Genomic DNA, 111,104 nt, shown 5'->3' with positions numbered 1-111,104 from the left:
CCGGCGGGCGGTGGCTGAGACGCCACAGCAGCCGCAGCGCGGCCAGCGCGAGGATGGTGACGCCAGCCCACTTGTGCCAGTTGTAGAGCTTGACTCGCGTCAGCGAGAACGGCAGGTCGCTCATGTAGACGCCCACGCCGAAGGCGCCGACGATGGCCAGGGCCATCAGCCAGTGCAGCACGATGGCGACAGGGGTGTAGCGGTTGGCTGGGGTCATCATGGGTTCGCAGTGTGTTCCTCGCCAGGGGGGCAGCGGTTCATCGGCCTTGTCGCCAATGTTCAGCGATTTTGAACGCGCCCGCCGGCGCAGGGCTACCCCTTGAGGCTAGGGCCGCCTGGCACTGACAAGGAAGACGCCGCCCAGCACCAGCACCGTGCCGATGACGATCCATGCGCTCATCGGCTCGCCGAGGATGAAGACGCCCATCAGGATGGTGCTCATCGGCCCCACCATGCCCACCTGCGATGACAGCGGCGCACCGATACGGGCGATGGCCAGCATGACCATCAGCACCGGGGCCACCGTGCAGGCCGTCGCGTTCAGCAGCGAGAGCCACATCACCGGCTCGGGCACGGCGAAGGCGGCAACCGGCCGCAGCAGCGCGAACTGGGCGATGCACAGCACGCAGGCCACGCTGCTGGCCAGCCCGGCCAGCCGCAGGGACCCCAGGCGCTGCACGACCTTGCCGGACAGGGCCAAGTAGATGGCGTAGCTCACGGCGCTGGCAAACACCAGCGCCGCCCCCACGGCCGTGCCACGCCCCTCGAAGCTCAGCTCGTGCGCGAACACCGCCACGACCCCTGCGTAGCTGACGGCCAGCGCCACGACCTGCCGCACCTGCAGCCGGTGCTTGAACCACAACACCGAGATCAGCAGCACCAGCGTCGGGTTGAGGTAGAGGATGAGCCGCTCCAGGCTGGCGGAGATGTAGGCCAGGCCGGCGAAGTCCAGGTAGCTGGCGAGGTAGTAGCCGGTGAAACCCAGCGCGGCGATGTCGCGCCAGTCCTGGCGCGTCAGCGCCGGCTTGCCCCGGCCGGCCCACCAGGCCATCGCGAGGAAGAACGGCAGCGCCAGCAGCATGCGCCACATCAGCAATGTCACCGCGTCCACGCCGTGCCGGTACGCCAGCTTGACGATGATGGCCTTGCCGGAGAAGCCGATGGCGCCCAGCACGGCGAGCAGCAGGCCGACCATCAACTGGCGCGGCGCGGGTGAGGGGCGATCAGACATGGGCCCATGCTGCCAGCGGCACAAGGCCGCCGGCTTCCCGCCTGGATGAGGCGCGCTTCGCGCTCAGAGCCTCGCGATCAACGCGTCCCACTTGGCCTTGGCGGCATGCTCGTGGCGCGCCTTCACATGGCCGTAGCCGCGGATCTCCTCCGGCACGCGCGCCAGCTCCACGGCGGTGGGCAGCGACTCGGGGCTCAAACCGGCCAGCGCCTTGTCGATGCCGGCGCGGTAGTCGGCGATCCAGCGGCGCTCCATCTTGCGCTCCTCGGTGTGGCCGAAGACGTCGAAGGCGGTGCCGCGCAGGCCCTTCATCTTGGCCAGCAGCGCGAACGCCGGGCGCACCCAGCCGCCGAACGGGCGCTTCACCAGCTCGCCCTTGGCGTTGGTCTTGGCCAGCAGCGGCGGCGCGAGGTGGTGCACCAGCTTGTAGTCGCCCTCGAACATGCCGGCCACCTTGGCCGTGAACGCCGCGTCGGTGTGCAGGCGCGCCACCTCGTACTCGTCCTTGTAGGCCATCAGCTTGAACAGGTAGCGGGCCACGGCCTCGGTCAGCGTGGTCTTGGCGCCCAGCTTGGCTTCGGCGGCGCGCACCTTGTCGACGAAGGCCTTGTACTCGGCCGCGTAGGCGGCGTTCTGGTAGCCGGTCAGGAAGTCCACGCGCTTGGCAACCATCTCGTCCAGGCTCTGGCGCTTGACGAGCTGGATGACGGCCTGCGCCGCATACAGCGCCTGCACGGCCTTCAGGTCGTGCGCGCAGCGGCGGCCCCATTCGAAGGCGGCCTTGTTGTTGTCGACCTGCACGCCGTTCAACTCGATGGCGCGCATCAGCGCGTCATAGCTCAGCGGAATGCGGCCGCGCTGCCACGCAAAGCCCAGCATCAGCGGGTTGGTGTAGAGCGAGTCGCCCAGCAGCTTGACGGCCACCTCCTCGGCGTCGAACGAGCCGAAGTGGTCCATGCCCACGGCCTTGGCCACGGCCTGCTCGCAGGCGGCGCCGGGGAAGCTCCAGTTGGCGTCGTTCACGAGCGTCGCCGTCGGCGAGCCATGCGTGTTCAGCGCGACGAAGGTGCGGCCCTCACGCATGACGGCCAGCGTCGCCTTGTTGGCCGCCACGATGGCGTCGCACGCGATGACCAGGCGCGCCTCGGCGGTGCCGACCTTGGTGCAGTGGATGGCCTCGGGCGTGTTGGCGATCTGGATGTGGCTCCAGGTCGCGCCGCCCTTCTGGGCCAGGCCGGCGGCGTCCTGCGTGATGACGCCCTTGCCTTCCAGGTGCGCGGCCATGCCCAGCAACTGGCCGATGGTGATGACGCCCGTGCCGCCCACGCCGGCCACGACGATGCCCCAGGCTTCCTCCGCGTTCGGGATGACCGGCAGCGGCAGCACGCCCAGCGCGGTGTCGAACGGGCTCTTGCGGCCTTCCTTCTTGGGCTTCTTCAGCTCGCCGCCCTCGACGGTGACGAAGCTGGGGCAGAAGCCCTTCACGCAGGAGTAGTCCTTGTTGCAGGTGTTCTGGTTGATCTGGCGCTTGCGGCCGAAGTCGGTCTCCAGCGGCTCGATGGACAGGCAGTTGGACTGCACCGAGCAGTCACCGCAGCCCTCGCAGACCAGCTCGTTGATGACGACGCGCTTGGCCGGGTCCACCATCTTGCCGCGCTTGCGGCGGCGGCGCTTCTCGGTGGCGCAGGTCTGGTCGTAGATGATGGCCGTGACGCCCTCGATCTCGCGGAACTGGCGCTGGATGTCATCCAGCTCGTCGCGGTGGTGCACGGTCACACCGGGCGCCAGCGCGACGCCTTCGTACTTGGCCGGGTCGTCGGTGACGATGACCAGCTTCTTCACGCCCTCCGAGATCACGCTGTTCATGATCTGGATGACCGTGTGGCCCTCGGGGCGCTCGCCCACGGTCTGGCCGCCGGTCATCGCGACGGCGTCGTTGTAGAGGATCTTGTAGGTGATGTTCACCCCCGCGGCGATGCTCTGGCGGATGGCCAGGCTGCCGCTGTGGAAGTAGGTGCCGTCACCGAGGTTGCTGAAGATGTGCTTTTCGTTCGTGAACGGCGCCTGGCCCACCCAGGGCACGCCCTCGCCGCCCATCTGCGTGAAGGTGGCCGTGTTGCGGCCGGGCATCCAGGTCACCATGTAATGGCAGCCGATGCCGCCCACGGCGCGCGAGCCCTCGGGCACGCGGGTGCTGGTGTTGTGCGGGCAGCCGGAGCAGAACCACGGCGTGCGGTCGGCGCCGCCGGCGGTCTTTTCCTCGGCCTTCAGCGACGCTTCCTTGGCGTCGATGACGGCCATGCGCGCGTCCAGGCGGGCGACGATGTCGCTGTCCACGCCCAGCTTCTTCAGCCGCTTGGTGATGGCGCGGGCAATGAGGGCCGGCGTCAGGTCGGCCTGCGGGCGCAGCAGCCAGTGGTCGCTGGGGTTGGGCACGCTCCACTCGCCGCCTTCGCCGTCGCCGGCGTCGAACTTGCCGAGCACGTTGGGCCGCACGTCCGAGCGCCAGTTGTAGAGCTCTTCCTTGACCTGGTACTCGATGATCTGGCGCTTCTCCTCGACGACGAGGATCTCCTGCAGGCCCTTGGCGAACTCGCGCGCCACCTGGGCTTCCAGCGGCCACACCACGTTGACCTTGTGCAGCCGGATTCCGATGCGCCGGCAGGTGTCGTCGTCCAGGCCCAGGTCGTGCAGCGCCTGGCGGGTGTCGTTGTAGGCCTTGCCGCTGGTGATGATGCCGAAGCGGTCGTTCGGGCCTTCGATGACGTTGTAGTTCAGGCGGTTGGCGCGGATGTAGGCCAGCGCGGCATACCACTTGAAGTTCATCATCCGCGCTTCCTGCTCCAGCGGCGGGTCGGGCCAGCGGATGTGCAGGCCACCCGGCGGCACGACGAAGTCCTCGGGCAGGATGATGTTGACGCGGTCGGGGTCCACGCTGACCGAGGCCGACGACTCGACGATCTCCTGGATGGTCTTCATGCCCGCCCACAGGCCGGAGAAGCGGCTCATCGCGAACGCATGCAGGCCCATGTCCAGGATGTCCTGCACGCTGCTCGGGAAGAACGTCGGGAAGCCGACCGCCTTGAAGACGTGGTCGCTCTGGTGGGCGGCCGTGGAGCTCTTGGCAATGTGGTCGTCACCCGCGATGGCGATGACGCCGCCATGCTTGCTGGTGCCGGCCATGTTGGCGTGCTTGAACACGTCGATGCAGCGGTCCACGCCCGGGCCCTTGCCGTACCAGAGGCCGAACACGCCGTCGAACTTGGCCTTTTCGGGGAAGAGGTCCAGCTGCTGCGTGCCCCACACGGCGGTGGCGCCGAGTTCCTCGTTCACGCCCGGCTGGAACACGATGTTCTGCTTGGCCAGGTGCTTCTTGGCCTGCCACAGCGCCTGGTCATACGTGCCCAGAGGCGAGCCGCGGTAGCCGCTGATGAAGCCGGCGGTGTTCAGGCCGGCCATCGCGTCGCGCGTGCGCTGCAGCATGGGCAGGCGCACCAGCGCCTGCACGCCGCTCATGAAGGCGCGGCCTGAATCGAGCGCGTATTTGTCATCGAGGGTGACGGTCTGCAGCGCGCGCAGGATGTGTTCGGGCAGCGGGGCGTTCATCGGGTGGGGCTCCTGAGTGGCGACCCGTTCGGCGGACCCTTGTGAGGCGGCCGCGCGGGTCTTTGGCCAGTATGGCCGGACCGGTCAGTGTAGGGAAAGGGGGGCGCCGGTTGCTTTCCAATTTGCGCCCGGCAGCGCCTTCTCTAGCAACATCCTTGCTCAGTCTGAGAAAATTCGTCTAATTCATATCGCAAACACGCCGACAAGGGCAAACCATGAGTTCCGACGCGCTCGACCGGTACCACATCGCCATCCTGGCCGAGCTGCAGCGCGACGCCCGCCAGTCCAACGCCGAGCTCGCCCAGCGCGTGGGCCTGTCGGCGGCGCCCACGTGGCGGCGCGTGAAGTGGCTGGAGGAGCAGGGCTACATCACCGGCTACCGCGCCGAGCTGGACCGCCGCAAGATCGGCCTGGGCGTGCTGGCCTTCGTGCGCGTGGACACCGAGCGCAGCGCGGCCACGGCCACCAAGGCGCTGGAAGACGAGATCCGCCGCCTGCCCGAGGTCATCGCCTGCCACTACATCTCGGGCGCCGGCACCTTCGAGCTGCAGGTCATGGCGACCGACCTGGACGCCTTCTCGCGCTTCTCCATCAACACGCTGCTGAAGCTGCCCAACGTGAAGGACATCCACACCAGCTTCTCGCTGGGCGAGGTCAAGGCCGGCGGCGCGCTGCCGCTGGCGCACCTGGCGGACTGAAGTCAGCCTCGGGGGCTGGCGCACGCATAGACTGGGGCGCTCCGGTGTCCACACCGATGCCACCGCTGTAAAGGCTTCCCATGATCCCGAGCGACACCCCCAAGATGCAGATGCCCAGCCTGCTCAGCAAGCTGGGCAAGATGACGTCCATCCGCGACACCGCGATGCTGGAGCAGAGCCTGCTGAAGACGCTTTGCCCCATGCTGGGCGTGCTGGATTCGTCGCTGTACCGCATCGACGACCTGACCTCCGCCATGCGCGTGCTGCACCACCACCACTCCCGCGTCGTCGAGTCCGACGGCATGGCGCGCCTCGTGGAGCGCAACGAGGAGGTGTTCAACGACGCCAACATCGAGCCCGAAGTCCGTGCGCTGCTGGACAACGTGCGGCTGCTGGGCAAGCCCTGCACGCGCAAGCGCACCCAGGCGCAGGACCTGCTCGTCGCCTACCCGCTGTTTGGCGGCCGCGAGATCTGCGGCTACTTCGTGTTCACCCGCGATCGCGAGGTCACGCTGACCGAGGACGCCATCATCAAGGGCGTGCTGGAGGTCTACGCCAACTACTACGACCTGCTGGACGTCAGCCAGCGCGACCGGCTGACCGGGCTGCTCAACCGCCAGGCGCTGGAGAACAGCTTCGACCGCATCTGGAGCATCCTGTCGCGCAGCGAGCAGCCCAGCGGGGCGCCGGACGGACGGCGTGTCCACGCGCCGTCGTCGCACTGGATCGCCGTCGTCGACGTGGACCACTTCAAGAAGGTCAACGACACCTACGGCCACGTCGTCGGCGACGAGGTGCTGCTGCTGATCTCGCGGCTGATGATGTCGGCGCTGCGCGCGTCGGACCTGCTGTTCCGCTACGGCGGCGAGGAGTTCGTGCTGCTGTTCTCGGCCAAGGACTCGCAGGACGCGATGGCCATCCTGGAGCGCCTGCGGCTGACCGTGGAGCAGCACGTTTTTCCGCAGGTGGGCCGCACCACCATCAGCATCGGGCTCAGCCACGCCGACCCCAACGACCTGCCGCAGGAAGTGCTGGCCTGGGCCGACCGTGCGCTCTACCAGGCCAAGGAGACCGGCCGCAACCGTGTCTGCGACTACCAGGCGCTGGTGAGCCAGGGCGAGGTGGACGCGCCCAGCTACGGCGGTTCCGAGCTGTTCTGACGCGCGGGCGCGGCCCGCCGCGTGAACAAGCACCTGCCGCGCGCGCCGCGCAGGCAGCCCCCGCCCCGCACGCCGCGTTAGGCTAGGGGCATGGCGATGTCGCACCTCCGACGGCTGGGCACACTCTGGCTGGGCACCGACGCCAACCAGCGGTTGCGGCTTCGCCAGACCTCGCTGGCGATGCTGCTCATGGTGGTCAGCGTGTCGGTGCTGCACTTCGCGGTGGAACTGGCCGGCGGCCGGGCCGACGCCCTGCTGTGGGTCTGGTCGGTGTTCTCGCTGGGGGGCATGGTGGCGTTCTACACGGCCATCCGCAGCGGCTGGTCACTGCGCCTGGACGACCCGTCGATGACGCGCGAGCAGATCGCCTTCGCCCTCACCTCCGCGGCACTGGGCTATGCACAGGCCGGGCCGCTGCGCGGCGCCTGCTTCCCGGTGCTCAACCTGATCCTGATGTTCGGCATGTTCCAGCTGCGCGCCAGCCACGCCTACGGGCTGTGCATGTTCGCGCTGGCGCTGTTCGGTGGCGTCATGACGACGATGGCAGTGCGTCAGCCCGCGGCGTACCCGCCGGCGGTGGAGATGGGCCACTTCCTGATGCTGGCCTTCATGCTGCCGGCCGTGGCCGTGCTGACGGCCCGGCTGAGCCGCATCCGGCGCCGCCTGTCGCACCAGCGCGCCGAACTGGCGCGCGCGCTGACGCAGCTGCAGGCCATCGCCACGCGCGATGAACTCACCGGCCTGCCCAACCGCCGCCAGATGCAGGCACTGATGGACCAGGAGCAGCTGCGCTCCGAACGCCACGGCCACGACTTCTGCATCGCCATCATCGACTTCGACCACTTCAAGCACGTCAACGACACCCACGGCCACGCCGCCGGCGACACCGTGCTGCGCGCGTTCGCGCAGGCCGGCCAGGCCGCGCTGCGGGCCAGCGACGTGCTGGCGCGCTGGGGCGGCGAGGAGTTCCTCGTGCTGCTGCCCGAGACGCCGCTGCCACTCGCGGGCGCCGGCATGGAGCGGCTGCGCCAGCAGGTGGCCGCGCTGCGCATCGACATCGGCGCGCCGCAGCCCGTCTCCATCACGGTGTCCATCGGCGTGACCGGCCACCGGCCCGGCGAGCCGCTGGCCGAGGCGCTGGAGCGCGCCGACCGGCTGCTGTACCAGGCCAAGTCCGACGGCCGCGACCGCGTCTGCTCCGATGCATGAGCCGCCCGTCCGGGCCACGTCTTGGACGAGCGGCCCGGGGTGACGGCGACGCACGCGGCTGCGCGCGGCTTGCACATCGCCACCGTGGGCCGGCTTGCGGGCTGCCCGGTGCACGGCCCGCACAATGGCGGGCTACATGACCTCGTCCGCCCTGCTACCCCTGCGCCACCTGCTGCTCGCCATCGCCGTCGTGGCCATCTGGGGCAGCAACTTCGTCGTCATCAAGTACGCGCTGGCCGTCATGCCGCCGATGACGCTGGCGGTGCTGCGCTTCGCGATTGCGTTCATGCCGGCCTGCTTCTTCCTGCCGCGTCCGGCGGTGGCCTGGCGCAACCTGGCCGGCTACGGGCTGTTCGTCGGCATGGGCCAGTTCGGGCTGCTGTACCTGGCCATGCGCAGCGAGATCTCGCCGGGCCTGGCCTCGCTGGTCATCCAGACGCAGGTGTTCTTCACGCTGCTGCTGGCCGTGCGGCTGAGCGGCGAGCGCGTGCAGGCGACCACCTGGCTGGGCCTGGCACTGGCCGTGGCGGGCATCGCCGTCATCGTCGCGCACACCGACGGCAGCACCACGCCGCTGGGCCTGGGGCTGGTGCTGGCCGCCGCCCTCTCATGGGCCTGCGGCAACCTCGTCGGCAAGCGCGCCGGCAGCGTCAACATGCTGGCCTACGTCGTCTGGAGCAGCGCGTTCGCGGTGCCACCGCTGCTGGTGCTGGCGCTGCTGGTGGACGGCCCCGACCGCATCACCACCGCGCTCACGACGGCCGACGCCGGCACCTGGGCCGCCGTGCTGTGGCAGAGCTTCGCGAACACGCTGTTCGGCTACGGCTGCTGGGCCTGGCTGCTGGCCCGCCACCCGGCCGCGCGCATCGTGCCGATGGCGCTGCTGGTGCCCGTGTTCGGCATGGGCGCCGCCGCCATGCTGCTGGGCGAGCCGCTGCCCGGCTGGAAGCTGCTGGCCGCAACGCTGGTCATGGCCGGTCTGGCCATCAATCTGTTCGGGCCGCGGCTTTTGGCGACACGGACCCGGCCAGCGCAGGGCTAAGCTTGCGGGCATGAAACGCCGCGCCCTGCTCCCGCTGATGTTGCTGCCCACGCTGGCAGGCGCCGCGCCGCCGGACGTGCAGCTGCTCGTCGAGCTGCGCTGGGTGGATGCCAACCTGCCCCCGTCGGCCCAGGCCGGCGTGCGCGACGGCGCCACCGTCATCGGCACCGCGGGCACCGTGTCGCCGCGCGGCCCGGGCGTCGTCACGTCCAGCGCGCCGGCGGTGTCGCTGCCGACGCAGCGCCTGCTGGTGCAGAACGGCCAGCGTGCGGATGTGCGGCTGACGACCCGCGAGCCGCTGCAATGGGTGGACGCCGTCGTCGAGCTCGACGGCAACCGCGCCACGCGCCGCATCCACGCCAGCCCGCAGCCGCAGGAGCGCAGCGTCACGCACAGCTTCATGGTGACGCCGACCTGGGCGGGCGGCACGGCGCCAGTGCGCGTGGTGTTCGACGTGCAGGATGGTGACCAGTCCTTCCGCTCCACGCTGGACCTGACGATGGAGCGCTGGCACACCGCCGCACGCCTTGGCGGCACGGCGGCGGCGGCGCCGCGCGGCACCGTCAGCAGCCGCGACGCCGCGGGCCAGCCCGAACGCGAGCTGCAGCTGAGGGTGTCGATTCAGCTCTGAGCGGCGGCCAGCGCGGCGTTGACCTGCGGGTACGGCGCCGCGCCGTCGAACAGCTCGTCGCAGGCACCAGCGCCCAGGAACCCGGCCGCCGCCCGCTGCGCCCGGCCCCAGGCCGCCTCGGCGATGGCGCTGCCGGCGCTGACGCGGCGCACGCCCAGGCGCTGCAGCTCGCGCAGGCCCGGCATCGCGGGCCGCGCCATCACGTTCAGCGGCAGCGGCTGGCCGGCCGCCAGTGCGGCGATGTCCTCCGCCGCCGTCACGCCAGCCGCGAACAGCCCGTCGGCGCCGGCCGCCGCGTAGTCGCGGGCGCGCAGCAGCGTCTCCTCCACCGCGCGGCCCGGCGCCAGGTTCCTCAGCCAGACGTCGCAGCGCGCGTTGATGAACAGGTCCACACCGGCGCGGGCCGCTGCCGCCTTGATGGCATCGACCTTGCGGCACAGCAGCGCTGGCGCGCCGGCACCATCCTCCAGATTGATGCCCACGGCACCGGCGTCGGCCAGGCGCATGACGTTGTCGGCCACGGTGGCCGGGTCGTCGCTGTAGCCGGCCTCGCTGTCGGCCGACAGCGGCACGCGCGCGACGCGGGCGATGCGGCGCAGTGCGGCCGCGTGCTCCTCGATGGGCAGCTGGTTGCCGTCGGCATAGCCCAGCGCCCAGGCCAGCCCGGCGCTGGTGGTGGCGATGGCAGGCACGCCCAGCGCCTGCACGAGCACGGCGCTGCCGGCATCCCAGACGTTGGCAATCTTCAGAAGTTCGGGGCCCTGGTGCAGCTGGCGGAAATTCATGGCGGTCTCGGTGCAGACGTTGCAAAGCCGCCATGCTGCCTGGACTTGCTGCCAGCCCATGGCAGCGGCGTTACGCGAAGTTGGGGATGACTGCCCGCAGCAGGCTGCCTAGAGTGCCGCGCCACAACCCCTTTGGAGGATGGGCATGCTGGACACCCTGCTTGGCGGCCCGCCGCCCGCGCGCAACCGCTCGGTGGAGGCACTGAGCTGGCTGGCCGCCGGCACGCTGGTGGTGGGGCTGGTGCTGTCGGCGCTGGCGCAGGCGCTGCGGCTGCCGGCCGGCTTCGGCGTGGAGGCCTGGCTGGGCTGGCAGCATGCCGACACGCTGGAGGCCGCCGCCTGCTTCTGGGGCAAAGGGCTGTCGCGCCTGCCGGCCGCGGCCGCCTACCTGCTCATCGACACCGCCGTCTTCATGCCGCTGTACGGGCTGACGCTGCTGTGGGCGCTGCGCCAGGTGCGCGACACGCTGGAGGCCCGGCCCCGCGTGGTGCGCTGGGTCTACCGCATCGGCGCGCTCAGCGTGCTGCTGCTGTGGGTGGCCGACTTCATCGAGAACACCGGCGGCCTGGCGAGGCTGGGCGTGGCCAGCGCCTGGGGGCTGGTGCCGCTGGCGCTGGCCGCGCCGGGCTTCTGGCTGCTGCGGCGCTGGGCCGCCGCGCCGCAGCGGCGCACGGGCCTCCACGCGCTGGTCTGGCTGGCGCTCTCGACGGCACTGATGGCGGCGGCTGCGCTGGCGCTGGCCGGCACGGCGCCCACCGCGGCGCAGCTGGCGTGGATTGCCGACAGCCATTGGTTCAGCGGCTGGGCCCACGCCGCCAAGGGCGGCCTGCTGGGGGCCGCGCTGGGGCTGCTGCTGGGCCTGTGGCTGTGCTGGTGGTTCGGGCTGGACCTGGACTCCCGCCCGTCGCCGGGCCCGGTCGCCCGCACGCGCATCGAGGTGCGCTCGGCCTGCCGGCAGGTGGCGCTGGGCGTCATCGGGCGCAGCCGCTACGTGCTGGCCGTGCTGGGGCTGTTCGCCGCCTTCACGCTGGTGCTGGACCAGTGCCGCGACGTGCTGCTGGCGCTGGCCCTGCCCGGCCCCGGCACGTCGGGCGCCTGGTGGTGGCTCGCGGTGCTGGCCAGCGCGCTGGGCCTGGCGCTGCTGTCGCACGCCTGCTGGCTGTGGGCGCGGCTGGTGGGCCGCATCAAGCGCAGCGGCTACGAGGTCTCGGGCCTGGCCGGCGTGGCGACCTGGGCCGGCGAATGGGCGCGCACCTGGGCGCGGCTGCTGATGCTCGCGCCGCTGCTGATGGCCGGCCAGCTGGTCGCCACCGTGGCGGGCGATGCCGTCATCGCCGCCAGCACCAGCGGCAAGCCGGGCGACTTGAACGACGCGCTGCTGCGGCTGGGCGCATTCACGCTCGTCATCGTCGCCCTGGCCTGGTGGCAGATGCGGCTGCGCCAGCTGGGTGCGCTGCTCCGGCCGTCCGACTACTACAACAACGTGCGCGCCGTGCGCCCGCTGCTGCAGGACCCGGCCTATGTGCAGCCCGACCTGGGCGTGGCCGCCACCGCCCACGTGCCCCCGCCGCTGCGCGGCGCCGGCGACGTCATCCACCTGCTGGGCCGGCCGGTCTGGCAGCCGCTCATCGCGCTGGCGCTGCTGGCGGGCGTGCGCGCGGTCATGCTGCTGATGCCCGACGTGACCGGCACCGCACCGCCGGCGCTGGCCGTGCTGGCACTGTCGCTGGTGTGGTGGCTGGGGCCGCTGGGGCTGATCGCGATGTCGGAGCAGCGCGCCGTGTTCCCCTGGGCGCTGGTGCTGCTGGGCGTCGTGGGCATCGTGGGGCTGTGGTCGGACAACCACACGCTGCCGGCGCTGGTCATCGACAACCCCGACTGTGTCGACGCCGCGCTGGCCGACCTGCGCCGCGTCGCGCTGGGCGGCCTGCTGCTGCTGGCGCTGGTGGTCGCCGCCGTCTGGCTGCTGCTGACGCAGCGCTCCGAGGTGCTGCTGGGCTGGCTGGGCCAGCCCGGCGCATCCGCGGACAGCCATCGCCGCGCCGACCGCTGGCGCGTCGGTCTGGGGCTGCTGGCCGCGGGCGTGCTGTGCGCCGGCCTGGCCGGGATGGACCGCTGGGCCCGCAACGTGACGCCGGCCCGCGAGACGGCGGCCGCGCCGCCGCCGCCAGCGCCGCCCGCGGCCGCCGGGCCGCTGCTGCTGGTGGCCAGCGAAGGCGGCGGCGTGCGCGCGGCCTACTGGACGGCCCGCGTGCTGGCCGGCCTGCAGGACGCCGACACCGGCCAGACCTGGATGCCACGCATCGCCGCGCTGAGCGGTGTGTCCGGCGGCTCCATGGGCTTTGCCGTGTGGCGCGCCTGCGCGCGCGGCGACCGCCGCGCCGGCACGATGACCGACTGCGTGCGCAACGGCTTTGCCAACGTCGACGCGCTGTCGCCGCTGCTGGCCGGCCTGCTGTTCGAGGACGTGCTGATGCGCGTGCTGCCCACCGACCGGCTGTGCGACGCCGACACCGGCTGCGGCCTGCGCAGCCGCGCACTGGCCTTCGAGCGTGAGTGGATGCGCGCCTTCCCGCGGCTGGCCGGCCCGCTGGGTATGACACTCCCGGGCGAGCCCGATCTGCTGCTGAACAGCACCGTCGTCGAAAGCGGCAACCGCGCGTTGATGGGCACGCGCCGCTTCGCGCCCGCCGAGCTGCCCGGCGCCGAAGACCTGCTGAGCTCGGGCCGCGTGCCCGCATCGGCGCCGGCGCCATCGGGCGCTTCGGCCCCGCCACGGGAGATGCCCGCGCTCGTCACCGCCGCCCACACGTCGGCGCGCTTCCCGCTGACCAACCCGCTGGCCTCGCTGCCGCGGCCCGCGTCCAGCGCCATCGCCGCGGCGCATCTCGTCGATGGCGGCTACCACGACAACAGCGGCACGGCCACGCTGTCCGACTGGCTGACGCGGCTGCGCAAGAGCCCCGGCGCCGACCGGGACCGCCCCGTGCAGCTGGTGCTCATCCGCAACGGCCAGGTGCGCGCCAGCTGCACGCCGCAGGCGCTGGCCGGCAACGACGGCGAACCGCCGCCGGACTGCCTGGACAGCGGCTCCGACGCGCGCGAGCTCATCCCCTTCCGCGACGTGCAGCGGCTGCGGCTGTATGCCGACCTGTTCGGCCCCGCGCTGACCGCGCTGAACAACCTCGGCACCGGCGCCCACGCCCGCGAGCCCGTGGCCGCGCTGACGGCCCGCGTGCTGCCCGCCGGCACCGAGCCGCCGCCCGACCTGGGCTGCACGCGCGACGCGCCCGTGTGCCTGCTGGACCAGATGCAGGACGCCGCGCTCGTGCCGCTGGGCTGGACGCTGTCGCCCGCCGCGCGCGCCGCGCTGGACGCCCGCGCCACGCAGCTGGTGCAGCAGGTGCACGCTGCGGCGAAGTGAGCGATACCAGGCAGGCGGCCGAACTGCCAAGTTCTTCGCACTGAGCGACGCGGACTGCGTGTAACGTGACTGCTTTTGAACAGCAGCCACGCCCGATGAGACTCGCCTTGATCGCCCACGACGGCAAGAAGGACGCCATGATCGCCCTCGCCGCCGAATTCCTGCCGCTGCTGCGCGGCTGCTCGCTGCTGGCCACCGGCACCACCGGCGCCCGGCTGGCCGAGGCCCACGGCCTGACGGTGGAGCGCATGCTCAGCGGCCCGTGGGGCGGCGACCTGCAGATTGGCGCGCGGCTGGCGGTGGGCGAGCTGGACGGCGTCGTCTTCCTGCGCGACCCCATGACGCCCCAGCCGCACGAACCCGACATCAACGCGCTGGTGCGCGCCTGCGACGTGCACGACGTGCCCTGCGCCACCAACGTGGCCACCGCGCGGCTGCTGCTGCAGCGCTGGAGCCAGGCGTGACGCCACGCGGCCGGAGCGCCCGCCAGTGACCCTGGGTGCACGGCCGCCGACCCGCCTGACGCGGCGGCTGCGCATCCGCACGCGGCTGGGCCTGGCCTTCGGCCTGCTGCTGCTGTTGCTGATGGGGCTGGCGGCGCTGTCGGTGGTGCGCCTGGCCGGGCTGTCCGACGCGCTGAACCAGATCGTCGACGAGCAGGCCGCCATCCGCGACGCCGTCAACGAGATCAACCGCAACGCCGAGGCCGCCGCGCGCAAGCTGCTGGTGCTGATGAGCCCGGACGACGAACTGCGCCTGGCCGCCTACCCCGAGATCACCGCCGCCAACGCGCGGCTGGACGACGCCATGCAGCGCCTGGCGCTGATGCTGCCGCCGGGGCCGCGCAGCGAGCGGCTGGCCGAGGTGCGCCAGAGCCTGGCCGAGTACCGCGCGGCCTACGTCGCCGTGCGCGACCGCATCGAGGTCGACGACTTCCTGGCTGCCCGCGCCCAGCTGGGCGGCGACACCGAGGCGGCGCTGTCGCTGTTCGTCGGCGCCATCTTCCAGCTGGCCGCCAGCGAGGAGCGCACCGGCACGGCCAAGGCCCGCGAGCTGCGCGAGCAGATCGACCGCGACCGCACCGGCGTGCTGGCGCTGTGCGTCGGCGCGCTGCTGGCCGGCGCGCTGCTGGCCGTCAGTGTCACGCGCTCCATCGTGCGGCCGCTCAAGCGCGCCGAGGACGGCGCCGAACTCATCGCGCAGGGCCAGTACGGCCACCGCATCGAGGTGGATTCCGCCGACGAGCTGGGCCACATGGCCACGGCGATGAACACCATGGCCATCGCCGTCGGCGAGCGCGAGGCCGAGCTGCGCCGGCTGGCCGACGTGGACCTGCTGACCGGCCTGCCGCAGCGCGCCCGCTTCATCGCCGACGGCGACCGGCTGCTGGCCGACCTGAAGGACCGCCAGCAGCTGGCCGCGCTGATCTGCCTGGACGTGGACCGGCTCAAGGCCGTCAACGGCGTGCTGGGCTTCGACGCCGGCGATGCGCTGCTGCGCGGCGCGGCCACCAAGCTGGCGTCGCTGTTCGACGACGGCGCCGCCGCCTATGGCCGCCTGGCCGGCGGCACCTTCGCGGCGCTGGCGCCGGTGGCGCGGCTGGAGCACGGCGCCGCACTCGCCGCGCAGCTGCGCGAGGAGGTGGAGCACAAGCTGTCGTGGCAGGGGCAGTCGCTGGACCTGTCCGTGTCGCTGGGCGTGGCCCACTGGCCCGAACACGCCGACGACACCGAGACGCTGCTGCGCCGCGCCGAGCAGGCCATGTTCGAGGCCAAACGGCTGCGCCAGCCGGTGTCCGTCTACAACCCCAGCGCCGAGGCTGCGCGGGCGCTGCACCTGAGCCTGCTGTCCGACCTGCACACCGCCATCCAGCAAGACCAGCTGCGCCAGTACCTGCAGCCCAAGCGCGACCTGGCCAGTGGCCGCATCGTCGGCGCCGAGGCGCTGGTGCGCTGGCAGCACCCGCAGCGCGGCTGGCTGCCACCGGGCGACTTCATCCCGTTCGCCGAGCGCAGCGGCCGCATCCGCCAGATCACCGACTGGATGCTGGCGCGCGCCGTGCGCACGCTGGCCGAGCGCGAAGCGGCCGGCCTGGCGCCGCTGTACATCGCCGTCAACATCTCCACGCTGGACATCCAGGACCAGACGCTGCCCGCGCGCCTGGCCGCACTGCTGGCCGAGTACCGCGTGGACCCCAGCCAGCTGCAGCTGGAGGTGACCGAGACCGGCCTGATGGCCAGCGGCACCGACCCCATCGCCGTGCTGCACGCGCTGAAGAGCTGGGGCGTGCGGCTGGCCATCGACGACTTCGGCACCGGGCAATCCTCGCTGGCCTACCTGCAGCACCTGCCGGTGGACGAGCTGAAGATCGACCGCAGCTTCGTGCAGGACGTGCACACCGACCCGCGCCGCGAGGCGCTGCTGAAATCCATCGTCGGCGTGGGCCAGGGCCTGGGCCTGACGGTGACGGCCGAGGGCGTGGAGAACGCCGCCGAGCTGGCCGTCATCACGCGCTGCGGCTGCGACCTGATCCAGGGCTATCTGCTGGCCAAACCCATGGACCTGCCCGCGCTGGAAGACTGGCTGCGCACAACAGGCTAAAATCCGCGCCTTTCGTTGTTTTGCCCCTGCTGTGGGCTAGTTTCACCGGAGCCATTCATGGGCAACAAGATCGTCACCGAAGCGGACCGCAAGGCCACCCCCCGTCCCGCCGCCCCCAAGGGCGTGACCTACACCGCCGGCCGCGGCCAGCTGCGCAGCCTGGAGCGCGGCGCGCACACCCGCTCGAAGAAGAACCCGGGCAAGCGCCCGCATTCGGGCTGATCCTTCGGGCCGCGCGCCTGGAGATCCCCCACACACAGGCCCTGCGGGGCCTGTTTGTTTTTGTTGTCGGCTAACTCCTGACCCAAACTTCATGATCCGCATCACCGAACTCCGCCTGCCGCTCAACCATGCCGAGGACGCGCTGCGCCCGGCCGTGCTGGCCCGCCTGAAGCTGGCCGACGCCGAGCTGGCCGCCGTCCACGTCTTCCGCCGCGGCTACGACGCGCGCAAGCGCAGCGACATCCAGCTCGTCTACACGCTGGACTGCACGCTGAGCCCGGGCGTCGACGAGGCCGCCGTGCTGGCCCGCTTCGCCGGCGACCACCACATCCGCCCCACGCCGGACACCGGCTACCACTTCCTCGCGCAGGTCGGCGAGTACACCGGCCCGCGGCCGCTGGTCATCGGCTTCGGGCCCTGCGGGCTGTTCGCGGCGCTGATCCTGGCACAGATGGGCCTGCGCCCCATCGTGCTGGAGCGCGGCAAGTCGGTGCGCGAGCGCACGCAGGACACCTGGGGCCTGTGGCGCGAGCAGAAGCTGCACCCCGAGAGCAACGTGCAGTTCGGCGAGGGCGGCGCCGGCACCTTCTCCGACGGCAAGCTCTGGAGCCAGATCAGCGACCCGCGCCACCTCAGCCGCAAGGTGCTGACCGAGTTCGTCAAGGCCGGCGCGCCGGAGGAGATCCTCTACGTCAGCAAGCCGCACATCGGCACCTTCCGCCTCGTCAGCATGATCATCAAGATGCGGGCCGAGATCGAGGCGCTGGGCGGCGAGATCCGCTTCCAGCAGAAGGTGACCGACCTGCAGATCGAGAACGGCGCCGTGCGCGGCGTCACGCTCGAATCCGGCGAGCAGATCGCCGCCACCCACGTCGTCATCGCGCTGGGCCACAGCGCGCGCGACACCTTCCAGATGCTGCATGCGCGCGGCGTGCACATGGAGGCCAAGCCGTTCTCCATCGGCTACCGCATCGAGCATCCGCAGTCGCTGATTGACGCGGCGCGCTTCGGGCCCAGCGCCGGCCATCCCATCCTCGGCGCGGCCGACTACAAGCTGGTGCACCACGCCAAGAACGGCCGCGCCGTCTATAGCTTCTGCATGTGCCCGGGCGGCACCGTCGTGGCCGCGACGAGCGAGGAACACCGCGTCGTCACCAACGGCATGAGCCAGTACTCGCGCAACGAGCGCAACGCGAATGCCGGCATCGTCGTGGGCCTGACGCCCGAGGACTACCGCCAGGACGGCAAGCGCGACGGCAGCCCGGTGAACCCTCTCGACGGCATGGCCTTCCAGCGCCTCTGGGAAAGCCGCGCCTACGAACTGGGCGGCGGCGGCTACCTGGCGCCGGGCTCGCTGGTGGGCGACTTCATCAAGCGCCAGGTCAGCAAGGACTTCGGCGACGTGCTGCCCAGCTACAAGCCCGGCGTGACGCTGACCAACCTGCAGGCCAAGGGCAACGGCTCGCTGCCGACCTACTGCCTGGAAGCCATCCGCGAGGCCCTGCCCGCCTTCGCGCGCCAGATCCGCGGCTTCGACCGGCCGGACGCGGTGCTGACCGGCGTGGAGACGCGCACGTCATCCCCGCTGCGCATCAACCGCGGGCGGGACTACCAGAGCCTCAACGTGCGCGGGCTGTTCCCGGCCGGTGAAGGCGCGGGCTATGCGGGCGGGATCATGTCGGCCGGTGTCGATGGCATCGAGGTGGCCGAGGCGCTGGCGGCGGATTTGTTGGGGCTGCCGGACGCGCCGGTGCTGCAGGGCAAGGGGGCGAAGGCGGGTGGGCAGGTCTAGGCGGCGGTGCCGCCGCCGCCATCAACCACCATCCCTTCCAAAGCGAACCATTCGTTGCGCGCCACACCCTCGCGCGCGAACTCAACCGTGCCGCTGACCGCGACCCTGTAGTGCGGGCCTTCCTGACTGAGCGTTAGTTTTTCGATCTGGTACCAGTTATGGGCACCTCCGAGGTAGATCGACGCCTCGAATTCAGGTGTGCCGCCCATAGCAATTTCGACACCGTCCAGAGCAGATGGATTGGCCAAGCCCAGGTTGATCCACTCAACAACTAGCCCCGTCCTCTCTGGCTGCTCGATGTAATCAAGCCCGGAGTCGAACGGTTCGAACGGAACGTGAATACGGTGAAAGAGCGTGCGGCTTAACCCGACGTGCTCGTTCTCGAACCAATAGTGTTCGATGGTGCCCGGCAAGGGGCGCGCCTTCGCTTGCAGGTCGATGACTTCAATGGGGTCATTCATCTACCGTTGCACCCGAAAGATCCCGCCCTTCCTGTACGCCGCCTGCTCATGGAACAGGTCGAACAGGAACTGCTCCAGTTCGTCGTCCACAACGAACTCCGGGATGACGAACCCGGCTGGCGCGCGCTTGCCATCGTTGCCGACTGCCAGTACCGACCACGTCGCGCCGCGGCGCTCGATGTCGAACAGGCGGCCGAAGACGTTGAAGCGTTGGGTGGGCATCGCGAGCCATCCTCCAAGCGAGTGAAGCGTTCGCCCGAGTCTAGGCGCACGCCCCGTCAGCGCTCCTGCGCCGCCAGATACGCCAGCAGGTCCGCCACCTTCTGCTCGTTGATGCCGACGCCCCAGTAGCGCATCTTGTTGCCAGGCACCGTGCCGCCGGGGTCGCGCAGAAAGGCGGTCAGCGTGGCTTCGTTCCACACCAGGCCGGAGGCCTTCATGCCGGGCGAATAGGCGAAGCCTGGCAGGCTGCCGGCCTTGCGGCCCGCCAGCGCGTTCAGGTGCGGGCCGAAGCCGTGACGGGCCGACGGGCCCACGGCGTGGCAGTTGGCGCAGGACGCGAACAGCCTCCGGCCGGCCACCGGATCGCCCGCGGCGCCGGCCAGCAGCGGCGCGAGCAGCAGCAACGCCACGGCCAGCGCCTTCATGGTGCGTCGCCCTCGGTCGGAGGCAGCAGGTCGATCAGCTCCTTCGCGAACGCGAGCGCCTCCTCGGGCAGCTCGAAGTGCATTTCGTTGTTGAGCTCGACGACGTCGCCGTCCGGCCCCTTGTGCACGACGGACCAGCCGCCCGCGCCGCCATCGACAGCCAGCACGCCGAACTGGCCCGGCGCCAGGTCGCGGGCGCTGCCGCCGGTGATGACGATGTCGCGTCCGAGGTGGGAGTGGTAGCGTTTCATCGAATCCATTTTCAAGGAGACCCGCATGAAGGCAGTCTGGAACGGCATCACCCTGGCCGAGAGTGACGACACGGTCGTCGTCGAAGGCAACCACTACTTCCCGGCCGCGTCGCTGAACACCCAGTACACGACGTTCAGCAACCACGTGAGCCGCTGCGCCTGGAAGGGCGAGGCCAAGTACCTGAGCCTGCTGGTCAACGGCGAGATGAACCCGGACGCGGTCTGGTACTACCCCGACCCGCTGCCCGCCGCGGCCGAGATCAAGGGCCGCTACGCGTTCTGGAAGGGCGTCAAGGTGTCGGAGTAGTCAGGGCCTCATGCCCTCCGGCAGCAGCGCCCACAGCCGCAGCGGCTGCTTGGTGCGGCCGGCCTGCAGCGCGGCGTCGTCGCCCCAGCCCCAGAACAGGTCGGCCCGCACGGCGCCCTGGATGGCGCCGCCGGTGTCCTGCGCCATCACGAGGCGGCGCATGGGCGTGGTGGACAGCGGCTCGGTGCTGTCCAGCCACAGCGGCGTGCCCAGGACGATGAAGGCCTTGTCGACGGCCACCGACCGGCCCGGCGTCAGCGGCACGCCTTGCGCACCGCGAGGGCCCTGGGCCGCGTCGGCCAGCGCCTCCTCGCGGAAGTAGACGACGCGCGGGTTCACCGCCAGCGCGTCGCGCACCTTGGCCGGGTTGCTGCGGGCCCAGTCGCTCAGGCCCTTCCAGCTCGCATCGCGCACCTCGCCGCGCGCCAGCAGCGCCTTGGCGACGGACTCGAACGGCTGGTCGTTGTGCCCCGCAAACGCGACGCGGCTGATGCGCTCGGCGCCGCCGGCGTCGCGCGTGACGAGGCGGCCCGAGCCCTGGATCTGCAGCTGCAGCAGCGCGAACGGGTCGTCCAGCCAGGCCAGCGCCAGCGCGGTAAAGCGCGGGTGGGTGTCGATGTCGCGGCGCGGCAGCCGGCGCAGCGCGGCGTCGGCCGGCAGCGCGTGCAGCGGCCACTGGAAGGCGCCCTGGCGCGTGCGGCTGGCGGCCAACTGCGGCTCGAAGTAGCCGGTCAGCAGGCCGGTGTCGCCGCCCTCGCCTGCCAGCCGCCACGGGCGCAGGTGCTTCATCAGCAGCAGCGTCGCCTCGAAGCCGTCGGCCGGCGACTGCAGCGCGGCGCGGGCACAGAACTCGGCCCAGCCCGGCGCGGGGCGCTGGCAGCCGGCCAGCAGAGCGGGCCAGGCGGCGGGCAGGTCGTCGCTGCCCCAGCCGGGCAGCTCCTGCCAGTCGGCAACCACCCAGCGCGCGGCCGACGGAGCGGCCGGCACCGCCGCCGGCGGGCCCGGCCGCGGCGCGACCGGTGCGGGCGGCTGCGTGGAGCAGGCAGCCAGGCTTCCTAGAATCGCCGCCAGCCCACCACGCGCCCACCACGCCATGCTGCTCCTCGCCCTCGAAGCCCTCGGCGCGCTGCTGATCTTCGTCTTCATCATCTGGTGGACCATGTTCGCCGGCCGCAACAAGGGCGAGCGTCGCGACGACCACTGACCGCGGGCCGAGCGCCGGGCCGCTCCCAAGCCGGCCCGCTCAGGCGATGTGCTGGCGGCTCGAAGCCGCCAGCATCGCCGCTCCCCCGGGGGGCCGGCCAAGGTACTCCTTGGACGGGGGGCCTCACTTCGGAGGAACCAGGAAGCTGAGCGGCTCACGGCGCAGCCGCTGCCGGATGGCAGCGTAGACGCGCCTGCGGTCCGACAGCCGCACGCCGCGCGAGCGCAGCGCCACCTTGAACGCGCACAGGAAGCTGACGCCGACGTTGAGCACGCCGATGCCGGCGATGCACAGCACGCACGACCAGAACGCCCACGTCTGCAGCACGCCCACGCCCAGCGCGCCCACGGCGGCAGCCAGCTGGCCGGTGGCCAGCGTCACGTGCCGCACCTCGATGCCCAGCCCGACAAACCCCAGCAGCGCCGGCACCAGGCCCAGCATCAGGCCCAGGCTGGTGTTGGCGGCCAGGCCCGAGATGTTGGCCCGCCACCAGCGCGACCAGCGCTGCGCCCGCGTGCCGCCCAGCAGCGCGACGATGCGCGGGTTCCACGCGATGGCGCTGTCCAGCCGGTGGAAGACGAACCAGTTCTCCACCCAGCCGGCGATGAGGCTGGACGCGAACAGCAGCGTGCCCGTGAACGCGGCGAACAGCAGCGACGGGCCGAGCAGGCTCAGCGAGTGCAGCACGTAGTGCGCCTCGCGCTCGCCCACCAGCGGCGCGCCGAACGCCAGCCAGCACAGCCCTTGCACGGCCAGCACCACCGGGGCGGCCAGCGCCAGGTTGCCGAGGATGCCGGCCACCTGCGAGCGCGTCAGGTGCGTGACCTCGTCGACAAAGCCCTGCAGGCCGTCGTCGCGGTCGATGTGGAGCAGCTTGTCGGCCATGGCCGGCGCGGTCATGGCCGGCTGCTTGGTGGCCACCGTCCAGTGCAGCAGGTGGATGACGACGAAGCTCAGCGCGTAGTTCACACCGGCCCAGAAGCCGCCCCAGAACGCGGTGAACCCCAGCATCGCGATGAGGAACTTGAGGAAGGTGGTGCCGGCAATGACGGCGCCGCCGCCCGCCGCGCGGGCCAGCATGTCGCGGTACTCGGCGCGGTTGCGGGTGATGTAGTGCTCGCCCGTCTCGGCGCTGCGCTCGGCCACCTTGCGCGCCAGCAGCGAGTAGTGGCGCGCGAACAGCGTGCGCAGGCTGCGCCGCTCGTGCACCACGCGCACCAGGCCCGCCACCAGCCGCAGCAGCTCGCGCTGCGGCTGCGCGGACAGCAGGCAGGCCAGCAGCGCCTCGATGCGGTCCAGCCGCGCGGTGAGCTGCTCCACCGAGAACATCAGATCCACCGACACGCCGTGCGCCTCCAGGTGCTCGGGCACCGTCAGCGTGGCGCTGCGGCAGCGGTCCAGCAGCGCGCGCAGCAGTTGCAGCGCTGGGGCGAGCGCAGTACCCGCCTCGCCCTCGCCGGGCTGCACCAGACCACGCTCCACGGCCTCCCAGGCCGCGGGCAGCTGGTGGAAGGGCTTGTCCTGCAGCAGCTGCCCGTCCATGCGCACACGCAGCGGACCGGCCAGCCCCGCGGCGTGAACGCTGCTGACGAGCACCGTGACGGCGGCCTGCATCTCCACGCGCCAGCCCTCGTCGGGCGCTGCGGCGAACAGCAGGCTCAGCCGGGCCAGCAGCTCGTCGTCGATGGCGGCGATCCAGTCCTCGTCGCCCTCGTCGCCGAACAGCAGCTCGAACAGCTCGGCCAGGTCGCGCGTGTCGGTGGTGGCGGGCAGCACGCGGCGGCGCAGCCGCCCCAGGAACTCGTGCCACAGCGCCATGCGCGGCGCGAAGCCCACCTCGGCGAACAGACTGACGGCATCCACATCGTTCCAGACGCCGGCAATGACCGCCGCGAACTTGTGCGCATGCTCGGCGTGGCGCTCCAGCACGTTGAGCAGGTGCTTGAGCCGCACGAGGGGCAGCGGCGTGCCGGGCGCCATCGCGTCGCGCGGCGCATGGCGCAGCCACTCCAGCAGCCGCACCAGCCACAGGTTGCGCTCGGCGAGCGCTGCCTGCGGGTCCGCGGCGTTCAGCAGCGCGGTGAGGTCCCAGCTCAATGCAGGCTCGCCGAGTCCGCCAACAGGAACTCGGCCACGTCGGCGTGGAAGATCTCGCAGGCGTCCGTCACGCACAGAAAGCGGCCGCGCATGGTGCCCTGCGGCGTGGAGATCTGCGCCCAGGAGCTGTACTGGAAGCTCTGGCCCGGCGCCAGCACCGGCTGGTGACCCACGACGGCCAGGCCGTCGACGACCTGCACCTGGCCGCGGGCATCGGTGATCTCCCAGTGCCGACCGATCAGCTGGGCCAGCACGTCGCCGGTGTTCTCGATGGTGATGGTGTAGCTGTAGGCGTACAGGCCCTGCTCAAGGTGGGTCTGCTCGGGCAGCGCCTGCACCGTGACGCTGCAACTGAATCGGGGGTTGGCCATCGGGTGATTGTGCCGGCCGGGCGCTATGCTCAGCCCATGTCGATCAGGATGCGTGATCCTAAGTGCTGCACCGGCTCTGGCTGCTGATCGCGCTGCTGGGCCCGTGCGCCCAAGCGCAGGAGCTGACGTTGCGCACGGCACAGCAGAGCGGCTCGGTGGTGAAGTACGACCCCGACAACAAGCTGCGGCCGGGGCTGTGCCTGGAGATCCTGCGCGCCGTGGAGCGCGTCGACCCCGGCCTGCACTTCACGGGGCTGGAGCAGCGCGTGCCGCTCAAGCGCGTGGAACGGCTGCTGGCGGAGAGCCGCGTCGACGCCTTCTTCTGCCTGCTCAAGTCGCCCGAACGCGAGCGGCAGTGGCGCTACGCGCCGGTGCCGCTGTACACCATCCGTCACGTCGTCGTGCAGCGCGCCGGCGACTCGCGCGACATCGACACGCTGGAACAGCTGTCGCAGGCCAGCCGCAGCAAGCGGGTGCTGGTCATGCGCGGCACGGCCATGGCGCGCCACCTCGTGAACGCCAGCGTCGCCATCGCCGAGGTGGCCTCGGAGCGCGAGGCGCTGCAGATGCTGACGATGGGCCGGGCCGACATCATCTACGGCCAGGACATCAACCTGCAGCGCCACATCGCCGACCACCACATGAATGACAAGCTGCGGTTGGGCCGCACGGTGTTCCAGGAGGAGCCGCAGTACCTGGCGCTGCGCCCCGACCTGCCGGCCACGCACGAGGAGCGCCTGACACTGGCGCTGCGCCGGCTGGAACGCGACGGCGTGCTGCGCCAGCTGACCGAGAAATACCGATGAGCCCCAAGCCCCTGTACCTGCCTCCCGATGGCCGGCCGCGCTGCGCCTGGTGCGCCGCCGCGCCCGGCGATGACGCCTATCTGCGCTACCACGACGAGGAATGGGGTCGCCCCGTGGCGGACGACTTCCGGCTGTTCGAGAAGCTGTGCCTGGAAGGCTTCCAGAGCGGCCTCTCATGGCGGACCATCCTGAACAAGCGCGACGCCTTCCGTGCGGCGTTCGCCGGCTTCGACTTCCACGCGGTGGCGAAGTTCGGCGAAGCGGACGTGCAACGCCTGCTGGCCGATGCCGGCATCGTGCGCCACCGCGGCAAGATCGAGGCGGCCATCCACAACGCCGCGCGCTGCGTGGAACTGGTGACGACGGAAGGTTCGCTGGCCGCCTACCTGTGGCGCTTCGAGCCGCCGCAGAACTCGGTGGCGCACAACCTGGCGACGTCGGCGCCGTCCGAGGCGCTGTCGAAAGACTTGAAGAAGCGCGGCTGGAAGTTCGTCGGCCCGACGACCATGCATGCGCTGATGCAGGCCATGGGCCTCATCAACGACCACCAGCCCGGCTGCCATCACTGGGCCGAGGCGCAAGCGGCGCGCGAGGCCTTCATCCGGCCGCGTTGACTTCGGGCCGAGCGCCGGGCCGCTCCCAAGCCGTCCCCTCGGGGGACCGGCCAGCCGCGCCCGCGTTCAGCGAGGCGCGGCTGGACGAGGGGCCTCACTTCGGCAGCACGACCGTGTCGATGACGTGGATGACGCCGTTGTCCGCGGCGATGTCGGTGGCCGTGACCTTGGCGTTGTCCACCGTCACGCCGCCCATGGTGCCGATGGTCAGCTCGCTGCCCTGCACCGTCTTGACCTTGCCGGCCTTGACGTCCTTGGCCATGACCTTGCCCGGCACGACGTGGTAGGTCAGCACCGCGGTGAGCTTGGCCTTGTCCTTCAGCAGCGCGTCGAGGTCGGCCTTGGGGATCTTGGCGAAGGCGGTGTCGGTGGGCGCGAACACCGTGAACGGGCCGGTGCCCTTCAAGGTGTCGACCAGGCCGGCCGCCTGCAGGGCGGTGGCCAGCGTTTTGAAGTTGCCAGCGGCAACGGCGGTGTCGACGATGTCCTTGGCCTGGGCGGCCGCCGACAGCAGGGACAGGGCACAGATGGCGAGATAGCGCTTCATCGAAAACTCCTAGGAAATGCCGGGGGGGCGGGGAGGAACAGGCCCGGGACGGGCCGGGGTGGAAACACTCAGGGGCGCGGCAGGATCACCGTGTCGATCACATGGATGACGCCGTTGCGGGCCAGCACGTCGGTGGCGGTGATGGCGGCTTTGCGGGCGCGCTGGTCGGTGATGGCGAGGCTCGCGTCGACCGTGAAGGTCTGGCCCTGCACGGTCGTGATGGCGCTGCCCACCGGCACGTCGGCCTTCAGCACGCGGGCCGGCAGCACGTGGTAGGTCAGCACCTGGGTCAGCAGCGCCTTGTCGGCCAGCAGCTGGGCCTTGGTGACGCCCAGCTCGGTCAGCAGCTTGGCGAAGGCGGCGTTGGTGGGCGCGAACACGGTGAACGGGCCGGTGCCGTTGAGCGTGTCCACCAGGCCGGCGGCGACGACGGCTTCCACGAGGATGCTGAAGTCCGGTGTGGCCTGTGCGGTGGCGACGATGGTCTTGTCGGCCGGCAGCAGCACGCGGTCGACGACGTGGATGACGCCGTTGCGCGTCTGCAGGTCCGTCGCGGTGATGCGGGCGGTGCGGTTGCGGCCGTCGGTGATGACGAGGTCGCTGCCGCGCGAGTCCACCTTGAAGATGCCACCCGCCAGCGGCGTGATGGGCTTGCCCAGCGGCACACCGGCCTTGAGCACCTGGCTGGGCAGCACGTGGTACTGCAGCACCTGCATCAGCAGCGCCTTGTCGGCCAACAGCTGGGCCTTGGTGACGCCCAGCTCGGCCAGCAGCGCGGCGAAAGCGTCGTTGGTGGGCGCGAACACCGTGAACGGGCCGGGGCCGGACAGCGTGTCCGCCAGGCCGGCCGCCTGTACGGCCTCCACCAGCGTGCTGAAGCGGGCATCGGCCTGGGCCGTCTCGACGATGTTGGGTTCGGGGTCGCCGCCACCGCAGGCGGTCAGGCCGCTGAACATCAGCGCCAGGCCGAGACGCTTCAACCAGTTCGTTCCGAGCATGGAGATCTCCTTGAGACGTGTTGGGATGAGCGGGGCCACGACGCCCCACGCGGGGCGCCGCAACAACCAGGGAAGGAATGGGCTCAGCGTCCGGAGGGACGCCTTGAACGGCAAGCGCGTGAGTGGCAGGACGACATGGTTGCACCATTCAAGACTGGGCGGTGCAGAATTTGAACTATTCAGTTCCCAAAGTCAACACATCAGTCCATTTTCGTAATTGAAAGTTTTGTAAGCGACTGGAAAGTTCATCCGGGAACCGCCCCGACTAGAATCGTCGGCATGGCCAGACCCAGCTTCAAGGAACAAGTGCTCCAGGCCCGTGAGGAGGCCATCGTCGCGTCGGTGAACCGGCTGCTGGCCGAGAAGGGTTTCGACGCGATGACGGTGGACGAGGTCGTTGCCGACGTGGGCATCGGCAAGGCCAGCCTCTACAAGCACTTCACATCCAAGGAGGAACTGGCCGCCGCCGCGATGGTGCGCGTGCTGGACCGGGCGCTGGACGAGGTGGCCCGGCTGCGCAGCATGGACCTGGACGCCGTGGGCCGGCTGAAGGCACTGGCGCGCTGGACCTACGAGCAGCAGATCGCCGGCCAGATGCCCGCGCTGCCCTCGCAAAGCTCCTCGCTGCGCGGCGCGCTGATGGGCGACAAGGGCTACATGGACCGGTTGATGCAGCTGTCCGACGAGCTGGGCGGCTGGATCACCGAGGCCCAGGCCGCCGGCCGGCTGGACGCCACCGTGCCGCCCGAGCTGGTGCTGTATCTGCTGTACGCCCGCGCCTGCGACCCCGTGCTGGGCGTGATGCGCGCCAGCGGCAGCCACAGCGACGCGCAGGTGGTCACCTGGCTGGTGGAGCACTGCTTCCGCGGCCTTGGCGCTTAGCGGCAAGCGGCAGGGTCCCGGCACGGCGCCTCCCTAGAATGGCGGCCATGCCTGCCGCACGCTCCCACCTGATCGCCCCCAGCCTGTTGTCCGCCGACTTTGCCCGCCTGGGCGACGAGGTGAAGGCCGTGCTAGCTGCCGGCGCCGACTGGATCCACTTCGACGTGATGGACAACCATTACGTGCCCAACCTGACCTTCGGGCCGATGATCTGCGAGGCGCTGCGCAAGCACGCGGTCAAGCCCGACGGCACGCCCGCCGTGCTGGACGTGCACCTGATGGTGCAGCCCGTCGACAGCCTGGCCCAGGCCTTCTGCCGCGCCGGTGCCGATGTGGTGACCTTCCACCCCGATGCCAGCACGCACGTGGACCGCACGCTGCAGCTCATCCGCGGCGAGGGCAAGCAGGCCGGGCTGGTGTTCAACCCCGCCACGCCGCTGGACGTGCTGGAGTGGGTCATCGACAAGGTGGACGTCATCATGCTGATGAGCGTGAACCCGGGCTTCGGCGGCCAGAGCTTCATCCCGTCGTCGCTGGCCAAGCTGCGGCGCGTGCGCGAGATCATCGATGCCAGTGGCCGCGACATCCGGCTGGAGATCGACGGCGGCGTGAAGGTGGACAACATCCGCGAGATCGCCGACGCGGGCGCCGACACCTTCGTCGCCGGCTCGGCCATCTTCGGCAAGCCGGACTACAAGTCGGTGATCGACGCCATGCGCGCCGAACTCGCCAAGGCGTAAGCACCATGGCCGCCGTCCTGCTCGTCTGCACCGCCAACATCTGCCGCTCGCCGATGGCCGAGGCCATCTTCAAGGCGAAGCTGGGCGATGTGTTCAAGACCATCGAGTCGGCCGGCATGCACGCCGACCCACGTGGCGGCCCGGTGGACGCGCGCGCAGCCGCCGCGCTGAGCCGCCACAACTACAGCCTGGAGCGCCGCTGGCGCTCGCGCCGCGCCGAGCCGGACGCGCTGGGCAAGTACGACCTCGTGCTGGCCATGGAGGCCGAGCATGTCGAGGCGCTGCGCAAGAAGGCCGCGCCGGAGCTGCAGGCCCGCATCCGGCTGCTGACCGACTTCCTGCCCGACATGGCCGGCCAGGAAATCCCCGACCCCTACTTCGGCCCCGCCGCCGGCTTTGACGCCGTCATCGGCATGCTGGAGCGCGCGGCCCAGCGGCTGTTGACGGAGAGCCGCGAGGGGCGGCTCAAGCTGGGCTGATCTTCAGACCTTGCTGGTGGCCTCGGCCACCTCGCGCATGTCCGGCCCGGTGCCGCTGAAGCGGTCCAGTGCCAGATAGATGACGGGCGTGATGTAGAGCGTCACCGCCTGCGACAGGATCAGCCCGCCCACCACGGCCAGGCCCAGCGGCTGGCGCAGCTCGGCGCCGGCGCCCAGGCCGAGGGCAATGGGCAGCGCGCCCATCAGCGCGGCCAGCGTCGTCATCATGATGGGCCGGAAGCGCAGGATGCAGGCCTGGCGGATGGCCTCGGCCGGTGCCAGACCCTGGCTGCGCTGCACGTCCAGCGCGAAGTCGATCATCATGATCGCGTTCTTCTTGACGATGCCGATCAGCATGACGATGCCGATGGTGGCGATGATCGTCAGCTCCATGCCAAACAGCTGCAGCGTGATGAGCGCCCCCACCGCCGCGGACGGCAGGCCGGCCAGGATGGTCAGCGGGTGGATGTAGCTCTCATAGAGCACGCCCAGCAGCACGTAGATGACGGCCACGGCCAGGCCGATCAGCAGCAGCTGACCGCTCTGCGAGTCCTGGAACACCGCGGCGTCGCCGCCATAGCTCGTGATGATGCTGGGCGGCAGCTGGATCTCCTGCGTGAAGGCGGCGATCTGCTTGGTCGCGTCGCCCAGTGGCACGTTCGGCGCGAGGTTGAAGCTGATCGTGATGGCCTGCAGCTGGCCCTGATGGTTGACGGCCGTCGGGCCCAGCGTGCGCTGCACGGTGGCGAAGGCCGTCAGCGGCACCTGGGCATTGTTGTTGCCGCGCAGGTAGATCTTGTCGAACGCGGTCTCGCTGCTGCGGTCGTCGTCACCCGCCTCCATGATGACCTGGTAGGTGTTGCTCTCGGCGTAGATGCTGGACACCTGGCGCTCGCCGAAGGCGCCATACAGCGCCGTGCGCAGCTCGCCCATGTCCACCCCCAGCAGCGACGCGCGCTCGCGGTCGATCACGAGGCTGGCCTGCAGGCCGCGCATCTGCGAGTCGCTGGTGATGTCGCGGAAGCGCTCATCGGTGCGCAGCTTCTCCTGCAGCCGGGTGGCCCAGGTGTTGAGCTCGCCGGCGGACACCGACTGCAGCGTGTACTGGTAGCGGCTCTTGCTCTGACGGCCGCCCAGCTGCAGGTTCTGCACCGGGCTCAGATAGACCTGGATGCCCGGCACCGCGCGCAGCTTCTTGCGCAGACCCTCGACGACTTCCTTCATCGCCTGGCGCTCGCCGCGTGGCTTCAGGTTGATGAACATGCGGCCGGTGTTGGTGCCACCGCCGCCCCCGCCGCCGCCCACCGCGGAGCTCAGCGCGGCGACGTTGGGATCGTTGCGCACGATCTCCGCGACGCGGTCCTGCAGCACCGTCATCGCGGCGAAGGAGGTGTCCTCGGGCGCCTCGGTACTGGCGCGCAGCTGGCCGATGTCCTCCTCCGGGAAGAAGCCCTTGGGAATGACCGCGTAGAACCACGCCGTGGCGACGAAGCTCAGCAGCGCGACGCCCAGCACCCAGTGGCGATGGCGCAGGGCCAGGTCCAGCGTGCGGGTGTACGCGTCCAGCGTGGCCGTGAAGCCTCGCTCGAAGAGACGCCCCAGCGGACCGTCCTCGTGATGCTCACCGGCCTTCAGCAGGCGGCTGCACAGCATGGGCACCAGCGTCAGCGACACGACGGCCGACACCAGGATGGACAGCCCCACGACGACCGCGAACTCGTGGAACAGCAGGCCGATGACGCCCGGCATGAAGAAGATGGGGATGAGCACCGCCACCAGCGAGATCGAGATGGACAGGATGGTGAACGCCATCTCGCGCGCACCGCGCACCGCGGCGTCGAAGGGCTTCATGCCGTCCTCCACGTGGCGGACGATGTTCTCCAGCATGACGATGGCGTCGTCCACCACCAGACCCACGGCCAGTGTGATGCCCAGCAGCGAGATGTTGTCGAGAGAGTAGCCCAGCGCGTACAGCAGCGTGAGCGCGCCGATCAGCGAGATGGGCAGCGACGCGGTGGGGATGAGCGTGGCCACCGCGCGGCGCAGGAAGATGAAGATGACCAGCACCACCAGGCCCACCGTCAGCGCCAGCGTGAAGTACACATCGTGCAGCGACTCGCGGATGGACAGCGAGCGGTCATTCAGCGTGCGCATCTGCACCGAGGCCGGCATCTGCGCCGCGTAGCGCGGCAGCAGCGCCTTGACCTTGTCCACCACCTGCACGGTGTTGGCGTCGGGCTGGCGCTGGATGGCCAGCACGATGGAGCGTTCGCCGTTGTAGGTGGAGTAGGTCTTGCTGGTCTCGACGCTGTCCTGCACCTCGGCCACGTCGCGCAGGAAGACCGGCGCGCCGTTGCGCGAGGCGACGACGACGCGGCCGAACTCCGCCGCATTGCGCAGTTGCTTGTTGGCCTGGATGGTCAGCGTCTGGCGCGAGCCGTCCAGCACGCCCACCGGCGTGTTGGCATTGGCCGCGCGCACGGCGTTCTGCAGCTCGTCCAGCGTGATGTTGCGCTGGTTCAGCAGCTCGGTGCGCACCTTGATGCGCACCGCATAGCGCTTCTGGCCGTAGATGGACACCTGCGCCACGCCGTCGATGGTGGACAGGCCCGGCGACAGCAGATTCTCGGCGTAGTCGTTCAGCTCGGTCAGGTCGATGGACGGCGAAGTCAGCGCCACCATCAGCACCGGCGCGTCGGCCGGGTTGACCTTGCGGTAATTGGGCGGCGAGGTCATCTCCGTCGGCAGCGCGCGCAAGCTGCGGAACAGCGCCGCCTGCACGTCCACCGCGGCGGCATCGATGTTGCGCGACGGGTCGAACTCCAGCGTCAGCGACGTGTTGCCCAGCGTGTTGGTCGACGAGATGGTCTGCAGGCCCGGGATGGTGGAGAACTGCTTCTCCAGCGGCAGCGCGACGGACGACGCCATCGTCTCGGGCGACGCGCCCGGCAACGACGCACCGGCGTTGATGATGGGCGTGTTGTACGACGGCAGCGCGGCGACCGGAATCTTGCTCCACGCCGCCAGGCCGGCGATGACCAGCGACAGGTTCAGCAGCACGGTCATGACCGGCCGCCGGATGAAGGCCTCGGTGATTCTCATAGCCCCTCGCTCGATGAGTACATCGATCGGCCTTGCAGGCCGCGCAGCAGACGGCGCTGCTGCTCTTCGGCAGGCACGGCAAGTCCACAGGACTTGTCGTGTCCGGCCTCAGCCCCCGAGGGGATAACGGCCCGGCTTGGGGCGGCCCTGCGCTCGGTCCGCCTCATTTGCTGGCGCCCGAAGCCGGCTTGGAGGCGGCTGCCGCCGGCGCCTGGATACGCAGCGGCGTGCCCGGCCGCAGGTTCTGCTTGCCGTCCAGCACCACCTGCGCCGTCGCGTCCAGCCCGTCGACGACGGCCTGCTCGCCCAGCCCCGAGCGCAGCTGCACCGTGACGAGCCGCGCCGTGTTGTCCGGCCCCACCACGTACACCGAACGGTCGTTGCCGCGCATGATGATGGCCGCCTGCGGCACCACGGTGGCGCCCTTCAGCGTGCGCAGCGTGACGCGCACGCGCAGGTACTGCCCCGGCCACAGCGCCTGGGCCTTGTTGTCGAACTCGGCCTTGACCTTGATCGTGCCGGTCGTCGCGTCGACGAGGTTGTCCACCGCCGTCACGCGGCCCTTGATGGCTGGCGTGCCCTTGGGCGTGCCAGCGGGCGGCACGGCCTCCACGTCCAGCTCGCCGGCGCGCGTGGCAGCCAGCAGCGACGCCAGCTGCGTCTCGGGCAGCGTGAAGGTGATGCCGATCGGGTCCAGCTGCGCGATGTTGACCAGCGCCGCTGACGTCGCGTTGGCCTGCACCAGGCTGCCGGGGTAGACGTTGACGATGCCGGCGCGGCCGCTGATGGGCGCGCGCAACTCGTTGTAGCCGGCCGTCACCTGCGCGGCCTGCACCGCCGCCTCGTCGCTGCGCACCAGCGCCTGGCCGACATCGAAGTTGGCCTGCGCGGTGTCCACGGCGCTCGCGGCGATGAAGTTCTGCGCGCGCAGCTCCCTGGCGCGATTGAGCTGACGCTCCAGGTCGGCCAGGCTGGCACGGTCACGCGCGAGCTGGGCGCGAGCCTTCTCCAGCGCGGCGCGGTCGGCGCGGTCGTCGAAGCGGAACAGCAACTGGCCCTTGCTGACGGCCTGGCCATCCTTGACGAACACCTGGGCCACGGTCGATGTCGTCTGCGCGCGCAGGTCCACGCTCTGCAGCGCAGTGACGGTGCCGCTGGCTTCCACCGTGATGGGCACGTCGGCCTGCCGGACCTGCACCACCGTGACGTTCTGCGGCGGCAGTGCGCTGGCGGCACCGGCAGGTGCCGGCGCGCCGGGCGCGGGCGTCCCCGCGGCGTCGCCCTTGCGCCCGCAGCCGGACAGGAGCACCAGCACGAGGCCGCACAGGATCAGGGGAGAGGTCGCGCGCATGCAAGCCTGTCGAAAGGTAAAGGGGATTGACTGTAATGACAGCCCAGCCTACCCGCGCTGTTTTGCTCGCTGATTGCTGGCCGGTTCCGGCCGCGCTTTTTTGCGCTCAGTGGCCCAGTGCGCGCGCCAGCCGCGCCCCGACGGCCGCGTTGTGCTTGACCAGCGCGATGTTGGTGGCGAGGCTGCGCCCGCCCGTCAGCGCCTTGATGCGCGCCAGCAGGAACGGCGTGATGGCCTTGCCCTGGACACCCTGCTGCGCCGCCTCGGCCAGCGCCTGCGTGGTGATCGCGTCGATCTCCTCGCGCGGCATGGCCTGCGCCGCCGGCACCGGGTTGCTCACCACCACACCGCCCGACAGCCCCAGCGCCCATTTGGCGCGGATGAAGCGGGCCTGCTCGTCGGCAGAGTCCATGCGGAAGTCGGCCTTGAGCCCGCTGTCCGGCGTGAAGAACGCGGCGAAGTTGTCCTGCCCGACGGACAGCACCGGCACGCCATGCGTCTCCAGGTACTCCAGCGTCAGGCCCAGGTCCAGGATGGACTTGGCGCCGGCGCAGACCACCGCCACGGGCGTGCGCGCCAGCTCCTGCAGGTCGGCCGAGATGTCGAAACTCTCGGCGCCGCCGCGGTGCACGCCGCCGATGCCGCCGGTCACGAACACCTCGATGCCGGCCAGGTGCGCACAGATCATCGTCGCGGCCACGGTGGTGGCGCCCAGCCGCCCGGTGGCGATGGCGTACGGCAGGTCGCGGCGGCTGAGCTTCATCGCGTCCGGCGCCTGGGCCAGTTGCCGCAGCTCGTCGTCCGTCAGGCCCACGCGGATGCGCCCGCCGATGACGGCGATGGTTGCCGGCACGGCGCCCTCGGCGCGGATGACGTTCTCCACCTCGCGCGCCGTCTCCAGGTTCTGGGGCCAGGGCATGCCGTGGGCAATGATGGTCGATTCGAGCGCCACGACGGGGCGCCCCTGGGCGCGGGCGGCGGCCACTTCGGGTGAGAGCTGGATCAGGTCGTTCATTTATCGATCGGTCAGGAAACCGGGGGTCAGTTCGGGATGCACGCTGTCCTCGGTCTGCAGCGTCAACGCAGCGAGGTCCAGGCCCAGGCGGGCGGCGGTGTCAAAGTCATTCGGGTCGCGCAGCAGCCCGGCGCAGACGCCGGCCGACAGCGCATCGCCCGCGCCGGTCACGTCGACGACGCGCACCTGCGGCGCGGCCCAGCGGCGCGGCTCGCGGCCCGGCTGGCTCAGCATCAGGCCGGCGCCACCGTGCGACACCAGCACGCAGCCCACGCCACGCGCATGCAGCCGCGCCAGCGCCTCGCCGGGCTCGCCCGCCACGGTGGACAGCTCGCCCGCGTTCAGGATCAGCAGGTGCAGGCCCCGCAGGTCGTCGGGCAGGCGGTCCATCTTGGCCTCGGACACCGCCACGCCGATGAGCGGGATGCCGCTGGCGCGCGCCTCGCCCAGCAACAGGGGCCAGGCGTCGGTGGGCAGGTTGCCATCGGCGACGACCAACGCCGCGCCGGCACGCAAGGCCTGGCTGGCCGCCAGCGCCCACGGGTTGAGTCGCTCCACCAGCGGCATGGCCGCCAGGCCCAGGTGCAGCTCGCCGTCCGGCGCCAGCACGGCGGTATAGCTGTCGCTGACATGGCGGCGCAGCTTCAGCACGGCCTGCGTGTCGATGCCCACGCGCGCGGCCTGCTCCATCAGCATGCGGCCGCCAGCGTCGTCGCCCACGGCCGCGATGAGCGAGACGGGCAGGCCCAGCCGCGCCAGGTTCTCGGCCACGTTGCGCACGACGCCGCCGGGCGTCTCGTGCGCCTCGCAGGGGTTGGACGAGCCGCCCAGCGCCTGCGCCAGCAGCCGCAGCTTGCGGTCGATGTTGAGGCCGCCGATGCAGACGATGGGGGCGGCAAAGGAATTCATCGCGTGATTCTAGGAAGCCACTGCGCCATGGCCTCCGCCAAGGCCTGCACCACTTGCGCGTCATTGCGCCCGCTGCGCACGCGCACGTGGAAGGCGTGGTCGGCGTCGTCCTCGACATGCAGCGTGGCGATGTCGCCCAGTTCATCGACAACGCTGCGCAGCAGGCCCGGCTCGGCCAGCTCGTCGCGCGTGCCCTGCAGGAACAGCATCGGCAGCTGCACGTCGGCCAGGTGCGCTGCGCGGGCAACGCCCGGCTTGCCGGCCGGGTGCAGCGGGAAGCCGACGAACACGAGGCCCCGCACGCCCGGCAGCGCCTCGGCGGCCTGGGCCTGCGAGGTCATGCGGCCGCCGAACGACTTGCCGCCGGCGAACAGCGGTGGACCGGGCAGGCGCTCGCGCGCCGCGGCCACGGCGGCACGCACGGCCGCCTGGGCGACGGCCGGCGAGTCGGGCCGCTTCGAGCCGCGCTCCATGAACGGGAACTGGTAGCGCAGCGTCGCGATGGACCGGTCGAACAAGGCCTGCGACAGCGCAGCCATGAAGGGATGCGCCATCCCGGCGCCCGCGCCGTGCGCGAACACATAGGTGGCGAGAGGCTGTGGCGGCTGCAGCCACAGCGCGGACACGGTGGTCGCGTCATCGACGGTCAGCGTGAGGTTCATGCCGGCAGCTTAGGGCCGGCCCGCACCCCGGGAGCATGCAGCGTTGTATTGACCGGCCCTGGCTACGCTAGAGTCGGCCCCGGCGCGGCGCCACGCCGCCCACGTCGCTCGGACGGTTCCGGGCGCTTACGTACACAGCCATGACCTCTTCGTCTTCCGCCTCCGGCGGCAAGCGCCGCTTCGCGCGCATCGACCGCCTCCCGCCCTACGTCTTCAACATCACGGCCGAGCTCAAGCTGGCCGCCCGCCGACGCGGGGAAGACATCATCGACATGAGCATGGGCAACCCCGACGGGGCCACGCCGCCGCACATCGTCGCCAAGCTCGCCGAGGTCGCCCAGCGGCCCGACACCCACGGCTACTCGGCCAGCAAGGGCATCCCGCGGCTGCGCCGCGCGATCTCGCACTGGTACCAGCGCCGCTACGGCGTGGACATCAACCCCGACACCGAGGCCATCGTCACCATCGGCTCCAAGGAGGGCCTGGCCCACCTGATGCTCGCCACGCTGGACCGCGGCGACACCGTGCTGGTGCCCGACCCGAGCTACCCCATCCACATCTACGGCGCGGTGATTGCCGGCGCCGACATCCGCGCCATCCCCGTCAGCAGCGAGGTGGACTTCTTCGCCGAGCTGGAGAAGACCATCCGCGGCAGCTACCCCAAGCCCAAGATGATGGTGTTCGGCTTCCCGTCCAACCCGACGGCGCAGTGCGTGGAGCTGGGCTTCTTCGAGCGCGTCGTGGCGCTGGCCAGGAAGCACGACATCCTCGTGGTGCACGACCTCGCCTATGCCGACATCGTGTTCGACGGCTACGTGGCGCCGTCCATCATGCAGGTGCCCGGCGCCAAGGACGTGGCGGTGGAGTTCTTCACCCTCAGCAAGAGCTACAACATGGCCGGCTGGCGCGTGGGCTTCATGGTCGGCAACCCCGACCTCGTGGCCGCGCTGGCCCGCATCAAGAGCTATCACGACTACGGCACCTTCACGCCGCTGCAGGTGGCCGCCATTGCCGCGCTGGAGGGCGACCAGCAGTGCGTGAAGGACATCGCCGCGAGCTACCAACGCCGCCGCGACGTGCTCTACAAGGGCCTCACCGAAGCCGGCTGGGCGGTGGACTGCCCCAAGGCCAGCATGTACATCTGGGCCCGCATCCCCGAGCCCTACCGCGAGCTGGGCTCGCTGGAGTTCGCGCGTCAGCTGCTGGAGAAGGCCAAGGTCTGCGTGTCGCCCGGCATCGGCTTCGGCGACCACGGCGACGGCCATGTGCGCTTCGCCCTCATCGAGAACGAGTCGCGCATCCGCCAGGCGGTGCGGGGCATCAAGGCGATGTTCAAGGCAGACGGGGTGCTCAAGGCATGACACCGCAAGCCCTCATCCTCGATCTCGACGGCACGCTGGTCGACACGCTGGGCGATTTCGTCGCCGTGCTGGCGCTGACGCTCGACGACCTCGGGCTGCCCGCCGTGGACCGCGACTTTGTCGAGCGCACCATCGGCCGCGGCGGCGAGAACCTGGTGAAGAAGACGCTGGCCCACGTCGGCGCCAAGCCGGGCCTGTTCGACCATGCGTGGTCGCTCTACCAGCAGCACTACGCGACCGTGAATGGCGCCCATGCCGCCGTGTATGCCGGCGTCGTCGACGGGCTCAACGCCCTGCGCGCCATCGGCCTGCCGCTGGCTGTGCTGACCAACAAGCCCGCCGCACCGGCGCGCGAACTGCTGAAGCGCAAAGGCCTGGACGGGTTCTTCACCCACGTCTTCGGCGGCGACAGCTTCGAGCGCAAGAAGCCCGACCCGCTGCCGCTGCTCAAGACCTGCGAGGCGCTGGGCACGCTGCCGTCAGCGACGTGGATGATCGGCGACTCGCGCAACGACGCGGAGGCCGCCCGCGGCGCGGGCTGCCCGGTGGTGCTGGTGACGTACGGCTACAACCACGGCGAGGACATCCGCGCCGTGCCGGCGCTGGCGCACCTGGACCGGCTGGACGAGCTCCGGCTCAGCGGCGCGACGAGCGCTTGACGCCGAGCAGCGCGTCCTTGAGCGAGTCGTCGGCGGGCTTGTCGCCCAGCCAGATGCGCAGCAGGGCCGTGAAGAACTCCGGCTCCTTGATCGGTTCGGGCATCACATTCTTGCCGTTGAGTGACAAGGTGGCGCCCACGCCCGGCAGGTAATCCACCGAGAAGCTGTCGCCCGAGTTGAGCTGCTTGCGGCTCGCGAAGACCTCGCTGAGCTTGAGCACGCCGTTGATGCACTTGGCGAACTCCTCGCGCGGTGCATTGGCCTCCATGCCCTTGGTGAACAGCTTGCCGAGCTCGTTGCCGTCGATGTCGCGCAGCATCTGGATGTGGATGCGCTTGGGGCCGGGTGCGCTCAGCACCTCCTGCGTGGTGTTGGCCTTGTGCGTCAGGTACAGCCCTGCGGTGTAGACCTTGACAACGAACTTGTAGCGGATGCCGGCGCCGTTGAGCTGCAGCTTCTGGCCCGCCAGGTCCACTGCCGTCTCGTACTTGACGTTGGCCACCTCGACCGTGTCGCCCCAGGCGCCCCCTCCTCCCAGACTGCCGGCGGCCAGCAGGGCCGCCGCGATGAATGCGCGCATGTCTCGCTCCATTGTTCTGCCGCGATGGCGGCGTCTCCGTGAGCCGAAGTATGGCCCGACGCCACAAAGACCCCGCTGATACACTGCCGCCCACCATGTTCATCACGCGCAAGCACATCACGGGGTCGAGCGACCGGGGAGCCTGGCCCTGGCGTCCCTGGGCCACCGCTGTCTGATGCCGCTTGGCGCGCCCTGACGCGCTCTTCATCGCGTTGCCCGTCCTCCCCCGGGCTGCACGCCAAGCCCTGAAACTGTCTTTTCAAGGTTTGACGTCGTGATCACCGAAATCGAATTCCAGAGCCTGGCCGCCGAGGGCTACAACCGCATCCCGCTCATCAGCGAGGCCTTTGCGGACCTCGAAACCCCGCTGTCCCTCTACCTCAAGCTGTGCTCGGGCGCAGGCCATGCGCGCAACAGCTTCCTGCTGGAAAGCGTCGTCGGCGGTGAGCGCTTCGGGCGCTACTCCTTCATCGGCCTGCCCGCGCGCACGCTGATCCGCGCCACCGGCAACCACTGCGAGGTGCTGACCGACGGCGCCATCGTCGAGACGCACGAGGGCAACCCGCTGGACTTCATCGCGGCCTACCAGGACCGCATCAAGCCCAGGATCCCTGCCGGCCTGCCGCGCTTCTGCGGCGGCCTGGCCGGCTACTTCGGCTACGAGGCCGTGCGCGCCATCGAGAAGAAGCTGGACCGCGAACACAAGGGCGAAGGCCTGGGCACGCCGGACATCGTGCTGCTGCTGTCGGAAGAGATCGCCGTCATCGACAACCTGTCGGGCCGGCTGTACCTCATCGTCTGGGCCGACCCGCGCCAGCCCGAGGCCTACTTCCGCGCCAAGAAGCGGCTGGCGGCGCTGCGCGACAAGCTGACCTACTCCGTCAGCGTGCCGCGCGTGCAGCGCAGCGAGTCGCACGCGCCGGTGCGCAGTTTTGCCAAGGCCGACTACCTGGCCGCCGTGCAAAAGGCCAAGGACTACATCGCCGCCGGCGACCTGATGCAGGTGCAGGTGGGCCAGCGCATCGCCAAGCCGTACAAGGCCGAACCCATCGCGCTGTACCGCGCGCTGCGGGCGCTGAACCCCAGCCCCTACATGTACTTCTACGACCTGGGCGACTTCCAGATCGTCGGCGCCAGCCCCGAGATCCTCGTGCGCGAGGAGCACGCCAGCGACGGCTCGCGCAAGGTCACCATTCGGCCGCTGGCCGGCACCCGCCCGCGCGGCGCGACGCCCGAGCGCGACCTGGAACTCGAAGCCGAGTTGCAGGCCGACCCCAAGGAGCGCGCCGAGCACCTGATGCTGATCGACCTGGCACGCAACGACATCGGCCGCATCGCCCGCACCGGCAGCGTCAAGGTCACGCAGGCCTTCGTCGTCGAGCGCTACTCGCACGTGATGCACATCGTGTCCAACGTTGAGGGCGTGTTGCGCCCCGAGGTGGGCCAGCTGGATGTGCTGAAGGCCACCTTCCCCGCCGGCACGCTGACCGGGGCTCCGAAGGTGCGCGCGATGGAGCTGATCGACGAGCTGGAGCCCGTGCAGCGCGGCATCTACGGCGGCGCCTGCGGCTACCTGAGCTTTGCCGGCGACATGGACCTGGCGATCGCGATCCGTACCGGCATCATCAAGAACGGCATGCTGTACGTGCAGGCGGCAGCGGGTGTCGTCGCCGACTCGGTGCCCGAGCTGGAATGGCAGGAAACAGAGGCCAAAGCACGAGCGCTCTTGCGCGCCGCCGAACTCGTCGAGGAGGGCTTCTAAATGCTGCTGATGATCGACAACTACGACAGCTTCACGTTCAACATCGTCCAGTACTTCGGTGAACTGGGCGCCGACGTGAAGGTCGTGCGCAACGACGAGATCACCGTCGCCGAGATGGCCGCGCTGAACCCCGACCACATCGTGTTCTCGCCCGGCCCCTGCACGCCGACCGAGGCGGGCGTGTGCGTGGAGGCCATCCAGCATTTCATCGGCAAGAAGCCACTGCTGGGCGTGTGCCTGGGTCACCAGGCCATGGGCCAGGCGCTGGGCGGCAAGATCATCCGCGCGCAGCGCCAGATGCACGGCAAGGCCAGCACGATCACGACCGACCAGCGCGGCGTCTACACGGGCCTGCCCAAGGACTTCAGCGTCATCCGCTACCACTCGCTGGTCATCGAGGAAGCGACCTGCCCGGCGGTGCTGGAGATCACGTCGCGCAGCGACGACGGCGAGATCATGGGCGTGCGGCATCGTGAGCTGGCGGGAACGCAAACGCCGATGGAAGGCGTGCAGTTCCACCCCGAGTCCATCCTCAGCGAGCATGGGCACGCGATGCTGCGCAACTTCCTGGAGCTGAAGCCGTGACTGACTACGCCCCGTCTTCTGGCGGTGGCGGCCCGGCCACTGTCGACCTGCGCAGCGACACCGTCACCAAGCCGACGGCAGCGATGCGCGAAGCGATCGCCGCTGCGCAGGTGGGTGACGACGTCTTCGGCGACGACCCCACCGTCAATGCGCTGCAGGAACGCGTCGCCGCGCTGCTGGGCAAGGAAGCCGCCCTCTTCATGGCCAGCGGCACGCAGAGCAACCTCTGCGCGCTGCTGGCCCATTGCGGCCGTGGCGACGAATACATCGTCGGCCAGCTGGCCCACACCTACCGTTACGAAGGCGGCGGCGCGGCGGTGCTGGGCAGCATCCAGCCCCAGCCCATCCCCAACCAGCCCGACGGCACGCTGAAGCTGGAGGACATCGCCGCGGCCATCAAGCCCGACGACGCGCACTTCGCGCGCACCCGGCTGCTGGCACTGGAGAACACCTGGAACGGCAACGTGCTGCCCGCCACCTACGTGGCCGACGCCTGCGAGCTGGCCCGCTCGCGCGGCCTGGCCACGCACCTGGACGGCGCGCGGCTGTTCAACGCCGTGGTCGCCTCGGGCCGCACGCCGGCAGAGCTGGCGCGCCACTTCGACTCCGTCTCGATCTGCTTCAGCAAGGGCCTGGGCGCGCCCATCGGCTCCATGCTGGTGGGCTCGCGCGAACTGATCCAGCGCGCCCACCGCGTGCGCAAGATGGTGGGCGGCGGCCTGCGCCAGGTGGGCCTGCTGGCCGCCGCGGCGGACCACGCGCTGACCCACCACGTCGACCGCCTCGCCGACGACCACGCGCTGGCCAAGCGGCTGGCGCAGGGGCTGGCGGCACTGCCCGGTGTCACCGTCACGCCACCGCAGACGAATATCGTCTTCGCGCAGGTCAGCGACGGCCGCGGCCCCGCGCTGCTGGAACACCTGAAGTCGCGCGGCGTGCTGGCCACGGGCCTCATCGGCCTGCGCTTCGTGACCCACCTCGACGTCGATGCCGCCGGCATCGACCACGCCATTGCGGCTGCCGCCGAGTTTTTGAAGGCCTGACCATGCCGATCACCGACAACGAAGCCCTGACCCGCGTCATCGAGCACCGCGAGATCTTCCACGACGAGATGCTGACGCTGATGCGCCGCATCATGGCCGGCGAGATGTCGCCCGTCATCGCCGCGGCCCTCATTACCGGCCTGCGCGTGAAGAAGGAAACCATCGGCGAGATCACCGCCGCCGCGCAGGTCATGCGCGAGCTCTCCAACAAGGTGCCGCTGGGCCCGCAGCCGCACCTCGTCGACGTCGTCGGCACCGGCGGCGACGGTGCGCACAGCTTCAACATCTCCACCTGCGCCATGTTCGTCGCCGCAGCCGCCGGCGCGCAGGTGGCCAAGCACGGCAACCGCAGCGTGAGCAGCAAGACCGGCAGCGCCGACGTGCTGGAGGCGCTGGGCGCCAACATCCAGCTGACGCCGCGTCAGGTGGCCGCGTCGGTCGCCGAGTGCGACATCGGCTTCATGTTCGCGCCCAACCACCACCCCGCGATGAAGAACATCGCGCCGGTGCGCCGCGAACTGGGCGTGCGCACCATCTTCAACATCCTGGGTCCGCTGACCAACCCGGCCGGCGCGCCCAACATCCTGATGGGCGTGTTCCACCCCGACCTCGTCGGCATCCAGGTGCGCGTGCTGCAGCGCCTGGGCGCGGAGCATGCGCTGGTCGTCTACGGCAAGGACGGCATGGACGAGATCTCGCTGGGCGCGACGACGCTGGTGGGCGAGCTGAAGGACGGCGCCGTGCGCGAGTACGAGGTGCATCCCGAGGACTTCGGCTTCCAGATGGCCAGCAACCGCAGCCTGAAGGTGGAAGGCCCCGAGCAGTCGCGCGAGATGCTGCTGGGCGTGCTGGACGGCCAGGCCGGCCCGGCGCGCGACATCGTGCTGCTGAACGCCGGCGCGACGCTGTACGCGGCCAACGTGGCCTCGACCATCGCCGACGGCATCGCCCGCGCCCGCCAGGCGCTGGACAGCGGCGCCGCGCGCGCCAAGCTGGACAGCTTCGTCAAGGTGACGCAGAACCTGGGGGCGAACTGATGGCCGACATCCTGAAGAAGATCGTCGAGGTCAAGTGGGAGGAAATCGCGGCGGCCAAGGCGAAGCGCTCGCTGGCGTCGCAGCGTGAGGAGGCCGAGGGCCGCAAGGGCGAGCAGCGCGGCTTCGAGCGCGCACTGCGCGCCAAGGTCGCGGCAGGCCAGGCCGGCGTCATCGCCGAGATCAAGAAGGCCAGCCCCAGCAAGGGCGTCATCCGCGCAGACTTCCAGCCCGCCGCCATCGCCGAGAGCTACGCCCGCCACGGCGCGGCCTGCCTGTCCGTGCTGACGGACGAGCGTTTCTTCCAGGGCGCGGTGGCCTACCTGCAGGCCGCGCGCGCGGCCTGCGAGCTGCCCGTCATCCGCAAGGACTTCATCGTCGACGAGTACCAGGTCATGGAAGCCGGCACGATGGGCGCGGACTGCATCCTGCTCATCGCCGCCTGCCTGGCCGACTCGCAGATGGCCGACCTCGAAGCCGCCGCCCACGCCATCGGCCTGGACGTGCTGGTGGAGGTGCACGACGGCGACGAGCTGGACCGCGCGCTGGCGCTCAAGACGCCACTGCTGGGCATCAACAACCGCAACCTGCGCACCTTCGACGTGACGCTGGACACCACGCTGGGCCTGCTGCCGCGCGTGCCCGCCGACCGGCTGCTGGTGACCGAGAGCGGCATCCTCGGCGCGGCGGACGTGCAGCGCATGCGCGACGCCAACGTGCACGCCTTCCTGGTGGGCGAGGCCTTCATGCGCGCGCCGGACCCCGGCGTCGCGCTGGCAAACTTGTTCGGATGAACTTCCCGCTGACCCTGCCGGACACCGACTGGCGCCCCGTCGTCGACGCCTGGGCCGCCAGCCCCGCCGGCCAGAAGCTGCTGGCCTACCTGGCCGAGCGCCATGCGGCAGGCGCCACCATCTACCCGCCCGAGCCGCTGCGCGCGCTGACGCTGACGCCGCTGTCGCAGACGCGCGTCGTCATCCTCGGCCAGGACCCGTACCACGGCCCCGGCCAGGCCGAAGGCCTGTCCTTCAGCGTGCCAGAAGGCGTGCCCTTCCCGCCCAGCCTGCGCAACATCTTCAAGGAGATCCAGCGCGACCTCGGCAAGCCGTTCCCCCCCACCGGCAGCCTGGTGCGCTGGGCCGAGGGCGGCACACTGCTGCTGAACGCGGTGCTGACGGTGGAAGATGGCCAGGCCGCCAGCCATGCCAACCGCGGCTGGGAACAGCTGACCGACGCGCTCATCAAGACGGCGGCCGAAGACCCGGCGCCCAAGGTCTTCATGCTGTGGGGCAGCTACGCGCAGGCCAAGGCGCCGCTGATCGAGGCGGCGCGCCAGGATCACCTGGTGCTGAAGGCCAACCACCCGTCGCCGCTGTCCGCGCTGAAGCCGCCGCGGCCCTTCATCGGCTGCGGGCATTTCTCGACGGCCAAGGCCTGGCTGGAAGCGCGCGGGCGGGGCGCGCCGAAAAAGGCCTGACCGGCTTTCAAGGCGCGGATTGTTCCGCCCGCAGCAACTCGCCGTTCTATTCCACCGGCTTTTTCCCGCGGGCCGCAATTCATACAGTGACCACCATCGGCACACACCCCACTCAAGAGGTGGCCGACAGGAGAGTCACCATGCACACCACCCGCTCCCTTTTCACGCTGATCACCGCCGCGACGGCCGTCACGGCGTTGGCGGCGGGCATGTTGCTCGCGATCAGCGCGCCGGCGCCCAGCGCCGAGGACTTCGGCCATGCAACGCAGGTCGCCAGCAGCGACGGCGAGGCCTGACGGCCTTCAGGCCGTCGTGCAGCGCAGCTTCAGCCCGCCCATCGCTTCGCGGCCGATCAGCTCCACCACCCAGTCCACGAACACCCGCAGCTTGCTGCTGAGGTGGCGGTTGGGTGGGTAGACGACGTAGACCGGCACCGGCTCGGCGTCCCAGTCCTCCAGCACCCGCACCAGCTCGCCACGCTTGAGCAGCGGCCCGGCCATGAAGCAGGTCAGCTGCACCACGCCCAGGTGGGCCAGGCCGGCGTTCAGGTAGGCATTCGCGTCGTTGACCGCCAGGATGTGGTTGCCGGCCACCTCCACCTCCTCGTCGCCGCGCCGGAAGGTGTCGGCCATGACCTTGCCCGTGCGCGCCGAGAAGTAGCCCACCATGCGATGAGGCGGCTGCGTCAGCTCCAGCGGATGCGCCGGCGTGCCGTGGCGGCGCAGGTACTCGGGCGTCGCACAGGTGATGAATCGGAACTCGCCGATGCGCCGCGCCACCAGGCTCTGGTCGGTCAGCTCGCCGCCACGGATCACGCAGTCGATGTTGTCGCTGATGAGGTCCACCGTGCGGTCGCTGACGCCCAGCTCGATCTGGATGTCGGGGTACTTGGCGTAGAAGTCCGGCAGGTGCGGAATGATCATCTCGCGCCCCACCACGCCGGGGACGTCGATGCGGATACGGCCGCGCGGCGTCATGCGCGCCTGGTTCATGCTGCCTTCCAGCTCCTCCAGGTCCGACAGCAGGCGCATCGCGCGCTCGTAATACGCGGCGCCATCGGGCGTGACCGTCACGCGCCGCGTCGTGCGGTTCAGCAGCTTGGTGCGCAGGTGCGTCTCCAGCGTCTGGATCAGCCGCGTGACGGTGGCCTTGGGCAGGTCCAGCGAGTCGGCGGCCTTGGTGAAGGTGCCGGCCTCGACGACACGGACATAGGCTTGCATCGCGGTAAGACGGTCCATAAACGGCTTCGCTGTTGAGTGCCGGGCAGTTTGCTGCCCAAATCAGTGCAAATTGTTCCATGTGAAGGAAAAGTGAGTCACGGCCAAGGCCGTTTATCTATGGGACGCCGATCTCTATCTTTCGGCCCATGGACAACAGACTCGCCACACCCACTTCGCTGCGCCTGGGCCCTGCGCCCGGCTGGGCGGCGGCCGTGCACGCGGCTCGCCGGCCCCTGGCCGGTGGCGGGCGTGCGCTGCTGCTGTGGCTGCACGGCGGCGGCTTCACCGGCGGCGCCCCGGCGGACACGCCGCAGCGCGCCGAGCTGCTCGCCAGCGCGGGCGCAGATGTCGTCACGCTGGACTACCCCGTCGCGCAACCCTTCCCGACTGCGCTGGCCGCCGCCTTCGAGGCGCTGCAGGCCGTGGCCGCCCGGCCCGGCCAGCTGACCGGCACGCCGCACACGGCGCTGTTCGTGGGCGGCGAGGAAGCCGGCGGCAACCTGGCCGCCGCGCTGGCGATGATGGCGCGCGACCAGCAGGCGCCGCAGATCGCCGGCCAGTTGCTCGTGACGCCCATGCTGGACCCGGCGCTGGGCAGCGCCTCCATGCGCGACGGCGAATGCGGCGGCTGCGAGTGCCAGTACGCCAAGGGCTGGCAGGTCTATCTCGGCGACAGCACGCGCGCCGACCACCCTTATGCCGCGCCGCTGAACGCCACACGGCTGGGAGGCCTGGCGCCAGCCCTGGTGCTGGGCGTGCAGGGCCATCCGCTGAACGACGAGGCGCGCCGCTATGCCGCCGCGCTGCGCGCCCACGGCGGCTGCGCCAGCGACCTGACGCTGGCCTCGCTGAACGCCTGTGACGCGCTGACCCCCATCCACGAGTTCCTCGGCCAGGCCACGCGCCGGGCCCTGTCCACGAATCCTGCTTGACCCCTCGGAGAGAAATAGAAATGCAGTCCACCCCCACCCCTCTCAACCGTCGCGTCGGCCTGATCGCCGGCGCCGCCGCCGTCGTCGCGCTGGGCGCCATCGGCTTCGCGCAGTTCGGCGCGGGCGCCGCGCAGGCCGATGCCGCCCCCACGGCGCCGCCGGCCACGCCGGTGTCGGTCGCCAAAGTCGTGAGCCAGGACGTGGCCGCCTGGAACGAGTTCTCCGGCCGGCTGGAGGCCGTGGAGCGGGTGGACGTGCGCGCCCGCGTGTCTGGCGCCGTGCAGGCGGTGCACTTCCGCGAGGGCAGCCTGGTGAAGGCCGGCGACCTGCTCGTCACCATCGACCCCGCGCCCTACCAGGCCGAGGTGGCCCGCATGGAGGCGCAAGTCGCCGCCGCGCAGGCTCGCGTGACCTACTCGCAGAGCGAGGCGCAGCGCGCCAAGGCCCTGTGGGACGACCGCGCCGTGGCCAAGCGCGAGTTCGACGAGAAGGACAACGCCGCCCGCGAGGCCGCCGCCAACCTGCGCGCCGCCCAGGCCGCGCTGCAAACGGCCCAGCTGTCGCTGAGCTACACCCAGGTGCGCGCCCCGGTGGCCGGCCGGGTCGGCAAGATCGAGGTGACGACGGGCAACCTCGTCGCCGCCGGTGCCGGCGCGCCGGTGCTGACGACGCTGGTGTCCGTCAGCCCCATCTACGCGAGCTTCGACGCGGACGAGAAGATCGTCACCGGCGCCTTGGCCGCCTTGCCGGGTGACCGCCGCGGGCTGGAGAAGATTCCGGTGGAGATGGCCAGCGGCAGTGACTCGCTCACCGGCCGCCTGCAGCTGGTGGACAACCAGGTGGACGCCAAGAGCGGCACGCTGCGCGTGCGCGCGGTGTTCGACAACAAGGACGGCCGGCTGATTCCGGGCCAGTTCGCCAAGCTGCGCATGGGCCAGGCCAAGAACGAACCCGCGCTGCTGGTGAACGAGCGCGCCGTGGGCACCGACCAGGACAAGCGTTATGTCATCGTTGTCGGCACCGGCAACCAGGCCGAGTGGCGCCCGGTGACGCTGGGCGCGAGCGTGAACGGCCTGCGCGTGGTGACCAGCGGCTTGAAGGGCGGCGAGCGCATCGTCGTCGGCGGCGTTCAGCGGGTCAGACCCGGCTCGGTGCTCGCCCCGAAGGACGTGGCCATGGATGCCAAGCCCGAACTGGCCGCGCAGCAGGCCGCCGCCAAGACCTCCTGATCCAAGAAGCCTATACCCCACCCGCGAGCGCTGTCTGCGGGCCGGCAAAACCGGCCTGCGGGGGGCGTGCTGTCGCCTGAAACCGCAGCGCTCGCGCCAGGAGCCCTCATGAATCTCTCCAAATTCTTCATCGACCGCCCGATCTTTGCGGGCGTGCTGTCGCTGCTGATCTTCATCGGCGGCCTGCTGTCGATCCGCGCACTGCCGATCTCGGAATACCCCGACGTCGTGCCGCCCTCGGTCGTCGTGCGCGCCCAGTACCCGGGCGCCAACCCCAAGGTCATCGCCGAGACGGTGGCCACACCGCTGGAAGAAGCCATCAACGGCGTCGAGGACATGCTCTACATGAGCAGCCAGGCGACGACGGACGGCCTGATGACGCTGACCGTCAGCTTCAAGCTCGGCACCGACCCCGACAAGGCCCAGCAGCTGGTGCAGAACCGCGTCAGCCAGGCCGAGGCGCGGCTGCCCGAGGAGGTCAAGCGCCTGGGCGTGACCACGGTCAAGAGCAGCCCCGACCTGACCATGGTCGTGCACCTGACCTCGCCCAACGACCGCTACGACATGACCTACCTGCGCAACTACGCGCTGCTCAACGTGAAGGACCGCCTGGCGCGCATCCCGGGCGTGGGCCAGGTGCTGATGTTCGGTTCGGGCGACTACGCCATGCGCGTGTGGCTGGACCCGCAGAAGGTGGCCGAGCATGGCCTGTCAGCCAGCGACGTGGTGGCCGCCATCCGCGGCCAGAACGTGCAGGCCGCGGCCGGCGTGGTCGGTGCGTCGCCGGGCCTGGCGGGCGTGGACCTGCAACTGTCGGTCAACGCGCAAGGCCGGCTGCAGTCGGCCGAGGAGTTCGGCGACATCATCGTGAAGACCGGCTCGAACGGTGCTGTCACGCGCCTGCGTGACCTGGGCCGTGTGGAGCTGGGCGCCAGCGAATACGCGCTGCGCTCGCTGCTGGACAACAAGCAGGCTGTGGCCGTGCCCATCTTCCAGGCCCCGGGCGGCAATGCGCTGGACATCTCCACCAACGTGCGCGCGGCGATGGAAGACCTGAAGACGGCCATGCCCGAAGGCGTGGACTACACCATCGTCTACGACCCCACGCAGTTCGTGCGCGCGTCCATCGAGTCCGTCATCCACACGCTGCTGGAAGCCGTGGCGCTGGTGGTGCTGGTGGTCATCCTGTTCCTGCAGACCTGGCGCGCGTCCATCATCCCGCTGCTGGCCGTGCCGGTGTCCATCATCGGCACGTTCGCGGTGATGCACGGCTTCGGCTTCTCGATCAACGCGCTCAGCCTCTTCGGCCTGGTGCTGGCCATCGGCATCGTGGTGGACGACGCCATCGTGGTGGTGGAGAACGTAGAGCGCAACATCGCCAATGGCCTGAGCCCGCGGGATGCGACCTACCAGGCCATGCGCGAGGTGTCGGGCCCCATCATCGCCATCGCGCTGACGCTGATCTCGGTGTTCGTGCCGCTGGCCTTCATCACCGGCCTCACGGGCCAGTTCTACAAGCAGTTCGCGCTGACCATCGCGATCTCGACGGTGATCTCGGCGATCAACTCGCTGACGCTGTCGCCGGCCCTGGCCGCGATGCTGCTGAAGGACCACCACGCGCCGAAGGACGCGCTGACCCGCGCCATGGACCGCGTGCTGGGCGGCTTCTTCACGCGCTTCAACCGCCTGTTCACGCGCAGCTCCGAGAAGTACGGCGGCGGCGTGAAGGCGCTGATGTCGCGCAAGACCGTGATGATGGTCATCTACCTGGCCTTCGTGGCGGCCACGGTGGGCCTGTTCAAGGCCGTGCCCGGCGGCTTCGTGCCGGGGCAGGACAAGCAGTACCTGATCGGTTTCGCCCAGCTGCCGGACGGCGCCACGCTGGACCGCACCGAGGACGTCATCCGCCGCATGACCGACATCACGCTCAAGACCCCGGGCGTGGAGCACGCGGTGGCCTTCCCCGGCCTGTCCATCAACGGCTTCACCAACAGCTCCAGCTCGGGCATCGTGTTCGCCACGCTCAAGCCCTTTGAAGACCGCAAGACGGCGGACCTGTCCGCCGGCGCCATCGCGGGCAAGCTGAACGCGCAGTACGGCGCCATCGAAGACGCCTTCATCGTCATGTTCCCGCCGCCGCCCGTGCAGGGCCTGGGCACCACCGGGGGCTTCAAGCTGCAGCTGCAAGACCGCGGCGGCCTGGGCTACGAGGCGCTGGACGGCGCGCTCAAGGCCTTCATGGCCAAGGCCTACCAAACGCCGGAACTCGCCGGCCTGTTCTCCAGCTACCAGGTCAACGTGCCGCAGCTGTTCGCCGACCTCGACCGCACCCGCGCCCGCCAGCTGGGCGTGGCCGTGACGGACGTGTTCGACACGATGCAGATCTACCTCGGCAGCCTGTACGTGAACGACTTCAACAAGTTCGGCCGCACCTACTCGGTCCGCGTGCAGGCGGATGCCGCCTACCGCGCCCGTGCCGAGGACATCGGCGCGCTGAAGGTGCGCTCGGCCTCGGGCGAGATGGTGCCGCTGTCCGCGCTGATGAAGGTGCAGCCCAGCTTCGGCCCCGAACGCGCCATGCGCTACAACGGCTTCCTGTCGGCGGACATCAACGGCGGCGCCGCCCCCGGCTTCTCGTCGGGCCAGGCCCAGGCCGCCGTGGAGCGCATTGCCGCCGAGACGCTGCCCCCGGGCATCGGCTACGAGTGGACCGACCTGACCTACCAGGAAAAGATCGCCGGCAACTCCGCCGTGTGGGTGTTCCCGCTGGCCATCCTGCTGGTGTTCCTGGTGCTGGCCGCGCAGTACGAGAGCCTGACGCTGCCCATCGCCATCCTGCTCATCGTGCCCATGGGCCTGCTGGCCGCGATGACCGGCGTGTGGCTCAGCCACGGTGACAACAACGTCTTCACGCAGATCGGCCTCATCGTGCTGGTGGGCCTGTCCGCCAAGAACGCCATCCTGATCGTCGAGTTCGCCCGCGAGCTGGAGTTCGCCGGCCGCACCCCGCTGCAGGCGGCGCTCGAAGCCGCACGGCTGCGGCTGCGGCCCATCCTGATGACGTCGATGGCCTTCGTCATGGGCGTGCTGCCGCTGGTGCTCAGCACCGGCGCCGGCGCCGAGATGCGCAAGGCCATGGGCGTGGCGGTGTTCGCCGGAATGATCGGCGTGACCTTCTTCGGTCTGTTCCTGACGCCGCTGTTCTACGTCATCGTGCGCCGCCTGACGGGCAACGCGCCGCTGCGCCACCACGGTGGGCAGGTGGCGGCACCGGCGGCTTCCGAATCCCCCGCGCAGCCCGTCATCGACGCCCTGCCGCAACGAGGCAAGTGATCATCATGAAATTGAACCTGACCCCACTTTTCGCAGCGCTGCTGCTGGCCGGCTGCGCGTCGGTCGGCAGCGTGGACCCGGCCCAGCTGCCGAACGCGCCCGCCGCCTACAAGACCGCCGGCGCCGCCACCGCACCGGCGCTGACCGCCAGCTGGTGGCAGCCGTTTGCCGACCCCGTGCTGGACGACCTCGTCGGCCGCGCGATGGCGGCCAACACCAGCGTGCAGCTGGCCGCCAACCGGCTCGCGCAGGCCCGGGCCGCGCTGGGCTCGGCGCAGGCGTCACGGCTGCCGCAGCTGGGCGCCTCCGCCGGCGCCGGCCGCAACACGCCCACGCCGGGCGCTCAAGGCGCCACGCAGTACAGCGCCGGCCTCAACCTGGCCTACGAGCTGGACCTGGGCGGCCGCCTGCTGCACGAGCGCAACGCCGCCGCGCTGGATGTTCAAGCCCGCGAGCAACTGCTGGCCGACGCCCGCCTGCTGGTGCAGGCCAACGTGGCCCGCGGCTACCTCGCCCTGCGGGCGCTGGATGCCGAGCGCGACATCGTGCAGAACACCGTGGCGGCCTATGCCGAAACGCTGGCCCTGACCGAGAAGCGCGCCCGCGCCGGCGATGTGGCCGACCTGGACCTGGCCCGCGTGCGCGCCGAGCTGGCCGCCAACGAAGCCGAGTCCCTGTCGCTGGACCGCCGCCGCGTCGAGCTGGAGACGGCGCTGGCCGTGCTGCTGGGCGAGCCGGCGTCCAGCTTCCGCCTCGCGCCGACGACCTGGGCCACCGCGCTGCCCGCCGTGCCGGCCGGCCTGCCCTCCGAGCTGCTGCAGCGCCGCCCGGACCTGGCCGCCGCACGCAGCCAACTGCAGGCGGCGCAGGCCCGCGTCGGCGTGGCCCAGGCCGCCTGGTGGCCCAGCCTGACGCTGACGGCCCAGGGCGGCGGCGTGTCCAGCGAGTTGTCGGACCTGCTGAAGAGCGGAGCCAGCACCTGGGGCGTGGGCCTGCTGGCCGCGCTGCCGATCTTCGACGGCGGCCGCCGCGAGGCCGGCGTCAACGCCGCCAAGGCGCAGCTGGACGGCTCGGCCATCGCCTTCCGCGAGCAGTTCCTGCTGGCGCTGAAGGACGTGGAAGACCAGTTGGGCGCGATCACGCTGCTGCAGGCGCAGGGCGAGGCCAGCGCCCGCGCCGTCAGTGCGGCCGGCCAGGCGCTGAAGCTGTCCGACGCGCGCTACCGCAACGGCCTGGTCAGCCAGCTGGAGCTGCTGGACGCGCGCCGCAGCGAACTCGCCAACCGGCGGGCCGCGCTGCAGGTGCGCTCGGCGCAGTACCAGGCCACGGTCGGGTTGATCCGCGCGCTGGGCGGCGGCTGGAGTGCCGCGCCGGTCAAGCTGGCCGGCGTTTGAGCACCGCGATGTTCACCGTCGCGCGCACTTCGAAGCCCAGGCTTTTGTAGAGCGAGATGGCGGCGGCGTTCGTCACCCAGGCGTGCAGAAAAGGCTGCTCGCCGCGCCGCTGCAGGTCGGCCGTCACCGCGGCCGACAGCCGGCGCGCCAGGCCCTGACCACGGAAGTCCGGGTGTGTGCAGACGCCGCTGACTTCCACATGTCCGGGGAAGCGCATGCGCTCCCCCGCCATCGCCGCGAGCCGGCCTTCAATGCGCACACCGATGAAGCGCCCCATCGTGTGCGTCCGGGCCAGGAACGGGCCGGGCTCGGTCAGCGTCGCCAGCGCCAGCATGTCGGCGGCGTCCGCATCGCCCAGCACCCGCAGGCCGTCGTCCTCCAGCGGCAGCAATCGCCTCGCCACCATCTGCACCCCCAATGCCTCCTTCACCGCTTCGAGGCCGGGCGGCACGACGATCGAGGGTACCTGTGCGAGAAAGACGGCATCCTCTCCCGGCTGCACCAGCTCGGCGAGCGCGCGCAGGCTCGCCGCACTTTCGTCGGGCGTCGCTGCAAACCGGTTGATGTCGGCCCTGAAGCGCCGTGCGCGCTCATCGCCATAACCCCACTGCGGCTGATGCTGCAGGCTGGCCCAGACAGGACGATCCAGCGCGCTCATGACGGCACCCGATCCATCAGCGGCGCCTCAGCCAACGCCTCTTCCAGCGCCGCCAGCTGGGTCAGGAGATCGCCCTCCAACCGTTCGCATGCCTGGGCGACGGCGGCCTCGATGTCCGGCCAGGCATCGCGCTGCGAACGCTGAACGAGACCACGCCCCTTGCGACTCAGCGCGATGCGGCGCACGCGGCGGTCCTCCTCCGACGTCTCCGACGCGATGAGCCCGTCCTCCTCCAGCCCGCGCAGCGAACGCGTGATGACAGGTTGGCTGACGCCGACGGCCTGGCTCAGCTCACCCACGCTCAGCGGCCCCAGCCGGTCCAGCGCGGCCAGCAGCGGGAAGTAGGCCGCCGGCTGCGCGAAGCCACGCGCCGCCAGCACGGCCTGCGTCTGCGCCTGCAGCGTCTCGCCGATGCGCTTGAGCCGCGTGCCCAGGCTCAGATGGCCCAACTCCTTGACCACATCCTCAATCACGACGGCTCCCGCTGGACCAACATGCATATCATGCTATGCATTTGGCGAGCGCACGTCAACGTGACTCAGGCTCCCAACAGCGCCCTGGCCCGCAGCAGCAGACGGCGGCGGTCATCGATGCCGTTGAGGCCGCCGTTGACACGCTTGGTCAACGACGTCAGGTCGTCGACATCGGCAAGGTTGTTCAGGTTCTTCTTGGCCCAGAACCAGCCAGCCACATCCACGCAGAGCTCCGGGTCGGTCTCGACCAGCTCCGGCGTGGCCAGCAGCTCCGCCTCGCGGCCGATGGCGCGGCCGTACTCGCCGTAGTTGGCGCGGCCGGTCAGCTGGATGAGGCCGCGGCCCTTGAACTTGCGGCCGTCTCCCGGCTGCAGGTTGCCCAGGTCGACGCGGCCCTGGTAGGCCTCGCCGTTGGCGATCTCGGCGCGAAAGCGAAACTCGCCGGACTCGTGCCCCACCTGAGCCAGGAAGTGCGCCTGGCGCAGCGGCGTGTCGATGTGCCGGTTGGCCATGACCTGCCGCAGGCGCGGCGCGAAGTCGGCGACGTCCTCGTCCTTCGCACGCAGGTAGAGCAGACTCAACCACGGCGGCTCCAGCGCCTCGGGCAGGGATTCGCAAAGGCTCAGCAGCGTGGCGCCGTTGGCGTCCACGCGGCCGTCGGGCTCACCCTGGCCCAGCGCACTGCGCTGGAAGGCCATGATGGCGTCCAGCGTCTTCTGGCCGAACGCGCCATCGGCCTTCAGCGGCTCGGGCAACTGCACGCGGCCCGCGCTGCTGCAGAGGTTGAGCAGCTGCTGCACGCTCTCGACGTCATCGCGTGCGTTGCTGCACCGCGCGCCGACGGAACCCGTCGTCAGGCCGCGGCCCCGCGTGCCTGCCACCGCCGGCATCGCGGCGGCCGAAGGCGCGGGCACCGCAGCGGCGGCGGGCGCCTCGCGACGCTCGAAATGCGGCGTGTCCTTGAAGGTGGTCCAGTTGCCGCCCCAGCGATTGGCGGCGTCCAGCCCCTCCCAGAACTGGCCGATGGGGCGCAGCGTCTCCACGTCGGAGATCAGCAGCGGCCGGCCGTCGGGCGCGTCGCGGAAGAAGTTCAGGTCGATGGCCAGGCGCTTGAGGTGCTGGCTGGCCATCGTCGTGCTGCGGCCATTGCGCACGTGCAGCGCCTGCTGCTCCGGTGTGCGGTACAGCTCGCCGGCCGACGCCGAGAAGCCCAGCTCGCCGGCCTTCTTCACCAGCTCGCAGACATGCAGCAGGAAAACGGATTGCTCGCGCACGAGATCGCTCATGGCCGGCCTCCGCGTTCACCGTCCTGTTCCTGCATGGCGACGCTCTGCGCGCGGATCGCCTCGCCCAGCTGGCCGATCTTCTCGTCCTTGGCCTTGCTGCCGGCACTCGAGCCGAAGAAGTACTGGATGATGGCCGACAGCGTCACCCCCAGCAGGAAGCCCAGCACCGTGTCGATGACGCGGGCGCGCGGGTCGTCGGGCTTGTAGGCCGGTCCGAAGGCGGCGAAGAAGATGAAGATGAACGTCAGCAGCGTCAGCACGCTGGCGTAGATGTAGATGAAGCGCCGCACCCAGGGGTCGGTGCTGCCGATGGCGGCCTCCTGCATGTGCCGCGCGCTGGCGCGGTCGGCGGCTGCAATGCGTTCGTACTCAAGCTGGTTGGCGTCGCTCTTCTGGCGGTACTCCAGCAGCTTGCCCTGGTACTCGAACTCGAACTGCTTGAGCTGGGCCCATTGCGTCTCGGTGAGCTTGTTGTCCGCGACATCGTTGATGTCGATGCCGGTCTTCTGCTGGATCAGGTCGGCGATCTCGGCCGTGCCCTTGTTGACCGCGCCGCGGAACACGCCGCTGAGCAGGTCCAGCCCTTTTTGCGCGAGCTGCGGCGCGATCGCCGACAGCGCCGCCGCGATCAGTGGAATGGGCATCTGCTGCTCCCGGTCTGCTGCGACCGGGTCAGCTTAGGCGGGCGGCCCGGGCCGCCTCATCCCTTGTCCTGTGGACGTCTATCGAACTAGGGAAGCGTCTTGCAATTGGGCTTGCAAACGACCTCGTTGCGGCCTAACAGCCGGATGGACTGCAGGCTGGCCGGCGACCGGTGCTTGCCGCACTTGAAGCAGGAGCGGGTGTGGCCGCTGCCGAGAAAGGGCGAACCGCCCACTTTCGACTGGTAGCGCAGGCCATCTTGGCGGACCGCGGTCACGGTGTCTTTGCTCATCTTCGTGCAGGTCAGGACGAAGCAAGCATTGATCCACACGAATGATGACAACGCCACCTCGCTAGCCCGCGGTTGGCCACCAAACCGCGGGCTTCCCCCACCCTCCAAGCGCGGGGTCGGGTGCCTGGGACAATGCACCACTGCTTACAACAACCCATGGCCAAGCTATTTTTTAGATATGCCGCGATGAACGCCGGCAAGTCCACCGCCCTGCTGCAGGTCGCGCACAACTATGAGGAGCGCGGCCACCGGGTGCGCATCTTCACGGCCCGGCTGGACAACCGCTACGGGCACGGCGTCGTCACGTCGCGCCTGGGGCCGCAGCGCGAGGTCGAGCAGTTCGATGACACGACGGACTTCATCGCGCTGATGGATGACGCGCCGGGCATCGCCTGCATCCTCATCGACGAGGCGCAGTTCCTGTCCAAGCGCCAGGTGCAGCAGCTGCACGAGATGGCGCACCTGCGCAACCTGCCGGCCATCTGCTACGGCCTGCGCACCGACTTCCAGGGCGAGCTCTTCCCCGGCTCCGCAACGCTGCTGGCGCTGGCCGACGAGATGGACGAGATGAAGACCATTTGCGACTGCGGCCGCAAGGCGACGATGAACATGCGCGTGGACGCCGGCAACCGCAAGGTCACCGAAGGCGCGCAGGTGGAGATCGGCGGCAACGCGCGCTATCGGTCGGTCTGCGGGCGCTGCTTCCGGCAGGGTTAGGGATGGGAGCCCCTCGGCCGAGGGGACGACGACGCGTGCGGCATCGAACCGCACGCGCATCGCCGAGGCAGCCCGGCTCGGGGGCGGCCCAGGGCTCGGCCCGCAATCAGCGCAGTCCGAGCGCGTCGCGCACCGCCGCAGCGGCTTCGTCGCCCTTGGCCTTCTGCACGCGCTCCACGAGTTGCAGCGCCAGCGCCTGCAGCTCACCCAGGCTGCCGCAGCGCTCCACTTCGAGCGCGAAGGCATAGCCCTTGAACGGCCCGAGCAGCTTGGTGGCCTGACCGCTCATGTAGGTGTAGAGCGCGGCGCGGTCCAGCAGTGGCGAACCGCCGACCGGCGCCGGCGCCGGCGCCGCAGTGGCGACGGTTGCAGCCACGGGCGCGGGCGCAACGACGGGCGCAGGCTGCGCCCCTGCGGGCATCGCCGGGCCGGCCTGGGGCACGACGAGGCCCTGCTGACGCAGCGTTTCGAGGTCGGCCTCGGTGGCGCCGGCCACGAGGCGCAGCCAGTCGCCGGCGGGCTTGGTGGCGTCCAGCACCAGCAGCAGGTTGCGCGCCGCGCGTGACAGCGGCAGGGCCCGCGCGCGAATCTCGGCGCGCCCGGCATCGGTTTTGGAATGCAGCTGATCGAGCACGGTGGAATGCCTCGCCCGCGGCGGGATCGCCGCCGGCGGGTCTCGTCACAAAAGATAGGCGATCAGGTCTTGTCCCGCAGTTCGCGGCGCAGGATCTTGCCAACGGGGGTCTTGGGCAGCTCGGTGCGGAACTCGACGATCTTGGGTCGTTTGTAGCCGGTCAGGTTGAGTTCGCAATACGACCGCACGTCGGCCTCGGTGATATTCGGGTCTTTCTTCACGATGACCACCTTCACCGCCTCGCCGGCCTTGGCATCGGGCACGCCGACAGCGGCGCACTCCAGCACACCGGGCATCTGCGTGAGGACGTCCTCCACCTCGTTCGGATACACATTGAAACCGCTGACGAGGATCATGTCCTTCTTGCGGTCGACGATCTTGAAATAACCGCGTTCATCGACGGTACCGATGTCGCCGGTGCGGAAGAAGTTGTCGGCCGTCATGACCTTGGCCGTCTCGTCGGGGCGCTGCCAGTAGCCGGCCATGACCTGCGGGCCGCGGATGGCGATCTCGCCCGGCTGGCCCATGGGCACCTCGTTGCCATCGTCGTCCAGCAGCTTGAGCTCGGTCAGCGGCATCGGCAGGCCGATGGTGCCGGTGTAGGCGGTGCTGTCGGTCGGGTTGCAGGTGGCCGTGGGCGAGGTCTCCGACAGGCCGTAGCCCTCCACGATGGGGCAGCCGGTCTTCTCCAGCCACAGCTTGGCGGTGGCCTGCTGCACGGCCATGCCGCCGCCGACCGAGATGACCAGCTTGCTCCAGTCCACGGTATTGAAGTCCGCGTGGTTGGCCATGGCCATGAACAGCGTGTTGACGGCCGGGAAGCTGTGGAAGCCGTGCTGCGACAGCTCCTTGAACATGGCCGGCAGGTCACGCGGGTTCGGGATCAGCACGTTGGCGCCGCCCATGTGCATGGACAGCATCATGTTCGTGTTGAAACCGAAGATGTGATACAGCGGCAGCGCGCAGACGGTGACGACCTGCTGGCCGGCCGGGATCTTCTTCAGCGCGGGCTGGTACCAGGCCTCGGACTGCAGGATGTTGGCCACCAGGTTGCGGTGCTTGAGCACGGCGCCCTTGGACACGCCGGTGGTGCCGCCGGTGTACTGCAACACGGCGATGTCGTCCGGGCCCAGCTTGGGCGCCTTGTAGGTGAGGCCACGGCCCTTGGCCAGCGCGTCGTTGAACTTGACGGCGCCCGGCAGCTCGAAGGCCGGCACCATCTTCTTCACCTTGCGCACGACGTAGTTGACGATGCTGCCCTTGAGCAGTCCCAGCATGTCGCCCATGGCGGCCAGCACGACGTGCTTGGTGGGCACGTTCTTGATGACCTGCTGCAGCACCGAGGCGAAGTTCTCGATGATGACGATGGCCTTGGCGCCGGAGTCCTTGAGCTGGTGCTCCAGCTCGCGCGGCGTGTACAGCGGGTTCACGTTGACGACCACATAACCCGCCCTCAGCACGGCGGCCACGGCCACCGGGTACTGGAACAGGTTGGGCATCATGAGGGCGACGCGGTCGCCCTTTTCCAGGCCCAGGCTCTGCAGGTAGGCGGCGAAGGCGCGCGAGGCTTCATCGACCTGAGCAAAGCTGAGGCTCTTGCCCATCATCAGGTAGGCGGGCTTGGCGGCGTTCTTCTTGAACGACGTGTCGAGCAGATCGACCAGGCTCGGATAGAGCGCGATATTGACGTCGCGCGGCACCTCGGCCGGGTAATGCTTCAGCCAGATCGGCTCCATGCCTTGTCTCCTTGTTGGTTGCGCCGATTCTGACCGATAGCTGACAGCGCTCCGGTCAGGGGATTCGATAGGCGCTTGCCGGGGAGGCCTGGACCGCTCAGTAAGTCACCCGCACGAGACCCGCCGTACCGACACCGACGAACGACACCAGCGCCAGCAGGAAGCCCAGCGTCGCGACAACACGCAACGCGGATCGGTCCTCGCGCCCCACCAACGCCAGCCCCAGGCCCAGCATCGGCACGACGCTGAGCAGGTAGCGGCCCTGCGGTTGGTAGTCGCCCGTCCAGCTGAAAAGCGCTGACGCCACGAAGACACTGGCCACGCCGACCAGCACAGCCATGCGCACGCTGGTCATCACGGGCGCTGGCCGCGCCTGCCAGAGCGCCAGCACCAGCACCGCCAGCAACGCGGCCTGCAGCGCATGAACCAACGGCGCGGGTGACTCGATGTCCAGGTACCCGTACGACCCGAACGCCGTGCGCATCGACTGCTGGAGCCAGCCCCGCTCCTTCAACTCGATCAGGCCCTTGCCCTGGCTGCGCATGCGATACCGGCTGTTCGCTCCGCCTTCGGCGAGCGCGCTGGGACGCATCGACTTGTCCGCGTACTTCTCCTGCACGGCCAGCGCTGTCGCTGCCCGCTCCGCGGCCCAGGGTGCCGGGTTGTTGGCCAGCTCATCGGCCATCTTCACGCCGATCACGCCGCACAACCCCAGCGCCAACCCGCCGGCCATCCAGCGACGCGCCATCCAGCCCTCGCGCGCCCGCCATTGACGAAGGATCCACGTGCACAGCAGCCCAAGCACGGCCAGCAGGCAAGCCGCCGCCGGCGCCAGGCGCACGGGCGGCAGCGTGCCGTCCAGCGCGAGTGGCAGTGTCACGACCAGTCCGGCGGAGGCCACACAGAACCACCGCCAGCCGCTCGCCCCGAGACCGGGCCGGCAGGTCGACATCCAAAGCATTGCGAGGAGGACCGTACAAGGCCAATAGTTCTGCTTGGACAGCAGCAACATGCCCACGAGCCCACCGAAAGCCAGCACACGCGCGGCTGACGGCGCGTCGTGCGGCGTGGCTCTCGTCCAATGCGCCAACGCGAGCACGCACAGCATGGCGCTCAGGGCGTACGGCAGTGCATCGCCGTTGAAGTAGGCGAACAGATACCAGGCCTGCGGCATCAGCAGCAGCGGCAGCGTGAACATCACACCGTAGCGCAGCCGCGCCGCGGCGGCGAACACCCAGACCAGCAGCAGCACGTTGAACAGCCGCAGGCCGAGCACGTCGTCCTGCAGCAGCGGCCATGCAGCGACGGCAAACTTTGCCGCGATCACATAGACCGGGTCTGTGGCGCTCAGGTACGAGACGCCGTAGATGCTGGACCGGTAGGCCGGCTCCAGTTCCACCGCGCCGATGGCGGGTTTGATCCAGCGCTCGAAGTGATAGTGAGCCGTCGTGACGTGCAGCCCCTCATCGGGGCTGAGGGACACGTCCGTTCGGACCAGCCAGGCCATCGTGACGACGGCCAGGATGGCGACCGCGCCCCACCCTTTCATGAACGACGCCGGGCCATCGGCCTCTTGATCGCGCCGCGGCAACACCAATGCGGCCACCCACACCAGCAAGGGCACCAGCATCAGTTGCAGCGCACCAGCGCCGGCCACGCCCGTGTCACGCCCCTCCCCGGCGAGCGTGAGCGGCGAGGCCAGATCAACGCCCTGCGCCCGATCCGGCCGCGAATCCAGGCGCAGAAACGCCTCGCCCCCCAACGTCCGCTTCTCACCCAGCAGCTGCTGCTGCGGCACACCGTAGCGGCTGATCAGCACAGCGGCGATGCGGCCTTCTGCCTTGTCGGAACGCAAGCTCAGTTCACCCAACCGGCACCCCGGCAACGGCAACCTCACTCGCTGGTAACGCGCCTGAATCGACTCGCGATGCCTGAATACCGACGCACCCTCGCCCTGGCAGCGCGCCTCCAACCTCAAGGAACCGTTGCTGGGGCTGTCAATCCAGACTTCCAGGCGATGCGGATTGATGCGCTGATGCACGAACACCAGCAACAGGCCTACCAGCAGCGCAGCGGCCAGACCGCCGGCTGCGCGACGCAGGGCGCTCATCGAAACGTTGCCAGCGCAGCTTCGATGACGCTTTCCTGCTCAGCCTCCACGCCCAGCCACAGCGGCAGGCGCACCAGGCGTTCCGACTGCCGGTCCGTGACATCCATCGATCCCGAGACGCGCGCGAAACGTTGCCCGGCGGGCGACGAGTGCAGCGGCACGTAATGGAAAACAGCGCCGATCTGCCGGGCCTTGAGCGCCGCGATGAAACGCGTGCGCTGCTCCAGGTCTTCCATCAGCAGGTAATACATGTGGGCGTTGTGCGCGCAGTCCGCCGGAATGATGGGGCGACGGACATGCCCGGCCGCCTCCAGCGGCGCGAACGCATCGTGATACCGCTGCCAGATGGCCATGCGCTCGGCATTGATGCGCTCGCTCTCCTGCAGCTGCGCCCACAGGAACGCCGCGACCAGTTCGGACGGCAGGAAGGAAGAGCCGATGTCGACCCAGGTGTACTTGTCGACCTGGCCGCGGAAGAAGCGCGAGCGATTGGTGCCCTTCTCGCGAATGATCTCGGCCCGCTCGGTCAGGGCCGGGTCCTGAACCAGCAGCGCGCCGCCTTCGCCCGAGATGACGTTCTTTGTCTCGTGAAAGGAGAACGCCCCCAGCGCGCCCAATGTGCCCAGCGGCCTGCCCTTGTAGAACGCGCCATACCCCTGTGCGGCATCCTCGATGACCATGAGGCCGTGCCGCCGGGCGATGTCCAGCAGCGCATCCATCTCGCAGGCGACGCCTGCGTAGTGAACCGGCACGATGGCCTTCGTGCGGGACGTGATCGCCGCTTCGACGAGGCGCTCGTCCAGATTCAGTGTGTCGGGCCGGATGTCCACGAACACCGGTGTCGCCCCACGCAGCACGAAGGCGTTGGCCGTCGAGACGAAGGTGTAGGACGGCATGATGACCTCGTCCCCGGGGCCGATGTCGGCAAGGATCGCGGCCATCTCCAGGGCTGCCGTGCACGAGTGCGTCAGCAGCGCCTTGGCAGCGCCCGTCACCTCCTCCAGCTTGGCGTGGCAGAGCTTGGAGAACTTGCCGTCGCCCGCCAGCCAGCCGTGATGGTGCGCCTCCGAGATGTAGAACAGCTCACGACCGGTCATGTGGGGCTTGTTGAACGGGATGCTCATGGCGAAAAGGAGTTGGCTGGAGATGTTTCGGGCACGGCACGAGCCAGCCCATCGTTCAGCGGTACCGCGAAGGTCGCCGCACAGTGTCGCTCCTAACGCAACACACCGCCCCACGGCGCCCCGCCCATTCAGGCGGTGACGCCGATTGCACCTTCATGGAGGACAGGGGGCGTCCACCGCGCTCCCCTATCATCTTTCGCCTTCCATGGTCTCTCGCTGGCGACTGTGACGGCCCTGATCGCTCCGACTCGCACACCTCCTCCTGCCCATGCACGCCCCCCAAGACGCGCCCATCGAGGGTCCCCGCATCAGCATCGTCTCGACGATGTACCGCTCACGGCCATTCCTCGAGGAATTTCTTGATCAGAGCCTCGCCGCACTCGCCGAGATCGAGTGCCGTCATTTCGAGATCGTGCTCGTCAACGACGGCTCACCCGACGATTCGCTCGAATGGGCCGTGGCCAAACGCGCTGAACTGCCCGAGCTGGTGGTGGTGGACCTGTCCCGCAATTTCGGACACCACGCGGCCATGCAGGCCGGCCTGTCGCTGGCGCGGGGCGAACTGGTCTTCCTGATCGACTGCGATCTGGAGGTGTCGCCGATGGTGCTCGTGGACATGCATGCCAAGCTGCTGCAAACCAAGAGCGACATGGTCTACGGCTACCAGGAAGCCCGCAAGGGCGGCTGGGTGGAGCGACGCGCGGGCGGCATGTTCTACCGCGTGTTCAATTCGATGAGCGACGTGCGCATCCCGGAGAACATGACCACGGAGCGCCTGATGACGCGCCGCTTTGTCCAGGCCTCCCTGGAACTCGGCGACAAGAACCTGTTCATCGGCGGCATGCTGGCCTGGACCGGCTATCAGCAGATCGGCATCCCCATCCCCAAGGGGCAGCGCGAAGGCGCCAGCAGCTACACCTTCATGCGCCGCTTGCGGCTCATGGTGGATGCCATCAGCGCGTTCTCGGCGCAGCCGCTGACGCTGCTGTTCAACGCGGGCGTCAGCATCACGGGCTTGAGCGTGCTGTACATCGCCTACCTCGTGGCACGCAAGATCCTGTTCGATGACACGCTGACCGGCTTCACCTCACTGATGGCATTGGTCACGCTGAGCCTGGGCATGACGACCATGGGCCTCGGCGTCATCGGCATCTACCTGGGCAAGGTCTACAAGCAGGTGCAGAACCGTCCGACGTTCATCGTCAGAGACGTGCATCGCGCGCCCTGACCGGCCCCCTCGCGCTCCATGAAACTGCTGATCTACGGCGCTGGCGATTTCTCGACCACCGTGGCCGCGCTGGTGCGCCAGTGCGGTCATCAGGTCGCTGGCCTCATCGACGACACCGGGCGCAACGCGTCGGCCCTGGGCAGCTTCGAACAGGTCCGCGCCAGCCATCCGCCGACCGAACACGGCGTGGCGCTCGCAATCGGCTACAACAACCTTGCCGCCCGCTGGGCGGCCTGGGAGCGCGTGCAGCAGGCCGGCTACGCGTGCCCCGCACTGGTCCACCCGCGCGCCTACGTGGCCGACGAGGCCACCGTGGGCCCGGGCTGCTTCGTCATGGCCGGCGCTCACGTGGATGTTCATGCCAACGTGGGAGCAGCCTGCGTGCTCTGGCCCCTGGCCTGCGTCAATCACGACACCCATGTCGGCGCCAACAGCTTCATTTCTCCCAGCGCCACCCTGTGCGGCTTCGTACGGCTGGGCGCCCACAGCTTCGTGGGCGCCGGCGCCGTTGTGGTCGATCATGTCGACCTGCCTCCCAGCAGCTTTGTCAAAGCCGCATCCCTCGTCAAGCGAACCCCCACGGCATGAAGAACGTCGTCGTCCTGCAATCGAACTACATCCCCTGGAAGGGCTACTTCGACCTCATTCACGACGCCGATCTGTTCATCTTCTACGACGACGTCCAGTACACGAAGAACGACTGGCGCAACCGCAACAAGATCCAGACGCCCCAGGGCCCGCGCTGGCTCACCATCCCGACCGGCATCAACACCGACCGGCGCATCTGCGATGTCGAGCTGGCCGATCACCGCTGGCAGTCCTCGCACTGGGAGAGCATTCGCCAGACCTACCGCAACAGCCCCTACTTCAAGCTGTACAGGCCCTTCTTCGAAGACATCTACCGAGGCCGCGAATGGACCAGCCTGTCGGAGCTCAACCAGCAACTGATCCAGCGCATCTCCCAAGAACTGCTGGGCATGCAGACGCGCTTCGATGACTCGCGCAACTACGCCAGTGGGGGCGCCAAGCAGGAGCGGCTGCTGAACCTGCTGACCGCGGCCGGCACCGAGCACTACATCTCCGGGCCGGCGGCGCGCGCCTACATCGACGAAGAGGCCTTCGCGAAAGCGAACATCCGGCTGACCTGGAAGGACTACAGCAACTACCCCGTCTACCCGCAGGGGTCGGCGCCTTTCGAACACGGCGTCAGCATCATCGACCTGCTGTTCAACACAGGCCCTCAGGCCGCCTGGCACATCTGGGGCTGGCGCGATGGCGGGCAACCGTGAGCGACCGGCGCACGCTGGTTCAGCTGCTTCGGTACGGCATCGTCGGCGTCGCCTCGAACGCCCTCGGGTTCGTCTGGTACCTCGGCCTGACCGAGCTGCTGCACCTGGGCCCGAAAACCGCGATGAGCCTGCTGTACGTCATCGGCGTGCTGCAAACCTTCGTGTTCAACCGCAAGTGGACGTTCTCGCATGACGGCGCCGCACACACGGCGCTGCTCCGCTACGCATGCGCCTATGGGCTGGGTTACCTGGTCAACCTCGCGGCCTTGTACGTCTGCGTCGACCTGCTGAACTACCCCCACCTTGCGGTGCAGGGCACGATGATCATCGTGCTCGCGGGCCTGCTGTTCCTGCTGCAGAAGTACTGGGTCTTCCGGGTCAGGCCGGCAGTCTGACGCGTTGCGCGCGCCGCGGGGCGGCTCATTCCACCGCCTTCAGCATGTCCTCCACGACCTTCTTCGCGTCGCCGAACACCATCATGGTCTTGTCCATGTAGAACAGCTCGTTGTCCAGGCCCGCATAGCCCGCGGCCATGGAGCGCTTGTTGACGATGACGGTCTTGGCCTTGTGGGCTTCGAGGATGGGCATGCCGTAGATGGGGCTGCCCTTCACGTGCGCCGCCGGGTTCACGACGTCGTTGGCGCCCAGGATGATGGCCACGTCGGCCTGCGCGAACTCGGCGTTGATGTCTTCCATCTCGAAGACCTGGTCGTACGGTACCTCGGCCTCTGCCAGCAGCACGTTCATGTGGCCCGGCATGCGGCCGGCCACCGGGTGGATGGCGTACTTCACCGTCACGCCCTTCTCGGTCAGCTTGGCCGCCAGCTCCTTCACCGCGTGCTGGGCGCGCGCCACGGCCAGGCCGTAGCCGGGCACGATGATGACCGTCTCGGCGTTGCCCATCACGAAGGCGGCGTCGTCGGCGCTGCCGCTCTTCACGTTGCGCTGCTGCGCGGCGCCTGCAGTGGCCGCGCCGGCCTCGCCACCGAAGCCGCCCAGGATCACGTTGAAGAACGAGCGGTTCATCGCCTTGCACATGATGTAGCTCAGGATGGCACCCGAGCTGCCCACCAGCGAGCCGGAGATGATCAGCATCGGGTTGTTCAGCGAGAAGCCGATGCCCGCCGCCGCCCAGCCGGAGTAGCTGTTCAACATGCTCACCACCACCGGCATGTCGGCGCCGCCGATGGGGATGATGAGTGTCACGCCCAGCACCAGGCCCAGCACCACGACGATCCAGAACGCATGCGCGTAGCCGTGAAGGCAGAACACCGCACAGCCCCACAACGCCAGCAGACCCAGCAGCAGGTTCAGCCAGTGCTGGCCCTTGAACACCACCGGCGCGCCCTGGAACAGGCGGAACTTGCTGCCGCCGGAGAGCTTGCCCCAGGCGATGACGGAGCCGGTGAAGGTGATGGCGCCGATGAAGGCGCCCAGCGCCAGCTCCAGCCGGTTGCCCATGGGGATGGGCGCGAGCGCACGGGCGGCGGATCCATCCTCGGCCGCGATGCCGGCCAGCGCGGCGTCCAGCGGCGGCGTGATGCCGAAGGCGGCCGGCTCGTAGACCGCGGCCACCGCAATCGCCACGGCCGCCAGGCCGATCATGCTGTGGAAGAAGGCCACCAGCTCGGGCATCTTGGTCATCTCGACCGTCTTGGCCTTCCACGCGCCGAAGCCGCCGCCAACGACCAGGCCCAGCAGCACCCAGCCCAGCCCCGTCGCCGAGCCGGCCAGCTTCACGATGAGGGCGGCCGTCGTGAACGCGGCGATGGCCATGCCCACCATGCCGAACACATTGCCGCGGATGGACGTCGTCGGATGCGACAGCCCTTTCAGCGACTGGATGAAGCAGACGCTGGCGATCAGATACAGCAGCGTGACCAGGTTCATGCTCATCACGCACCCTCCTTTTTGGCCACCGCCTTCTTTTCCTTCTTCTTGAACATCTCCAGCATCCGCCGCGTGACGAGGAAGCCGCCGAAGATGTTGACTGCCGCCAGCGCGACGGCGATGACGCCCATCGTCTTGGCAAACGGCGTCTCGGTCAGCGCCGCGGCCAGCATCGCGCCGACGATGACGATGGCCGAGATGGCGTTGGTGACCGCCATCAGCGGCGTGTGCAGCGCGGGCGTCACCGTCCAGACGACGTGGTAGCCCACGTAGATGGCCAGCACGAAGATGATGAGATTGATGATGGTGTGGTCGACCATTTCCATGGTGTCAGCTCCTCGTGACCTGGCCGTCTTGCGTGACGCGGCAGGCCGCGACGATGTCGTCCTCCAGCGGCACGGTGAACGTGCCCTCCTTCGTGATGACGAGCTTCAGAAAGTCCAGCACGTTGCGCGCGTACAGCGCCGACGCATCGGCCGCGACGAGCGCCGGCAGGTTGGTCTCGCCGACGATGACGACGCCGTGCTTCACGACGGTCTTGCCCGCCTCGGTCAGCGGGCAGTTGCCACCGGCCGGGGCGGCGATGTCGACGATGACCGAGCCCGGCTTCATCGCCTTGACCATGTCCTCGGTCACGAGCACCGGCGCCGCACGACCGGGGATCAGCGCCGTGGTGATGACCACGTCGGCCTGCGCGACGCGCTTGGCCACCTCCACCTTCTGCCGCTCCAGCCAGCTAGCCGGCATGGGCCGGGCATAACCGCCCACACCCTCGGCAGCTTCCTTCTCCTCGGCCGTCTCGTAGGGCACGTCGATGAACTTGCCGCCCAGCGACTCGACCTGCTCCTTCACCGACGGCCGCACGTCGCTGGCCTCGATGACGGCGCCCAGCCGCTTGGCTGTCGCAATGGCCTGCAGGCCCGCCACGCCCACGCCCAGGATGACGACGCGCGCCGCCTTCACGGTGCCGGCCGCCGTCATCAGCATCGGGAAGAAGCGCTGGTACTTGTCGGCCGCGATCATGACGGCCTTGTAGCCGGCGATGTTGGCCTGGCTGGACAGGACGTCCATGCTCTGCGCGCGCGTCGTGCGCGGCGCGGCTTCGAGCGCGAAGCTCGTCAGCCCCGCCGCGGCCAGCGCCACGAGGCCGTCGCGGTCGAAGGGGTTCAGCATGCCGACGAGCGCCGTGCCCGGCTTCATCAGCGCGAGTTCTTCGGCGCCCGGCGCGCGCACCTTCAGCACCAGCTCGGCGCCCAGCGCCGCGGCCTGGTCGACGATCTCGCAGCCCACCGCCTCGTAGGCCGCATCGGTGACGCTGGCGGCCACGCCGGCGCCGCTTTCAATGCGCAGCACATGGCCGGCGGCCTTCAGCTTCTTCGCCGTCTCGGGCGTGACGGCCACGCGGGTCTCTCCGGCCGCGCGTTCGCGCGGGACGCCGATCTGCATGGAGGCTCCTGTCGGGGACTGGGGTGCGGGGCAGCTTACACAATGCCCGGGTCCGCCCGGAGCGGGAATTCGCGAGGAAGTTTCATGGTTGCCACAGAGAGATTTCGTCCCAGCGTCACGGTTGCGGCGGTCATCGAGCACGGCGGGCGCTACCTGCTCGTCGAGGAAGAGACGCCCGAAGGGCTGATGCTGAACAACCCCGCAGGCCATCTGGAGCTGGGCGAAAGCCCGATCGAGGCCGTCGTGCGCGAGGCGCTGGAGGAGACCGCGCGGGCGTTCACGCCGCGGCATTTCCTCGGCGTCTACCTGGCCCGCTTCGTGCGCCCGGCGCGATTAGAGGATGTGACCTATGTACGGCTGGCGTTCAGCGGTGATGTGGGCGAGGAAATCGCCGGCCGCACGCTGGACGAGGGCATCCACCGCACGCTGTGGCTGACCGAGGCCGAGCTGGCCGCCTGCGCCGCGCGCCACCGCAGCCCGCTGGTGCTGCAGTGCGTGCAGGACCATGCCGCCGGGCGGCGGCTGCCGCTGGAGGCGGTGTTCAGCCACGCATCGCTCGCCGCGCCGTCGGTCAAGGGCTGACTTTTGCTGCGTCCAGGCGCCCCAGCAGGTTGTCCACCGAACGGTCCCAGGAGGTGGCAGCGACCAGCCGATCGCGAAGCCGGCGCGTGCGTGCAAAAGCGGCCGCCTTGGCGTCTTCATCGAGCAGCATGCCGTTGATCTTGTCCGCCCACTGCCCAACAAGAGCCTCTTCATCGTCGCCATCTACCGGCAAAACGAAGTGCTTCATCAGCTCGGGAGCATGTCTGCGCAAGAAGTCGGCCATGCCGCTGGCTTCGCTGACGAGAACGGGTACCCCCAGGGCCAGGGCTTCCAGCGCCACGAGGCCAAAGCCTTCGCGCTTGGACGGCATCAGCATCAAGGCGCAGCGGCGCAGGTCTGCCTGCACGGCTTCGGCATCGCCGTACTCCCTCACACGCACGGCCACGCCCGGGCAGGCTGCCTGCAATGTGTTCCGCGCGCTGGTCCCCTGACCGGCCGGCGCCCCGCGGACCACCAGCTCGGGCTCCTTCACCTCGCCCCGTTGCCGCACCGCACCGACCGCTCGCGCTGCCAGCTCCAGCCCTTTGATCTCAGCATCCTCCACGCGCCCGAGCAGCAGGCAGTGGTTGAGCGCTGGCGGCTCCAAGGTGCCCTCCGTCACCAGGGCGGGTTCGAACTCCATCACCCGCTCCTGCGCCGCCTGGGCGCGCAGCAAATCGGCAAATTCCCGCTGCAGGCGCGGCCCGACCGCGGCGACGACGTCTGCCGTCCCGGCCAGTGCCGCCTCGATGCGCTCACGCGCATCCGCTTCCTGCGCGGCGTTCGGTTTGCCCTTGAACCACTCCAGCTCACCGGGTGCCACATGCACGAACTGCACCCGGCGCGCGCCCGGAGAGTGGTCGGCCACCTGCGCCTTGGCATAGCTGCCGGTCACACGGCCGTGCCCCACCACCACGTTGGGCTGCCAGCCAGCGGGCAGGTTCAGCCGACGCCCCAGGCCTGAATACTTGGCAGCGCCGACCTCGTCGGGGGCTGCCATCAGCGTGACCGCACCGCCCCGCGCATCGCTCATGTCCGCCTCGTCCAGCTCACTACAGACGCAGACAACCTGCGTATCCGCCCGCGCCGCCAGCGCCCTGCACAGCAGCCGGTTGAACGTGGACAAGCCGCCATGCCTTGAAGCCCATTCGGTGGCCAGCACCAACACGCGCCACTTCACGGGTTCGGCCGCCGCCTGGGCCGGTGCGTCAGCCTTGATCTCGGGCGCCAGCGGGCCGGGCCGCAACGCTGCAAAAGGCGCCGGCTCCTCGCCAGGCTCCTCGGGCCGCTGCGAGGGGTGCCGGCGCGAATCCGCCCCCTCCTTCGCTGCGCCCAGCAGCCAGACCCGCTCGGCCTTGGCCCCCAGCGTCACGCTGCGCTCGATGGCGTCCGCCACCTGTGCCACCAGCGCCGCCGGGTCGCGCCCGGTGGCCATCAGATCCACCACGCCGGGCACGGGCTCGCCCACGCCATGCGACGGCTGGATGTCCAGCTTGAGCACCGCGCCCGTGCCCGTGTCGAAGAAGCAGGCGCCCCACCGCCAGTACACCGCATCCGCTTTCGTGTGCTCGCCCAGGGCGCTCAGCACCGCCCGGGCAATGCCGTCGTGCAGAAAGCGGTAGCGCAGCTGCAGATGCGCCTGCGGTTCGGCACCGCGCCACACGGCCGCGATCTGTGGCTCACGGGCGCTACGCTCGGGCAGCCAGTCCAGCGCCAGATAGTCACCGCTCGGCAGCTTGAAGCACATCCGGCAGGTCTGCATCATCTCCAGGAACAAGCGTCGGTCTGCCTCGCTGTGCTGGGCGGTCTCCCAGCCAGCCAGACTGGCCAGCAGGTCGGCATCGAAGACGCCGCCACGGCTGCGCAGCTTGGGGATCACCTTCTCGCGGTGCAGCAGGCTGTAGACGCCTTCCAGCGCCCAGGCCTGGTCCAGCACCACGGCACCGCCAAAGGCCTGGGGCTGCCAGAACACCTCGCCGGCCTGGTGCAGATAGCCCAGCAAAGTGCCGGGGCCGCCCACGGTCTGCTGGGCGCACAACGCGTCGTAGTCCGCGCGCTGCAGCACCCGCTCACCCGCCTCACGCCGCGCCCGCAAGGCCTCGGCCACGGCCAGCCAGCTCCGCGGCAGCACCACCTCGCCATAGCGCTCCAACAGCAGCTTGGCCGCGCCGCGCAAGGCCGGCAGCAAGGCGTCCAGCCCATCCTCGTTGCGGGCGCTGCAATGCAGGGGCTGCAGGCGCAGCGTGAAGCGTTCCGGGTCAGCGATGGCAGGCGACACGGCGGCGGACTCGGTATCGCACTGCGACTGCACCACCAGCACCGGCGCCTTGCCCCCGGTGGCCGTGGCGACATAGTCCAGCCAGTAGCCCAACCGGTGGCGAGGCAGGCGCAGTGCCGGGCTGGCGGGGTCGAAGCCCGATTCGCTCTCGGGCGTCCACACCGCCAGGTAGACGGCGCGATCGTCCAGGAACAGGCTGTGCGTGCCCAGGTACACGTCCTGCCCGCCGAAGTCCCACAACATGGCGTCAATGGTGCTCGACAGCGCAAAGCGCCGGATCTGCACGCCGTGGGTGCTGGGCACACCCGGATCAAAAGGCTCACCCGCCAGGCGCCGCGCAATCTGTGTCTTGCCGACACAGCCATTGCCCAGCACAAACACCTTAGCCATGCGTTGCTCGATGGCGCCGGCTGCGGACAGGTCATGCGCCCAGGCCTCCAGCCGGGTCAGGCAGCTGTCCCAAGGCTCCGAAGCTTGCAACTCGCGGGGCACGGCGGGCAGCCGGTTGGTTGATAGGCCGTGCAAACGAGGAAAGCCACTGAGCAGCAACTCAAGCGGCGACTGAAGGCGAGCGCTGCCGTCAATCGCCAACTCTCGCAATTGGGGCAGCGCCGCCAACGCGCTGATGTCTACCACCTGCTCGCACCCACCCAGCAGCAGACTGTTCAACTGGCTCAGGCCCGACAGCGGCCCCAGATCGCGCAGCTCCCCGCACCCGCTCAGGTTGAGGCTCTGCAACTGGCTCAGGCCCGACAGCGGCCCCAGACCGCGCAGCTCCCCGCACCCGCCCAAGTAGAGGCTCTGCAACTGGCTCAGGCCCGACAGCGGCCCCAGATCGCGCAGCTCCCCGCACCCGACCAGGTTGAGACTCTGCAACTGGCTCAGGCCCGACAGCGGCCCCAGATCGCGCAGCTCCCCGCACCCGACCAGGTTGAGACTCTGCAACTGGCTCAGGCCCGACAGCGGCCCCAGATCACGCAGCTCCCCGCACCAGCTCAGGTCCAGACTCTGCAACTGGCTCAGGCCCGACAGCAGCCCCAGATCGCGCAGCTCCCCGCACCGGCTCAGGTCCAGACTCTGCAACTGGTTCAGGCCCGACAACGGCCCCAGATCGCGCAGTTCCCCGCACCCGCTCAAGTCCAGGCTCTGCAACTGGCTCAGGCCCGACAGCGGCCCCAGATCGCGCAGTTCCCCGCACCGGCTCAAGTCCAGGCTCTGCAACTGGCTCAGGTCCGACAGCGGCCCCAGATCGCGCAGTTCCCCGCACCCGCTCAAGTCCAGGCTCTGCAACTGGCTCAGACCCGACAGCGCCCCCAGATCGCGCAGTTCCCCGCACCCGCTCAAGTCCAGGCTCTGCAACTGGCTCAGGCCCGACAGCGGCCCCAGATCACGCAGATCCCCGCACCGGTTCAGGTCCAGACTCTGCAACTGGCTCAGGCCCGACAGCGGCCCCAGATCGCGCAGCTCCCCGCACCAGCTCAGGTTGAGACTCTGCAACTGGCTCAGGCCCAACAGCCGCCCCAGATCTCGCTGCTCCCTGCACCCACTCAAGTCCAGGCCCTGCAACTGGCTCAGACCCGACAGCGCCTCCAGATCGCGCAGCTCCCCGCACCAGCTCAGGTTGAGGCTCTGCAACTGGCTCAGGCTCGACAGCGGCCACAGATCGCGCAGCTCCCTGCACCAGCTCAGGTTGAGGCTCTGCAACTGGCTCAGGCTCGACAGCGGCCACAGATCGCGCAGTTCCCCGCACCCGATCAAGTCCAGGCTCTGCAACTGGCTCAGGCCCGACAGCGGCCCCAGATCGCACAGCTCCCCGCACTGGCTCAGGTCCAGACTCTGCAACTGGCTCAGGCCCGACAGCGGCCCCAGATCGCGCAGTTCCCCGCACCCGCTCAAGTCCAGGCTCTGCAACTGGCTCAGGCCCGACAGCGGCCCCAGATCGCGCAGTTCCCCGCACCCGCTCAAGTCCAGGCTCTGCAACTGGCTCAGACCCGACAGCGCCTCCAGATCGCGCAACTCCCCGCACCAGCTCAGGTTGAGGCTCTGCAACTGGCTCAGGCCCGACAGCGGCCCCAGATCGCGCAGCTCCCCGCACTCGCTCAGCTTCAGATCCCGCAGCAACAGCAGCCTTGCCAACGCGTCAACGCTTTCTAGCGCCCAGCAGCCAGACAAGTCCAACGACGTCAGCGCCGGCGCGAGTTTCGCCAGCCCCTCCGGCAAGCGCCTCAAACGCAGGCCCGCCAGCGACAGCTGACTGGCACCTTGTGCCAGCGCTTCGTCTATCAAACGCCGCGCTTCTGCCACAGCGGCCTGGTTCTCCCTCATCGCGCCCCCTGCCTATTGGTCTGCGCGGCATTCTGCCGCCGTTCAAACAGGCCGCCAGCGCCCCATCAGGCAACGCGCCGAGAATCCCGGCCATGACAGCACCCGACTTCATCGAGGTCTACGACGGCGCGCTGAGCGCCGACGCCTGCCGTGCGCTGATCGAGCGCTTCCACGCCAGCCCGCATGTGCAGCGCGGCGCCACCGGCAGCGGCGTGGACGTGGCGCTGAAGGACAGCTGGGACATCGCCATCAGCCGCCACCCCGAGTGGGCCGACGCCTGCGCGCAGCTCAACGACGCCGTCATCCAGGGCTTCAAGCAGTACCTGCGCCGCTACGCGCACCTGGCGCTGGCGCCGCTGAAGCTGCAGATGAACCGCCCCGACGGCAGCACGGCGCTGCTGGACGCCGACACCGTCGCCACGCTGCCGGACGACGCGCTGATGGGCCTGATCGCCAAGGTCTTCCGCCCCGGCGCCATCAACCTGCAGCGCTATGTCGCCGGCCAGGGCGGCTACCCCTACTGGCACTGCGAGCAATACCCCAAGCTGGACCAGGGCGAGGCGCTGCACCGCGCGGTGCTGTGGACGATCTACCTGAACGACGACTTCGCCGGCGGCGAGACCGAGTTCCTGTACCAGGGCCGCAAGATCGCGCCGCGCACCGGCAGCCTGCTGATTGCGCCGGGCGGCTTCACGCACACGCACCGCGGCAACCGGCCGACGGGTGGCGACAAGGTCATCGCGACCTCCTGGGTGCTGTACCAGCGCGCGGAAAGCCTGTTCGCGCCGGGCTGATGGGCCCGTTTGGGACAATCACCGGCATGAGTTCCGACAAAAAACATCGAGTCGTCGTCGGCCTGTCCGGCGGCGTGGACTCGGCCGTGACCGCCCACCTGCTGAAAGCCCAGGGCCACGAGGTCATCGGCATCTTCATGAAGAACTGGGAAGACGATGACGACGACGAGTACTGCTCGACGCGGCAGGACTTCCTGGACGCCGCCTCGGTGGCCGACGTGCTGGGCATCGAGATCGAGCACGTCAACTTCGCGGCCGAGTACAAGGACCGCGTGTTCGAGAGCTTCCTGCGCGAGTACCAGGCCGGCCGCACGCCCAACCCCGACGTGCTGTGCAACGCCGAGATCAAGTTCAAGGCCTTCCTCGACCACGCGATGCGGCTGGGCGCCGAGAAGATCGCCACCGGTCACTACGCCCGCGTGCGCGAGGTCGACGGCGAGTTCCAGCTGCTGAAGGGATTGGATCCGCTGAAGGACCAGAGCTACTTCCTGCACCGGCTGTCGCAGGCGCAGATGAGCAAGGCCATGTTCCCGGTGGGCCACCTGGAGAAGACCGAGGTGCGCCGCATCGCCGCCGAGATCGGCCTGCCGAACGCGAAGAAGAAGGACTCCACCGGCATCTGCTTCATCGGCGAGCGGCCGTTCCGCGAGTTCCTGAACAAGTACCTGTCGCACCAGCCCGGCCCCATCAAGGACGAGCGCGGTCGCAAGCTCGGCGAGCACGTGGGCCTCTCCTTCTACACGCTGGGCCAGCGCCAGGGCCTGGGCATCGGCGGCGTGAAGGACAAGAAGGCCGCCCGCGGCGGTGGCGAGCACGAGCCCTGGTTCGTCGCCGCCAAGGACATCCCCACCAACACGCTGATCGCCGTGCAGGGCCACGACCACCCGCTGCTGCAAAGCCCGGCGCTGCTGGCCGACGACCTGAGCTGGATCGCCGGCCGCGCCCCCGCCGCCGGCCTGGCTGCCGCCAAGACGCGCTACCGCCAGGCGGATGCGCCGTGCAGCGTGGGCTACGACGACGCCGGCCGGCTGCTGCTGCGCTTCCCCGAGCCGCAGTGGGCCGTCACGCCGGGGCAGAGCGCGGTGGTCTACGACGGCGACGTGTGCCTGGGCGGCGGCGTCATCTCGCAAGCGCTGGCCGCATGAGGCCCGCGCGCCGGGCCGCCCCCAAACCGGGCCTCGTCCCCTCGGGGGCTGAGGCCGGACACGGTAAGCCCGGTGGGCTTGCCGTGCCTGACGAAGAACGGCGGCTCCCGCCGCCGTGCGGCCTGCAAGGCCGTGCGGCGTACCCGCCGCGCGAGGGGCTCCGGTGACCCGTTTCGACCGGCTGCTGGCCCGCCTGGCCGAGCCCGGCACCGTGCTGCGGCTGGCGGCGCTGGTGGTCTGTGCGATGGAGCTGGTCAGCGCCGGTGCCGCGCTGCTGGGCGCGCGCACCGAGCCGTATGACGGGCTGGTGGCCCGCGTCTGGCGTGCGGCCGGCGGCGGCGCCGACGACCGCGGCCTGCTGCTGCTGTGCGTGGGCCTGCTGCTGGCCTTCGTCGCGCTGATGTGGCGGCTGGCGAGCCAGGGCGGCAGCGTCGTCGCCGTGAACCGCCGCCTGGCATGGCTGCTGCTGGTGGACCTGCTGGCCTTCGGCGTCACGCCGGGCCTGCCCTTCCTCGTCACCGCGCTGGCCGCCGTGCTGCTGCCGGCGCGGCTGGCGCTGGGTTTCGGCTTCGCGCAGGTGCTGCTGAACACCGCCATCTACGCCGCGCCGCAGGCCACCGCGTGGCTGGACCAGTTCGGCCTGCTGTCCTCCATGCTGGCGCTGCACGGCCTGGCCTTCGGCCTCGGCCGCATGGCCGCCGCCGAGGCCGAGAAGCGCCGCTGGCTGCAGGCCGTGCTGGCCGAGCAGCTGTCCGGCGAGCACCTGCTGGCCGAGCAGATGCGCTACAGCGAGCGCATGCAGATCGCCCGCGAGCTGCACGACCTGATGGGCCACCACCTGACCGCGCTGAACCTGCAGCTGCAGCTGGGCGGCGCGCTGCTGGCCCGCAGCGACACCGGCGGCGCCGGCCAGGCGCTGGCGCGTGCCGAGGGCGTGGCCGCACAGCTGCTGGCCGACGTGCGCGAGTCCGTGTCGCAGCAACGCAGCTCGCAGCGCATCGACCTGTCCGCCGCGTTGCAGGCGCTGGCCGAGGGCATCGCCAGCACACGCATCGAGCTGGCGCTGGACGACGCCGCCCGCGACCTCGGCCCGCGCACCGCGCACGCGCTGCTGCGCTGCGTGCAGGAGGGCGTGACCAACAGCGTGCGCCATGCCGGCGCGCGGCGCGTGCAGGTGGAGCTGCGCGGCGATGGAGATGAAGTCGCCGTCAGCATCGACGATGATGGGCGCGGCGCGCCGGCCTGGCAGCCGGGCCGTGCCGAGCGCTTTGGCAACGGCCTGTCGGGCATGACGGAACGCATGGCCGAACTGGGGGGGCAGATGCGTGTCACGCGCACCAGCCCGGGGTTTCGAATCGAGCTGAGATGTCCGCGATGGATGTGATCAAGATCCTGCTGGTGGAAGACCAGCAACTGGTGCGCGAAGGCCTCAAGGGCCTGCTGGCGCTGCATGACGACCTGCAGGTCGTCGGCGAAGCCAGCGACGGCGCCGAGGCGCTGGAATGGCTGGCCGCCGCGGCGGCCGAAGTCATGCCCGACGTCATCCTGTCCGACATGCGCATGCCGCGGCTGGACGGGCTGGGCCTGATCCGCGCGCTGGCCGCGCGGGCGCTGCGCGTGCCGGTGCTGCTGCTGACGACCTTCGACGACACCGCCGCGTTCGACGAAGCCGTGCGCGCCGGCGCCAAGGGCTTTCTGCTGAAGGCCATCAGCCCCGACACGCTGCACCAGGCGCTGCGCGACGTGCACGCCGGCGGCACGGCGCTGCGGCCGTCGCTGACCACCCGCATGGAGGCCAAGGGCGGCGAACGCGCCTTCACCGCCGCCGACCAGCCCGACCCGCTTTCACCGAAGGAGCTGCAGGTGCTGCGCCTGGTGGCCAGCGGCCGCAGCAACACCGAGATCGCCAGCCTGCTGGGCAACAGCGAAGGCGTCATCAAGAACCACTGCTCGGCCATCTTCTCCAAGATGGGCGTGCGCGACCGCACGCAGGCGGTGCTGCGCGCCATCGATCTCGGCTGGATTTAGCGCGGGCCGAGCGCCGGGCCGCCCCAAGCCGGCCCGCCTTGGGCGACGCGCTTGCCGGTCGATCCGGCAAGCGTCGCCGTCCCCTCGGGGGCTGAGGCCGGACACAAGACGCCCGGTGGGCGTCTTGTGTCTGCCGAAGCGCTGCGGCGCAAGCCGCAGCGCGGTCACGACTGGGCGAGCCCGCGTTCAGCGCGGCTCGACCGGGCGAGGGGCCGCAGATGCTGCGGGGCCTGCGGGGGCCGCGAGCTGCAGCACCCAGTAGCGCTGCAGCCGCCCCGGGCCGGCCACGCAGGCCAGGCCGAACTCCTCGAAGTCGGCCGCCATCAGGTTCTCGCAATGCACGGGGCTGGCCAGCCACTGGGCCAATGCCTCGTCCAGCGTCTCCGGTCCGCCGGCCAGGTTCTCGCCGGACACCCGCATCACATAGCCCACCTCGCGCAGCCGCGTGCGCAGCGTGGCCCCTTGGGCGCCGACATGGTCCAGCCGGTCCAGCGCCGCCAGTTCCACGGCATAGCGTCGCGCCGACTCTCCCAGCGCCGCCTGCCAGCGCAGCGGCTGGGCGGCCGGCCAGGGTCGGGCACCACAGGTCCGGGCCTGCGCACGCAACGCCTGCAACGAACGCTGCGCCAAGTCGACGTCGAGCACGCAACCGTCCAGCGCGCACACCGGGGTCGCGACGAACAGGCTGAGCAGCAAGGCACTCCGGACACGCATGGACGCATCCTAGTTGTTGCCAAGCGGCGAGCCCCGGCCCAGCATTGAGGCCATGAAGCGCCATCACCTCCTCGCCGCCGCCCTCGCCTGCACCGCCCTTGCCGCCTGCGCGCAGACGCCCCCCGAACCCGAGTCCGCCCGGCTGGCGCGCGAGCTGCGCACGCTGATCGGCCCCGCGGCCTGCAGCAGCGATGCGCAGTGCCGCACGGTGGCCGTGGGCGCCAAGGCCTGCGGTGGGCCGGCGGGCTACTGGGCCTGGTCCACCCAGGGCACGGATGCCGACGCCGTGGCCGCGCTGGCCAGGCGTCAGGCGGACGCGCACAAGCGCGAGGTGGAGGCCAGCGGCATGCGCTCCAACTGCGCGATGGTCAGCGATCCGGGCGCAGCCTGCGTGGCCGCACGCTGCCAGCTGCAGACGCCCGCATCAGCCCGCTAGCCGCACAAGAAGAAAAGGCCGCACGCCCGTTCCGGCATGCGGCCTCGGCGGAGGCGGGTGGCCCGCCTCGCGTGGTGTTGACGCTCAGTCCTGGCGAGCGCGCAGCTTGCTGCGCACGGTGTCGCCCGCCTCGGTGATCGTCGGCACGCTGGGCTCCACGCGAACCACCGTGGTCGCCTGCGGGGTGCCCGTGTTGTCCAGCCACTGTGCGGCGCCGACATAGCGCTTGCCCGCCGTCAGGCCCGACCAGCTCAGGCCCACGGTGGCGCTGCCGCCCGCATAGACCTGGCTGGGCGTCAGCACGTTCAGCGTGCCGGCGGCATCGCCCACGCCGACGATCCAGCTCGACAGCGCGTGCGTCATCTGCGGCCGGCCGTCCCAGGCATGCACGCAGACGCGGTAGTTGCCGGCCGCCGGGGTGGTGAGCTGCACCGCCTCGTTGGTGCCGCCCGCGCCGGAGTAGCGCTCCAGGCCGTCCGGCCCCAGCACGACGAGGTCGTTGTCGTCGATCGGGCTGCTGGTATCGGCCTGGCGCAGCGCGAAGCGCGCCACCATGGTGTTGGCCGGCACCGTGAAGTTGTAGACCTTGAAGTCCGGCGCATCGTCACCGGCCTTGCAGGCCTCGATCATGCCCACGTCATCCAGGCCGCGGTCCGGCACCAGCGTCGCCGCGGGCGACATGGTCACGTCCTTCACGCCCTTGCGCGCCGACATGCGACCGGCAAAGCCGGTCTTGACGGTCAGCGTGCGCGAACCCGACGGCGTGATGGCGCTCACGGCCGCCGGCGCGCTGATGGGCACGCCGCGGCGCGCCTGCACGGGGCTGCGCACGACATGCGTGCCGCCGTTCTCGGTCCACACCAGATCGCCGAAGTACCAGGTGTTCACGCCCGCGCCGGCACCCGGCGTCAGCTTGACCGTGAAGCTCTTGGTCTCGCCGGGGTTCAGCGTCAGCGTCGACGGCGTGACCACCGTCGTGAAGTTGGGCACGCTGGCTGCGGCCGTGTAGGTGGCCGCGGCCGCGCCGACGTTGGTGACGCGGCGCGTCACCGTCACGCCGGTGCTGAAGATGCCGCCGGCGGTGATGGACGGCAGGTTGAGGTTGTAGGTCTCGTCCAGCGTGCCGTAGGTGGTGCAGTCACTGGCCGGCACGGCCGCGCGGTTGACCTTGCACTGGTAGCGAACCCAGTCGGCCTTGCCGGCGTCGTACACCAGGCCGGGGTCGATGGCCTTCTGCGGCGCCACGTGGCCGGCGCCCTGGGCCCACGGCAGCAGGCCGTTCTGCGCGCCGGCCAGGCCGTCGTTCAGCGTGGAGAAGCCGGTGGTCATCAGCGCAGACTTGATGGCCGCGGGCGACCACGTCGGCTTGGCCTGGCGCAGCAGCAGGGCCAGGCCCGCCACGTGCGGGCTGGACATGGAGGTGCCGGAGATCGTCGTCCACGCCGGTGGCGGCACCAGCGTGTTGGCGGCCACCTGGTCGCGCTCGGCCTGCGTGAGGCCGGGCGTGCCCTGGGCAATGATGTCCACGCCCGGCGCGGTCAGGTCGGGCTTGAGGATGTTGGCGTCGCCGCCGTTGGGGCCGCGCGACGAGAAGCCGGCCATGATGGGCGCAGCCGTCGTGCCGACGTAGAACTGGCTCAGGCCCGCCGTGCCGGCACCGCCGACCGCGTAGGACTTGATGAGGGCGCCGTCGGCGGCCGTCACGTGCACCGTGGGCACGGAGTGCGGCTCGGCGACCAGGCCGCCCCCGTTGTCCACCATCACCATGCCGATGCCGCCCGCATTGGCGACGGCCAGGCTCTTGTCGACGCGGGCGTTGTTGCCGCGCGTGCAGATGACCACCTTGCCGGACACCTTCGCGGCGTCCAGCACCACCTGGCCGACGCCCGCCGCGGCCGCGGCATCGCTGAAGCACAGGCTGGCGTTGCCGCCGCCCACGCCGGCGTCTTCGGCGCGGATCAGCGCCGTGCCGGCGACGACCGGGGACTGCGCCATCGACGCGCCGGTGTACTTGGCGGCGTTCCCCAGCGTCACGTCGCCGCGGAAGGCACGGTCATGCGTGGACGCGGCCACGGTACTGATCCACGGGCTGATGTGGGCCACGGCCTGGCCGGGGCCGTCATTGCCGGCCGAGGCCGCGACGAACACGTTGGCCAGCGCGGCGCGGTAGAAGGCCTGCTCGACGGGGTCGTTGACGCTGGTCTGCGAACCGCTGATCGAGAAGTTGATGACGTTGACGCCATCCTTCACCGCCTGGTCGATGGCCGAGACCGAGTCGGACGTGTAGCAGGTGTTCTGGCTGCCGGTGCCGTCGGTGGCGGCGGCGTTCACGAAGGTCCAGCAGACCTTGTAGCTGGCAACGCGGGCGCGCGGCGCCATGCCGCTGGCCACACCCAGCTGCATGCCGTTGACGATGGCCGTCGCGCCGTCGTTGCCGGCGGCCGTCGACGCGGTGTGGTCACCATGGCTGCCATGGCCGGTGGGGCCGGCTACCGAGTCACGGCCGGAGTCGGGGAAGTCGGTCCAGTGCAGCGTGCGGCCCGAGACCTTGAAGGTCGCGTTGAAGTGCTTGATGCCGACCAGCTTGTTGTTGCAATGGTCCAGCCGGATGCCGGGGCCGGGCACGCAGCCGCCCGTGAAGGACGCGGGCGCCGGGCCGTAGGCCAGCGAGTGGGCGGGGTTGTTGCTGGGCACGCCGTTGGCATCGACGCGGTCGAAGAACGCGGGGTTCTCCGGCCACACGCCGCCGTCGATGACGCCGATGACGAGGTTCTCGCCCTTGATGGCGCTGCCGTTGACGGATTGCGACCACAGGCCGCCGGCGGCGCTCAGGCCCAGGAACTTGGTCGTCGTGATGGTGTCGAGCTGGCGCGGCTCGTCTTCGAACACATCCACCACGGCAGCGCTGTTGCGCAGCGTCAGCGCCTCGGCCTCGGTCAGGTGCGCCGAGAAGCCGTTGAAGACGGTGTTGTAGGTGGCCAGCACGCGGCTGCGGTCGATCAGCGACAGCACTTCGTCCTGGCGCTGGCTCAGGTAGCCCAGGTAGGCCTGCACGCGCGTGGAGCCGGCCTGGAAGGCCTCGCCCGGCGCGGGCTGCGTGGCGGCGTAGCCGGACACGGTGCCCTGGTAGGAGGCGGCGGGTTCGTCCTTGAGCTGGACGATGTAGGTCTTGCGGCTCTGAGCCAGCGAGCTCGTGGCCACGCCGGACAGCAGCACCAGCGCCGCCAGTGCGGCGGGCTTGAGGGTCATCTTCATCGAAGGTCCTTTCGAGGCAGAGGAGGCGGATCAGACCGGGCGGCGGCGGCGGGCACCCACTGCGGCCAGGCCGGCAAGGCCCACCAGCGCCAGGCTGGCCGGCTCGGGCACATGCTCGATGACGATGTCGTCGATGGCGAACTGGCCGCGGTCGCTGGAGAAGGCCTGGCAACCGGTGCCACTGCCGCTCAGGCAGGGCAGCGCATAGGCCAGCACGTAGTCGAATTCCGTGTTCGAGAAGGCGCCGGTCGTCGTGTAGGTGCCGAAGTTGAGGTTGCCCAGCGCGTCAGGGCCGCTGAGCACCGCCAGGAAATCGGTGCCGACGCCGTTGAGCACGCCGGTCAGGCGCAGCGCGGCGGGAACGGCGAAGGTCGGGTCGCCGTTGCCGATGAACGACGCCTTGAAGCTCTTCACCGAGAAGCGGTAGCCGTCCAGACTCTCGATGGCCAGCACGCCGTCGTTGTAGATGTTGAGGAAGTTGCTGGCGTTGTTGACCGGGCAGGCGATGCCGGCGCACGAGCCCGAGCCCGCGCCGGCAATCAGCTCACCCACCAGGTCGCCGACCTGGCGCAGCGGAGAGAAGGAGAACGGCGTGACGAGGACGTCGTGGTTGCTGATGCCGGGTTGCAGGAACTGGTCGCCGTGCGTGAGGTAGGGCAGCTGCTGTGCAAAGGTCGGGTCGACGGGCGACTCGAAGTCGATGACGGCGCGCATCACGCCGGCCTGGGCGCCCACGGACAGGGTCAGCGCCGAGATGGCGAGCGCCACCGAGCTCAAAAGCTTCTTCATCCAAATACCCTCTTTCCTTGCTGAGTTGATCGTGCAGTGCGGGAGCACGCCGGCGGGTGGGCCGGCGCGCAGCCCGCCAAAGGGTTGGCAACAGGCGGGCTCCCCGGGGCAGGCAGGCCTGCGGGGGTGCCGATTCTGGTGAAGGAAACGCGGCGCCTATATCCCCAGTTCTACGCCCCGGATTCAGGGGATGGGGAATGCCCCAAGTTGCCTGCGCGACGCCTCTGCGCGTAGCGCGATCCGTGTCAGCGCGACGCTGCGGAGCCCGCTGCAGACGCCGCGCTCGCCGGCCCGGCGGCTTCGAGGGCGCGCGCCGCGAACAGCAGATCGCGAGCCTGCTTCACGCTGCTGCCGTCGGCCGCGATCTCGCGCAGCAGTGCCTGCTCGGAGCGGCTGCGCACGGCGCTGAACGCCCCGGGCTGCCCAGGCTCGGGCACCAGCTCCCAGTCGGGCTGGCCGGTGAAGGGGTCGGCATAGAGCCGGCGCAGGTGGTGGCGCGGCTTGAAGCCGCGCTCGTCGGACAGCAGGTCTTCCAGCCGCCTGGGGTACTGCGGTGGCGGGTTGGGCGTGGCGCGGGCGTAGGCGGCGATGGCGCGGGCAATCTCGCCACCGCGGAAGGCCAGCTCGCGCTCCTTCTCGCGCTGCGCGGCCGTCTGCCAGGCCTGGCCCAGCGCGGCTAGGCCGGCGGCCGTCAGCGCGACGAGGAACAGGACCGCGAGATAGCTGTAGCCATGCTGGCGGGCCCCCGCGGGGGGCAGCAGGCGTACCCGCCGACGTGGGGGCACCATCACCTACCAGTCCGCATACAGCCTGCCGTCGGCCGAGCGCCCCGCGGCGCCGCTGCGCACGTCCCACACGCGGCCGCTGGCCTGCATGTCGGTGGGCGGCGGCAATTCCACCCAGCTGTCGCGGCTGCCGGTCAGCGGGTCCTCGGGCACCTCGCGCAGGTAGCGCGCCTCGGCCAGCTCCTGCAGCGATTCCGGGTAGCGGCCCTTGTCGGCGGCGAACTGGTCCACCGCGTCGCGCATGACGGTCAGCGACTGCAGCAGCGCCGTCTCCTTGCTCTTCTGCAGCGAGTTGAAGTAACGCGGCGCGGCGATGGACGCGAGCAGCGCCACGATGGCCATCACGACGATGAGCTCGATGAGCGTGAAGCCGCGCGGGCGGGCAGTGCGCATCGCGTCACCAGTCCTTCAGCTTCGTGCCGTCGAGCGCGCTGCGCCCGGAGCGCGAGAACACGTCGAACACGTCGCGGCCCGCGCGCGGTTCGTCGGGCGCGCTGTCGTAGGCGCGCAGGCCCCAGGTGTCGGCGGCGGTCTGATCGGCCGGCGCGAACGGGTCGCGCGGCAGCCGGCGCAGGAAGTAGATCTTGCGGCCGCCCGGCGACTTGGCGTCCGGCACGCCGTCCACCAGCGCCTGCAGGCTGGGCGGATAGCCGCTGTCCTCGGGGCTCTGCGTGATGCTGCCGGCCTCGACGGCGCGCTTGTAGGTGTCGATGGCCTCGCGCAGCGTGCGCAGCGCCTGGCGCAGCTCATGCTCGCGGCTGCGCTGCACCGACAGCTCCAGCAGCGGCCGCCCCGCGGACGCGAGCACGCCCAGCATGGCCAGCACGACCAGCATCTCGATGAGCGTGAAGCCCCTCCCCTTGCCGCGGGACGAGCGCCGGGCCGCTCCCAAGCCGGCCCGCCATGGCGACGCGTGCCGGTCAATCCGGCAAGCGTCGTCGTCCCCCCGGGGGACCGACCAGGTTCGCTCGCGTTCAGCGACGCGAAGCTGGGCGAGGGGCATGTTCATCTCGCTGCCTCGACGGTGAACATGCCGCTGCCGTCGATGCGCACCGGCGCCGACTCGCCGTTCAGCCCGCTGGCCGACAGCCCGCCCAGGCCGATGTTGAGCACCTGCCCCGCGGCCTGCGGCAGCACGCGCAGCGCGATGACGCGCTCGCCACGCGGCGGCAACTCGAACGCGGTGCGCCCTGCCGCGGCATTGGGGGCCGGCTGCGCGGGCGCGAGCTTGGTGGCGTCGAACTCCAGCTCGCCCTTGAGCTGCAGGCCGCTGTCGTTCTTCAGCGCGACCGACACGACACCGCCGGCGGCCACCTGCGGCGTCACGTCCAGCTTCAGCACGGCCTCGGTGGGTGCGGCCGGCGTGGCCGCAGCAGCCGGCGCCGCCGCGGCGCCGCCGCTGCTGGGGCCCACGCCCACGCGCGCCTCGCGGCGCAGCAGGCTGGAGAAGGCGCCGGGGCTGGCGTCGGTGCCGCTGGCCAGGCGCGTCAGCGACGCGTCCGGCACGGCCAGGTTGCGCACCACGCGCGGCGTGATGAGCAGCACCACCTCGGTCTTGTTGCGCGTGTCGGTCTGCGTGCCGAACAGCCGGCCCAGCAGCGGGATGCGCGACAGGCCCGGCACGCCGGCCGCGCTCTTGCGGTCCTCGTCGTTGATGAGGCCGGCCAGCACCTGCGTCTCGCCATCGGCCAGGCGCAGCGTGGTGGCGGTGTTGCGGGTGCCGATCTCGTAGGCCGTCGTGCCGCCGGGGCCGGTGACCTGGCGGATCAGGTTGCTGACCTCCAGGCCCACCTTGATGACGACGTCGTTGTCCAGCTGCACGGTGGGCTCCACGTCCAGCTTGAGGCCGATGTCCAGGTAGCTGACCGACGCGGCCACCGACGTGGAGCCGGTGAAGTTGGTCGTCGTCGTGAAGACGGGCAGCTTCTGGCCGATGTGGACCTTGGCCTTGTCGCGGTTGCGCACGCGGATCTTGGGGTTGGCCAGAATGTTGTTGTTGCCCGCCGTGCCGCGCAGCGTCGCGACGATGGCCGGGTTGGCGACGCTGCCGCGGAACTGGTTGCGCTCGCCGAGCAGCACCTGGCCGCTCACGTTGGGCAGGCCGAACTGCACGGTGTCGGGCCAGTCCAGGCCCAGCGCGTCCACCTGGTCGGTGGCCAGCTCCATGACCTCCACCTCCAGCATCACCTCGGGCTCGGGCAGGTCCACCGACGCGATGAGCTTCTCGACGAAGCGCAGCACCTCGGGCGTGTCGCGCACGATGAGCAGGTTCAGCCGCTCGTCGATGTGGATGTCGCGCACCTTGGCGATGGTGCGCACCATGGCCTGCACCTGCTTCACGTCGGCGTTGGTCAGGTACAGCGTGCGGGTGATGAGCTCCTGGTGCTCGCGCTGCTTGGCCGCGGTGTTGGGGAAGATCAGCACCGAGCTGTCGTTCAGCAGCTTGCGGTCCAGCTGCTGCGTGCCCAGCACGACGCGCATCGCCTCGTCCAGCGTCACGCCGCGCAGGAACACGGTCACGCGCGCGTCGGCGCGCACGTCCTTGTCGAACACGAAGTTGACGCCGCTGCTGCGCGCCAGCGCCTCGAAGACCTGGCGCAGCGGCGCGTCGCGGAACTCCAGCGTCACCGGCTTCTGGAAGCCCGGGCCCAGCTCGCCCACGGCCGTCTCCAGCGGCCGGGCCTGCGCCACCTGGCTGGCCAGCAAGCGCGCCCCGGGGTGCTGCGGCGCCTCGGCCAGAATCTCGCGGGCCACCGCGTCGGCGCGCTCGATGCGGCCGTCCTTCAGCGCGGCGCGGCCCGTGGCCAGCAGCTTCTCGTGGCGGCGGCCGCGCTCGATGTCCACCGTCAGCGCGGCCAGGCGCGGGTGGCGGGCGTCGGCCAGCGCCAGCTGGCTGAGCAGCGCCTGGGCTTCATCCCAGCGGCCAGCGCCGCGCAGCGCCTCGATCTGCAGGATGAGCCGCGCCGTGGCCTGCTCGCGGGCGCGCACCTGGGCGGCGCGCAGCTGCGGGTCGGTGGGGTCCTTGGCGAGGGCATCGTCCAGCACGCGCAGCGCGGCGGGCCACTGGTTGGTACGGCCCAGGTCTTCGGCCTGGCGCAGCGCCGGGTTGGCGCAGGCCGTCAGCAGCGCGGCGGTAACGAGGACAAGCAGGAGCTGCTTCATGGCACAGCCTTGAAAACGATGTTCTGGGGGAGCTTGGCGGGCAGCCACGTCAGGCCGACACCGCTGGGCGACACCTGCTCGACGCGCCACTGGCCGTCGATGACGTCGCCACGCCTGACGCTGAGCGCCTTGGTGGGGCCGGCCAGCAGCGCGACCTCGACCGCCTGGGCGCCCTCGCCTTCCACGACGCGGCCGATCATCTGGTACGGCATGGGCGGCGCCATCGGCGGCGGCGGGGGCGCGGGTGGAGCCGGCGGCGCTGCGGGCGGTGGAGGCGGGGGCGGTGGTGGCTGCCAGGCGGCGAGCTGGGCGGGGCTGGCCTCGGCCCAGGGCTGGCGGGCGACGGCTGTCGCGGCGGGCCGGGCCGCATCGGGCTGGCCGGGCGCCGACGCGGCGGTCCTGCGGGCCGGCAGCGCGGCGGCCACGGCGGGCGCGGCCGCATCGTCCTCGGGCCGCGTCGCGACCCAGGCCGTCGCGGCCAGCGTCGCCACCAGCGCGCCGCCCAGCGTCAGGTGACGGCGGTTCATGGCGCCCTCCCGTGCAGCGACCACTGCAGCTCGGCGTCCACGTCAGCGCTCAGCGGGCTGACGCGGCGCAGCTTGATCGCGTCCAGGCTCAGCGCCGGGTCATGCTCCAGCGCAGCGCCGATGAAGCGGCGCAGCTGCGCGTAGCTGCCGGTGAGCGGCATGGTCACGCGCAGCCGCTCCAGGCCCTCGGCGGTGGCCAGCCGGTGCTCGGTGCGGGCGCCGTTGAGTTCGAGGCGGATGCCGAGCTCCAGCAGGTCGGCCAGCCGCTGCTGGCGCTCGCTGGCGGCGGGCAGCGCGGCCTGCCATTGCTGCACGCTGACAGGCACGGCCGTGGCCACCGCGGGCCGCGCCTTGGCGCGCAGCGCGTGCGCCTCGGCCTGCAGCGCGGCGGCCTGGGCGTCCCAGCGCTGGCCCAGCACGATGGCGACGACGGCCAGCAACAGCGCGGCGACCCCGGCGATGCCGGGCCAGCCGAGGGCCTTGACGAGGCGGTGGTTCACGAGCCGCCCCCCGTCGCCACGCGGGCGTTGATCTCGAAGCGCTGGCCCGTCAGCCCCGTCTCGGCGGCCGAGAAGCGCGACAGCACGACCTGGCGCCAGCCGGGCGTCGTGCCCAGCTGCTCGGCCAGTTGCAGCGCCAGCAGCTTGTCGGGCGTCAGCCCTTCCAGCCGCAGCTCGCCGCGGCCGGCGCTGGCGTCCAGGCCCAGCCAGGCGATGGTCTTGGCGTCGGCGCCCGCGGTCTCCACGCGCGTCAGCAGCGGCTCCCACGGCATGGCCAGCAGCGCACGGGCTTCGAGCGCCGAGCGGTTGTCCGCCGGCTCGGCGCGGCGCGCGGCGGGCTTGGGCGCGGCCGCCGGGCGCAGCGCGGCGACGCGGTCGCGCGCGGCCTGGGCGACGTCCAGCGCGCGGTGGCTCTCGACGGCGCTCCACGCCGCCGTGGCCAGCACCAGCGCACCCGTGGCCGCCAGCGGCCAGGCCAGCGGCGAACGGCCGGAGCGCGGCAGGAAGTCGGGCTGCGGCGTGGCCGGGCCGGGCTGCGGCGCCAGCGCGTCGGCCGGCGTGCCGACGGCCAGCGGCGCGTCAGTACCCAGGTCAGCCAGCGTGTTCACGCGGCGCGACTGCAGCGCCGTCACACGGCCCCGGTCCAGCTGGATGACGACGGCCACCGACCCCTCGTGCCAGACGGCACGGCCCGAACCGGCGCGCGTGGCGGCCGGCAGCGACGCCAGCCACGCGGCCCAGGCCGGGCGCACGGCAGCGACGCGAACGCCCGCGGCCTCGGCCTGCGCACGCAGCGCGGCCAGGTCCAGCCCGTGCAGCGCCGACGCCCCCACCGCCTCGCCCAGCTGCCACGGCGCGACGGCAAAGCGCTGCGCGGCGGCGCCGAAGTAATGCGCGAACTGCTGCTGCGCGTAGGCCTGCACGGCGTCCAGGTCGGCCAGCGGCAGGCCGGGCTCGGCCACCAGCTCGTGCAGCGCGCGCGCCGACACGATCAGCTCGACGGCCGTGCCGGGCATGTCGCGGCACCAGGCCGCGAACTCGTCGCCGCCGGGCGTGACGAACACGCGCCGCGGCTTGGCCAGGCGCGCGCTGAGCTGCTGGCGCAGGCGCTCACTCATCGAGCGTGACACGTTCCAGCTCCTCGAAAGTCGTCTCGCCGCGGCACACGGCGGCCAGCGCCATGTCGCGCAGCGACCTCATGCCGCGCGCCTTCGCGGCGGCCTTGATCTCGGACATCGGCGCGCGCGCCGCGATCAGGTCGCGCAGGCCGTCGTCCAGCTTCAACAGCTCCGCCACCGCGCGCCGGCCCTTGTAGCCGGTGCCGCGGCAGTGGCCGCAGCCCTCGCCCTTCAAAAAGTTGCCGTTGATGACACCGTGGCGAGTGAGCGTTGCCGCATCGGGCGCGACGGGCTTCGCGCAGTGCTTGCACGTCAGCCGCACCAGCCGCTGCGCGAGCACCGCGTTCAGCGCGGACACGACGTTGTAGAGGTCCAGCCCCATGTGCATGAAGCGGCCGATGACGTCGAACGCGTTGTTCGCATGCACCGTGCTGAAGACGAGATGCCCCGTCAGCGCGGCCTGCACGGCAATCTGCGCGGTCTCGGCATCGCGGATCTCACCGACCATGACGCGGTCCGGGTCGTGGCGCAGGATGGAGCGCAGGCCGCGCGAGAAGGTCAGGCCCTTCTTCTCGTTGACGGGGATCTGCACGACGCCGCTGAGCTGGTACTCGACCGGGTCTTCGATCGTGATGATCTTGTCGGCGCCGGTGTGGATCTCGGCCAGCGTGGCGTACAGCGTCGTCGTCTTGCCGGAGCCGGTCGGGCCGGTCACCAACAGCATGCCGTGCGGCTGGCGCGCCTGGTGGCGGATGGCGGCGCGCTCGTCGTCGCCAAAGCCCAACGCATCCAGCGTCAGCGTGCCGGCACGCGCGATGGCCGCGCGGTCCAGGATGCGGATGACCGCGTCCTCGCCGAACACGCTGGGCATCACGCTGAGGCGGAAGTCGATCTCGCGGCCCTGCACGCGCAGCTTGAAGCGGCCATCCTGCGGCAGCCGGCGCTCACCGATGTCCAACTCGGCCATGACCTTGAGGCGCGACACCAGTTGCTCGGCCACCTGCGGGCTCTCGACCTGGCGCACGACGGCCATGACGCCGTCGACGCGGAAGCGGATCGCCGCGCCGCGGGCGGTGCATTCGATGTGGATGTCGGAGGCCGTGTCCTGCAGCGCGTCGTAGATCGTCGCGTTCAGCAGCCGCACGACGGGGCTGGCCTGCTCGCTGAGCGCGAGGGCCGACAGCTCCTCGGTGTGATCCTCGATGGTCGTCAGCGCTTCTTCGACGTCTGAGAGCGCGCGGAAGTCCGCCTCGCCGGCGCCGAGGAAGTGGGTCACCGCGTCGCTCGACGCGCGCTGCCAGCCGACGGGCGCATTCAGCCGCGCCTCGACGCTCTGCAGCAGCATCGCGTCCTCGTCGCGCTCGGCGAGCAGCACGCGGCGGTCGTTGGCGCCGACGGCCAACACGGCGCGCCAGCGCTGGGCCTGCGCCTGCGGCCATTGCTCGAAGTCGAGATGCCAGGGGCCTTGCTCGGCGGGGAGCCAGTCGTGGAGGGACGTCGTCATGTCTGTGGCCCTGTTGGTTGGCGCCACGTGTGGTGCCGGGAGTTCGCCCCGGCGGGCGACCTACTTTCTTGTGTCGACAAGAAAGTAGGCAAAGAAACGCCCCCCGACCGCACCGCCCTCGCTTCGCTCGGGTGCCCGAGCAACGCAAGTCCCGAAGCCCCACGCCGAACTCGCGCCGCTACGCTCTGCTCGGACAGTCGTCGTGAGTCAGTCCTTGAGGCGCGCTGCGCGCGCGGGCTTCGGGACTTGCGTTCCTCGGCGGTGCTCAAGGGGGGAAGAGAAATACCTCGCGGCGAACGGCTCACGGGCTTGGCTGTTGGCTGTTGGGGCGGGCTGTTCGGGGCCTCCCCTTCAAAACCGCCTGTGATGCTTGAATCCCAAGGCGCGTGCGCAGCACGCTTCAAGCACTGACTCGCGACGACTGTCCGAGCAGAGCGTAGCGACGCGAGTTCGGCGCGGCCTTGGGATTCAAGCAGCGCAGGGAACCCCGCAGGGGCGGTTTTGCAGGGGCGCTTTCTTTGCCTACTTTCTTGTGCGCACAAGAAAGTAGGTCGCCCGCGGGGGCGAACTCCCCGCACGGCAGTGGGCGCCAAACCAAAGCAACGAACCGCGCAAGCCCTCACTGCACCTGCTCCACCAACTGAAAGATCGGCAGGTACATCAGCACGATGATCCCGCCGATCAGCACGCCCATGATCAGCATCAGCGCCGGGTTCACCAGGCGCGACAACAGGTCGGTCAGCCGCGCAGCCTCTTCGTCGTGAAAGGCCGCGGCGCGCTCCAGCATGGCGGCCACTTCGCCGCTGCGCTCGCCGACGCGCAGCATGCGGCGCGCCACCGGCGTGGCCAGGTCCTGCGCGTCGAACGCGGCGGACAGGCGCTCGCCGCGCTCGATCTGCGCCGCCGCCGCCTGCACCGCGGCACGCCACGGCGCCGCCACCACGTCGACAACGATCTTCAGCGCCGCCAGCGCCGGCACGCCCGACGCCAGCAGCATGGCCAGCGAGCGGTACAGCCGCGCCAGCGCCAGCACGCGCAGCCGCGGGCCCAGGCCCGGCAGCGTCCACAGCGCGGCCTGCGCACGCTGGCGCACGGCCGGCTGGCGCAGCAGCGAAAACACCGCAAAGCCCACCGCCGCGATGCCGCCCAGCACCAGGCCCGGATGCGCGCCCGCCGTCTGCCCGAATTCGATCAGCACGCGCGACGCCCACGGCAGATCGGCGCTGGTCTGCTCCAGGATGCCGGCGAAACGCGGCAGCACGTACAGCAGCAGGAACAGGATGACCGCGCCGCCCACGCCCAGCAGCATCAGCGGGTAGACCAGCGCCGCCACGAGCCGCGAGCGCAGCGCGTCCACCCAGGCCAGGTAACGCGCATGCTGGGCCAGCGCGGTGGACAGCTGGCCGGTCTTCTCGTTGGCCGCGACGATGGCGCAGATCAGCTCGTCAAACGCCTGCGGCTGCTGGCGCAGCGCGACGGACAGCGGCTGGCCCTGCTCGATCTGGGCGATGACGCCGTCCAGCGCCGCGCGCACGCCGGGCTGGCCTTCCTTCTCACGCAGCGTCTGCAGCGCCTCCAGCAGCGCGATGCCGGCGTCCAGCAGCACGGCCAGCTCCTGGCTGAACAGCTGCAGCGGGAAGCGGGCATGGCGGCGCCACGGCTTGGCGCGCTCGGTCGAGGCGATCTCGCGCGCTTCCAGCACATGCTGCGGCGCGACGCCCAGCACCGCGGCGACGGCGGCCCGGTCGGGCGCCTCCACACGCTCGGCGCTGACGGCACCAGCGCGCAGCACACGCGTCTGAAAAACAGGCATCACCAGCTGGTGAGGTCGGCGTCCTCACCCTCGCCGCCGGGGCGGCCGTCCTTGCCCAGGCTCAGCAGGTCGTACTCGCCATGCTCGCCCGGGGCGCGGTACTGGTAGTCGTTGCCCCAGGGGTCCTTGGGCACGGCCTTGGCCAGATACGGCCCCTGCCACTTGGGCTCGTCCGCCGGCTTCGTCACCAGCACGGCCAGGCCCTGCTCGGTGCTGGGGTAACGGCCCACGTCGAGCCGGTACTGGTCCAGCGACTTCTGCAGCGCATCGATCTGCACGCGCGCCGCCTTGACCTCGCTCTTGCCGATCTGGCCGAAGAACTTCGGGCCCACGTAGCCGGCCAGCAGGCCGATGATGACCATGACGACCAACAGTTCGAGCAGCGTGAAGCCGCGGGCACGGGCGCAAGGGGAACGGAGCATGACGGTGTGGGACTGCGGGGGACAGCGACTGTTCGTCGCCCGGCCGCGTCAGGCAATCAGGATTTGACCGACCCGCATTCTGAGGGCTGGCCGTGACGGTTCACGGCGACTGGGCCAGCGTGCAGGCGTTGGCGGCGTTGTCCGGGCAAGGGCCCTGCCAGCGGATCTGCACCGCCGCCGCCGGCGGCAGCGGCGAGCGGCCGTCCAGCACCTGCCCGCGCTGGCCGGTGAAAGTGGCCAGCGTCGTCCATGCCGTGCTGCCGTTGAGCCGGTATTGCAGCGCGTAGCGGCTGCCGGGGCGCAGGGCGCGCGTCTTGATCTGGTACTCGCCCGCCACGATGGCGAAGCTGGGCGCGTCGCGGAAGGGCTGAGCCAGCGGCTCGCCGACGAACAGGCCCTGCCCCGGCCACTGCACGGCCTTCCAGTAGGCCTCGATGGCGGTCCCGCCGCGCCAGTAGTGGTCGATCAGCACCGACGCGCGCGAGAACTTCTGGGGGTGGTTGCAGGGCTCCTCCACCGTGCCGTAGCTGGCCGTCGCGCCGGCCGCCAGCCAGTTGGTGATGGGCATCTGGCCATTGCCGCTGGGCAGCACGCCCCCGACGGACGTCAGCGTGTCGGCCAGCGCGCCGGGGCGGAACTGCAGCGTCGACAGGTTGGCCACGCTGGCGAGCCCGGTCAGGTAGAACAGCACGTCGGCCTTGCCCGACAGCGAGTTGGCACTGGCCGCACCGGCGCTGTTGTCCACGTAGTTCAGCTTCAGCGCGCCGCCCCAGGCGGCCGGCAGTGGCTGGAAGTCGCTCCAGCGCACGCTGCGGTCGGCGTCCGTCGTGCGCACCAGCCAGCCCTCGCCGGCCGGCAGCGTCGCGTCGGCGGCCACGCCGCGGGCGATGAGGGCCTGGGCCGCGGCCAGCGTGCTGGTGCCCAGCAGCATGGACGGCCGCACCTGCAGGTCAGCCACGGGCCGGCGCGACTCGCTGTCGTACAGCGGTGACGCCGCCGTCGTGGCGCAGGCATCGGTGGTCGGCGCGCTATTGCAATAGCGGGTGTCATAGCCCAGAGCCATGGCGCTCGTGATGCCCATGCTGCAGGCGCCCGACACGCGGCTGGGCGCGGCCCAGGCCAGCAGCGTGGCCTGCACGGACGCAGGCAGCCGCGCGTCGATGTCTGATTTAAGCAACGCGAAATCCGCCGCCGAGATGGAGGGGGTGGCGGTGTTGACCTTCACCTTGATGAGGTTGGCGGCCGGCACGCCGCGGGCCGCCAGATAGGCCGCGCCCATGGCCTCGCTGACCGCATCGCCCTCGGCCACGACGACCGCCAGATCGGCCGGAGACAGCCCCGCCGCGGGCAGCGTCAACAGCAGCGTCTGCCCTATGCCGGAGCCCCCGGTTTCGCCCCCGCCGGGGCTGCCGCCGGCGGCCCCGCCACCGCCGCCGCCGCAGGCGGTCAACAGGCTCACGGCAAGAGGCAGCAACGGGTGAAACGGGCAGCGCATGCACGCATTTTCCCGCGGTTCATTACCCTTGATTTGCACAACAATGGTGCGAAAATGCCCGTTCGCGCGCCGCGAACCCGGGCTTACCCCAGTTTCATGCACCGAGGCGGGGCAATACATTTTCGTCACTCGACGCGGTTCGGGGCTCTAAGTCCAGGGCCGCCGGGCGGGTTGTGAGGAGACAAGACAGCAAGATTGCTTCGACACCCCGAAGACAATCCCACCGGCCACCAAGGCACCCCTTGGTGGCCGTTTTATTTTGTCTGCCCCTCGCCCGGTCTTGCGCCGCTGGACGCGGGCAAGCCCGGTCGGTCCCCCGAGGGGACGGCGATGCTCGCGGGGCGTGCCCCGCTCGCACATCGCCAGACGGGCCGGCTTGGGAGCGGCCCGGCGCTCGGCCCGCCCGGGGCACTACGGCCGCGGTCGTTGATGGAATTCATGGACATGCTCGATCTGCTCGTCGTCGCCCTCGCCTCGCTGCTGGCGGGTTTCATTGATGCGGTGGCCGGCGGCGGCGGCTTGATCCTGACGCCAGCGCTGTTCAGCACCTTCCCGAACGCGGCGCCGGCGACGCTGATGGGGTCCAACAAGGGCGCGGCGATCTGGGGCACGGCGTGGGCGACGGCGCAGTATGTGAAGCGGGTGTCGCTGCCGTGGAAGCGGCTGCTGCCGGCCGCGGTGCTGGCGGGCGCGGGCAGCTTCACCGGCGCCTGGGTGCTGACGCTGGTCAACCCGGACGGGCTGCGCAAGGCGCTGCCGCTGGTGCTGCTGGCGGTGTTCCTCTACACGCTGGCGAAGAAAGACCTGGGGCGCGAGCACAAGCCGCGCTTCGCCGGCCGCGCGGAGGCCGCCGTGGCCGGCGCCATTGCGCTGGCCGTGGGTTTCTACGACGGCTTCTTCGGGCCCGGCACGGGCAGCTTCTTCGTCTTCCTGTTCGTGCGCGTGCTGGGTTACGACTTCCTGCACGCGTCGGCCACGGCCAAGCTGATGAACCTGCTGACGAACGCGTTCGCGATCTCGCTGTTCGTCAGCAAGGGCCATATCTGGTGGCACGTGGCCGCGGTCATGGCCGTCACCAACGTCATCGGCAGTCTGGCCGGCACGCGGCTGGCGCTGAAGCATGGCGCGGGTTTTGTACGGGGCGTTTTCGTCACGGTCGTGGGCGCGCTCATCCTCAAAACAGCCTGGGACGCGTTCTTCCGCTGATCTACGATCAGGCATTCCCCGGCCCCCTGAAAACACCATGCCTGTCGATCCCCAACTGCGCAACCTGGACATCGAGATCCCGACCCAGCCGGAGGTCCTGGTCAAGCTCTCGCTGCTGATGGCGGCCGAGGACATCGACCTGCAGGCCATGTCCGCGCTGGTGGAGACCGACATGGCCCTGGCGGCGGCCGTCATGAAGGCGGTCAACTCGTCGCTGTACGGCCTGCGCGGCCGCGTGCAGACGGTGCACCAGGCGCTGACGTATCTCGGCATGCGCGAGGTGGCGGCGATCACGTTCGAGATGGGCCTGCGCGCCGCCTTCCCGGCCGCGGCGGAGCTGGAATCCGTGTGGGCGCGCGCGTCGCAGCGCGGCCTGCTGATGGGCCGCATGGGCCAGATGCTGGGCGTGGACCCGTGGGCCGCGCACTCGGCAGGCCTGTTCGAGGAATGCGGCAAGGCGGTGCTGTACCGCCACGCACCGACGCACTACCCCGCCATGCTGCGTGCGGCCACGCGCGACGCCGAGCTGGTGGAGCTGGAGAAGACGGCCTTCGGCGTCAGCCACGACGCTTTGGGCGCCGCGCTGTGCGAGAGCTGGGGCCTCGCGCCCGCGGCCGTCGCGAGCGTGCGCCACCACGTCGAGATCCAGTCCACGCTGACCATGCCCGAGAGCCTGGCCCGCCGCAGCGTCGCCGCGATCTCGACCGTGGCGTGGGCACTGCTGAACCACCAGGACCAGCTGGACGACATCGCCAGCCAGATCGCGCCGCAGGCACAGCTGGACGAGACGCTGGTGCTGCGCGCCGCGCGGCGCGTCAACGAGCAGTTGCTGGCTGCACAGGAACATGGCCGCTGACCTGCGCCGCTGAACGCAGGCACATCGACACGGAGGCTCAGGCCTCCGTTTTGTTTTCAGGCCGCCAAACTCAATCTGTCCCGGCCCGCGTGCTTCGCGATGTAGAGCGCCTCGTCGGCCGCCTGCATCAGCGCCTGTGCGCTGAGGTAGGGGTGGGCCGGGCTGGCGGCGGCGAGGCCCACGCTCAGCGTCAGGTGGCCCTCGCCTTGGGGCAGGCGCAGCGCGCGCAGGTCGTCGCGCAGCTGCTCCAGCACGCCCTGCGCCTCGGCCATGCCGACGCCGGGCAGCAGCGCGACGAACTCCTCGCCGCCCAGACGCGCGACGACGTCGGTGTCGCGCTTGAAGCGCTCGTTCAGCAGGCCGGCCACGCTCTGCAGCGCCGCGTCGCCGACGGCAGTGCCGTGGTGATGGTTGAACGCCTTGAACTCGTCCAGGTCCAGCACCGCCAGCGCCAGCAGGCCCCGCTGTCGCTGGGCGCGCTTGAATTCGCGGCGCAGCGCCTCGTCGAAGGCGCGCTGGTTGGCCAGGCCGGTCAGCGCATCGGTACGGGCCAGGCTGGCCAGCTCACGCTGGTTGGCCTCCAGCGCCAGCTGGGCCTGCTCCAGCAGCAGGCGCTGCTGCGTCAGCTCGCGGCGCAGTTCGCGGGCATGCTGGTCCTGCTGCCACAGCGAGCCGCGGGCGCGGCGCATCGCATGGCCGATGCGGTCCAGCTCGGCGGCCAAGCCGGGCGCCGGCGTGGCATCCTCCGGCGTCAGCGGCACGGGGGCGGACTCCATCGCCTCGCAGCCCGCCGCCAGCCGGCGCAGCGGCCGCAGCATCAGCATCTCGATGAGCAGCAGCTGGGCCGCGCTGAGCAGCAGCACCAGCCAGGCGGTGCGCGCCATGCCTTCGGCCGGCACGACAAAGCCGCCCAGGCTCCATTCGAAGACAGCCACGATGGCGCAGGTCAGCAGCGGCACCCCCAGGCCCAGCCGCAATCGCAGCGAGCCCAGCCGGCGCGGCATGGCGTCTTCGTGCAGGGAAGGTGCGGCGGAATCGGTGCTCATCGGGAATGACTGCTGCGAGACAAATTGTCACGGCCGTATCGGCCGCTGTGCGCGGTGGCGGGCTCGGGGTTTGTCAGGGGGTGGGCCCACCCCGGCGACGCGCCTAGAGTGCGCGACATGAAGTGCAGCAGTGCCTGGATGCTGGCGGCGTTGGCCGCTCCCGCGGCGGCAGACCCGGGCTACTACGTCGTCACGCCGTACGACCAGGCCGGCCGCTTCGGCGCCGAGCTGCGCTACTGGACAGTGAAGCCGCCCGGCGAGCCCGCGCAGCTGTGGCCGGAGCTGGGCCTCAGCTGGGGCCTGAGCACGCGCTGGACGACGCGGGTGCTGGCGAGCTGGATAGGCTATGGCGCGTCGGACCAGGTGCTGTCGAGCTGGAACTGGCAGAACGTCGTGCTGGTGACGCAGGGCGAGAAGCCGTACGACCTGGCCGTCCATGCGCAGCTGATCCGCAACGTGGGCAAGAGCCACGCGCTGGAGCTGGGGCCGGCCTGGCAGACCGACCTTGGGCTGCTCAAGCTCAATGCCAACGTGTTCTGGGAGTACGACAGCCGCCGGCACGACACACGGCTGAAGCTGCAGTGGCGCGGCGTCTACCGCGTGGCGCCAGGCTGGCGGCTGGGCCTGCAGGGTTTCAGCGAAGTGGGGCAATGGAACGACTGGGCGCCGCGCCGGCGCCAGTCCCACCGCGCCGGGCCGGCGCTGCTGGCCACGCTGTGGGACGACCGCCGTGATACCGTGACGCTGAACACGGCCTTCCTGTGGGGCAAGACCTACGGCAGCCGCGGCGACATGTTCACGATGCAGCTGCAGTGGCTGAAGTGAGCCCCTCGCCCAGTCCCGCCCGCTGAACGCGGCGGGCCTTGTCGGTCCCCCGAGGGGACGGCGATGCTCGTGGCATCGAGCCACAAGCACATCGCCCTACGCGGGCCGGCTTGGGGCGGCCCGGCGCTCGGCCCGCATTCCCACCGTCAGGCAGCCTCGCCCCCGGTGTCCGCAATGGTGCGGTTGCGCCCGGCCCGCTTGGCCTCGTAGAGCGCGCGGTCCGCGGCGTTCAGCAGGTCGGCGAAGCTGGTGGCCTCGGCCGGCAGCATGGCCAGGCCAGCGGACAGCGTGGCGCTGAGCGTGCCGCCCTCGGGCGTCACGAACGGCGCGTCCTGCACCATCAGCCGGATGCGCTCGGCCACCTCGCGGGCGCCGGCCAGGTCGGTGCGTGGCAGCAGCACGACGAACTCCTCGCCGCCGTAGCGCGCGGCCAGGTCGCCAGTGCGCAGCGAGCGCTGGATCAGCCCGCCCACCTGGCGCAGCACCTCGTCGCCCGCCGGGTGACCGTGGCCGTCGTTGATGGCCTTGAAGTGGTCGATGTCCAGGAACAGGCAGGCCAGCGGGTAGCGGTGGCGCACGGCCTGGCTGAACTCGATGAGGCTGCGATGGTCGAAGTAGCGGCGGTTGTGCACGCCGGTCAGGCCATCGGTCATGCCGGCGCGGCGCAGCCGCTCGCGGTTGAGCATGCTCTCGATGGCGATGGCGGCGATGGCGGCCAGCCGGTCCAGGAACTTGGTGCCCGAGGCGGCGTCGTAGCGCTCGGCATCGCGCGCGCCGAAGTGCAGGCTGCCGATCAGCAGGCCTTGGCGGATCAGCGGCAGCAGGGCCGCCGAGCGCACCGGCGTGCCGGCACCGAAGGCGGTGGCCAGCAGCGCCTCACCATGGCCAGGGCCGATGAGGCGCGTGGTGCGCGCGGCGCCGAAGATGTCCTTCAGCGGCCCGTGGCCCTCCAGCAGCTGCGGCGCCCTGGCCATGGGCAGGCTGGGCAGCGCGCGGCGCAGTTCGCCGTCGGGGTCCAGCAGCCAAAGCTCGGCGGCGTCCAGGCCGAAGTCGGCGCGGCAGTCCACCAGCAGCAGGTTGACCAGCTCCTCCATGGAGCCCACCGCCATCAGGCGGCGCTCCAGCGCGTCGAAGCGGTCCAGCTTGCGCTCGTTGGCCTTGGCGGCATCGAGCAGCGTCTGCAGCTGGCGACGCAGTTCCTGGACTTGGGCTTGGGGGTCGGCGGTCATCGGAACAGCATTGTCGCGGCGCCACGTGAAAAGTACCGTCGCTGACCCGTCACCGGGTCCGTGAACGCGATCTCGCGCGCCACCAGCTGCAGCGGTGCGTCAAAGCGCGGCGGGTTCTCGTGCAGCTGCAGCACCGGGTAGATGCGGTCACCGACGATGGGCAGGCCCAGCGCATTCATCTGCACGCGCAGCTGGTGGCGCTGGCCGGTGTGCGGGCGCAGCTCGTAGCGGGCCAGGCCGTCGGCCAGCCGTTCGACCAGGTCGATGCGCGTCTCGGCGTTGGGCTCGCCGGGCACGACCTGCATCTGCATGAAGTCGTCGCCGTCGGGCTCGGCCAGCCGGTGGCGCACGACGCGCGGCCAGGGCCCCTCGCCGGCCGGCGCGACGGCCTCGTAGACCTTGTCGACCGTGCGCTCGCGGAACAGCCGGTGGTAGGCGTCGCGGTCCTGCGGCCGCACGGCGAAGACGACCAGCCCGGCGGTCTCGCGGTCCAGCCGGTGGATGGGGATGAGGTCGGCCAGGCCGGTCGCGTGGCGCAGCCGCGCCATCAGCGTCTGCCGGGCATACAGGCCGCTGGGCGTGACGGGCAGGAAGTGCGGCTTGTCGGCCACCAGCAGGTGCTCGTCCTGGAAGACGACGCGGGCCTCGAACGGCACGACGGGCTCGTCGGCCAGGTAGCGCCAGTAGTAGACGCGGCGGTTGGGCTGGTAGGCCGCGGCGACGGGCTGGCCGCCGTCGTCGACGACATCGCCGCGCGCCAGGCGCTCGGCCCAGTCGTCGACGCGCGGCAGGCGCTCGGCGAGGAAGGCGGCCGTCGTCGCCCACGGCCCGGGCGGGCAGAACACGGCGCTGGCGGCGACGCCGTCGCGCAGCGGCAGCGCGGGCTTGGCAGGGCGGGCCACGGCGGCGGCGCCTATTCGATGCGCGGCCCGCCGCGGGCGCGCTCGTCCATGTAGGCGTTCAGCCGCCTCATGTCCTGCGGCATCACGCGGTCGCCGCGCCAGTCGTGCACCCAGGCCTCGCGGTCGGGCTCGCGGGCCAGCGCGCGCACGGCCGCGTCGATGGCCTCGATGTGGCGGCGGCCCTCCGGCGTGCGGCTGCAGGACACGGTGGCCAGCAGCGTGCTGCGGCCCTCGGTCACCGGCAGCGCGACGAGAGCGCCGGGGTCGCCGATGCGTTTGAGGTGGTCCTGCATGACGGCCGGGTAGTCCAGCGTGTAGTCCATGCGCCCGGCGCGCAGCATGTCCAGCAGCTGGCTGCTGAGCTGGGCGCCCACCGCCAGGCGCGGCACCGCATGGCGGCCCAGCAGCGGGTCGATCTGCGGGCCGAAGGCGCGGTCACGCGCCAGCAACAGCCGCAGCTCGGGGCGCTGCAGCAGGTCGGCCAGCACGACGCGGCCGTCTGCCGGCGCGCCCTGCATGACGCGGGCCAGCGCATCGCGGCGCACGATGACGTGGATCTCGCGCGACACCAGCGGCGGGTACAGGTGCGAGAAGTACAGCCAGTCCAGCCGCTCGGGCGTGCGCACGTGCAGCGTGGAGCACAGCGTCTGCCCGCTGCGCGACAGCGCCTCGTAGCGCGCCGTGCTGGCCTCGACGAACTCATGCCGGAAGCCGGCCATGCGCGGCAGCAGCACGCGCATGAAGCCGTCCACCTCGCCCCGCCCCAGCTCGGCCACGCTGCGCGGCGCGTGGCCGTCCTGGAAGTGGAAATGCGGCGGCATGTCCTGCGCCACCCAGCGGACGGTGTCGGCGTGCGCGAGCGAGGCCATGACGCCGACGCAAAGAAGGAGCCCAAATCGCATGTTCAGCGTCGCGTTCAAGCGGGCCGAGCGCCGGGCCGCTCCCAAGCCGGCCCGCCAGGGCGATGTGCTTGCGGCTCAATGCCGCAAGCATCACCGCCCCCTCGGGGGGCCGACCGGGCCCGCCCGCGTGCAGCGCGGCGGGACTGGGCGAGGGGCGTCACGTTCTAGTCGCCTTCCACCCACTCGATGCGCGCGCCGAGCTCGCAGATGTGCTCGACGAAATTGGGGTGGGCACGCCGGATGGGCGTCGCGTTGCGGATGACGCTCTTGCCGGGCACGCTGGCGGCCACCATCAGCAGCGCGATGGCGACGCGGATGATGTAGGGGCTCTCCACCTCGGCCGGGGAGAGCGGCTTGCCGCCGAAGGTGATCATGCGGTGCGGGTCGCTGAGGAACGCGTGCGCGCCGAACTTGGCGAGCTCGCTGGTCCAGCCCATCGCGCCGTCGTAGATCTTGTTCCAGAACATCACGCTGCCCTCGGCCTTGACGCCCAGGGCCACGAAGATGGGCAGCAGGTCCACCGGCACATAGGGCCAGGGCGCGGCTTCCACCTTCTGCAGGATGTTGCGCGTGAAGGGTTCCTTGACCTTCAGCGGGCCGTCCACGACGCAGCGGCTCCAGCCGTCCTCGTGGACGATCTGCACGCCGAACTTCGCGAAGGTGCGGTCCAGCAGCGGGAACATCTCCGGCGCGCCGTTCTTGACCTGCACGTTGCCGCCCGTGATGGCGCCCAACGCGAGGAAGGTGACGATCTCGTGGAAGTCCTCAGTGAAGGTGTAGTCGGCGCCGCCCAGGGCAGAGACGCCGGTGATCTTCAGCTTGGACGTGCCGTGGCCCTCGATCTTGGCGCCCAGCAGCGACATGAAGTTGCAGAACTCCTGCACGTGCGGCTCGCTGGCGGCGTTGGTCAGCGTGGACGTGCCCTCGGCCAGCGCCGCGCACAGCACGAAGTTCTCGGTCGTCGTGACCGAGGCGTAGTCGGTCCAGTGGTCGTTGGCCTTGAGCGGGCGGTCCACGCGCAGCACCAGGCCGTCGGGCAGGCGCTCGACATCGGCGCCGAAGCGCTGGAACACCTCCACGTGGGGGTCGATCTCGCGGGCGCCCAGCGTGCAGCCCTTGACGTCGTCCTCGATGCGCGCAGCGCCGAAGCGGGCCATCAGGCCGGGCACCAGCATGATGGAGGAGCGCATCTCCTCCGGCAGGCGGTCGATGGCCGCGTCGAAATGCGTGTCCTTGTGATGGACGTCGAGGATGCCGGTCTTGAAGTCCAGCTCCACGTGCGAACCCAGCTTGCGGAAGACCTCGACGATCTTCTTCACGTCGGTGATCTCGGGCACGCCGCGCAGGCGCACGGGCTGCCGGGTCAGCAGCGTCGCGCACAGGATGGGCAGGACGGCGTTCTTGTTGGCCGAGGGAATGATGCGGCCCGAGAGGGGCGTGCCGCCGTGGACGATCAGGTGGGACATCGATGGAGGAAGGTCGGGGCGCGCAAGCGGCGCGCGGAGCGGATTGTCGGGGTTTGCGGCCGGCCGCACGCGACGCGGGGGCGGAAGGTTTGCTCCGCGCCGGGGGAATCAATCCTCCGCGGCGGGGTCCAGCCGCCGGGCGCGGTTCAGCCGCCAGGCGTCGGCCGGGTCGGTGAACACCTGCTCGGCCGTCGTGCCCGTCTCGCGGCCGGCGGCATCGATGGCGATGCGCTTGTCGAACACGTAGCACTCGCCTTCCCAGTCCCGCGCGGCGTCGGGAAACGCTTCGAGGAAGTTCAGGATGCCGCCGTCCAGCTGCGCCACCTGCAGGCCCTGGGCCTGCATCCACGCCGCCGTCTTCTCGCAGCGGATGCCGCCGGTGCAGTACATGGCCACCGTCTTGCCCTGCCACTCGTCGCGGTGCGCCTGGACGTAGGCCGGGAAGTCGCGGAAGTGGGCCACGCCGGGGTCGATGGCGCCGCGGAAGCGCCCCAGCTTGAACTCGAACGTGTTGCGGTTGTCGAGAACCACCGTGTCGGGGTCGTCCAGCAGCTCGCGCCAGCGCTGCGGGCTGACATGGGTGTCGGTGGCCGCGCCGCCACTGACACCGCCTGTCACCCCGGGAATGCCGAAGGCGACGATCTCGCGCTTGACCGACACCTTCAGCAGGCTGAACGGCGGGCGCTCGCAGGCGTTGTGCTTGAAGTGCAGGCCGGCGAAACCGGGCTGCTGCAGCAGCGCGGCCTCGAAGCGCGCCAGCACGTCGGCCGGGCCGGCGACGGCGGCGCTCAGGCCCTCGGTGGCGACCAGCACGACGCCACCCAAGCCCGACGCGGCCTCGCGCAGCCAGGCGGCAAAGGCAGCCGGGTCGGCAATCGGTGTGAAACGGTAAAAGGAGCTGTGAACCAGGGACATCGCCCCGCATTGTCCGCGCTGACCCTAGGCCTGCCGACCGAGGGGCGCTCCTAGAATCCGCGACCCTCCACGGCCCCGATGCCATGTCTGATCGACTCAAAGTCCTGCCGCAGTACCTGATGCCCAAGCTGGCCATGACCCGCCTGGCCGGGCACTACGCGTCCAAGCCGCTGGGAGGCATCACCACCGCCACCATCCGCCGCTTCGTCGCGCGCTACGGCGTCAACATGGCCGAGGCGGCGCAGCCGGACATCACGGCCTACGCCACGTTCAACGACTTCTTCACCCGCGCGTTGAAGCCCGGCGCGCGGCCGCTGGCGCAGGCGCCGCTGATCTGCCCGGTCGACGGCGCAATCAGCCAGGTGGGCCGCATCCAGGGCGACCAGGTCTACCAGGCCAAGGGCCAGGCGTTCTCGACGACGGCGCTGGTGGGCGGTGACGCCGAGCTGGCCGCGCGCTTCCAGGACGGGCTGTTCGCCAACCTCTACCTCAGCCCCAAGGACTACCACCGCATCCACATGCCGGCCGCCGGCCGCCTCGTGCGCATGGTGCATGTGCCGGGCGAGCTGTTCTCGGTGAACCCGACGACGGCCCGCGGCGTGCCGGGGCTGTTCGCACGCAACGAGCGCCTGGTGTGCGTGTTCGATGACGACGTCCTGGGCCGCTGGGTGCTGGTGCTGGTGGGCGCCACCATCGTGGGCAGCATGGCCACGGTCTGGCACGGCCAGATCAAGCGCGGCGGCACCGTGAAGGCCTGGGACTACGCGCCCGGCCAGGTCACGCTGGCGCAGGGCGACGAGATGGGCCGCTTCCTGCTGGGCTCCACGGTCGTCATGCTGTTCGAGAAGAGCGGCCTGCAGTTCAACCCGGCGTGGCAGCCCGGCGGCGCGATCCGCATGGGCGATTGGATGGCACGCTAGGCGCCGGCCGCAGGCTCGCCGGCGCGCGCCAGCAGCGCGCCGGCGGCGTCCGGCAGCAGCGGGCGGGACAGCAGCCAGCCCTGCAGGTGCGTGCAGCCCAGCCGCTCCACCTCGGCGGCCTGCGCCTCGGTTTCCACGCCCTCGGCGACGATGGTCAGGCCCAGCGCCTCGGCAACGACGCAGGCCGCGCGCACCACGGCGCCGGCCGACGGCTCGGGCAGCGGGTCGATCATGCTGCGGTCCAGCTTCAGCGTCGTGATGGGCAGGCGGCGCAGCAGCGTCAGCGAACTCTGGCCAGTGCCGAAGTCGTCGAACGCCACGCCCAGGCCGGCCTGGCGCAGCCGCTCCAGCTGCGGCAGCACGCGCTCCATGTGCGTCATCGCGGCGGTCTCGGTGATCTCCACCTCCACCAGCCGCGGGTCCACGCCATGCGCCTGCACCAGCGCCAGCACCCAGTCGGCGAAGCGCACATCCTCGAACTGCAGCGGCGACACGTTGATGGCCACCGGCAGCGCCACCCGGCCCTGTTGCTGCCAGCTGCGCTGCTGCTGCACGGCCTGGCGCAGGATCAGCGTGCCCAGCGCGACGATCTGGCCGGTGCGCTCGGCAGCCGGGATGAAGTCGGCCGGGCTGACGCGCCCGCGGCCCGGGCGCTGCCAGCGCACCAGCGCCTCGAAGCCGGCCAGGCGGCGCGAACCAGCAGCGTACTTGGGCTGGTAGTCCAGCTGGAATTCGCCCTGCTCGATGGCCGCGGCCAGCGCCTGCTCGATCTCCAGCAGGCCGCCGGCGCCGGCCGCCATGCCGGGGCGGAAGACCACCGCTGCCGCGCCGGCCTGCTGCTTGGCCTGGTGCATGGCGACGTCGGCCGCGCTCAGCAGCGCGGCGCCGCCCTGGCCATGCGCGGGATAGCGCGCGATGCCCACCGACAGGTGCACGTACAGCGCGCGGTGCCCCACCGCAAAGGGCGCATTCATCAGCGCCAGCAGCCGCTGGCCGGCCAGCCGGGCCGCAGCGTCGTCATCGACGTCGGGCTGCAGCAGCAGGAACTGGTCTTCGCCCAGCCGCGCCAGCATCACGTCGGCCGGGTAGGCCGCGCGCAGCCGCGCGGCGATGGCCTGCAGCAGCGCGTCGCCGGTCTCGTGGCCCAGGCTTTCGTTGACGAGCTGAAAGCGGTCCAGGTCGGCCGACAGCAGCGCGAAGCCGGCGCTGCCGGGTGCCGTCAGCTCGGCCAGCTGGGCCAGCGCCGCGTGGCGGTTGGGCAGGTCGGTGAGTTCGTCGTGCAGCGCCTGGCGGCGCAGCGCCTCGGTGGCGCGCTGGCGTTCGGTGTCGTCCAGCATCAGCACCAGCAGCGCGGGCGCGCCGTCCCACTCGAAGTAGCTGGAGGTGCCGCGCACGTAGACGGGCGTGCCGTCCGCGCGCAGCCGCTCGCCTTCCCAGGCAATCTGGCCGCCGCGCTGGCGCAGCAGCTGCGCGGCCCGCTCGCGGGCGCCATCGCGGTCACGCGGCGCGATGACGCTCTCGATGGCCGTCTCGCCCTCCAGGCGGTCCAGGCCGAACATCTGCAACGCGGCCGGATTCGCGTACACGGCGTGGCCGTCCTGCACGACGACCAGCCCCTGCATGGATTGCTCGTAAAGCTGCCGCAGCCGTGAATTGACCCGCAGCGTGGCCTGGTGGGCGCGCCGCACGGACAGCAGGATCAGCGCCATGGCCAGCGCCACGTGCACATAGGTGCCGAGGATGTGGGTGAGGATGGAGCGGGCCAGCGGGTCCAGCACGGGGCCGCTGAGGTGCACCAGCCCCGACGCGATGAAGCAGGCGGCGACGAAGCGCTCTGAGCGCGCGCCGCCGCGCCACAGCCAGGACGCGGCGAGCCAGGCGCCGCCGGTCAGCACCAGGGCGGCGACGACGACGGCGTAGCGCTGGTCCAGCAGTGCCAGCGCCAGGATGACGCCCAGCAGCGCGCCGAACAGCGGCGCGTTGCGCGCCCAGCGCCAGGGCCGGCCGCTGTAGCGTGCGGCGCCGGCGAGTTCCAGCGACAGCGACGCGATGATGCAGGCCGTGGCGGCCGTGGCCTGCGCCTGGTAGCGCAGCGCGTTGAGATCGGGCGGCGCCAGCGCCACGCCCAGCGTGAGGCCCAGCGCCAGCGTCACGTGGCTCCAGCCCCAGTCACTGATGTGCGGATGACCCGGCTCCAGCCGTGCCAGCACCAGCAGCGCCACACCCAGCATGGCGATCAGGCTGGTGCTGATCAGCAGGAACCCCGTCATCGGGCCATCCTAGCGACGGCATGCCTGCCAGCGCCAGGGGGTGAAAGTTCCCGGTCAGGGGTGCGTCGATGCGCCGCCCGGCGTGGCGGCTGCCGCGGCTGTGGGCATCACCAGGTGAAGGTGACGACGCCGCTGGCGGGCAGTTCGTACGCAAAGCGCCGGCCGGGCGCCTGCACCGTGAAGCGGCGCGATCCGGCCGCGGCGTTGCTGACGATGAGCACGGTGCCGCCGTCGGGGTTGGTGAAGGCGACGTGGTCCAGCCCCTGGGCGCCGCCCTCGGAATCGACACGGCGCGCATCGCGGCGCACGAAGCGGCTGGCGTGGCCGAAGGCGTAGTACTCGATGTTGCGCGTGACGCTGCCGTCCTTGGGGTCGATGGTGACGACGCCGCGGCAGTCCTTGCAGCCGCCCAGGTGCGGGCCGTGCTTGGGGTCCAGCGCCAGGTTCCACATCAGCACGCCGCGCGCGCCGTGGCGCGTGCTGCCGATGATGAGGTTGCGCATCATCCACGGCAGCGTCTCGGCCCACTGCGGCTTCCATTCGCCGCCGGAGCATTCGGTGAACCAGACGTCCAGCTCGGGGAACTGCCGCGCCACCTGCGACTGCGCCGACACGTCGCCCGCGTAGCAGTGCCAGGCCACGCCGGACACGTACTTGCGCGCCGTCGCGTCGGACAGCATGGACAGCGGGCTCCAGGGCTCGTCCCAGTTGTGATCCCACTCCAGGATCTGCGTCTTCATGCCCCGGGCCTGCAGCAGCGGGCCCAGGTGCTTGCCGACGACCTCGGCGCGGGTGCGCGGCGTCATGCGCATGCCGGGGTAGTCGCCGGGCTCGAAGTGCGGCTCGTTCTGCAGCGTCAGCGCGAAGATCGGGATGCCTTCGGCCTTCATGTCGTCGACGTAGCGCACCATGTACCTGGCGAAGCTGCCGTAGTGCTCGGGCTTGAGCTGGCCCTGCACGAGGCTGTCGGTCGTCTTCATCCAGCCCGGCGCGCTCCAGGGCGAGGCCATGACCTGCAGCTGCGGGTTCAGCGCCAGCGCCTGCTTCGTGGCGGGGATGACGTCCTCGCGCTCGCGGGCGAGCGAGAAGTGCTTCAACTCCGGGTCGGTCTGGCCCGGGGGCATGTCGTCCAGGCTGTAGTGGTGGCGCGAGAAGTCGGAGGCGCCGATGGTCAGCCGGGTCAGGTCGAAGCCCAGGCCGCTGCCTTCGCGCGTGAACAGCTCCTCCATCAGCGCGTCGCGCTGCGCGGGGCTCATGCCGTTGCGCATCAGCCAGGCCGAGGCCTCGGTGATGGCCGCACCGAAGCCGGCCATGCGCTGGTACTGGCGCTGGGGGTCGATGCGGATGACGGCATCGGCCTTCGCCGGCGCCGTGACGGCGCTGGGCGACAGCAGGTGCTGCTGGTCACCGGTGGTCAGAAAGGCCCGCACAGGTGCAGCGTTAGCACCGACGGCGCAGGCGGCCACCGCCGCCAGGAGGAGTTGTTTCATGGCTCAGTTCAGTCGGAGTTCGCTGGTCGCGTCGAACACGCTCAGCAGGGATTCGTCGATGTCGAAGGCCAGCGTTTCGCCCGCAGTGATGCGCCGGCCGTCATGCACGACGGCCGAGAAGCCCTGGTCGCCGGACTTCATCCAGACGACCTGGTGGTTGCCCATGGGCTCGACCAGTTCCACGGTGGCGCGCCAGCGGCCGTCGGCCTGCAGGCGCACATGCTCTGGGCGGACGCCCAGCACCAGCTGCTGACCGGCCTTGGCGCGGCCGGCGGCCAGCTGCAGCGACAGCGCGCCGTTCACCGTGACGCCATCCGCCGCGACCGTGACGGGCACGAGGTTGATGGCCGGCGCGCCCAGGAAGCCGGCGACGAACAGGTTGGCGGGCGTCTCGTAGACCTCGGCGGGCGTGCCGATCTGCTGGATGACGCCGCTCTTCATGACGACGATGCGCGAGGCCAGCGTCATGGCCTCGACCTGGTCGTGCGTGACGTAGATCATCGTGCTGCCCAGGGTCTGGTGCAGCAGCTTGAGCTCGCGGCGCAGCTCGGCGCGCAGCTTGGCGTCGAGGTTGGACAGCGGCTCGTCGAACAGGAACACGCCGGCCTCGCGCACCAGCGCCCGGCCGATGGCCACGCGCTGGCGCTGGCCGCCGGACAGCTGGGCGGGCTTGCGGTTCAGCAGCGGCGTGAGCTGCAGCATGTTGGCGGCCTTCTCGACGCGGCGCGCGATCTCGTCCTTGGGCACGCCGGCCACGCGCGGGCCGAAGCTCATGTTGCGCTCGACGGTCATCGTCGGGTACAGCGCATAGCTCTGGAACACCATGCCGATGCCGCGCTCGCTGGGCTCGGCGTCGGTCATGTCCTGCCCGCCGATGTGGATGCTGCCGCCGGACACGTCGATGAGGCCGGCGATGCTGTGCAGCAGCGTGGACTTGCCACAGCCCGACGGTCCCAGCAGCACGAGGAACTCGCCTTCATGGACCTGCAAGTCCAGGCCCTTGATGACTTCGTTGGCGCCGAACTTGATGCTCAGGCCCTGGATGTTCACACCACTCACTTGACCGCTCCCGCAGCAATGCCACGGACGAACCAGCGGCCAGAAATCAGATAGACCAACAAAGGCACCGCCGACGTGAGGATGGTCGCGGCCATGTTGAGGTTGTAGAGGCGCTCGCCCGTCGTCGTGTTGATGACGTTGTTGAGCTGCACGGTCATCGGCAGGTTCTCGCGGCCGGCGAAGGTCAGGCCGAGGATGTAGTCGTTCCACACGCCGGTGATCTGCATGATGGCCGCGACGATGAGCATGGGCGTGGACATCGGCAGCACCAGCTGGAAGAAGATGCGCCAGAAGCCGCCGCCGTCCACGCGCGCCGCCTTGAACAGCTCGCCCGGCAGGCCCGCGTAGTAGTTGCGGAACAGCAGCGTCATGATGGGCATCGCAAACACCAGGTGCACGACGACGATGCCGGGCAGGCTGCTGTAGATGCCGATGGCGGCCTCCAGCTTGACGAGCGGGTAGATCATCACCTGGATGGGGATGAAGGCCCCCAGCATCAGCACGCCGAACAGCCACTGGCTGCCCTTGGGCTTCCACCAGGAGAGCGCGTAGCCGTTGATGGCGCCCAGCAGGATGGGCAGCACGACGGACGGCACGGCAATCGTCACGGAGTTCCAGAACCCGCCGCGCACGCCCTCGCAGCTGACGCCGGTGCAGGCCTCGCTCCACGCGGCGCGCCAGGCGTCGAAGGTGATGCTGGACGGCAGCGCGAAGATCTGGCCGAGGCGGATCTCTTCCATCGTCTTGAACGAGGTCGTGAGCATCACGTACAGCGGCAGCAGGAAGAAGGCCGCGGCGAACAGCAGGAAGGCGTAGACGCCGACCCGGGCCCACAGGGCGGTCGATTTGCGCTTGCTCATCAGTGGCCTCCCTGCGCTTGCTTGCGGCTGCGGGCATAGGCCAGCGGCGCGACGAGAGCCAGCACCGTCAGCAGCAGCATGACGGCGCCCGCCGACGCCAGCGCCAGGTTGGCGCGGCCGAAGAGGTGGTCCATGATGAACTTGGCGGGCACGTCGCTCGCCGTGCCGGGGCCGCCCTGGGTCATCGCGACGACGGTGTCGAACACCTTGACGACGCCGGTGGCCAGCAGCGTGAAGACGGTCGCGAGCGTCGGGCCCATCATGGGCAGCACGACGGAGAGGTAGACACGCCAGGTCGGGATGCCGTCCAGCCGCGCGGCCTTCCAGATCTCTTCGTCGATGCCGCGCAGGCCGGCCAGCATCAGCGCCATCACGAGGCCGGCGCCCTGCCAGGTGCCGGCGATGACGACGGTGTAGATCACCATGTCCTGGTCGACGATCCAGTCGAACGTGAAGTTCGTCCAGCCCATCTGCTGCATCGCGTTCTGCAGGCCGCTGTCGGGGTTGAGCACCCACTGCCAGACCAGGCCGGTGGCGACGAAGGACATCGCATACGGGTACAGGAAGGCCGTGCGCAGCACGCCCTCGCCGCGCACCTTCTGGTCGATGAACACGGCCAGCAGGAAGCCCAGCAGCATGGCCGCCAGGATGTAGAGCACGCCGTAGATGGCGAGGTTGTGAATGGCGAGCTGCCAGCGCTCGTTGTCCAGCAGGCGCTCGAACTGCTGCAGGCCGACGAAGTCGTCCTTGGGGAAGGTGCGCGAGCTGGACATGGACGTGCGCAGCGTCCACAGCACGGTGCCGACATAGCCGACACCCACGATGAGGGCCAGGGGCAGCAGCGCGCCCCAGGCCGCGAGGGAGCGAATCTTCATGACGATCGTTGCCAGATGGAGTGTTTCGGGCCGAGCGCAGGGCCGCTCCCAAGCCGGCCCGTTGGGCGATGTGCTTGCGGCTCGACGCCGCAAGCATCGCCGTCCCCTCGGGGGACCGACCAGGCTCGGCGGCGTTCAGCGCGGCGAGAGTGGGCGAGGGGCTTCATTTCAGCGCCGACACGATGTCCTTCTGGACCTTCTCGACCGGGATGTTGCGGTTCCAGTAGCTGGTCAGCACGTCCTGCAGGGCGCCGTTCTGGTCGGGCGTGATGTAGATCTCGCCGTTGGCCAGGTGACGCGACTTGTCCTTCATCGCCGCCACACCCATCTGGCCACACACGTCCATCTTGCTGACGTCCACGTCGGTACGGATGGGGATGGAGCCCTTCTTGATGCTGAAGGCGACCTGCGTGGCCGGCTGCGTGATGACGCTGGCCAGCAGCTGCTGGGCCTTGATCTGGTCCGGCTTGTTCGTCTTGGGGAACACCATCACGTCGCCCTGGATGATGTAGGGCGCGGCGGGGCCGAAGCCGGGCGCGCAGCCGTAGTCCTTGCCGGCTTCCTGCCTGGCCTGGGCGAACTCGCCCTTGGCCCAGTCACCCATGATCTGCACGCCGGCGCGGCCGCTGATGA

Annotated in this window: 103 protein-coding genes (2 of these 103 running past the window's edge); 44 read left to right on the top strand and 59 right to left on the bottom strand. The window is 70.3% G+C overall.

Going from position 1 to position 111,104, the window contains the following annotated elements:
* The 3 genes from ACG04Q_RS23450 to ACG04Q_RS23440 all read right to left on the bottom strand — a co-directional run.
* Nucleotides 1-217: the beginning of a cytochrome b gene (locus ACG04Q_RS23450; protein WP_394514059.1), read on the bottom strand. It extends 320 nt beyond the left edge of the window; 217 of the gene's 537 nt are visible here — the first part of the coding sequence; its start codon is at nt 215-217; its stop codon lies off the left edge, out of view.
* Nucleotides 218-325: 108 nt separating this feature from the next.
* On the bottom strand, nt 326-1,231 hold the full coding sequence (locus ACG04Q_RS23445) for a DMT family transporter (RefSeq protein ID WP_394513971.1): 906 nt from the start codon (nt 1,229-1,231) through the stop codon (nt 326-328).
* Nucleotides 1,232-1,294: 63 nt separating this feature from the next.
* Nucleotides 1,295-4,837 carry an indolepyruvate ferredoxin oxidoreductase family protein gene (locus ACG04Q_RS23440; RefSeq protein WP_394513970.1) on the bottom strand — a complete coding sequence of 1,181 codons (3,543 nt, stop codon included), beginning with the start codon at nt 4,835-4,837 and terminating at the stop codon, nt 1,295-1,297.
* 215 nt (nt 4,838-5,052) lie between these two features.
* Between ACG04Q_RS23440 and ACG04Q_RS23435 the strand changes: the two genes are divergently transcribed.
* The 5 genes from ACG04Q_RS23435 (at nt 5,053) to ACG04Q_RS23415 (ending at nt 9,577) form a co-directional block, all read left to right on the top strand.
* A complete protein-coding gene (locus ACG04Q_RS23435; RefSeq protein ID WP_394513969.1) occupies nt 5,053-5,535 on the top strand; it encodes an Lrp/AsnC family transcriptional regulator in 483 nt (160 codons plus the stop codon).
* A gap of 80 nt (nt 5,536-5,615) precedes the next feature.
* On the top strand, nt 5,616-6,695 hold the full coding sequence (locus tag ACG04Q_RS23430; protein WP_394513967.1) for a GGDEF domain-containing protein: 1,080 nt from the start codon (nt 5,616-5,618) through the stop codon (nt 6,693-6,695).
* Between the two features lie 96 nt (nt 6,696-6,791).
* Nucleotides 6,792-7,904, top strand: a complete 1,113-nt coding sequence (locus ACG04Q_RS23425; protein WP_394513965.1) for a diguanylate cyclase — start codon at nt 6,792-6,794, stop codon at nt 7,902-7,904.
* A gap of 136 nt (nt 7,905-8,040) precedes the next feature.
* Entirely contained in the window at nt 8,041-8,946 is a 906-nt protein-coding gene (locus ACG04Q_RS23420) for an EamA family transporter (RefSeq protein ID WP_394513964.1), read from the top strand.
* Nucleotides 8,947-8,956: 10 nt separating this feature from the next.
* Nucleotides 8,957-9,577, top strand: coding sequence for a hypothetical protein (locus tag ACG04Q_RS23415; protein ID WP_394513963.1), 621 nt, complete (start codon nt 8,957-8,959; stop codon nt 9,575-9,577).
* Here the strand turns inward: ACG04Q_RS23415 and ACG04Q_RS23410 are convergent.
* The gene (locus ACG04Q_RS23410; RefSeq protein ID WP_394513961.1) at nt 9,568-10,362 is read right to left on the bottom strand and encodes an isocitrate lyase/PEP mutase family protein; all 795 of its coding nucleotides are present in this window, start codon (nt 10,360-10,362) and stop codon (nt 9,568-9,570) included. The genes ACG04Q_RS23415 and ACG04Q_RS23410 overlap by 10 nt on opposite strands.
* Nucleotides 10,363-10,507: 145 nt before the next feature.
* Here ACG04Q_RS23410 and ACG04Q_RS23405 point away from each other — a divergent pair, with 145 nt between their 5' ends.
* From ACG04Q_RS23405 to ACG04Q_RS23385, 5 genes are all read left to right on the top strand, one after another.
* Nucleotides 10,508-13,786 (top strand): hypothetical protein, encoded by a 3,279-nt coding sequence (locus tag ACG04Q_RS23405; RefSeq protein WP_394513960.1) that lies wholly within the window; start codon nt 10,508-10,510, stop codon nt 13,784-13,786.
* Nucleotides 13,787-13,881: 95 nt separating this feature from the next.
* Nucleotides 13,882-14,250: a methylglyoxal synthase gene (locus ACG04Q_RS23400; RefSeq protein WP_394513959.1), complete on the top strand. Its 369-nt coding sequence runs from the start codon at nt 13,882-13,884 to the stop codon at nt 14,248-14,250.
* A gap of 25 nt (nt 14,251-14,275) precedes the next feature.
* Complete coding sequence (locus ACG04Q_RS23395; protein ID WP_394513957.1) at nt 14,276-16,387, top strand: putative bifunctional diguanylate cyclase/phosphodiesterase; 2,112 nt, start codon at nt 14,276-14,278, stop codon at nt 16,385-16,387.
* A 57-nt stretch (nt 16,388-16,444) separates the two neighbouring features.
* Complete coding sequence (locus tag ACG04Q_RS23390; RefSeq protein WP_268167871.1) at nt 16,445-16,609, top strand: hypothetical protein; 165 nt, start codon at nt 16,445-16,447, stop codon at nt 16,607-16,609.
* A 91-nt stretch (nt 16,610-16,700) separates the two neighbouring features.
* The gene (locus ACG04Q_RS23385; RefSeq protein WP_394513955.1) at nt 16,701-18,401 is read left to right on the top strand and encodes an NAD(P)/FAD-dependent oxidoreductase; all 1,701 of its coding nucleotides are present in this window, start codon (nt 16,701-16,703) and stop codon (nt 18,399-18,401) included.
* Here ACG04Q_RS23385 and ACG04Q_RS23380 read toward each other — a convergent pair.
* Genes ACG04Q_RS23380 through ACG04Q_RS23365 form a run of 4 tightly spaced genes read right to left on the bottom strand, consistent with a single transcriptional unit; the run spans nt 18,398 to nt 19,760 of the window.
* Nucleotides 18,398-18,862: a hypothetical protein gene (locus ACG04Q_RS23380; RefSeq protein ID WP_394513954.1), complete on the bottom strand. Its 465-nt coding sequence runs from the start codon at nt 18,860-18,862 to the stop codon at nt 18,398-18,400. The genes ACG04Q_RS23385 and ACG04Q_RS23380 overlap by 4 nt on opposite strands.
* Nucleotides 18,863-19,084: a DUF7661 family protein gene (locus ACG04Q_RS23375; RefSeq protein WP_394513952.1), complete on the bottom strand. Its 222-nt coding sequence runs from the start codon at nt 19,082-19,084 to the stop codon at nt 18,863-18,865.
* Nucleotides 19,085-19,140: 56 nt separating this feature from the next.
* Entirely contained in the window at nt 19,141-19,509 is a 369-nt protein-coding gene (locus ACG04Q_RS23370; RefSeq protein WP_394513951.1) for a c-type cytochrome, read from the bottom strand.
* Nucleotides 19,506-19,760 carry a hypothetical protein gene (locus ACG04Q_RS23365; protein ID WP_394513950.1) on the bottom strand — a complete coding sequence of 85 codons (255 nt, stop codon included), beginning with the start codon at nt 19,758-19,760 and terminating at the stop codon, nt 19,506-19,508. The genes ACG04Q_RS23370 and ACG04Q_RS23365 overlap by 4 nt, the downstream gene beginning before the upstream one ends.
* A 25-nt stretch (nt 19,761-19,785) precedes the next feature.
* Here ACG04Q_RS23365 and ACG04Q_RS23360 point away from each other — a divergent pair, with 25 nt between their 5' ends.
* Nucleotides 19,786-20,067, top strand: coding sequence for a DUF427 domain-containing protein (locus tag ACG04Q_RS23360; protein ID WP_394513949.1), 282 nt, complete (start codon nt 19,786-19,788; stop codon nt 20,065-20,067).
* Here ACG04Q_RS23360 and mltA read toward each other — a convergent pair whose 3' ends face one another.
* The 3 genes from mltA to apaG form a co-directional block, all read right to left on the bottom strand.
* Entirely contained in the window at nt 20,068-21,162 is a 1,095-nt protein-coding gene (mltA, locus tag ACG04Q_RS23355; protein WP_394513948.1) for a murein transglycosylase A, read from the bottom strand.
* A gap of 232 nt (nt 21,163-21,394) precedes the next feature.
* A complete protein-coding gene (locus tag ACG04Q_RS23350) occupies nt 21,395-23,368 on the bottom strand; it encodes a site-specific recombinase (protein ID WP_394513947.1) in 1,974 nt (657 codons plus the stop codon).
* The gene (gene apaG, locus ACG04Q_RS23345; protein WP_394513945.1) at nt 23,365-23,739 is read right to left on the bottom strand and encodes a Co2+/Mg2+ efflux protein ApaG; all 375 of its coding nucleotides are present in this window, start codon (nt 23,737-23,739) and stop codon (nt 23,365-23,367) included. The genes ACG04Q_RS23350 and apaG overlap by 4 nt, the downstream gene beginning before the upstream one ends.
* A 62-nt stretch (nt 23,740-23,801) precedes the next feature.
* Between apaG and ACG04Q_RS23340 the strand changes: the two genes are divergently transcribed.
* On the top strand, nt 23,802-24,545 hold the full coding sequence (locus ACG04Q_RS23340; RefSeq protein WP_394513944.1) for a substrate-binding periplasmic protein: 744 nt from the start codon (nt 23,802-23,804) through the stop codon (nt 24,543-24,545).
* Nucleotides 24,542-25,159 (top strand): DNA-3-methyladenine glycosylase I, encoded by a 618-nt coding sequence (locus ACG04Q_RS23335; protein ID WP_394513943.1) that lies wholly within the window; start codon nt 24,542-24,544, stop codon nt 25,157-25,159. The genes ACG04Q_RS23340 and ACG04Q_RS23335 overlap by 4 nt, the downstream gene beginning before the upstream one ends.
* 94 nt (nt 25,160-25,253) lie before the next feature.
* Here the strand turns inward: ACG04Q_RS23335 and ACG04Q_RS23330 are convergent, their stop codons facing one another.
* Nucleotides 25,254-25,706: a fasciclin domain-containing protein gene (locus tag ACG04Q_RS23330; protein WP_394513942.1), complete on the bottom strand. Its 453-nt coding sequence runs from the start codon at nt 25,704-25,706 to the stop codon at nt 25,254-25,256.
* A gap of 68 nt (nt 25,707-25,774) precedes the next feature.
* A complete protein-coding gene (locus ACG04Q_RS23325) occupies nt 25,775-26,704 on the bottom strand; it encodes a fasciclin domain-containing protein (protein ID WP_394513941.1) in 930 nt (309 codons plus the stop codon).
* Nucleotides 26,705-26,983: 279 nt separating this feature from the next.
* Here ACG04Q_RS23325 and ACG04Q_RS23320 point away from each other — a divergent pair, with 279 nt between their 5' ends.
* Genes ACG04Q_RS23320 through ACG04Q_RS23310 form a run of 3 tightly spaced genes read left to right on the top strand, consistent with a single transcriptional unit; the run spans nt 26,984 to nt 28,805 of the window.
* Nucleotides 26,984-27,586: a TetR/AcrR family transcriptional regulator gene (locus ACG04Q_RS23320; RefSeq protein WP_394513940.1), complete on the top strand. Its 603-nt coding sequence runs from the start codon at nt 26,984-26,986 to the stop codon at nt 27,584-27,586.
* A 47-nt stretch (nt 27,587-27,633) separates the two neighbouring features.
* Nucleotides 27,634-28,326, top strand: coding sequence for a ribulose-phosphate 3-epimerase (rpe, locus tag ACG04Q_RS23315; RefSeq protein ID WP_394513939.1), 693 nt, complete (start codon nt 27,634-27,636; stop codon nt 28,324-28,326).
* Nucleotides 28,327-28,331: 5 nt separating this feature from the next.
* Nucleotides 28,332-28,805 (top strand): low molecular weight protein-tyrosine-phosphatase, encoded by a 474-nt coding sequence (locus tag ACG04Q_RS23310; protein WP_394513938.1) that lies wholly within the window; start codon nt 28,332-28,334, stop codon nt 28,803-28,805.
* A gap of 3 nt (nt 28,806-28,808) precedes the next feature.
* Here the strand turns inward: ACG04Q_RS23310 and ACG04Q_RS23305 are convergent, their stop codons facing one another.
* From ACG04Q_RS23305 to ACG04Q_RS23285, 5 genes are all read right to left on the bottom strand, one after another.
* Nucleotides 28,809-31,907: an efflux RND transporter permease subunit gene (locus ACG04Q_RS23305; RefSeq protein ID WP_394513937.1), complete on the bottom strand. Its 3,099-nt coding sequence runs from the start codon at nt 31,905-31,907 to the stop codon at nt 28,809-28,811.
* Between the two features lie 163 nt (nt 31,908-32,070).
* A complete protein-coding gene (locus ACG04Q_RS23300) occupies nt 32,071-33,258 on the bottom strand; it encodes an efflux RND transporter periplasmic adaptor subunit (protein ID WP_394513936.1) in 1,188 nt (395 codons plus the stop codon).
* Between the two features lie 106 nt (nt 33,259-33,364).
* Nucleotides 33,365-34,273, bottom strand: coding sequence for a pseudouridine-5'-phosphate glycosidase (locus ACG04Q_RS23295; RefSeq protein ID WP_394513935.1), 909 nt, complete (start codon nt 34,271-34,273; stop codon nt 33,365-33,367).
* Nucleotides 34,274-35,182 (bottom strand): carbohydrate kinase family protein, encoded by a 909-nt coding sequence (locus tag ACG04Q_RS23290; RefSeq protein WP_394513934.1) that lies wholly within the window; start codon nt 35,180-35,182, stop codon nt 34,274-34,276.
* Complete coding sequence (locus ACG04Q_RS23285) at nt 35,179-35,844, bottom strand: alpha/beta hydrolase family protein (protein WP_394513933.1); 666 nt, start codon at nt 35,842-35,844, stop codon at nt 35,179-35,181. The genes ACG04Q_RS23290 and ACG04Q_RS23285 overlap by 4 nt, the downstream gene beginning before the upstream one ends.
* A 140-nt stretch (nt 35,845-35,984) precedes the next feature.
* On the opposite strand from ACG04Q_RS23285, the gene alaC reads away from it, so the two are divergent.
* The gene (alaC, locus tag ACG04Q_RS23280; protein WP_394513932.1) at nt 35,985-37,205 is read left to right on the top strand and encodes an alanine transaminase; all 1,221 of its coding nucleotides are present in this window, start codon (nt 35,985-35,987) and stop codon (nt 37,203-37,205) included.
* Complete coding sequence (locus ACG04Q_RS23275; protein WP_394513931.1) at nt 37,202-37,864, top strand: HAD-IA family hydrolase; 663 nt, start codon at nt 37,202-37,204, stop codon at nt 37,862-37,864. Before alaC ends, ACG04Q_RS23275 begins: the two co-directional genes overlap by 4 nt.
* On the opposite strand, the gene ACG04Q_RS23270 is transcribed toward ACG04Q_RS23275, so the two are convergent.
* Nucleotides 37,842-38,444 (bottom strand): chalcone isomerase family protein, encoded by a 603-nt coding sequence (locus tag ACG04Q_RS23270; RefSeq protein ID WP_394513930.1) that lies wholly within the window; start codon nt 38,442-38,444, stop codon nt 37,842-37,844. The two genes, ACG04Q_RS23275 and ACG04Q_RS23270, sit on opposite strands and share 23 nt — an antisense overlap.
* Before the next feature lie 274 nt (nt 38,445-38,718).
* Between ACG04Q_RS23270 and trpE the strand changes: the two genes are divergently transcribed.
* The 7 genes from trpE to ACG04Q_RS23235 all read left to right on the top strand — a co-directional run bounded on the left by trpE (nt 38,719) and on the right by ACG04Q_RS23235 (nt 44,641).
* A complete protein-coding gene (trpE, locus tag ACG04Q_RS23265; RefSeq protein WP_394513929.1) occupies nt 38,719-40,206 on the top strand; it encodes an anthranilate synthase component I in 1,488 nt (495 codons plus the stop codon).
* Nucleotides 40,207-40,791, top strand: coding sequence for an anthranilate synthase component II (locus tag ACG04Q_RS23260; protein WP_394513928.1), 585 nt, complete (start codon nt 40,207-40,209; stop codon nt 40,789-40,791).
* Between the two features lie 83 nt (nt 40,792-40,874).
* On the top strand, nt 40,875-41,834 hold the full coding sequence (gene ltaE / locus ACG04Q_RS23255; protein WP_394514058.1) for a low-specificity L-threonine aldolase: 960 nt from the start codon (nt 40,875-40,877) through the stop codon (nt 41,832-41,834).
* Between the two features lie 2 nt (nt 41,835-41,836).
* Nucleotides 41,837-42,871 carry an anthranilate phosphoribosyltransferase gene (gene trpD, locus ACG04Q_RS23250; protein ID WP_394513926.1) on the top strand — a complete coding sequence of 345 codons (1,035 nt, stop codon included), beginning with the start codon at nt 41,837-41,839 and terminating at the stop codon, nt 42,869-42,871.
* Complete coding sequence (gene trpC, locus ACG04Q_RS23245; RefSeq protein WP_394513925.1) at nt 42,871-43,662, top strand: indole-3-glycerol phosphate synthase TrpC; 792 nt, start codon at nt 42,871-42,873, stop codon at nt 43,660-43,662. The genes trpD and trpC overlap by 1 nt, the downstream gene beginning before the upstream one ends.
* The gene (locus ACG04Q_RS23240; RefSeq protein ID WP_394513924.1) at nt 43,659-44,345 is read left to right on the top strand and encodes a uracil-DNA glycosylase; all 687 of its coding nucleotides are present in this window, start codon (nt 43,659-43,661) and stop codon (nt 44,343-44,345) included. Before trpC ends, ACG04Q_RS23240 begins: the two co-directional genes overlap by 4 nt.
* Before the next feature lie 140 nt (nt 44,346-44,485).
* Nucleotides 44,486-44,641 carry a hypothetical protein gene (locus ACG04Q_RS23235; RefSeq protein ID WP_394513923.1) on the top strand — a complete coding sequence of 52 codons (156 nt, stop codon included), beginning with the start codon at nt 44,486-44,488 and terminating at the stop codon, nt 44,639-44,641.
* Nucleotides 44,642-44,647: 6 nt separating this feature from the next.
* On the opposite strand, the gene ACG04Q_RS23230 is transcribed toward ACG04Q_RS23235, so the two are convergent.
* Nucleotides 44,648-45,583, bottom strand: a complete 936-nt coding sequence (locus ACG04Q_RS23230) for a LysR family transcriptional regulator (RefSeq protein WP_394513922.1) — start codon at nt 45,581-45,583, stop codon at nt 44,648-44,650.
* Nucleotides 45,584-45,711: 128 nt separating this feature from the next.
* Here ACG04Q_RS23230 and ACG04Q_RS23225 point away from each other — a divergent pair, with 128 nt between their 5' ends.
* From ACG04Q_RS23225 to ACG04Q_RS23210, 4 genes are all read left to right on the top strand, one after another.
* Nucleotides 45,712-46,497: an alpha/beta hydrolase fold domain-containing protein gene (locus ACG04Q_RS23225; RefSeq protein ID WP_394513921.1), complete on the top strand. Its 786-nt coding sequence runs from the start codon at nt 45,712-45,714 to the stop codon at nt 46,495-46,497.
* A 20-nt stretch (nt 46,498-46,517) separates the two neighbouring features.
* On the top strand, nt 46,518-47,726 hold the full coding sequence (locus tag ACG04Q_RS23220) for an efflux RND transporter periplasmic adaptor subunit (protein WP_394513920.1): 1,209 nt from the start codon (nt 46,518-46,520) through the stop codon (nt 47,724-47,726).
* A gap of 108 nt (nt 47,727-47,834) precedes the next feature.
* Nucleotides 47,835-51,059, top strand: a complete 3,225-nt coding sequence (locus tag ACG04Q_RS23215; protein WP_394513919.1) for an efflux RND transporter permease subunit — start codon at nt 47,835-47,837, stop codon at nt 51,057-51,059.
* Nucleotides 51,060-51,064: 5 nt separating this feature from the next.
* The gene (locus tag ACG04Q_RS23210; RefSeq protein ID WP_394513918.1) at nt 51,065-52,453 is read left to right on the top strand and encodes an efflux transporter outer membrane subunit; all 1,389 of its coding nucleotides are present in this window, start codon (nt 51,065-51,067) and stop codon (nt 52,451-52,453) included.
* Here ACG04Q_RS23210 and ACG04Q_RS23205 read toward each other — a convergent pair.
* The 5 genes from ACG04Q_RS23205 to ACG04Q_RS23185 all read right to left on the bottom strand — a co-directional run bounded on the left by ACG04Q_RS23205 (nt 52,434) and on the right by ACG04Q_RS23185 (nt 55,804).
* Complete coding sequence (locus ACG04Q_RS23205; protein WP_394513917.1) at nt 52,434-53,111, bottom strand: GNAT family N-acetyltransferase; 678 nt, start codon at nt 53,109-53,111, stop codon at nt 52,434-52,436. The two genes, ACG04Q_RS23210 and ACG04Q_RS23205, sit on opposite strands and share 20 nt — an antisense overlap.
* Entirely contained in the window at nt 53,108-53,584 is a 477-nt protein-coding gene (locus ACG04Q_RS23200) for a MarR family winged helix-turn-helix transcriptional regulator (RefSeq protein WP_394513915.1), read from the bottom strand. Before ACG04Q_RS23200 ends, ACG04Q_RS23205 begins: the two co-directional genes overlap by 4 nt.
* Before the next feature lie 65 nt (nt 53,585-53,649).
* Nucleotides 53,650-54,870: a glycoside hydrolase family 19 protein gene (locus ACG04Q_RS23195; protein WP_394513914.1), complete on the bottom strand. Its 1,221-nt coding sequence runs from the start codon at nt 54,868-54,870 to the stop codon at nt 53,650-53,652.
* Nucleotides 54,867-55,514, bottom strand: a complete 648-nt coding sequence (locus ACG04Q_RS23190; protein ID WP_394513913.1) for a hypothetical protein — start codon at nt 55,512-55,514, stop codon at nt 54,867-54,869. The genes ACG04Q_RS23195 and ACG04Q_RS23190 overlap by 4 nt, the downstream gene beginning before the upstream one ends.
* Nucleotides 55,515-55,600: 86 nt before the next feature.
* The gene (locus ACG04Q_RS23185; protein WP_394513912.1) at nt 55,601-55,804 is read right to left on the bottom strand and encodes a hypothetical protein; all 204 of its coding nucleotides are present in this window, start codon (nt 55,802-55,804) and stop codon (nt 55,601-55,603) included.
* 156 nt (nt 55,805-55,960) lie between these two features.
* Between ACG04Q_RS23185 and ACG04Q_RS23180 the strand changes: the two genes are divergently transcribed.
* Nucleotides 55,961-56,521 carry a thymidine kinase gene (locus ACG04Q_RS23180; RefSeq protein ID WP_394513911.1) on the top strand — a complete coding sequence of 187 codons (561 nt, stop codon included), beginning with the start codon at nt 55,961-55,963 and terminating at the stop codon, nt 56,519-56,521.
* Between the two features lie 106 nt (nt 56,522-56,627).
* Here ACG04Q_RS23180 and ACG04Q_RS23175 read toward each other — a convergent pair whose 3' ends face one another.
* The 4 genes from ACG04Q_RS23175 to rffA form a co-directional block, all read right to left on the bottom strand.
* Nucleotides 56,628-57,155, bottom strand: a complete 528-nt coding sequence (locus tag ACG04Q_RS23175) for a hypothetical protein (protein ID WP_394513910.1) — start codon at nt 57,153-57,155, stop codon at nt 56,628-56,630.
* Between the two features lie 62 nt (nt 57,156-57,217).
* The gene (locus ACG04Q_RS23170) at nt 57,218-58,891 is read right to left on the bottom strand and encodes a long-chain-fatty-acid--CoA ligase (protein ID WP_394513909.1); all 1,674 of its coding nucleotides are present in this window, start codon (nt 58,889-58,891) and stop codon (nt 57,218-57,220) included.
* 97 nt (nt 58,892-58,988) lie between these two features.
* Nucleotides 58,989-61,001, bottom strand: coding sequence for a hypothetical protein (locus ACG04Q_RS23165; RefSeq protein WP_394513908.1), 2,013 nt, complete (start codon nt 60,999-61,001; stop codon nt 58,989-58,991).
* A complete protein-coding gene (gene rffA / locus ACG04Q_RS23160; RefSeq protein WP_394513907.1) occupies nt 60,998-62,125 on the bottom strand; it encodes a dTDP-4-amino-4,6-dideoxygalactose transaminase in 1,128 nt (375 codons plus the stop codon). The genes ACG04Q_RS23165 and rffA overlap by 4 nt, the downstream gene beginning before the upstream one ends.
* 268 nt (nt 62,126-62,393) lie before the next feature.
* On the opposite strand from rffA, the gene ACG04Q_RS23155 reads away from it, so the two are divergent.
* Genes ACG04Q_RS23155 through ACG04Q_RS23140 form a run of 4 tightly spaced genes read left to right on the top strand, consistent with a single transcriptional unit; the run spans nt 62,394 to nt 65,037 of the window.
* Complete coding sequence (locus tag ACG04Q_RS23155) at nt 62,394-63,353, top strand: glycosyltransferase family 2 protein (protein WP_394513906.1); 960 nt, start codon at nt 62,394-62,396, stop codon at nt 63,351-63,353.
* A gap of 18 nt (nt 63,354-63,371) precedes the next feature.
* Nucleotides 63,372-63,941, top strand: coding sequence for a PglD-related sugar-binding protein (locus ACG04Q_RS23150; RefSeq protein WP_394513905.1), 570 nt, complete (start codon nt 63,372-63,374; stop codon nt 63,939-63,941).
* Nucleotides 63,938-64,642, top strand: coding sequence for a WbqC family protein (locus tag ACG04Q_RS23145; RefSeq protein WP_394513904.1), 705 nt, complete (start codon nt 63,938-63,940; stop codon nt 64,640-64,642). Before ACG04Q_RS23150 ends, ACG04Q_RS23145 begins: the two co-directional genes overlap by 4 nt.
* Nucleotides 64,639-65,037 carry a GtrA family protein gene (locus ACG04Q_RS23140; RefSeq protein WP_394513902.1) on the top strand — a complete coding sequence of 133 codons (399 nt, stop codon included), beginning with the start codon at nt 64,639-64,641 and terminating at the stop codon, nt 65,035-65,037. Before ACG04Q_RS23145 ends, ACG04Q_RS23140 begins: the two co-directional genes overlap by 4 nt.
* 25 nt (nt 65,038-65,062) lie before the next feature.
* Here ACG04Q_RS23140 and ACG04Q_RS23135 read toward each other — a convergent pair whose 3' ends face one another.
* Genes ACG04Q_RS23135 through ACG04Q_RS23125 form a run of 3 tightly spaced genes read right to left on the bottom strand, consistent with a single transcriptional unit; the run spans nt 65,063 to nt 67,978 of the window.
* Nucleotides 65,063-66,538 (bottom strand): NAD(P)(+) transhydrogenase (Re/Si-specific) subunit beta, encoded by a 1,476-nt coding sequence (locus ACG04Q_RS23135; protein ID WP_394513901.1) that lies wholly within the window; start codon nt 66,536-66,538, stop codon nt 65,063-65,065.
* Nucleotides 66,538-66,858: an NAD(P) transhydrogenase subunit alpha part 2 gene (locus tag ACG04Q_RS23130; RefSeq protein ID WP_394513900.1), complete on the bottom strand. Its 321-nt coding sequence runs from the start codon at nt 66,856-66,858 to the stop codon at nt 66,538-66,540. The genes ACG04Q_RS23135 and ACG04Q_RS23130 overlap by 1 nt, the downstream gene beginning before the upstream one ends.
* A gap of 4 nt (nt 66,859-66,862) precedes the next feature.
* Nucleotides 66,863-67,978, bottom strand: a complete 1,116-nt coding sequence (locus ACG04Q_RS23125; protein WP_394513899.1) for a Re/Si-specific NAD(P)(+) transhydrogenase subunit alpha — start codon at nt 67,976-67,978, stop codon at nt 66,863-66,865.
* Between the two features lie 84 nt (nt 67,979-68,062).
* Between ACG04Q_RS23125 and ACG04Q_RS23120 the strand changes: the two genes are divergently transcribed.
* Complete coding sequence (locus tag ACG04Q_RS23120; RefSeq protein WP_394513898.1) at nt 68,063-68,560, top strand: NUDIX domain-containing protein; 498 nt, start codon at nt 68,063-68,065, stop codon at nt 68,558-68,560.
* On the opposite strand, the gene ACG04Q_RS23115 is transcribed toward ACG04Q_RS23120, so the two are convergent.
* Entirely contained in the window at nt 68,550-73,163 is a 4,614-nt protein-coding gene (locus ACG04Q_RS23115) for a leucine-rich repeat domain-containing protein (RefSeq protein WP_394513897.1), read from the bottom strand. The two genes, ACG04Q_RS23120 and ACG04Q_RS23115, sit on opposite strands and share 11 nt — an antisense overlap.
* A gap of 92 nt (nt 73,164-73,255) precedes the next feature.
* On the opposite strand from ACG04Q_RS23115, the gene ACG04Q_RS23110 reads away from it, so the two are divergent.
* The 4 genes from ACG04Q_RS23110 to ACG04Q_RS23095 all read left to right on the top strand — a co-directional run bounded on the left by ACG04Q_RS23110 (nt 73,256) and on the right by ACG04Q_RS23095 (nt 77,130).
* A complete protein-coding gene (locus tag ACG04Q_RS23110) occupies nt 73,256-73,957 on the top strand; it encodes a 2OG-Fe(II) oxygenase (protein ID WP_394513896.1) in 702 nt (233 codons plus the stop codon).
* 26 nt (nt 73,958-73,983) lie between these two features.
* On the top strand, nt 73,984-75,102 hold the full coding sequence (gene mnmA / locus ACG04Q_RS23105) for a tRNA 2-thiouridine(34) synthase MnmA (protein ID WP_394513895.1): 1,119 nt from the start codon (nt 73,984-73,986) through the stop codon (nt 75,100-75,102).
* A 163-nt stretch (nt 75,103-75,265) separates the two neighbouring features.
* Complete coding sequence (locus ACG04Q_RS23100; RefSeq protein ID WP_394513893.1) at nt 75,266-76,486, top strand: sensor histidine kinase; 1,221 nt, start codon at nt 75,266-75,268, stop codon at nt 76,484-76,486.
* Nucleotides 76,468-77,130 (top strand): response regulator, encoded by a 663-nt coding sequence (locus tag ACG04Q_RS23095; RefSeq protein ID WP_394513892.1) that lies wholly within the window; start codon nt 76,468-76,470, stop codon nt 77,128-77,130. Before ACG04Q_RS23100 ends, ACG04Q_RS23095 begins: the two co-directional genes overlap by 19 nt.
* Before the next feature lie 186 nt (nt 77,131-77,316).
* Here the strand turns inward: ACG04Q_RS23095 and ACG04Q_RS23090 are convergent, their stop codons facing one another.
* Complete coding sequence (locus ACG04Q_RS23090; RefSeq protein ID WP_394513890.1) at nt 77,317-77,844, bottom strand: CAP domain-containing protein; 528 nt, start codon at nt 77,842-77,844, stop codon at nt 77,317-77,319.
* A gap of 52 nt (nt 77,845-77,896) precedes the next feature.
* Between ACG04Q_RS23090 and ACG04Q_RS23085 the strand changes: the two genes are divergently transcribed.
* Nucleotides 77,897-78,280, top strand: coding sequence for a hypothetical protein (locus ACG04Q_RS23085; RefSeq protein WP_394513889.1), 384 nt, complete (start codon nt 77,897-77,899; stop codon nt 78,278-78,280).
* Nucleotides 78,281-78,364: 84 nt separating this feature from the next.
* Here ACG04Q_RS23085 and ACG04Q_RS23080 read toward each other — a convergent pair whose 3' ends face one another.
* The 13 genes from ACG04Q_RS23080 to ACG04Q_RS23020 form a co-directional block, all read right to left on the bottom strand.
* A complete protein-coding gene (locus ACG04Q_RS23080) occupies nt 78,365-81,535 on the bottom strand; it encodes a S8 family peptidase (protein WP_394513888.1) in 3,171 nt (1,056 codons plus the stop codon).
* 30 nt (nt 81,536-81,565) lie between these two features.
* Nucleotides 81,566-82,324, bottom strand: coding sequence for an NF038120 family PEP-CTERM protein (locus tag ACG04Q_RS23075; protein ID WP_394513887.1), 759 nt, complete (start codon nt 82,322-82,324; stop codon nt 81,566-81,568).
* A 245-nt stretch (nt 82,325-82,569) separates the two neighbouring features.
* Nucleotides 82,570-83,112 (bottom strand): type II secretion system protein, encoded by a 543-nt coding sequence (locus tag ACG04Q_RS23070; protein WP_394513886.1) that lies wholly within the window; start codon nt 83,110-83,112, stop codon nt 82,570-82,572.
* Between the two features lie 3 nt (nt 83,113-83,115).
* A complete protein-coding gene (locus ACG04Q_RS23065) occupies nt 83,116-83,502 on the bottom strand; it encodes a type II secretion system protein (RefSeq protein WP_394513884.1) in 387 nt (128 codons plus the stop codon).
* A 4-nt stretch (nt 83,503-83,506) separates the two neighbouring features.
* On the bottom strand, nt 83,507-84,001 hold the full coding sequence (locus ACG04Q_RS23060) for a type II secretion system protein (protein WP_394513882.1): 495 nt from the start codon (nt 83,999-84,001) through the stop codon (nt 83,507-83,509).
* A gap of 113 nt (nt 84,002-84,114) precedes the next feature.
* On the bottom strand, nt 84,115-86,271 hold the full coding sequence (locus ACG04Q_RS23055; protein ID WP_394513880.1) for a secretin N-terminal domain-containing protein: 2,157 nt from the start codon (nt 86,269-86,271) through the stop codon (nt 84,115-84,117).
* Nucleotides 86,268-86,798, bottom strand: a complete 531-nt coding sequence (locus ACG04Q_RS23050) for a hypothetical protein (protein ID WP_394513879.1) — start codon at nt 86,796-86,798, stop codon at nt 86,268-86,270. Before ACG04Q_RS23050 ends, ACG04Q_RS23055 begins: the two co-directional genes overlap by 4 nt.
* Nucleotides 86,795-87,298: a hypothetical protein gene (locus ACG04Q_RS23045; protein WP_394513878.1), complete on the bottom strand. Its 504-nt coding sequence runs from the start codon at nt 87,296-87,298 to the stop codon at nt 86,795-86,797. Before ACG04Q_RS23045 ends, ACG04Q_RS23050 begins: the two co-directional genes overlap by 4 nt.
* Nucleotides 87,295-88,428, bottom strand: coding sequence for a hypothetical protein (locus ACG04Q_RS23040; RefSeq protein WP_394513876.1), 1,134 nt, complete (start codon nt 88,426-88,428; stop codon nt 87,295-87,297). The genes ACG04Q_RS23045 and ACG04Q_RS23040 overlap by 4 nt, the downstream gene beginning before the upstream one ends.
* The gene (locus ACG04Q_RS23035; protein ID WP_394513874.1) at nt 88,409-89,920 is read right to left on the bottom strand and encodes a GspE/PulE family protein; all 1,512 of its coding nucleotides are present in this window, start codon (nt 89,918-89,920) and stop codon (nt 88,409-88,411) included. Before ACG04Q_RS23035 ends, ACG04Q_RS23040 begins: the two co-directional genes overlap by 20 nt.
* Before the next feature lie 619 nt (nt 89,921-90,539).
* Nucleotides 90,540-91,733 carry a type II secretion system F family protein gene (locus ACG04Q_RS23030; RefSeq protein ID WP_394513873.1) on the bottom strand — a complete coding sequence of 398 codons (1,194 nt, stop codon included), beginning with the start codon at nt 91,731-91,733 and terminating at the stop codon, nt 90,540-90,542.
* Complete coding sequence (gene gspG, locus ACG04Q_RS23025; protein WP_394513871.1) at nt 91,733-92,155, bottom strand: type II secretion system major pseudopilin GspG; 423 nt, start codon at nt 92,153-92,155, stop codon at nt 91,733-91,735. Before gspG ends, ACG04Q_RS23030 begins: the two co-directional genes overlap by 1 nt.
* A 100-nt stretch (nt 92,156-92,255) precedes the next feature.
* Nucleotides 92,256-93,614 carry a TIGR03790 family protein gene (locus tag ACG04Q_RS23020; RefSeq protein WP_394513869.1) on the bottom strand — a complete coding sequence of 453 codons (1,359 nt, stop codon included), beginning with the start codon at nt 93,612-93,614 and terminating at the stop codon, nt 92,256-92,258.
* Nucleotides 93,615-94,094: 480 nt separating this feature from the next.
* Between ACG04Q_RS23020 and ACG04Q_RS23015 the strand changes: the two genes are divergently transcribed.
* Together ACG04Q_RS23015 and ACG04Q_RS23010 are read left to right on the top strand one after the other, a co-directional pair.
* A complete protein-coding gene (locus ACG04Q_RS23015; RefSeq protein ID WP_394514056.1) occupies nt 94,095-94,856 on the top strand; it encodes a sulfite exporter TauE/SafE family protein in 762 nt (253 codons plus the stop codon).
* Between the two features lie 37 nt (nt 94,857-94,893).
* The gene (locus ACG04Q_RS23010) at nt 94,894-95,712 is read left to right on the top strand and encodes an HDOD domain-containing protein (RefSeq protein WP_394513868.1); all 819 of its coding nucleotides are present in this window, start codon (nt 94,894-94,896) and stop codon (nt 95,710-95,712) included.
* A 56-nt stretch (nt 95,713-95,768) separates the two neighbouring features.
* On the opposite strand, the gene ACG04Q_RS23005 is transcribed toward ACG04Q_RS23010, so the two are convergent.
* A complete protein-coding gene (locus ACG04Q_RS23005; RefSeq protein WP_394513866.1) occupies nt 95,769-96,758 on the bottom strand; it encodes a GGDEF domain-containing protein in 990 nt (329 codons plus the stop codon).
* 117 nt (nt 96,759-96,875) lie between these two features.
* Between ACG04Q_RS23005 and ACG04Q_RS23000 the strand changes: the two genes are divergently transcribed.
* Nucleotides 96,876-97,583, top strand: a complete 708-nt coding sequence (locus ACG04Q_RS23000) for a hypothetical protein (RefSeq protein ID WP_394513865.1) — start codon at nt 96,876-96,878, stop codon at nt 97,581-97,583.
* Between the two features lie 146 nt (nt 97,584-97,729).
* Here ACG04Q_RS23000 and ACG04Q_RS22995 read toward each other — a convergent pair whose 3' ends face one another.
* From ACG04Q_RS22995 to trhO, 5 genes are all read right to left on the bottom strand, one after another.
* Nucleotides 97,730-98,812 carry a GGDEF domain-containing protein gene (locus tag ACG04Q_RS22995; RefSeq protein WP_394513864.1) on the bottom strand — a complete coding sequence of 361 codons (1,083 nt, stop codon included), beginning with the start codon at nt 98,810-98,812 and terminating at the stop codon, nt 97,730-97,732.
* Nucleotides 98,809-99,714, bottom strand: coding sequence for a pseudouridine synthase (locus tag ACG04Q_RS22990; protein WP_394513863.1), 906 nt, complete (start codon nt 99,712-99,714; stop codon nt 98,809-98,811). The genes ACG04Q_RS22995 and ACG04Q_RS22990 overlap by 4 nt, the downstream gene beginning before the upstream one ends.
* Before the next feature lie 11 nt (nt 99,715-99,725).
* The gene (locus ACG04Q_RS22985; RefSeq protein ID WP_394513861.1) at nt 99,726-100,583 is read right to left on the bottom strand and encodes a hypothetical protein; all 858 of its coding nucleotides are present in this window, start codon (nt 100,581-100,583) and stop codon (nt 99,726-99,728) included.
* 197 nt (nt 100,584-100,780) lie between these two features.
* Entirely contained in the window at nt 100,781-102,082 is a 1,302-nt protein-coding gene (locus ACG04Q_RS22980) for a UDP-N-acetylglucosamine 1-carboxyvinyltransferase (protein WP_394513859.1), read from the bottom strand.
* A gap of 108 nt (nt 102,083-102,190) precedes the next feature.
* The gene (gene trhO / locus ACG04Q_RS22975) at nt 102,191-102,997 is read right to left on the bottom strand and encodes an oxygen-dependent tRNA uridine(34) hydroxylase TrhO (RefSeq protein ID WP_394513858.1); all 807 of its coding nucleotides are present in this window, start codon (nt 102,995-102,997) and stop codon (nt 102,191-102,193) included.
* Between the two features lie 83 nt (nt 102,998-103,080).
* On the opposite strand from trhO, the gene asd reads away from it, so the two are divergent.
* Entirely contained in the window at nt 103,081-103,917 is an 837-nt protein-coding gene (gene asd, locus ACG04Q_RS22970) for an archaetidylserine decarboxylase (protein WP_394513856.1), read from the top strand.
* Here asd and ACG04Q_RS22965 read toward each other — a convergent pair.
* From ACG04Q_RS22965 to ACG04Q_RS22940, 6 genes are all read right to left on the bottom strand, one after another.
* Nucleotides 103,914-106,187 carry a putative bifunctional diguanylate cyclase/phosphodiesterase gene (locus ACG04Q_RS22965; protein WP_394513854.1) on the bottom strand — a complete coding sequence of 758 codons (2,274 nt, stop codon included), beginning with the start codon at nt 106,185-106,187 and terminating at the stop codon, nt 103,914-103,916. The genes asd and ACG04Q_RS22965 overlap by 4 nt on opposite strands.
* 107 nt (nt 106,188-106,294) lie before the next feature.
* Nucleotides 106,295-107,677 carry a glycoside hydrolase family 30 protein gene (locus tag ACG04Q_RS22960; protein ID WP_394513852.1) on the bottom strand — a complete coding sequence of 461 codons (1,383 nt, stop codon included), beginning with the start codon at nt 107,675-107,677 and terminating at the stop codon, nt 106,295-106,297.
* 3 nt (nt 107,678-107,680) lie between these two features.
* On the bottom strand, nt 107,681-108,736 hold the full coding sequence (locus ACG04Q_RS22955) for an ABC transporter ATP-binding protein (RefSeq protein ID WP_394513851.1): 1,056 nt from the start codon (nt 108,734-108,736) through the stop codon (nt 107,681-107,683).
* Nucleotides 108,733-109,596: a carbohydrate ABC transporter permease gene (locus tag ACG04Q_RS22950; RefSeq protein WP_394513850.1), complete on the bottom strand. Its 864-nt coding sequence runs from the start codon at nt 109,594-109,596 to the stop codon at nt 108,733-108,735. Before ACG04Q_RS22950 ends, ACG04Q_RS22955 begins: the two co-directional genes overlap by 4 nt.
* Nucleotides 109,596-110,471 (bottom strand): carbohydrate ABC transporter permease, encoded by an 876-nt coding sequence (locus ACG04Q_RS22945; RefSeq protein ID WP_394513849.1) that lies wholly within the window; start codon nt 110,469-110,471, stop codon nt 109,596-109,598. Before ACG04Q_RS22945 ends, ACG04Q_RS22950 begins: the two co-directional genes overlap by 1 nt.
* A gap of 163 nt (nt 110,472-110,634) precedes the next feature.
* Nucleotides 110,635-111,104 carry the end of an ABC transporter substrate-binding protein gene (locus ACG04Q_RS22940; protein WP_394513847.1) on the bottom strand. It continues 763 nt past the right edge of the window, so the window shows 470 of its 1,233 coding nt (coding positions 764-1,233); its start codon lies off the right edge, out of view — the gene reads right to left on this strand; its stop codon occupies nt 110,635-110,637.

The sequence above is a fragment of the Pelomonas lactea genome (assembly GCF_043555885.1).
Taxonomy (GTDB): Bacteria; Pseudomonadota; Gammaproteobacteria; order Burkholderiales; family Burkholderiaceae_C; genus Pelomonas; species Pelomonas lactea.
This window is presented reverse-complemented; position numbering and strand designations above follow the sequence as displayed.

Excerpts from the sequence above, each read along its gene's own strand:
- ACG04Q_RS23440 (WP_394513970.1), bottom strand. The coding sequence starts at position 4,837 with ATGAACGCCCCGCTGCCCGAACACATCCTGCGCGCGCTGCAGACCGTC.
- ACG04Q_RS22945 (WP_394513849.1), bottom strand. The coding sequence starts at position 110,471 with ATGAAGATTCGCTCCCTCGCGGCCTGGGGCGCGCTGCTGCCCCTGGCC.
- ACG04Q_RS23410 (WP_394513961.1), bottom strand. The coding sequence starts at position 10,362 with ATGAATTTCCGCCAGCTGCACCAGGGCCCCGAACTTCTGAAGATTGCC.
- ACG04Q_RS23445 (WP_394513971.1), bottom strand. The coding sequence starts at position 1,231 with ATGTCTGATCGCCCCTCACCCGCGCCGCGCCAGTTGATGGTCGGCCTG.
- ACG04Q_RS22960 (WP_394513852.1), bottom strand. The coding sequence starts at position 107,677 with ATGAAACAACTCCTCCTGGCGGCGGTGGCCGCCTGCGCCGTCGGTGCT.
- ACG04Q_RS23285 (WP_394513933.1), bottom strand. The coding sequence starts at position 35,844 with ATGAACCTCACGCTGACCGTCGATGACGCGACCACCGTGTCCGCGCTG.
- ACG04Q_RS23310 (WP_394513938.1), top strand. The coding sequence starts at position 28,332 with ATGGCCGCCGTCCTGCTCGTCTGCACCGCCAACATCTGCCGCTCGCCG.
- ACG04Q_RS23130 (WP_394513900.1), bottom strand. The coding sequence starts at position 66,858 with ATGGAAATGGTCGACCACACCATCATCAATCTCATCATCTTCGTGCTG.
- ACG04Q_RS23010 (WP_394513868.1), top strand. The coding sequence starts at position 94,894 with ATGCCTGTCGATCCCCAACTGCGCAACCTGGACATCGAGATCCCGACC.
- ACG04Q_RS23070 (WP_394513886.1), bottom strand. The coding sequence starts at position 83,112 with ATGGTGCCCCCACGTCGGCGGGTACGCCTGCTGCCCCCCGCGGGGGCC.
- ACG04Q_RS23210 (WP_394513918.1), top strand. The coding sequence starts at position 51,065 with ATGAAATTGAACCTGACCCCACTTTTCGCAGCGCTGCTGCTGGCCGGC.
- ACG04Q_RS23220 (WP_394513920.1), top strand. The coding sequence starts at position 46,518 with ATGCAGTCCACCCCCACCCCTCTCAACCGTCGCGTCGGCCTGATCGCC.
- ACG04Q_RS23260 (WP_394513928.1), top strand. The coding sequence starts at position 40,207 with ATGCTGCTGATGATCGACAACTACGACAGCTTCACGTTCAACATCGTC.
- ACG04Q_RS23325 (WP_394513941.1), bottom strand. The coding sequence starts at position 26,704 with ATGCTCGGAACGAACTGGTTGAAGCGTCTCGGCCTGGCGCTGATGTTC.
- ACG04Q_RS23120 (WP_394513898.1), top strand. The coding sequence starts at position 68,063 with ATGGTTGCCACAGAGAGATTTCGTCCCAGCGTCACGGTTGCGGCGGTC.
- ACG04Q_RS23190 (WP_394513913.1), bottom strand. The coding sequence starts at position 55,514 with ATGCCCATTCCACTGATCGCGGCGGCGCTGTCGGCGATCGCGCCGCAG.
- ACG04Q_RS23085 (WP_394513889.1), top strand. The coding sequence starts at position 77,897 with ATGAAGCGCCATCACCTCCTCGCCGCCGCCCTCGCCTGCACCGCCCTT.
- ACG04Q_RS23230 (WP_394513922.1), bottom strand. The coding sequence starts at position 45,583 with ATGGACCGTCTTACCGCGATGCAAGCCTATGTCCGTGTCGTCGAGGCC.
- ACG04Q_RS23235 (WP_394513923.1), top strand. The coding sequence starts at position 44,486 with ATGCACACCACCCGCTCCCTTTTCACGCTGATCACCGCCGCGACGGCC.
- ACG04Q_RS22980 (WP_394513859.1), bottom strand. The coding sequence starts at position 102,082 with ATGTCCCACCTGATCGTCCACGGCGGCACGCCCCTCTCGGGCCGCATC.
- ACG04Q_RS23195 (WP_394513914.1), bottom strand. The coding sequence starts at position 54,870 with ATGAGCGATCTCGTGCGCGAGCAATCCGTTTTCCTGCTGCATGTCTGC.
- alaC (WP_394513932.1), top strand. The coding sequence starts at position 35,985 with ATGACCTCTTCGTCTTCCGCCTCCGGCGGCAAGCGCCGCTTCGCGCGC.
- ACG04Q_RS23155 (WP_394513906.1), top strand. The coding sequence starts at position 62,394 with ATGCACGCCCCCCAAGACGCGCCCATCGAGGGTCCCCGCATCAGCATC.
- ACG04Q_RS23380 (WP_394513954.1), bottom strand. The coding sequence starts at position 18,862 with ATGAATGACCCCATTGAAGTCATCGACCTGCAAGCGAAGGCGCGCCCC.
- ACG04Q_RS23275 (WP_394513931.1), top strand. The coding sequence starts at position 37,202 with ATGACACCGCAAGCCCTCATCCTCGATCTCGACGGCACGCTGGTCGAC.
- ACG04Q_RS23300 (WP_394513936.1), bottom strand. The coding sequence starts at position 33,258 with ATGCGCGCGACCTCTCCCCTGATCCTGTGCGGCCTCGTGCTGGTGCTC.
- ACG04Q_RS23215 (WP_394513919.1), top strand. The coding sequence starts at position 47,835 with ATGAATCTCTCCAAATTCTTCATCGACCGCCCGATCTTTGCGGGCGTG.
- ACG04Q_RS23030 (WP_394513873.1), bottom strand. The coding sequence starts at position 91,733 with ATGCCTGTTTTTCAGACGCGTGTGCTGCGCGCTGGTGCCGTCAGCGCC.
- ACG04Q_RS23320 (WP_394513940.1), top strand. The coding sequence starts at position 26,984 with ATGGCCAGACCCAGCTTCAAGGAACAAGTGCTCCAGGCCCGTGAGGAG.
- ACG04Q_RS23205 (WP_394513917.1), bottom strand. The coding sequence starts at position 53,111 with ATGAGCGCGCTGGATCGTCCTGTCTGGGCCAGCCTGCAGCATCAGCCG.
- ACG04Q_RS23000 (WP_394513865.1), top strand. The coding sequence starts at position 96,876 with ATGAAGTGCAGCAGTGCCTGGATGCTGGCGGCGTTGGCCGCTCCCGCG.
- ACG04Q_RS23165 (WP_394513908.1), bottom strand. The coding sequence starts at position 61,001 with ATGAGCGCCCTGCGTCGCGCAGCCGGCGGTCTGGCCGCTGCGCTGCTG.
- ACG04Q_RS23390 (WP_268167871.1), top strand. The coding sequence starts at position 16,445 with ATGGGCAACAAGATCGTCACCGAAGCGGACCGCAAGGCCACCCCCCGT.
- ACG04Q_RS22965 (WP_394513854.1), bottom strand. The coding sequence starts at position 106,187 with ATGACGGGGTTCCTGCTGATCAGCACCAGCCTGATCGCCATGCTGGGT.
- ACG04Q_RS23225 (WP_394513921.1), top strand. The coding sequence starts at position 45,712 with ATGGACAACAGACTCGCCACACCCACTTCGCTGCGCCTGGGCCCTGCG.
- ACG04Q_RS23375 (WP_394513952.1), bottom strand. The coding sequence starts at position 19,084 with ATGCCCACCCAACGCTTCAACGTCTTCGGCCGCCTGTTCGACATCGAG.
- mltA (WP_394513948.1), bottom strand. The coding sequence starts at position 21,162 with ATGGCGTGGTGGGCGCGTGGTGGGCTGGCGGCGATTCTAGGAAGCCTG.
- ACG04Q_RS23290 (WP_394513934.1), bottom strand. The coding sequence starts at position 35,182 with ATGAATTCCTTTGCCGCCCCCATCGTCTGCATCGGCGGCCTCAACATC.
- ACG04Q_RS23005 (WP_394513866.1), bottom strand. The coding sequence starts at position 96,758 with ATGAGCACCGATTCCGCCGCACCTTCCCTGCACGAAGACGCCATGCCG.
- ACG04Q_RS23180 (WP_394513911.1), top strand. The coding sequence starts at position 55,961 with ATGGCCAAGCTATTTTTTAGATATGCCGCGATGAACGCCGGCAAGTCC.
- trpD (WP_394513926.1), top strand. The coding sequence starts at position 41,837 with ATGCCGATCACCGACAACGAAGCCCTGACCCGCGTCATCGAGCACCGC.
- ACG04Q_RS23360 (WP_394513949.1), top strand. The coding sequence starts at position 19,786 with ATGAAGGCAGTCTGGAACGGCATCACCCTGGCCGAGAGTGACGACACG.
- ACG04Q_RS23240 (WP_394513924.1), top strand. The coding sequence starts at position 43,659 with ATGAACTTCCCGCTGACCCTGCCGGACACCGACTGGCGCCCCGTCGTC.
- ACG04Q_RS23035 (WP_394513874.1), bottom strand. The coding sequence starts at position 89,920 with ATGACGACGTCCCTCCACGACTGGCTCCCCGCCGAGCAAGGCCCCTGG.
- ACG04Q_RS23295 (WP_394513935.1), bottom strand. The coding sequence starts at position 34,273 with ATGAACGACCTGATCCAGCTCTCACCCGAAGTGGCCGCCGCCCGCGCC.
- ACG04Q_RS22985 (WP_394513861.1), bottom strand. The coding sequence starts at position 100,583 with ATGGCCTCGCTCGCGCACGCCGACACCGTCCGCTGGGTGGCGCAGGAC.
- asd (WP_394513856.1), top strand. The coding sequence starts at position 103,081 with ATGTCTGATCGACTCAAAGTCCTGCCGCAGTACCTGATGCCCAAGCTG.
- ACG04Q_RS23055 (WP_394513880.1), bottom strand. The coding sequence starts at position 86,271 with ATGAAGCAGCTCCTGCTTGTCCTCGTTACCGCCGCGCTGCTGACGGCC.
- ACG04Q_RS23425 (WP_394513965.1), top strand. The coding sequence starts at position 6,792 with ATGTCGCACCTCCGACGGCTGGGCACACTCTGGCTGGGCACCGACGCC.
- ACG04Q_RS23335 (WP_394513943.1), top strand. The coding sequence starts at position 24,542 with ATGAGCCCCAAGCCCCTGTACCTGCCTCCCGATGGCCGGCCGCGCTGC.
- ACG04Q_RS23135 (WP_394513901.1), bottom strand. The coding sequence starts at position 66,538 with ATGAGCATGAACCTGGTCACGCTGCTGTATCTGATCGCCAGCGTCTGC.
- ACG04Q_RS23405 (WP_394513960.1), top strand. The coding sequence starts at position 10,508 with ATGCTGGACACCCTGCTTGGCGGCCCGCCGCCCGCGCGCAACCGCTCG.
- ACG04Q_RS23095 (WP_394513892.1), top strand. The coding sequence starts at position 76,468 with ATGTCCGCGATGGATGTGATCAAGATCCTGCTGGTGGAAGACCAGCAA.
- ACG04Q_RS23330 (WP_394513942.1), bottom strand. The coding sequence starts at position 25,706 with ATGAAGCGCTATCTCGCCATCTGTGCCCTGTCCCTGCTGTCGGCGGCC.
- ACG04Q_RS23400 (WP_394513959.1), top strand. The coding sequence starts at position 13,882 with ATGAGACTCGCCTTGATCGCCCACGACGGCAAGAAGGACGCCATGATC.
- ACG04Q_RS22950 (WP_394513850.1), bottom strand. The coding sequence starts at position 109,596 with ATGAGCAAGCGCAAATCGACCGCCCTGTGGGCCCGGGTCGGCGTCTAC.
- ACG04Q_RS23435 (WP_394513969.1), top strand. The coding sequence starts at position 5,053 with ATGAGTTCCGACGCGCTCGACCGGTACCACATCGCCATCCTGGCCGAG.
- gspG (WP_394513871.1), bottom strand. The coding sequence starts at position 92,155 with ATGCTCCGTTCCCCTTGCGCCCGTGCCCGCGGCTTCACGCTGCTCGAA.
- ACG04Q_RS23145 (WP_394513904.1), top strand. The coding sequence starts at position 63,938 with ATGAAGAACGTCGTCGTCCTGCAATCGAACTACATCCCCTGGAAGGGC.
- ACG04Q_RS23065 (WP_394513884.1), bottom strand. The coding sequence starts at position 83,502 with ATGCGCACTGCCCGCCCGCGCGGCTTCACGCTCATCGAGCTCATCGTC.
- ACG04Q_RS22995 (WP_394513864.1), bottom strand. The coding sequence starts at position 98,812 with ATGACCGCCGACCCCCAAGCCCAAGTCCAGGAACTGCGTCGCCAGCTG.
- rffA (WP_394513907.1), bottom strand. The coding sequence starts at position 62,125 with ATGAGCATCCCGTTCAACAAGCCCCACATGACCGGTCGTGAGCTGTTC.
- ACG04Q_RS23110 (WP_394513896.1), top strand. The coding sequence starts at position 73,256 with ATGACAGCACCCGACTTCATCGAGGTCTACGACGGCGCGCTGAGCGCC.
- ACG04Q_RS23170 (WP_394513909.1), bottom strand. The coding sequence starts at position 58,891 with ATGGAGCCGATCTGGCTGAAGCATTACCCGGCCGAGGTGCCGCGCGAC.
- ACG04Q_RS23420 (WP_394513964.1), top strand. The coding sequence starts at position 8,041 with ATGACCTCGTCCGCCCTGCTACCCCTGCGCCACCTGCTGCTCGCCATC.
- ltaE (WP_394514058.1), top strand. The coding sequence starts at position 40,875 with ATGCGCGAAGCGATCGCCGCTGCGCAGGTGGGTGACGACGTCTTCGGC.
- ACG04Q_RS23415 (WP_394513963.1), top strand. The coding sequence starts at position 8,957 with ATGAAACGCCGCGCCCTGCTCCCGCTGATGTTGCTGCCCACGCTGGCA.
- trpC (WP_394513925.1), top strand. The coding sequence starts at position 42,871 with ATGGCCGACATCCTGAAGAAGATCGTCGAGGTCAAGTGGGAGGAAATC.
- ACG04Q_RS23015 (WP_394514056.1), top strand. The coding sequence starts at position 94,095 with ATGCTCGATCTGCTCGTCGTCGCCCTCGCCTCGCTGCTGGCGGGTTTC.
- ACG04Q_RS23185 (WP_394513912.1), bottom strand. The coding sequence starts at position 55,804 with ATGAGCAAAGACACCGTGACCGCGGTCCGCCAAGATGGCCTGCGCTAC.
- apaG (WP_394513945.1), bottom strand. The coding sequence starts at position 23,739 with ATGGCCAACCCCCGATTCAGTTGCAGCGTCACGGTGCAGGCGCTGCCC.
- ACG04Q_RS23430 (WP_394513967.1), top strand. The coding sequence starts at position 5,616 with ATGATCCCGAGCGACACCCCCAAGATGCAGATGCCCAGCCTGCTCAGC.
- ACG04Q_RS23050 (WP_394513879.1), bottom strand. The coding sequence starts at position 86,798 with ATGAACCGCCGTCACCTGACGCTGGGCGGCGCGCTGGTGGCGACGCTG.
- ACG04Q_RS23385 (WP_394513955.1), top strand. The coding sequence starts at position 16,701 with ATGATCCGCATCACCGAACTCCGCCTGCCGCTCAACCATGCCGAGGAC.
- trhO (WP_394513858.1), bottom strand. The coding sequence starts at position 102,997 with ATGTCCCTGGTTCACAGCTCCTTTTACCGTTTCACACCGATTGCCGAC.
- ACG04Q_RS23270 (WP_394513930.1), bottom strand. The coding sequence starts at position 38,444 with ATGCGCGCATTCATCGCGGCGGCCCTGCTGGCCGCCGGCAGTCTGGGA.
- ACG04Q_RS23150 (WP_394513905.1), top strand. The coding sequence starts at position 63,372 with ATGAAACTGCTGATCTACGGCGCTGGCGATTTCTCGACCACCGTGGCC.
- ACG04Q_RS23125 (WP_394513899.1), bottom strand. The coding sequence starts at position 67,978 with ATGCAGATCGGCGTCCCGCGCGAACGCGCGGCCGGAGAGACCCGCGTG.
- ACG04Q_RS23370 (WP_394513951.1), bottom strand. The coding sequence starts at position 19,509 with ATGAAGGCGCTGGCCGTGGCGTTGCTGCTGCTCGCGCCGCTGCTGGCC.
- ACG04Q_RS23305 (WP_394513937.1), bottom strand. The coding sequence starts at position 31,907 with ATGAGAATCACCGAGGCCTTCATCCGGCGGCCGGTCATGACCGTGCTG.
- ACG04Q_RS23075 (WP_394513887.1), bottom strand. The coding sequence starts at position 82,324 with ATGAAGAAGCTTTTGAGCTCGGTGGCGCTCGCCATCTCGGCGCTGACC.
- ACG04Q_RS23365 (WP_394513950.1), bottom strand. The coding sequence starts at position 19,760 with ATGAAACGCTACCACTCCCACCTCGGACGCGACATCGTCATCACCGGC.
- rpe (WP_394513939.1), top strand. The coding sequence starts at position 27,634 with ATGCCTGCCGCACGCTCCCACCTGATCGCCCCCAGCCTGTTGTCCGCC.
- ACG04Q_RS23080 (WP_394513888.1), bottom strand. The coding sequence starts at position 81,535 with ATGAAGATGACCCTCAAGCCCGCCGCACTGGCGGCGCTGGTGCTGCTG.
- mnmA (WP_394513895.1), top strand. The coding sequence starts at position 73,984 with ATGAGTTCCGACAAAAAACATCGAGTCGTCGTCGGCCTGTCCGGCGGC.
- ACG04Q_RS23090 (WP_394513890.1), bottom strand. The coding sequence starts at position 77,844 with ATGCGTGTCCGGAGTGCCTTGCTGCTCAGCCTGTTCGTCGCGACCCCG.
- ACG04Q_RS23115 (WP_394513897.1), bottom strand. The coding sequence starts at position 73,163 with ATGAGGGAGAACCAGGCCGCTGTGGCAGAAGCGCGGCGTTTGATAGAC.